The following is a 112151-nucleotide window of genomic DNA, read 5'->3' on the forward strand; positions in this document are numbered from 1 at the left end:
ACCCGGTTACATTCCGAACCCGGAAGTTAAGCTTCCCAGCGCCGATGGTACTGCACTCGGGAGGGTGTGGGAGAGTAGGTCACCGCCGGACAATCGTTGAACACGGGGAAGGGCTCCACGCATGACGCGTGGGGCCCTTTTTCGCGTTGTGGGGCCTTACGCGTGGCGCGTGGGGCTCTTCTCTGCGTTGTGGGGCCTTCCGCGTTGCGCGCGTGGGCCCTTCTTCTGCGTTCCGGGTCGTTCGCGGAGGTCGGGCGCGGGCCCTTCTTTTGCGTTGACGCGGTGTACTGGGAACGGCAGCGTGACCGCCAAGTCCAACAGCGGCTACGCGGGTGGCAGCTTCGGCTACAAGGCCGGCAAGTTCGATTGTTCCGACCCCGGCAAGCCGGCCAATGCCTACGCCTATGCGTACGACACGATGTCTATGCCTGCGCCTGACGCCTACGACACGATGCCGGGGCGCTACTCGGCTCGCGTCCTCATCCAGATCGAGTAGGCCGTGTTGTGAGCTGCGTCGTGCTGTGAATGTACGACTGACAGGGCCGACCTGGCGCATCCGGGTCGGCCCCACTGTGTGGACGGCTGCATTCGCGGTTGCGTGCGGGGCTGGCCCGCCACGCTTGCGGCGGTGGGTTGTCACACTCCGACGTCTGTCTCGGTCAGCTGTCCCCGCCTATTCCTTCTCCCCTTGTGTGGCCGCCGCTTGTGTGGTCCCGGGGCGCCGTGCTCGGGCGCTCGGACGCGGCTTCGCGGGCGCAGGGAAGCAGCGGAAGGGAGGCGGCGCCGGGGATAGTGATCAGGACGCGGCGCCGGGGATAGTGATCAGGACGGGGATCCGCGCGTACATTCCTGCTGGAACCGGTTTCCTGCTGGAACCGGTTTGGTGGAGCGTGCCGGTGGGGTGGCGTCCGAGAGTCAGCCGGTCTGATCATCGGGTCGGACCGATCGGCGTTCCCAGGCCAGGGCCGCGACCACACCGATGGCATAGGCGACCAGGTCCCATGGGTCGGGGAACGCGCCGACCAGGACACCGCCGATGCCCGGCGGGGTAATGCCGACTATTTGGTAGAACTCGACGGCGGCGGCGATCGCGGCCGTGGCCAGGGTGCGGCGTGCGGCGGTGGTGCGCCACAGCAGCCCCAAGAACGCATAGACCAGCATGGTGGCGCCGACGTCGCTCACGTAACCGCGAATGAACGGTTGTCCCGGGCCCCGGTAGAAGAGGGTGAACGCGCCGACGGCGAGGGCGATGCCACCCAGAAGGACCATGGCGCGGCGCATGAGATTGACATCTTCCCCGAATCTCAACGATCAGGACGAACTGATCATAGAGCTCGTCCCTTATGGTGGCATGCTGATTGCGTCAGGTCAGCGACCGCGCTGGAGTGCCATGGCTGATCCAGCCAGGCCTCGCACCGCTCGATCTCATCGCCGATGCCCTCATCCCACATCCATGCGCAGCGATCACCCCGTTCCTCGGCTCTCTGCTCCATCAGAGACCACGCCCGCCGGGTCCGCAGTGCGAACACCTCGATGAGCCGGGAACGGTCGACGTCTGACATCCGTAGGCGTCGGCCAGGATCCGGCAGCGGCGCGGCACGTCCATCACCATCCTGACCTGTCCGCCCACCCAGACGCCGCATGACCGCCCGCCTGGATCATGCTGTGCGCCCACCTGGAGAAGTTCCTGACCGTGCACACGAACCGACGCGACCGCATCGCCCATGTGGGTGCCCCTGCGCGGAGCAATGCGCGTTCACACCGCAAGCGTTCCGTGGAGTCGTGCGTACACCTCGATCTCGAAGCGCATGCGGGGATCGGAGAGGCCGCACACGAGCATCGTCGCCGCCGGTCGGATCTCGCCGAAGTAGCGGCGGAGGGTTGGCCAGCACGGCTCGAAGTCCTCCCGGTCGGGCAGCAGGTAGCGGACCCGGACGACGTCGGCGAACGTACAGCCTGCTTCCATCAACGCGGTCCCGACGTTGCGCAGGCACTGCTCGGCCTGTTCGACCACGTCGTCGGAGATCGTCATGGTCGCGTAGTCGAACCCGGTGGTCCCAGAGACGTGGACCCAGTCGCCGTCCACTACGGCTCGGGCATATCCGATCTGTTCCTCGAAGGTGGAGCCGCTGAAGATCGCGCGTCGTGCTTCTGTCATACGCCGAACCGTAGGCGAACTGCCGTGATACGTCTAAGACTTCTCAGCGAATGATGTGATATCTCTGCGCGTATGGAACGTCCTCAGCTCGCGCTGCATCAGCTCTACGCGTTCGCCGTTCTGGCCGAGGAACTGCACTTCGGGCGGGCCGCCGTACGGCTGGGTGTCGCGCAGCCGCCCTTGAGTCAGCAGATCAGGCGGCTGGAGGAGAGGGTGGGGCATCCGCTGTTCGAGCGAAGGGCCGGCGGGGTCGTTCTGACGTCGGCGGGGCACGAACTGCTGCCTGCCGCTCGGCGTGCGCTCGGCGAGATCGCGGACGGCCTGGAGGCGGCGCGGCGCGTCGGTGGGGGAGAGGCCGGGCGCATTCGGGTCGGGTTCGCGGCGTCGCTGGCATTGACGATTCTGCCGGGGATTCTGCGGGCCTATCGGGATCGCTATCCCGCGGTCGAGATGGAGATCAGGGAGATGACGACGGCGCCGCAGGTGGCCGCGCTCCTGGAGCGTTCGATCGACGTCGGGCTCCTGCGGGAGCCGCCTGACGATCCGGGGCTGGCCGCTGAGGTTGTGCTTTCGGAGGAGTTCGTGGTGGTTCTGCCGGTTGGTCATGTTCTTGCCAGTCGGCGGGTGGTTCCTGTCGCGGCGCTGGCGGAGGAGCCGTTCGTGCTGCTGAACCGGGACGCGGGGCCGACGGTTCACGATCGGATCGTGGGTCTGTGCCGGTCGGTGGGGTTCGAGCCGCGCATCGGTCAGTACGCGGTGGAGTGGGCGACGGTCTCCGCGCTGGTCGAGGCGGGGCTCGGGGTGTCTCTTGCCCCGGCGAGCGTGCGGCGGATCAGGCTCAAGGGGGTGGCCTATCGCCGGATCGAGCCGGACAGCGCGCGCACCACGGTGGCCATGTGCTGGCGGCGGGATGATGCGAATCCGCTGGTTGCTCGGTTTCTGGACGTGGGTAGAGAGAGCCTCCCCGGCCCGCGTTAGTGTTACATGCCTTGATGCGTACATACGCCATGAGGTATGTTGGCTGGTATGAGCGATGTGATCTGGGCGGCTCTCGTGGATCCCCATCGGCGAGCGGTGCTCGATCTGCTGCGTGAGCGTGATCGGTCGGTCACGGAGCTGGTCGACGAGCTCGGTGTCACCCAGCCGACCGCCTCCAAGCATCTCCGGGTGCTCCGGGCGGCGGGGCTGGTCCGGGTGCGCAAGGACGCGCAGCGTCGCATCTACGCGATCGATCTGGAGCCGATCGCCGAGCTCGATCAGTGGCTGGCCCCGTACCGGCGGCTCTGGAACGACCGGCTCGACACCCTCGGGCGTCACCTCGATGAGATGGGCACAGGCGACCGACATAGGTAAGCAGACATAGGCAAGGAGTCATGATGGACCGCGGAACATACGTCGAGATCGACGGCCGGCCGGCCGTGCGCTTCCAGCGCACGTACCCCCACCCGATCGAGCGGGTGTGGCAAGCGGTGACCGAGCCGGGCGAGCTGATTCACTGGTTCCCGCAGAACGTGACGATGGACGCGCGGGAAGGCGGGAAGATCGAGTTCTCCGGCGACCCGCATATGGACAGCATCACCGGCACCATCCTGGTCTGGGATCCGCCGCGGTGCTTCGCCTTCACGTGGGGCGGTGACGAGCTGCGGCTGGAGCTGGCGCCCGATGGTGCTGGTGGGTGTACGTTCACGCTGGTCAACGTGATCCAGGCGCAGGACGCGGCGGCGCGCAACGCGGCAGGATGGGCGGTGTGCCTGGCCGAGCTGGACAAGGTCGTGGCCGGGCAACCGGCCGACGGGCCGCACGGCAAGAGCGCCGAGTCATGGCGTGAGCACTACGACGCCTATGTCGCGGACGGCCTGCCGTCGGGTGCCGAGATTCCTCAATAGTGCCCTAGCCTGGCCCTTCGTCCGCCGGGAGGGCTTCCCTGTTGCACGAGTGATCGGCCGCGCCCTCGTCGATGAGGTCCTCGTACACGCCGACCTTGTAGTTGATCAGGTCCATGCACTCGCTGAGGTTCGCCATCTGGGTGACCAGATACTCGCGGTGCCGTCTCAGCAGGGCGAGCCGTTCCGTCTCGTTCCCCGCGCCCTCCCTGACGAGCTCGGTGTAGCGGCGGATCGCCGCCAGGGGCATGTCGGAGGCGCGCAGGACCATGCACAAGGTCAGCCACTCGATGTCCTGCTCGCTGTAGACGCGGTTCCCGCCGGCTCCGCGGCGCACCGGACTGTGCAGGATGCCCTCGCGCTCGTAGAAGCGCAGCGTGTGAACGCTCAACCCGGTCCGCTCCGCGACCTGCCCAATGCTCAAAATATCCGGCATGTCGTCCAGGTTAGGGCTTGATCTAGAGTCGACTCCAGATCCTAGGATGCCGCGCATGACCATGCGTTACCGCACTCTCGGCGGCACTGGCATAGAAGTAAGCGTCCACTGTCTCGGCGCGATGATGTTCGGTGCTGTCGGCAACAAGGACCGCGATGACTGTGTCCGCATCATTCACACCGCGCTCGACCGGGGGATCAACTTCATCGACACCGCGGACATGTACTCCGCGGGTGAGTCCGAAGAGATCGTCGGCAAGGCGCTCGAGGGACGCCGCGACGATGTCGTGCTCGCCACCAAGGTGCACTTTCCCATGGGGGAGGGCCGCAACCGGAGCGGCAATTCGCGGCGCTGGATCGTCAAGGAGGTCGAGGAGAGCCTGCGGCGCCTGCGGACCGACTGGATCGACCTCTACCAGGTGCATCGCCCTGACCACACGACCGACATCGAGGAGACGCTCTCCGCGCTGACCGACCTGGTACGCGCGGGGAAGATCCGCGCCTTCGGCTGCTCGACCTTTCCGGCCGACGAGATCGTCGAGGCGTATCACGTCGCCGAGCGCCGGGGGCTCCAGAGGTTCAGGACCGAGCAGCCGCCCTATTCGCTGCTCGCCCGGGGGATCGAAGCCTCGGTGCTGCCGGTCTGCCAGCGGTTTGGGATGGGGGTGCTGACCTGGAGCCCGCTTGCGTCCGGCTTCCTGAGCGGCAGGTACAGGAAGGGGCAGGCCATCGATCTCACCACCGGCCGTGCCTCGCTCACGCCGGCCCGGTTCGACCCCTCGATCCCTGGGAACGTGGCCAAGTTCGACGCGGTGGAGGAATTGGCCGAGGTCGCGGACGGTCTCGGATGCTCGCTGCCGGAGCTCGCCGTGGCCTTCTGCGCGGCGCATCCTGGGGTCACGTCGGTCATCACTGGGCCGAGGACCATGGAGCAGTTGGAGTCGTTGCTGAAGGGGGCCTCGCTCACGCTCGACGACGCGGTTCTTGACCGGATCGACGAGATTGTGCCGCCGGGGACCAACGTCTACCACCCGGACGGCGCCTGGACCCCGCCGACGCTGTCGGACCCCGCCCGGCGTCGGCGGCCGCTGGTGGAGCGTGCGGCGGGTTGATGGGTCGCAGGACCCTGAAGGGCCGTTGTCTGGTGCGCCGGCGATCTGGGTGGGCGCGGCTGGGCCGTGCTCGCCTGCCTGGCCGTGCTCGCCTGGCTGGTGCGGTGACCGCTGGATCCCCGGGTGGTCCGTCACACGACCGTCTCTAGTCCTGTGAACGTTCGTGGTGGCTGGGGTCCCTTGAAGGAATACCCCCTTCGGGGGGTGGAAGAGACGGTCCGTCATGGTTGGTGTCCCTGAGGAGGGATTCCTCTTCCCGGGGACGGAAGGGGGCGGTCCGTGATGGTTGGGGTCCCTGGGCGGGATATCCCCTTCCAAAGGACGGAAGGAAATGGTCCGTCGTGGTTGGTGTCCCTGAGGAGGGATTCCCCCCTTCCGAGGGGTGGAAGGAAACAGTCCGTCGTGGCCGGGGTCCCCGAGGAGGGATTCCCCCTTCGGGGAAGCGAAAGAAGGCGGTCCGTGGTGGCTGGGGTCATACCCGCTTCGGGGTAGCGGGGGCGCGGTCCGTGGTGGTTGGGGTCCTGGGTGGGCCGTCCCCTTCCGGGGGTGGAAGGGGACGGCCCGTCAGGTCGGGGTCTCTTCGTAAGACGGGTGGGTGGTTACTTCGGCAGGACCAGGAGGGCGTCGCCGACGCCGCGCTCCACCCCGTCGGACGGGCGGTTGACCAGCTTGTTGCCCACCACCATCGCGGTGGAGCCGCCGCCGTCCAGGTTGACCGCCTGCTTGGCGCCCAGCCAGCGCATGAACTGGGCCGCCTCGACGAAGTTGGCCCCCACCGACACGCCGGGCTGCCGGCCGTCGATGGTCGCCAGGATCAGGCTGCCGTTGCGGGTGGTGCCCAGCAGTGTGCGCGGGTGGCGGCGGAGGATCATGTTCACGGAGTCGTGGCCGTCGCGCTTGGCGGTGATCTTGACCTGGCCGTTCCTGACCAGGCCGACGTTGCCGCCGATGACGCTCAGGTCGGGGGTCAGCTTGAGGGCCTTGCCAGCCCGTACGTCCACGACTTTGGTGTCGATCTTGACGGTTCCGCCTTCCGCCGCGTGCGCGTTCAGCCATTCGGCGGCGATTCCGGCGGAGCCGTGCAGGACCCGGGACCCGGCCGGTACCTCGGCGCCCGGCGCGCGTAGTGCCACGACCTTGTCGTTGGCGTCGAGCACGGCGTCGGCGCCGTTGTCCGTGGGCGTCTTGGCGCCGTACTCCGCGGTGTAGAGGATCAGCTCGTCCGCCGCCGCGGCGCGGTTGACGCCGTTGACCACCAGCTTCTGGCCGTCCTGCGCGATCGCGGTCACGGTCGACTTGAGCTCGGTGATGCGGGCCGTGCGGCCCTTGAGCACGACGGCGGAGCGGCCCGGTACGGCCTCGCTGAGCAGTCGACCACCGACCACCGAGATGCCGACGGGCTCGCCGCGCAGGTTCTTGGCGGTGTGGATGTTGAAGAAGCCGCCGTTCACGGCCGCGAGCGCCTTGTTGGCCTTGGCCATCGAGGAGACGGTCTCGCGGGCGGCGACGCTGGTGCCGAGCGTGGAGGTGTACGAGCCGCGGAACTTCCTGGCGTCGATCATGACCACCTTGACGTCCCAGGGTCCGGTGGTCTTCATGCCGTCGTCGCCGACGTAGTCGACCCTGACCTTCAGACCGGCGTCCTTGAGCTTCTTGGCCGTCTCGGCGGCCTTGTCCTTCTCCTCAAACTTCCAGAGGCCGACCCGCACCATGTAGACGGTCTGGGCGTCGGCGTCGGCGACCTTCGGCCGGACGACCTTCTGCAGGCTGGCCGTCTCGCCCGTGGCCTCGACCTCGGCGACCTTGGCCTCGGCTGTCTGCTGCATGCCATAGTCGCGGCCGCTCGGCATCAGGACCGTGACGGTGAAGCCGTCGGTCGCCTTGCCCGCCTTCACATTCCAGAGGTCGATGCCCGGCGCCACGCTGGTCATCGTCTTGGCCGGTACGGCCGGCACGCCCAGCGGGAACTTGGCCGAGGGGAACGAGACCGAAACCTGCTCGGCGGCTGCGCTGGGGACAGCCGTCGCCGTGAGGACCGTGGCTAGCGAGAAGCCGACGGCGAGGGTGCGTCGAGACATGAAAACTCCAGAGGGCGGGCAAAGGAACCGACCCATCCTGGCGAGATCATGGTGGCGGAGGCGGGGAAACACGCTAAACGGTCTGAGAGGTTACAAGATTGACATCCCTCGGGGGATTTTCCTGCGCGCACTGTGGGCGCGGCGTTACCGTGCGGTAGGCCGCGACCGAGCGGCGTACCAGTCCGAGAGGCAGCCGTGATGGGGCTGAGCATCCTCCTTGTGATCATCGCGAGCGTGGTTCTGGGGTTCATCCTGGGCGCGTTCGTCACCCGTCCGCGCGGATGGGTGATGTATTCCGACGACCGGACCCGCCCCGTCGTGACGCGCGATCCTCACGAGTGACAACGAGCCGGCGCAAGCCGCACAGCTTCTGGGTTCTGTGCGGCTTGCGCCTACCCCTACAACTACAAGTGCGCTGACCCATACAATGGGGCGCATGACACGCATCAGCATGTGGTGGCGGCCGACAGACGGCCGCTGATCTCCGCATGCTCGGGCCGTCCTCAGGACGGGCCCGGTGCGTGGGTTCTTCTTCGGGACGGCATGACCTGAAGAAAGGAACCCATGATGGACCACATCGTGCTCACCGGAGACCGCCCGACAGGGCCGCTCCACCTGGGCCACTACTTCGGCACGCTGGCCAACCGCGTCGCCCTGCAGAACGTCCATCCGATGTACGTGCTGGTCGCCGACTATCAGGTGATCACCGATCGGGATCTTCCCGGCGCGATCCAGCAGAACATCACCAGCTTGGTCCTCGACTACCTCGCCATCGGGCTCGACCCCGCGAAGGTGACGATCTTCCAGCACAGCGCGATCCCAGAGCTGAACCAGCTGCTGCTGCCCTTCCTCAGCCTGGTGTCCGTGGCCGAGTTGAGCCGCAACCCGACCGTCAAGGACGAGATCGCGCACAGTACGCAGCAGGCGGTCAACGGCCTGATGTTCACCTATCCGGTGCATCAGGCGGCCGACATTCTGTTCTGCAAGGGCACGCTGGTGCCGGTCGGCAAGGATCAGCTGCCGCACGTTGAGGTGACACGGTTGGTGGCGCGGCGCTTCAACGAGCGCTACGGGCCCGTCTTCCCGCTGCCGGAGGCCATGATGGGCGCGCGGCCGCTGCTCAAGGGTCTCGACGGCGGCAAGATGAGCAAGAGCCGGGGCAACGCGATAGCCCTGTCCGCCACAGAGGACGAGACGGCCGCGCTGATCCGCGCGGCCCGTACCGACTCCGAGCGGCTCATCACCTTCGACGAGGCGAATCGGCCGGAGGTGGCGAATCTGCTCACCCTGGCCGGTCTCTGCCTCGGCCGCGCGCCCGAGTCCATCGCCGAGGAGATCGGGAACGGCGGGGCCGCCACACTGAAACGGCTGGTCACGGAGGCCGTCAACGAGTTCCTCCGCCCGATGAGGAAGCGCCGCCTTGAGTACTCGGCGGCCGATGCCAGGCAGGTGCTGACGGACGGCAATGAGCGCGCCCGTGAGCGGGCGATCGTCACCCTCGGGGAGGTGCGGGCGGCGATGGGCTTCTGACGGGCAAGGGCGACCGGCTTCTGGCGGGCAGGTACGAGCGGCGTTGGGCTTCTAGCGGGTAGGTACGAAGCGCGGGGCTTTGGCGATGGCCAGTTCGGTGGCCGGGGATCTCAGGGGGCGGCGGTGCCGCGGTCTGGTGAAGCCGGCCTCCCTGAGCAGGCGGGCCACTTCCTTGTAGTCACGTATCCGGCCGCCGCCCGCCACCAGGTAGTTGAGGTGGAGCAGATGGAGCAGGGTGCGGCTGGCCCGGCCCGGCATGAGGCTGTCACCGAACTGGTCGCCGATCGCGATCGTGCCGCTGGGGTTGAGCGCCTTTGCCAGCCGCGCCAGCAGGGTGACCACCTCCTGGTCGTCGAGACAGTGCATGACGTTGAACAGCAGGATCACGTCGTACCCGCCGCCCAGGTCCTCGTCGAGGAACGAGCCGGCCCGCAGCGTCAGCCGGGGGTGGGCCGCCGCCGAGGCGAGGGCCTCGGGCAGGTCGATCACGGTGCTCCGCAGTCCCGGGTGCCGCCGCAGCAGCTCTACGCTGTAAAGGGCATGGCCGCCGCCCACGTCCAGCATCCGCGTGGCGCCCGCGGGGACCGGGATGGCGGCCGCGATGGCGGGAGCCTGGCGGCCGGCCACGGCGGCGGTCCACGCCTGGAACGAGCGCGACAGCTCGGGCTCGCTCTCCGTCAGCGCGTACAGCGAGGTGACGGGCGATCCGTCACGTACGGTCCGTTCGAGCTGGGGCCAGATCACGCAGGCGGTGCGCTCCCAGAAGTACAGGCCCTCGGCCAGGCAGGCGGGGGAGTCGGAGGTGAGCCAGACGCGCGCCGTGCGGGTCAGCCGGTAGCGGCCGCGTCTGGCGCGCAGGTAGCCGAGACCGGCCAGCCCGCGCAGCAGCACGTCCGTCGCGTGCGGGTCCAGGCCGAGCGATCGCGCGAGGTCGGCGGCGGTCGCGGGGCCGCCGCGCAGGGCGTCGAAGAGGCCGAGCCGCATCCCCGCGATCAGCGCGTGCAGGCCCATGACGCCGAAGTAGTCGAGCATCGGGGGCAGGATTGACAGGCGGTGCGCCGCCGCTTCCAGGGGATTGCCGAATAAGGGCACATCGCGACGGTAAGCCGAAATGCTATCTGCTGTCCCGGCGGAACGACTCCAGCGCCAGCAGTGCCACGTGCAGGGACAGGCACGACTCGACGTCGTCCAGGTCGGTGTCGAGGATGCGTTCGAGGCGGCGCAGCCGGTCGTAGAAGGCGGGCCTGGACAGGTGGGCCTTCTGGGCGGCCACCGCCTTGTTGCGTCCCGCGTCCAGATAGATGCGCAGGATGCGGGCCAGGTCGCCGCCGCGCTGCGCGTCGTGCGCCAGCAGCGGTCCGAGCTCCCGCTCGGCGAACGTCTGCAGCCTGGCGTCGTCGCGCAGCAGGTGGAGCAGCCCGCGCAGGCGCAGGTCGGGCAGCCGGTAGAAGGCCCGGCCGTCGGGCTGCCGGACGGCGACGTCGGCCACCTGCTCGGCTTCGAGGAAGCTGCGGCGTACGTCCCTGATCGACTCCACCACCGAGCCCGAGGCCAGGACGAACGCGGCGCCGGGCTTCCACAGGACGCGCAGCCGATCGGCGAGCGCCGTCAGCGCGGGCTCGGCGCCCGAGCGCGGGGGCAGGGGGAGCAGGACGCCGACGCGGTCCTGGTCGAGCGCGCCCACGAGGGCGGGCAGCCGGGCGTCGCGGCAGGCGGCGGCGGTGGCCTCGGCCAGCTCGCCGAGCTGCGCCTGCCCGTCGAGCGCCTGCTCGACGGGCTCGGTCGGCCGGATGACGACGCTGACCAGCTTGCGGCCGGTGAGCGGCACGCCCACGGCGCGGGCGCGGGCCGCGGCCTCGTCCGGATCGGCGTAGGCGTGGGTGAGGATGCCGGTGATGATCGTGCCGTGCGCCTGGCGTTCGAGGGACTCCTGGTGGCGTTCGAGCAGGCGGCCCAGGGCGAGCGTGGTGGCGGCGCGCTCGGCGAGCACCAGGTCGCGGGGCGACGGCGGGCTCTCGCAGAGCAGGATCAGCCGGCCCCAGTCTTGCCCGCGCGCGCCGACCGTGGTGACCAGCCAGCCGGAGGCGGCGTCGTAGGCGGTCCGCTCGGCCGGTGCGACCGCGCGCGACCTGCTCTCCCAGCCGGCCAGCAGCGCGCCGGCGTCGCGGCCCGCGGACTCGCAGGCCAGCACCTGGTGGGCGAGGTTCTCCAGCAGGACCGGTCGGGTGGACAGCCGGGCCACCTGGACGAGCACCTCGGCGGGTGAGGCGCCCTCCACGGACAACTCGGTGAAGACCTCGTGCAGCTGCTCGGAGGCGCGCAGCTCCTCCAGCTGGATGTCGATGATCCGCTCGTGCACGGACTCGGTGATCTGCACGAACGGCGTCTCGCGGGTCAGCACGATCAGCGGCAGCCCGTGCTCCTCCGCCGTCTTGACCACCGCGCGGGGGAGCTCGCGGACGAATCGGCGGCCCAGCTCGACGATCAGCCCGGAGGCGCCGACGGCGGACAGCTCACCGATGTAGTCGGCGAGCTTCTCCGGGTCCTCGGGCAGCGCCACTCCCGTGGTGAGCACCAGCTCCCCGCCACGGAGCAGGTGGGCGATGTCGGCGATCTCGCCGACGTGCACCCACCGCACCTTGGTGTCCAGCCGGTCGCCGCCCGCGACCACGCGCGGGTTACCGCGGCGGACGGTGTCCAGGGCTAGGACGTCGGCGATGGTCGGAAGCACGCGCCCGAGCCTAGCCGATCAGCCTGTAAGATCGGATAGGTACCCATTTACAGAGTGCCGGTCACGAGCCCAGCTCGTCCTCCCTGAACTCCTGGGCGGCCTCCCGCTCCCGCAACTCCACTCGCCGGATCTTGCCGGAGATGGTCTTGGGCAACTCACCGAACTCCAGCCTGCGCACGCGCTTGTACGCCGCCAGTTCGCGCCGCGAGTGCTGGAAGATGGAGCGGGCCGTCGCCTCGTCCGCCTCGAATCCGGGCGCCAGCGTCACGTAAGCCTTGGGTACGGCCAGACGCACCGGATCGGGCGCGGGCACCACGGCCGCCTCCGCGACGGCCTCATGCTCCAGGAGTACGCTCTCCAGCTCGAAGGGCGAGATGCGGTAGTCGGAGGCTTTGAAGACGTCGTCGGTCCTGCCGACGTAGGTGATGTAGCCGTCGCCGTCACGGGTCGCGACATCGCCCGTGTGGTAGTAACCGCCCCGCATCGCTTCACTAGATCCACCGACATATCCGGACATGAGGCCGAGGGGGCGGTCAGTCAGCGGCAGGCAGATCTCGCCGTCGTCGCCCACCTCGCCGGTGATCGGGTCGAGCAGCACGACGTCGTAGCCGGGCAGCGGCCGGCCCATCGACCCCGGCTTGACCGGCTCGCCGGGCACGTTGCCCACCTGGGCGGTGGTCTCGGTCTGGCCGTAGCCGTCCCTGATCGTCAGCCCCCACGCCTTGGCGACCTGGTCGATGATCTCCGGGTTGAGCGGCTCGCCCGCCGCGACGGCCGTACGCAGGGGCAGCCGCCAGGAAGCCAGGTCCTCCTGGATGAGCATCCGCCACACGGTCGGCGGCGCGCAGAACGTGGTGACCCGCTCGTCGCGCAGCACCTCCAGCAGGGCGACGGCGGAGAAACGCTGGTAGTCGTGGATCAGCACGGTGGCGCCCGCGTTCCACGGCGCGAACACGTTGCTCCACGCGTGCTTGGCCCAGCCGGGCGAGGACACATTGAGGTGCACGTCGCCGGGCTGGAGCCCGATCCAGAACATGGTCGACAGGTGGCCCGCCGGATAGGAGGCGTGCGTGTGCTCGACCAGCTTGGGCTGCGAGGTCGTGCCCGAGGTGAAGTAGAGCAGCAGCGTGTCGCCGGCCCGGGTCGGCCCGTCAGGGGAGAAGTCCGCGGCCGCTTCGCGGGTCTCGGCGTAGGGCAGCCAGCCGTAGGCGTCGCCGACCGCGATCCTGGTGTAGCCGCCGTCGCCGAACTTGCCCGCGTCGGAGGCGTTCGCGATCACGTGGGAGATGCCGCCGCGTTCGACGCGCTCGACGATGTCCTTGGCGGTCAGCAGGGTCGTGGCCGGGATGATCACCGCGCCCAGCTTCATGGCCGCCAGCAGCGACTCCCACAGCTCGGCCTGGTTGCCCAGCATGAGCAGGATCCGGTCGCCCCGTTGTACGCCCTGCTCGCGCAGCCAGTTGGCCACCTGATTGGAGCGGGCGGACAGCTCGGCGAAAGTGTAGGTGACCTTGCCGACGATCTTCAGCGCGACCGCGTCGGGGGTCTCGGCGGCCAGGACACCGTCGAACCAGTCGAGCGCCCAGTTGAAGTCCGTCAGCTCCGGCCAGCGGAACTCGCGGCGAGCCGTCGGATAGTCGGCTTCGAGGAGGAGGTCACGTGCGGCACGGAAATCGCTCATGTTCGGGATCCTGCTACGTTGCCAGCCGCCTCTCAAGGCCGTCGAGCACCGACACGAGGCCGAAGTCGAAGCACAGCTCGCGCATCGCGCGCGGATCCTCGTAGTCGGTGGCGATGATCGCCTCCGAGAGGTCGGGGTAATCGGCCGCGGCCTTGGCGACGGTCTGGCGGAGCTCGTCCCCGTCGTAGTCGTAGCCCGCCATCGCGGTGTCCCAGGCGACTTCGGGGATCGTCATGCCGAACACGAAGGCGGTGAGCGCCGCGTTGGCGTAGTCGATGTCCGCCCCCGCGAACCCGGCCAGCTTGAACGTCTTGCGCGTCTGGTCGGAGATCATGAGCGCGTTGGGCCCCAGCGCCGGCAGGCGGCCGATGAGGTCGGCCGACCACCGATGCCGCAGGATCACCTGGCGCATGCTGTGGGCCATGACCGAGGCGGCGTCGCGCCAGCCCACCTCCTCGGGGTCGGGGGCCATCATCTCGCCCCAGATCTCGTCGTAGACCAGCTCCAGCAGCTCGTCCTTGTTGGCCACGTACCAGTAGAGGCTGGTCGCCCCCGCGCTGAGCTTCGCCCCGAGCTTGCGCATGCTCAGCCCGGCCAGGCCCTCGTCGTCGAGCAGCTCTATGGCGGCCGCGACGATCTCTGCGCGGCTGCGGCCGGGGCCGGGGCTGGCCGGCTTGCGCTGCTCGCGGAACCACACGGAGTTGTACTGCTTGCTGGTCACGCCTCCAGGATAATTCCACTCGCACACTGTACGAGTTTTGTCGTACGGTGTGCGAGTGGAATCGAACACTGTGCGAGATCCCCGTCGTTGGTGGATTCTCGGCGTCCTCTGTCTGTCACTCCTGGTCCTGGTCGTCGACAACACTGTCCTCAACCTGGCCATCCCCAAACTGATCAAGGATCTGGGCGCGAGCCCCGGCGACATCCAATGGATCATTGACGCCTACGTGCTGGCATACGCCGGTCTGCTGTTAACCGCGGGCAGCCTGTCCGACCGGTTCGGGCGCCGGCGGTTCCTGATCATCGGCCTGCTGTTCTTCGGCGGCGCGTCGCTGCTGGCGGTGCTGTCGTCCGAGCCGTGGCAGGTGATCGGGTCGCGGGCCCTCATGGGCATCGGCGGGTCGCTGCTGATGCCCTCGACGCTGTCCATCCTGATGACCGTCTTCGATGAGGAGGAGCGGCGCAAGGCCATGGCCGCGTGGAGCGCCGTCGCCATGGTGGGGGTGATCGCGGGCCCCACGCTGGGCGGCTTCCTGCTCGACCACTACTGGTGGGGCTCGGTCTTCCTGCTGAACATCCCCATCGCCCTGGTCGCGGTCGTCGCCGCCGTGACGCTGATGCCGGAGACGCGCAGCGCGGGCCGGAAGATCGACCCGGTGGGCGTGGTGCTGTCGATCGTCGGCCTGACCTCGGCCGTCTACGTCATCATCGAGCGCGAGTGGAACCCGGTCGGCATCGCCATCGCCGTGGTCGCGCTCGGCGCGTTCGTGATCTGGGAACGGCGCTCGGAGCACCCGATGCTGCCGCTCGAACTGTTCAGGAACCGCAACTTCAGCGGGGCGTCGTTCTCGATCCTGCTGATGTCGTTCGGGGCCGGCGCCGTGATGCTGATGCTCACGCAGTATCTGCAGTTCGTGCTCGGTTACGGGCCCATGCAGGCCGGTCTGGCGCTGCTGCCGTACGCCATCGCCGCGACCGTCTTCAACGTGGTCGGCGCCGGACTGGGCAAGAAGGCCAGCAACCGGGTGCTGATCTCCACCGGGCTGGTGGTCATGAGCGGCGGTTTCGTGGTGCTCGCCACGACCACCGGCTACGTCGCGGTGCTCACCGCGCTGCTGATCATGGGCGTCGGTGGCGGCCTGGCCGGGCCCGCGGCCTACGCGTCGCTGATGGGGGCCATCCCCATGGAGCACGCGGGGGTCGGCTCCGCGCTGAACGACACCGTGCAGCAGGTCGGCATGGCCATGAGCATCGCCATCCTGGGCAGCGTGCTGGCCGGGGTGTTCACCTCGGCGATGCCCGCCGACGCGCCCGAGGCGGCCAGGGAGTCGATCGGCGGCGCCTTCCACCTGGGCATCGTGGAGCCCGCCCGCGCGGCCTTCACCGACGCGATGCACTTCGGCTCCTGGGTCGGGGCCGGGTTCTGCGTGGCGGCCGCGCTGCTCGCCCTCGCGGTGCTGCGGCCGGCCACTCCCGCAGTCACCGCCGACACCACCGAGTCCGCCCCGGTCTAGCGGATGCGAGGCTCACGCATGGCCTCCAGGCTGTCCAGTTTGTGCGTCCGCTCGTCGTGGCCGACCTGCCGCAGCAGGTCGGCCACCGACCCGTAGCGGCCGTACTCGGCGGCGTAGGTGCCCGGGTCGGGGACGAAGTCCAGGCCGGGGTTGTCCGCCACGAACGTCATGTACTCGTGCTCGGCGTGGTCCTCGAACTCCGCGTTCAGCCGGTAACTCCAGTCGGGCCGGACCAGGAACAGCACCCACGACACGTGGTAGTAGAAGAACGAGATCAGCCACGGCGCCGCCTTGTGCAGCAGCCAGTTCTGCTTGAGCCCGTGCCGCTGGACGAGGTCCTGCATGATCAGCAGGTGCCACTGCTCGTTGTCCTGATCGGTGCGGGCCTCCACGATGCGCTCGAAGACCCGCCTGGCCAGGCCCGAGCGGCCCGCGTGGCGGTGTACGGCCCAGTAGCCCATGCGCTCCCACGCCTGGTACGGCACGCGGGCGATGATCTCCAGCATGGCGAACTTGGTGAACGAGCCCTGCTTGCCGTACATGAGGTCGACGGGCTTGAACATCATCTTGGCCAGCAGGCTGTACTTCATGCGCGGGGTGTCGAGCGTGTCCCGCTCGGCGCGGAGCAACTGCTCGCGGTCGAGCTTCGGCGGGCCGGGGTGCACGTCGGGCCGGTGGTCCACGGTGATGGTCATGTCCGCTCTCCCTGAGTCTTCTTCGGTGATGACTCGATGGTGGGGGAGCGGGGGGTGGCCGGTCGTCGGCCTCCGGTGGGCAATCGTGGTGCCCCCGCGGGCGTAGCGATCAAGGCGGTCGTACGCCCGCAGGGGGACGGGAGATCCCCTAGGGGATCTGGCCCGGCCGGTCCACGACTCCGCCGGCCAGATCGGCTCTCAGCCAAGCGCTCCCCTTGCGGGCGCTCGGCTTCGGGTTGCCGAGGAGATACTCGTCACGGTTCCAGACGGTCCGCTGGCCGAGCAGGCGGTAGGTCTGGGGATCGAGCACGAAGTAGCGGGTGGTGATCTGCTGGCCCTTCGGCTCGTAGTACACGCCGATGCCGGGGCGGTCGTCCGCGTCGAGGACCCCCACCTCCACCTTGACGGCGGGGATCTTCGCCAGTGCCCGGTAGATGGTCGCCTCCAGCTTGGGCGGCATGATGGCCCCTTGACCCAGATAGAGGGTCAGCACCCTGAATGCCTGGGCGTCGCGGGGCACGGGGTCGCGCGGGATCGGCACCCCGTCCTCCATGAGCGGCTTGAGCCAGTGCTTGTCGCCTGCGACGTGGGCCAGCAGCTTGTAGGGGTCGGTCGGCAGGGCCGCCAGCTTGTCGTAATACTGCTGCGGCGTCAGGTCGTCGTCGCCCGGGTCGAGTTGCGGGAGGTCGCTGACCTGCAACTCGCCGTCCTCGCCGATCAAGGCGGCCCCCCTGCCGTCGAACCTCATCCACTGCTCGCTGATCGTGGTCTTGCCGTTGACGGGTTGGACGTCCTTGGTCTTGGTGTAGACCCACTGGTCGGGCCGCGGCTTCCGGAAGGGCCGCCGCTCGGCGACCAGGGCCGCCTCCTCCAGGAGTTGGACGCTGCCCGGTCGGGTGGTGTGCACCGCGGGTACGGGACGGGTCTGGTCCGCGGGTCTGGTGAACGGCAGCGCGACCGCCAGCCCGGCCGCCACGGTCCCGGCGAGCAGCACGCGCTTGGCGAGAGGCTGCCACAGCCGTCGCCGCTCTGGAGGCGTGACTGTCGCGGCCGTGGCCGAGGTGAGCCGGTCGCGCAGAGCGGCGAGCCGGGCCGCGTCAGGCTCCGGCGCGTCCGCGCGTAGCCCCTGGAGCAGGTTCAGGTCATCCACGGTCGGCCTCCTCGTCGGTGATCGCGGTGGGGTCGACGCCGCCCAGCGCGGCGCGGGTGCGTTTCCTGGCCCGGTGCAGCCGGGAGCGGACGGTTCCGAGGGGGATGTCGAGCGCCGTGGCGACCTCCTCGTAGCTGAGCTGCGCCCAGGCGACCAGCAGGAGCACCTCCCGGTCGTCGGCGGAGAGCGCGGCCAGCGCCTCGGCCAGCTCCCGGTGCACGGCCGAGGCCGACACGCGGGCCTCCACCCGGTCCGTGTAGCCCTCCGCCACCTCGTCGATCCCGGTCCTGGCCAGTGCCAGGTAGGACCTGACCTCGCGGCGGCGGTGGTGGCCGATGAGGTTGGCGGCCATGCCGTACAGCCAGGGGCGGGCGTCCGCGCGCCCAGGGTCGTAGTGTTCGCGCCGCCTGAACGCGGCCAGGAACGTCTCCGCGACGATGTCGTCGGCCAGCGAGTCCCCCAGGCGGCGGGTGACGTAGCGATGTAAGGCGGGCGCGTGCCGGTCGAACAGCGCGGCGAAAGCGCCCGGGTCGCTGTGGGAGCGCCGGATCACCTCGGCGTCGTCCATGCCGCTCAACGCTCCGCCGGCGCCCTCGGCCGACTCTGTTTCCACAACCACCCGGTACTCCTGTCGCCGATACTGTCAGCCCCTTTCACCCGATGGCGGGATTTGAGTTCTCGGGAGTTGTAAGTCCTTATGTCCTGACATATGGTCGAAGTTCGTGCAGGAGTCCGCGTGACATCATGTAAGGGGATTTGGTGTCGTGTGGACATGTTGGAGGTGGGTGTGGCGATGACGAGCCGGGATACTCGAAGCATGTCGGAGCTTCTCGCCCGCCACCGGGCAGTGATCCCCAACTGGGTGGCACTCAACTACAACGAGCCGATCGAGATCGTCAGTGGCAAGGGCAATCGCGTCGTCGACGCCGATGGCAAGAGCTACCTCGACTTCTTCGCCGGCATCCTCACCAACATGATCGGGTACGACGTGCCCGAGGTGCGCGAGGCCGTCGAGCGTCAGCTCGCCACGGGAGTCGTCCACACCAGTACGGTCTACCTGCTGCGCGGCCAGATCGAGCTGGCGGAGAAGATCGCCAGGCTCTCCGGCATCCCCGATGCCAAGGTCTTCTTCACCAACTCCGGCACCGAGGCGAACGAGACCGCGCTGCTGCTGGCCACCTACGCGCGCAAGAGCGACCAGGTGCTCGCCATGCGGCAGAGCTACCACGGCCGCAGCTTTGGCGCGATCAGCGTCACCTCCAACCGGACGTGGAAGAACAACTCGCTCTCCCCGCTGAACGTGCACTTCCTGCACGGCGCCGACCGGCATCTGACCCAGTTCAAGGGGCTGTCGGACGCCGACTACATCGCGGCCTGCGTCGACGACCTGCGCCACGTGCTTGCCACGGCCGTCTCCAACGACGTGGCGGCGCTGATCGCCGAGCCCATCCAGGGGGTGGGCGGGTTCACGATGGCCCCCGACGGGCTGTTCGCCGCCTACAAGGAGGTCCTGGACGAGCAGGGCATCCTGTTCATCTCCGACGAGGTGCAGACGGGCTGGGGGCGTACCGGCAGCGCGTTCTTCGGCATCCAGAACCACGGCGTGACGCCCGACATGATGACCTTCGCCAAGGGCCTGGGCAACGGGTTCGCGGTCGGCGGCGTCGTGGCCCGCGGTGACCTGATGGACAGCCTGCCCGCGGTGGGCCTGGCCACGTTCGGCGGCAACCCGATCTCCATGGCCGCCGCCAACGCCACGCTCGATTACGTGCTCGACCACGACCTCCAGGCCAACGCCGCCAGGACCGGCAAGATCATCGCCGATGGCCTGCGCGCGGCGGCCGAGCGGCTGCCGATCATCAAGGCCGTGCGCGGCAAGGGCCTGATGTTCGCCGTCGAGCTGGAGAGCCCCGCGCAGGCCGCGCGGTTCATGGAGGAGACCAAGAAGTCGGGGCTGCTCGCGGGCAAGGGCGGCCTGTACGGCACCGCCATCCGCATGGCCCCGCCGCTCACCCTCACGGTGGACGAGGCCGCTGAGGGCTTGAGCATCATTGTTCACGCACTGGAAGTCATCAACGCAGAGGCAGCGACGCAGTGAAGTTCGTCAAGCACTGGATCAACGGAGCTCTGGCGGACGGCGACAGCCGTACCCAGGAGATCTTCGACCCGTCGACCGGCGAGGTCGGCGGGCACGTCGCGCTGGCCTCGGCGGCCGACGTCGACGCGGCCGTGGCCGCCGCCGTGGCGGCCTTCCCCGCCTGGCGGGACGCCTCGCTGACCAAGCGGGCGCAGGTGCTGTTCCGCTTCCGCGAGCTGATGTACGCCCACCGCGACGAATTGGCCGCGCTCATCTCGGCCGAGCACGGAAAGGTGCACTCCGACGCGCTCGGCGAGGTCGCCCGCGGCTTGGAGGTCGTGGAGTTCGCCTGCGGGATCCCGCACCTGCTCAAGGGCGGCTTCTCCGAGGGCGTCTCGACCCGGGTCGACTCCTATTCGCTGCGCCAGCCGCTCGGGGTGGTGGCCGGCATCACGCCGTTCAACTTCCCGGCCATGGTGCCGATGTGGATGTACCCGATCGCGATCGCCTGCGGTAACGCCTTCGTGCTCAAGCCGTCGGAGAAGGACCCGTCCGCGTCGCTGCTCATGGCGCGGCTCTGGCAGGAGGCCGGGCTGCCCGACGGCGTCTTCAACGTCATCCAGGGGGACAAGGTCGCCGTCGATCGGCTGCTGGAGCACCCCGACGTGCGCGGCGTCTCCTTCGTCGGCTCGACCCCCATCGCCAAGTACGTCTACGAGAGCGGCACCAGCCACGGCAAGCGGGTGCAGGCGCTCGGCGGGGCCAAGAACCACATGCTCGTGCTGCCCGACGCCGACCTCGACCTGGTCGCCGACTCGGCCGTGTCGGCGGGCTTCGGCTCGGCCGGCGAGCGGTGCATGGCGATCTCCGTCGTGCTCGCCGTCGACCCGGTGGGCGACGAGCTCGTCCAGAAGATCGTCGAGCGCGTCGACAAGCTGGTGATCGGCCCCGGCTCCGACCCCAGGTCCGAGATGGGGCCGCTGGTCACCGAGGCGCACCGCGACAAGGTCGCCTCCTACCTCGACCTGGGTGTCGAGGAGGGCGCCAAGCTGGTCGTGGACGGCCGGGACACGCGTGTCGAAGGCGGCGGCAAGGCGTCGGAGACGCCCGGCTTCTGGCTCGGCCCGACCGTGCTCGACCACGTGCCGGCCGGCTCGCGGGTGCACACCGAGGAGATCTTCGGCCCGGTCCTGACGATCGTCCGCGTCGGCTCGTACGAGGAGGGCCTGCGGCTCATCAACGGCGGCGCCTACGGCAACGGTACCGCGATCTTCACCAACGACGGCGGCGCGGCCCGGCGCTTCCAGAACGAGGTCGAGGTCGGCATGATCGGCATCAACGTGCCGATCCCGGTGCCGATGGCGTTCTACAGCTTCGGCGGCTGGAAGGCGTCGCTGTTCGGTGACACGCACGTCCACGGCACCGAGGGCGTCCACTTCTACACCCGCGGCAAGGTCGTCACCTCGCGCTGGCTCGACCCGTCGCACGGCGGCGTGAACCTGGGCTTCCCCACCAACGGGTGAGCGATCTCCACCGGGGAGGGACGCGCCAGGCGTCCCTCCCCGTCGTGTGCCCGATAGACTCCCGCACACGGACGAGGGAGGAACGTGGATCGCCGCATACCTGCGATGGCGCTGGCCATGACGGCTCTGATCGCCAGCATGGGGGCGGCGGTCCCATCGCCGAAGAAGACCCCGTCCCCGACCCCCACCCCGTCGGCGAGTCCGACGCAGGGCGACGGCACGCTGCAGATCCTCACCTACCGCGGCTACGCCGAATACGGCGGCACCAGCCCCAGGGTCAACTGGGTGGGCGACTTCGAGAAGACGACCGGCTGCCGCATCGCCCGCCTCGACACCGTGCAGACCGCCGACGACATGAAGAGGGCCGTCGACCAGCGTTCATACGACGTGATCTCGGCGGGCCCGGTGCTGGCCGCCTCGATGATCGAGGCCAAGCAGGTGCAGCCCATCGAGCCGGCCAAGGTCACCGGTTACGACGACCTGACCAAGCGCTTTCGCGACATGACCAAGGTGTCGGGCAAGGTCTACGGCGTGCCCTATCTGTGGGGGTTCCACGAGTTCCTCTACGACTCGACCAAGGTAAAGGACGGCGGCCTCAAGCAGGTCTTCCAGTCCGACCGGGTCTCGCTCAAGGAAGGCCCGCTGACCATCGCCGACGCGGCGCTCACCGACGGTAGCGTGGACGACCCCTTCGAGCTGACCAAGAGCCAGCTGGACCGGGCGATGGCGCTGCTGGGCGAGCACAAGGGCCGCACCTACTGGAAGAACCCGCTCGACCTGGTCAAGGGCTTCGCCACGGGCTCGCTCGACTACGCCCAGGCCACGCCGTACTATCGCCTGCTCCTGCAGAAGGCCGGCAAGCCGATCAAGGCGGTCAGCGCGCGCAAGACGACCGGCTGGCTCGACTCCTGGATGCTCGGCGCGAACATCCCCAACACCGACTGCGCCTACCGCTGGCTGAGCTGGATGGCGGCGCCGTCGGCCCAGCGTGACGCGGCCGCCTGGGTCGGTCTGGCGCCGGCCAACCCCAAGGCGTGCAAAGGGCGGGCCAAGCAGATGTGCGACGCGTACGGGGCCGACAAGCCGAAGTGGCTCGACCGGGTCGCCTTCGCCGCTCGGCCGCCGGGGGGTTGCCGGGGTTCTGATGGGGAATGCACTGATTACGACACCTGGACCAAACAGTGGGGCACACTGGTGAATTGAGCGGGGGCTGCTTTACCCACATGACCTTTGCCGCAGGCTCGCCCCGTCCCCCCGCTGGGCCGTGCCTGCAGAGACGCCCCGGGCCTCCCCCCGCTCCGGGGCGTCTCGCTTTTCCGGAGGACTGGCCGAAAATTCGACTGAATGACCAGTCAGTGAGTATGTTCTGCTCATGAGAATCCTTCTGGTCGGCGCCGGCGGCGTCGGCTCCGCTGTCGTGCCCATCGCCGCGCGCCGAGATTTCTTCGAACACATCGTGGTCGCCGACTCCCAACAGAGCCGGGCGGCGCGAGCCGTCGCCGGCGTGGACGATCCGCGGTTCAGCGCGATCAGCCTCGACGCCGCCGATCGGGCGGCGGTGGAGGCGGCGCTCCGGGAGCACCGGTGCGATGTGCTCTTCAACGCCGTCGATCCGCGGTTCACGATGCCGCTGTTCGAGGCGGCGCTGGCGGCCGGGGCGGACTACCTGGACATGGCGATGTCGCTGTCCAGGCCGCACTCCAGCCGGCCGTACGAGATGCCGGGGGTGAAGCTGGGCGACGAGCAGTTCGCGCGCGACGAGGAGTGGCGGGCGCGGGACCGGCTCGCGCTCGTCGGGATGGGGGTGGAGCCGGGGCTGGCCGATGTGTTCGCCCGCTACGCCGCCGACCACCTGTTCGACGGCATCGACGAGATCGGCGTCAGGGACGGCTCGAACCTGGTCGTGGACGGCTACGACTTCGCGCCGACCTTCTCCATCTGGACGACGATCGAGGAGTGTCTCAACCCGCCCGTCGTCTGGGAGGACGGGCGGTGGCACACGACCGAGCCGTTCAGCGAGCCCGAGGTGTTCGACTTCCCCGAGGGCATCGGTCCCGTGGAGTGCGTGAACGTCGAGCACGAGGAGGTGCTGCTCGTGCCCCGCTGGATCCCGGCGAAGCGGGTGACGTTCAAGTACGGCCTCGGCGAGGAGTTCATCGGCGTGCTCAAGACGCTGCGCAAGCTCGGGCTGGACAGCGCGGACAAGATCAGGGTGGGCGGTGCCGACGTGGCGCCGCGTGACCTGGTGGCGGCGAGCCTGCCCGACCCGGCGACCCTCGGTGACCGGATGCACGGCAAGACGTGCGCGGGCACCTGGGTGAAGGGCACCGGCAAGGACGGCGAGCCCCGCGAGGTGTACCTCTATCACGTGGTCGACAACGCCTGGTCGATGCGCGAGTACGGCTCGCAGGCCGTCGTCTGGCAGACCGCCGTCCACCCCGTGGTCGCGCTGGAGCTGCTGGCTCGCGGTGCCTGGAAGGGCACGGGCGTGCTGGGGCCGGAGGCGTTCGACGCGGTGCCGTTCCTCGACCTGCTGACCGAGTACGGCTCACCCTGGCGGATCCGCGAGGCGGCCGCCTGACGCCGCCTCTGGCGCGCGGGGAAGGCTCTAGAGCGCGGAAAGGCTCAAGCGCGCGGGAGGGCTTTAGCGCGCGGGGAAGGCGACCACCGTGGCCATCGGCGCCGGGATGAGCGCTTCGGCGCAGTCGGCGCAGGCCAGCACGGGAGAGTCGTCGGGGAAGCGCCCGACGCGGACGCGCGGCCTGGGCCACCTCTTGTGGCAGACCACGCAGGCTTCGCCCTCGAGCTGTGCCCGGCTCAAACCATCAGGGTCGAACGTCAACATTCTCTGTGCCGTTCCTGTCGGACCCCAGTTCATCATGCTCCCAGCAGCGGTAGGCCACTCGTATACCGGATCCGTTATAAGCCCGGGCGCGCTCCTGATCGTCTAGGGCAGCGTCAAGCCCGGGTGAATTCTCTACCCGGCTCACACGCCTTACACCTACAAAAACGGGCATCCAGCCACAAGCTGGATGCCCGTTTCGCGCGTTTCCTACAGTTCAGCGAAAGCTTTCTCCAGGATGCCGAGACCCTCCTCAAGCAGGTGCTCGGGCATGACCAGCGGCGGCAGGAAGCGCAGCACGTTGCCGTACGTGCCCGCGGTGAGCACCAACAGGCCCTCCGCGTGGCAGCGCCGGACGACCTCGGCGAGCGCGGCCGGGTTCGGCTCCTTCGTGCCCGGCTGGACCAGCTCGACGGCGATCATCGCGCCGCGGCCGCGCACGTCGCCGATCACGTCGAAGCGCTCGCGCAGCGCGTGGAGGCGGGGGAGCATGATCTCGCCGATGCGGCGGGCCTTGGCGACCAGGTCCTCCTCGGCGATGGTCTCCAGCACGCCCAGCGCGGCGGCGCAGGCGACCGGGTTGCCGCCGTACGTGCCGCCCAGGCCGCCGGAGTGCACCTTGTCCATGATCTCCGCGCGGCCGGTGACGGCGGCGAGCGGGAGGCCGCCCGCGATGCCCTTGGCGGTGGTGATGAGGTCGGGCACGATGCCCTCGTCCTCGCAGGCGAACATCTGCCCGGTACGGGCGAAGCCGGTCTGCACCTCGTCGGCGACGAACACGATGCCGTTGTCCCGGCAGAACTCGGCGATCCTCGGCAGGAAGCCCTTGGCCGGCTCGATGAACCCGCCTTCGCCGGCGATCGGCTCGATCACCACGGCGGCGACGTTCTCGGCGCCGATCTGCTTGCTGATCATGTCGATGGCCTGCGCGGCGGCCTCCTCCGCGCAGTTGTCCGGGCCCGTCGGCCAGCGGAACGGGTAGGCCAGCGGCACCCGGTACACCTCCGGCGCGAACGGGCCGAAGCCCTGCTTGTAGGGCAGGTTCTTGGCGGTCAGCGTCATGGTCAGCAGCGTGCGGCCGTGGTAGCCGTGGTCGAACACGACGACCGCCGGGCGGCCCGTGGCGTGCCTGGCGATCTTGACGGCGTTCTCGACGGCCTCGGCGCCGGTGTTCAGCAGGACCGTGCGCTTCTCGTGGTCGCCGGGGGTCAGCTCGTTGAGCTTCTCGCAGACCTCCACGTACGACTCGTACGGGGTGACCATGAAACAGGTGTGGGTGAAGTCGGCGACCTGCTCCTGGACCCGCTCGACCACCTTGGGTGCGGCGTTGCCGACGCTGGTCACGGCGATGCCGGAGCCGAAGTCGATCAGCGAGTTGCCGTCGGCGTCCTGGACGACGCCGCCGCCGGCGCGCGTCACGAAGACCGGCAGCGCGGTGCCGATGCCCGGGGGCACGGCGGCCTGCTTGCGGGCCAGCAACTCCTGCGATTTCGGGCCTGGGATCGCGGTGACGAGACGACGCTCCTGCGGAATGCTCATGTGCCCGACGCTACGCCGGGCGCTCACCTGGTCCGATGCGTCGATATGTCACACTGGAGTGCCCGTCTTTGCCGGAATGGACAACTCGTATGGCGCCTTCGCTGCGGACCGTGGTGCGACGGACCGGGCTGCGGCCGCTGGTCGGCACCTTGGACTCGGTCGTGCGCTGGGTGGCCGTCAGCGAGCTGGAGGATCCCACGCCCTACTTGGAGGGCGACGAGCTTCTCCTGACCACGGGTATGCGGCTGGAAGGCGACTTTACGCAATATGTCGCCCGCCTCGTGACACGTGGCGTGGCCGGGCTCGCCCTCGGCGTCGGGCTCTCGCACGAAGAGGTGCCGCCCGCCCTGCTGGCGGCGGCCACCGAGGCCGGGCTGCCGCTGCTGGAGGTGCCGCGCGAGACGCCGTTCATCGAGGTCGGCAAGGCGGTCAGCGACCTGCTCGCCGCCGAGCAGTACGACGAGATCACCCGCGCCTTCGCCGCCCAGGGCCGCCTCACGCGGGCCGCCCTGCGGACCGAGGGCCCGTACGCGGTCATCGACCGGCTGGCCAAGGAGGTCGGCGGCTGGGCCGCGCTGCTGGACGAGCACGGCGAGGTACGCCACGCCACCCGCGCCGCCAAGGCCGAGGCGGCGGCCCGCGAACTGGCCCGGCTGCGCGGCGAGCACGGTGTCTGGCGGGGCGGCGGGGCCAACGGGCGGCCGCCCGCGAGCCTGGCGCTGTCCGGGCCGGACGAGCACGTCGTCCTGCGGCCGCTGGGCGGGGGGCCGAGGCCGCGCGGGTTCTTCGTGGTCGGGGCGTCCCGGGCGTTCTCGCCCGTCACGCAGACGGTCATCAACGCGGCCGGATCGCTGCTCACGCTGGCCGTCGAGCAGGGCGGCGCGCAGCGGGAGGCCGAGCGCCGGGTGCGCTCGGCCGTACTGGGGCTCCTGCTGGACGGGGGGAAGGGGGAGGGGCGCGCGGGGGCGGCCTGTGTGGAGCGGGCGCGCGCGGTGCTGGCGCCGCTCGGTGGGCGGCTGCCGGAGGAGCCGGTGGTCGTGCTGGCGGTGGCGGGCGACGCGCTCGACGCGGTGGAGCCGCACGCCTTCACAGCCCGCCTCCCTGAAGCCGTCCGCGTCCCCGAAGCCGCCCGCCTGCCTGATGCCGCCTCTCTTGGGTCGCTGGTCGTGGTGCTCGTGGCCGCTGCGGAGGCCGAGAAGGTGGCCGCGCTCGCCGAGGGGACCGTCGGGATGAGCGCGCCCAGCGCGTACGGTGAGCTGCCCGGCGCGCTCGACCAGGCCCGGCGGGCATTCGAGAGCGGCCGTGACGGCCTCGTCAGGTTCGCCGACCTTGCCGGCCAGGGCCTGCTGACCCTGCTCGACCCCGCCGCCGCCCAGGCGTTCGCGGCGGCGCTGCTCGCGCCCCTCACCAGGTACGGCTCGCGGGCCGACCTGATCGAGTCGCTGCGCGCCTACATCGGCAGCAACGGTCACTGGGACGCGGCGGCCCAGCGGCTCGGCATCCACCGCCACACGCTCCGCTACCGCATGAAGCGGGTCACTGAACTGCTGGGCAGGGACCTGGACGATCCCGGAGTGCGTGCCGAGCTCTGGATCGCGCTGGCGGCTACTTCTTCTGCCTGTCCACCAGGTAGCAGCAGATCGTCGCCGTCGTGACCGCCTCGTAGGTGCGGCCGTCACGCAGGTGACCGGCCCGCTCCAGGCTGATCGCGCCCTGGGCGGCGGCCCACAGCGCGTCGGCGATCTTGCGGGGCTGGGTCGGGACGAGGTATCCGGCGGAGATGCAGTCGGCGATCACCCGGTCGAGGATGTTGAGCGCCGCGCGGGCCAATGTCCTGGCCCGCTCGCTGGGTTCGAAACCGGGGATCGCCCGCTCGAACATCAAGCTGTAGTAGCCGGGCTCGGCCAGACACGCTTGACGGTAGGCGGGGCCGAGCGCGGTGAGGTTCTCGAGTGCGTCCCGCCGCTGCGGGACCGCGTCCAGAAAGCGGCGGAAGCGCTCGAATCCCTCTAGGTAGAGGGCCTCCGCCAGCCCTTCCCTGTTGCCGAACATCGTGTAGATGACGGTCGTCGTGCAGCCGGCCTCCGTGGCGATCCTGCGCATGGTCAAGCTCTCGGGGCCGTCGCTGAGCAGCAGGTTGACCGCGACGTCGAGAAGCCGGGAACGCAGTTCGTCATGGGTGGCCCGCTCACCGAGCAAGTAGGCGCCTTGGAGCCCGAGAGGCGCCGAGGAGGTCATGGGGCCACGCCTTTCTGCGTCGGGGGCCCGCCGCGCTGAGGACCCGCACACGATGACTTAGCCAGCCGGGAGAAAGTTCAAACCGCCCTGCATGGTAAACATCCCGAATTAGGTCTACTTCTGTTACATCCTGGGTAGGCAAGGGAGGTTGTACTTAACGGTGAGGTCTGGTGGGGGTCTTGTGCACGGTGGTGTACGTCCCCGATCGTCGCCCTGGCATAACGTCGAGAACATGGACGTGCGTACCTTCTGGCTCGCGGGCCGGCCAGCCACCGGCGACTCCCAGCTCACCGTGACCAATCCCCACGACGGTCGCGACGTCGGCCGCTATTCCGTGCCGACCGACGCCCAGGTCGAGGAGGCCGTCGCGGCCGCTCACGCGGTCGCCGGGCAGGCCGCCGCGCTCCCCGCGCACGTACGTGCCGAGGCGCTGGCCCACCTCTCGCGCCGCATCGCGGAGCGGGCCGACGAGATCGCCCACCTGATCACCGCTGAGAACGGCAAGCCGATCTTCTGGGCCCGGGGCGAGGTCACCCGCGCGATCGCCACCTTCCGCTTCGCCGCCGAGGAGACCCGCCGCTGGTCGGGCGGTGTGCAGCGGCTCGACACCGAGCCCGCCGCCGCCGGGCGCCTGGCGTACGTCTCCCGTCTGCCGTACGGGCCGGTGCTCGCGATCACGCCGTTCAACTTCCCGCTGAACCTGGTCGCCCACAAGGTCGCGCCCGCCATCGCCGTCGGCGCGCCCATCATCGTCAAGCCGGCGCCCGCCACGCCGCTCACCTCGCTCCTGCTCGGCGAGCTCCTGGCCGAGACCGACCTGCCGGCCGGGATGTTCTCCGTGCTGCCGGTCGAGAACGAGCGTGCCTCCGTCCTGGTGGCGGACCCCAGGCTGCCGGTGGTGTCGTTCACCGGCTCCGCGCCGGTCGGCTACGCGATCGCCGACCAGATCCCGCGCAAGCACGTGACGCTCGAACTCGGCGGCAACGCCGCGGCCGTCGTGCTGAGCGACGCCGACCTCGACTGGGCGGCCCAGCGCGTCGCCCTGTTCTCCAACTACCAGGCCGGTCAGAGCTGCATCGCCGTGCAGCGGGTGATCGTCGAGCGGCCCGTCTACGACGCCTTCGTCGAGCGCCTGCTCCCGGCCGTCGGCGGACTCGTCACCGGCGATCCGGCCGACGAGAAGACGCAGGTCGGACCGCTGGTCTCGGTCCACGCCGCCGAACGTGTCGAGCAGTGGGTCCAGGAGGCGGTCGACGGGGGCGCCCGCGTGCTCGCGGGCGGCACCCGCGAGGGCGCCACGTACGCGCCCACCGTCCTGGCCGACGTGCCCGGCGACGCCAAGGTCCTGCGCGAGGAGGTCTTCGGGCCGGTGATGGTGCTGCAGCCGGCCGCGAACATCGACGAGGCGTACGCGATGGTCAACGACTCCAGGTACGGCCTGCAGGCCGGGGTGTTCACGCGGTCGCTGGACGCGGCCTTCCGGGCCAACCGGGAACTGGAGGTGGGTGGCGTGATCATCGGTGACGTGCCGTCGTACCGGGCCGACCAGATGCCCTACGGCGGCGTGAAGGACTCCGGCGTCGGCCGCGAGGGCCTGCACTCGGCGATGACGGACTACACCTATGAGAAGGTCATGGTGCTGACCGGCCTGTCGCTCTAGCTATGCCCGCTGGGCCGTGTCGAACAGGGCCTTGGCGGCGTCGCCGAAGTACGGGCCGTACATGGTGCGCTGGTCGTCGCTGTACTTGAAGCTGCTCAGCGACGTGATCTCGCCGGTGCCCGTGGCGGGGTCGAAGCCGGACAGCCACGGGCCGCCGCTGGAGCCCGCCGTCATGTCGCAGCCCAGGCCCTGGTCGCGGGTCTGCTTGTAGGGGTCGCCGTGCAGACGGCCCGCGCAGTAGACCAGGTGCTCGCCGTCGTAGGGCGGGTCGGCCGGGAAGCCGAAGCCGAACGTCTGGCCGCCGCGCGGGCCGTTGAAGGCGATCTGCTGGCCGCCGACCACGTCGGTGACGTGCCGGCTCTCCGCGGTCGTCAGGGCCACCATGCCCACGTCGTAGCTGTCGTCGGCGGAGTGTGCCCACGGGCCGGTGACGAACATGCGGCGGGCGGCGTACTGGCCGTAGGGGTGGCCGCCGCCGTCGCGGTAGCCGGGCACGAACTGCCAGTTGGCCGCCCACTCGCCGGTGCCGTCCTTGACGCAGTGGCCGGCCGTGACCACGAGGTCCCTGCTCGCGCTCTTGACCGTGCTCGCGGAGCACACGAAGTCGATGCCGCTGACGGTCAGGAAGACGCGGCCGGTGGTGCGGGTCACCGCGCCGCCGGTCAGCCAGCGGGAGCCGGACGTGGTGGTCAGGGGCCGGGCCGACTGGAAGCGGGGGACGGGGATCCTGGCCTTCTCGCTCTCGCGGGTCACCTTCTCGCCGGTCACTTTCTCACCGGTCACTTTCTCGCCGGTCAAGCCGGGTGCGGCGGCGATCCCGGTCTTCTTGGCGAGGCCGCCCAGCAGGCCGTCACGCTTGGTCACGATGCCGAGCATGTCGATCGGCAGGGCGTCGGCCATCCGGGCCGGTGTCCAGTAGTCGAGCACGCGCCGCTGCTCGGCGGGGCTGCGGGCGGCCACGTGCTCGACCACCTCCGTCCGCTTGGCCGTGTGCACGACCTGCTTGGCGACGCGATGGGCGGGGTCATGGTGCTGGACGGGCATGGCGCCGATGAGTGCGGGGCCCATCAGCCCCGTGACGAGCGGTACGGCTGTCAGCAAGGGGGTGCTCAGGCTCATGACCCCCGAGTGTGCACCACAAGATGTGTTCTTGTGACTACTTTCGGTGAATGGCTTCAGAGGGCGTTGGTGCTCTGGGCGGCTTGGTAGACGGCTTGGGCCTCTGACCCGAAATAAGGGCCGAACATCCATTTAGTGGCGAAGTTGTATTTGAAGCTGTTGACGGAGTTCTGAGTGCCGAGGCCGGTCGTTTCATTGAAATTCAGGAACCATGGACCGCCGCTCGAACCGCCGGTCATGTCGCAGGTCAGACCCTGATCCTTGGACATCAGGAAATCGTCGAACGCGCGGCCGCCGCAGTAGGTCAGCTTCGAGCCGTCGTACGGGGCCGCCGCCGGGTAGCCGAAGGCGTACATCTGCTGGCGCCGCGCCTGGTTGAACGCCACACCCTGGCCGCCCACGACGTCGGTCAGCGCCTTGCCCCGCAGCGGCGCCACCACGGCGGCGGCGACGTCGAAGTCCATGTCCTCACTGGCGTTCCACTGCGGAGTGGTCAGCAGCTTGGTGGCCGCCCAGGTGCCGTTCGGGCGGCTGCCGTTGGCGTATCCGGGGACGAACACCCAGTTGGTGTGGAAGGCGCCGCCCATCTTGACGCAGTGGCCCGCGGTGAGCACCACGCTCTTGTTGGCGCTGGTCACGGCCGAGCCGGAGCAGGAGGCGTTGCGTCCCTGGTAGGTGAAGAAGACGCGGCCGGTCGTCTTCGTGATCGCGCCGCCTCGGGTCCAGGCCGAGCCGCCGCTGTTGGCGGCCTGCGCCGCGTTGCCTGGCGCGCTGGTGGGCGGGACCGTGGCGGGCTCGCCAGGGGCGCCCATGGCCAGTTTGGCCTGCTTCTTGGGCGCGGGGGCGTTGAGCGGCTGGGCCGCCTCCATCTTCTGGGGGGTCCAGTAGCGCAGGACGGTCTGCTGCTCGGAGGTGGAGTCGGCGGCCGCCTTCTGGGCGGGCTTAGGCCCCGACTGGGCCTGCGCGAGCCCGGCCGGGAGCAGGGCGCCCCCGGCGGTGAGGGTGAGGATGGAAAGCAGAGCGACTCTGCGGTGCATTACGTACCTCCCGAAATCCCGGATCTGGGGTTGGAAGGTAGCGGCCCCAATATCCCGATTTCTCAGGATTTACGCATACGGATATGGGGATATTTGGGCGTTAATGTACTGGAATATCTGGAGTCACAGGCGTTGCCATATTCAGGGGCGGGGGAGCCGCGTGCCGGGTCGCTTCCGGCAGCGGGGACAATGGACGGGTGCACGCAGACACCCTCCGCTCCGTCGTCGTCCTCGGCTCCACCGGCTCGGTCGGCACCCAGGCACTAGATGTCATCGGCACCGATCCGGGCAGGTTCAGGGTCGCCGGGCTCGCGGCCGGTGGCGGGAAGGTCGAGCTGCTGGCCGAGCAGGCGGCCGAGCACGGCGCCGAGGTGGTGGCCGTGGCCGACGCCGCGGCCGTGCCGGCGCTGAAGGAGGCGCTCGCGGCGCGCGGCGCGAGCCCGGTGGTTCTCGCCGGCCCCGAAGGGGTCGCGGAGGCGGCGGCCTGGCCGTGTGACACGGTGCTCAACGGCATCACCGGCGCGCTCGGCCTGACCTCCACGCTGGTCGCGCTGAAGGCGGGCCGGACACTCGCCCTGGCCAACAAGGAATCGCTGATCATCGGCGGGCCGCTGGTCAAGCGGCTGGCCGCGCCGGGGCAGATCCTGCCCGTCGACTCCGAGCACTCGGCCGTGCAGCAGTGCCTGTGGGCCAGTGGTCCCGACGGTCACCGGCCGGAGGCGGTCAAGCGGCTGGTCATCACCGCGAGCGGCGGGCCGTTCAGGGGGCGCAAGCGCGCCGACCTGTTCGACGTCACGCCTGAGATGGCCCTGGCGCACCCCACCTGGTCCATGGGCCCCATGATCACCATCAACTCGGCCACCCTGGTCAACAAGGGGCTGGAGGTCATCGAGGCGCACCTGCTGTTCGACATCGGCTTCGACCGGATCGAGGTCGTGGTGCACCCTCAGTCGATCATCCACTCCATGGTCGAGTACATCGACGGCTCCACCATCGCCCAGGCCAGCCCGCCCGACATGCGGCTGCCCATCGCGCTCGCGCTCGGCCACCCCGAGCGGATCGCGGGCGCCGCGGCCCCCATCGACTGGACCCGGGCCCAGGAGTGGACCTTCGAGCCGCTCGACGACGACGCCTTCCCCGCCGTCGCGCTGGCCAGGCACGTCGGCACCGAGGGCGGCACCGCGCCCGCCGTCTACAACGCGGCCAACGAGGCGTGCCTGGAGGCGTTCATCGGCGGCGGGCTGCGGTTCCCGGCTATCGTCGACACGGTCGCCAAGGTCGTCGAAGAGCACCGGGTGACCCCCGCGGACTCGGTCGAGGAGGTGCTCGCCGCCGACGCCTGGGCTCGCATCCGGGCGAGCGAGCTCGTACGGGGCGCGGCCGGCGGATGAGACCTGGGACGGAGCTCACAGCCCGGCAGTCCCACGGGCTACCTACACTGGATACCGTTACCGAAACTCAAGGGTTGAAATGTCTTCTGTAGCACTCGGCATCCCCACGGTCCGTCCCAAGCCGCTCGCCCAACGCCGGCACTCCCGCCAGATCATGGTCGGCGGCGTCCCGGTCGGTGGCGACGCGCCGGTCTCCGTGCAGTCGATGACCACCACGGTGACCGCCGACATCAACGCCACCTTGCAGCAGATCGCCGAGCTGACCGCCTCGGGCTGCCAGATCGTGCGGGTGGCCGTGCCGTCGCAGGACGATGCCGACGCGCTGCCCGTCATCGCCCGAAAGTCGCAGATTCCGGTCATCGCCGACATTCACTTCCAGCCGAAGTACGTGTTCGCGGCCATCGAGGCGGGCTGCGCGGCGGTGCGCGTCAACCCCGGCAACATCAAGAAATTTGATGACAAGGTGGGCGAGATTGCGCGGGCCGCGGCCGATCATGGCGTGCCGATCCGCATCGGCGTCAACGCCGGCTCGCTCGACCCCCGGTTGCTGCAGAAGTACGGCAAGGCGACCCCGGAGGCGCTGACCGAGTCGGCGCTTTGGGAGTGCTCGCTGTTCGAGGAGCACGGGTTCCGCGACATCAAGATCTCGGTCAAGCACAACGACCCCGTCGTCATGATCAACGCGTACCGGCTGCTGGCCGCCCAGTGCGACTACCCGCTGCACCTGGGTGTGACCGAGGCCGGTCCGGCCTTCCAGGGCACCATCAAGTCGGCGGTCGCGTTCGGCGCGCTGCTGGCGGAGGGCATCGGCGACACCATCCGCGTCTCGCTGTCGGCGCCGCCGGTCGAGGAGGTCAAGGTCGGCGCGCAGATCCTGGAGTCGCTCGGGCTGCGGGAGCGCGGGCTGGAGATCGTCTCGTGCCCGTCGTGCGGGCGGGCCCAGGTCGATGTCTACACGCTGGCGGAGCAGGTGCAGGCGGGGCTCGAGGGGCTGAAGGTGCCGCTGCGGGTGGCCGTGATGGGCTGCGTCGTCAACGGGCCGGGGGAGGCCCGCGAGGCCGACCTGGGCGTGGCCTCGGGCAACGGCAAGGGGCAGATCTTCGTCAAGGGCGAGGTCGTGAAGACGGTCCCCGAGTCGCAGATCGTCGAGACCCTGATCGACGAGGCCCTGCGCATCGCCGACTCGATGGGCATCGAGCTCGATGGCGAGCCTGAGGTTGTCGTCGGCTGATTTAGACCCATATTTTTTACGGCTCAGCCCGGTTGGCCCCAGACGCCGACCGGGCTGAGCCCTGTCCAGGGGCACGCTCCTCCGGTGGAGGTGGTGCGGCGCCGTGACGTGCGCCCTCTTGGCCAGTGGCGGGGCAAACCGGCCACCCCGGCCGTCCGCGAGTGCATTACGGCGTGCAATTGGGCGATTACAGAATGGTAAGCGTTCTTCCATACCCAGCGTCATGACTCGGTTACTCAGAGACCATCGGTCTGCCAATCGAATGGGAGGCCGTGTGAAGCGGGTCGTAAGAGTGGTCGTCGGGATGGCGATGCTGGTGCCGGTGGTCGGGGGAGCGAGTAGCGCCGTGGCCGCCGGAAGCGCCGTGAGGTCGGGATTGGACTGGGGCCCCTGCCCGGCGGCGTCTCCGGCGTCCTCATCGGAGACAGCCGATTCCGGGACAGTCATCAGTCGGTCCGCGCCCCCGGTGAGCGGTGTCGAGTGCGCCTCCGTGCGGGTGCCGCTCGACTACAACGAGCCGGCGGGGCAGTCGATCACGCTGGCCCTCAACCGGATCAAGGCCAAAGTGCCGCGCGACGGCGGCGACTACCTGGGCCCGCTGCTGGTCAACCCCGGCGGGCCGGGCGCCTCGGGCCGGTCGCTGGCCGAGTACGTGTCGGCGACGCTCTCGCAGAAGGCCGCCGACCGTTACGACATCATCGGCTTTGACCCGCGCGGCGTGGGCAACAGCGAGCCCGCCATGCACTGCGTCGACCCCGCCGTCTATTACGCCCCGCCCAGGCCCGACGCGGTGCCGCGCGATGAGGAAGACGAGAAGGTGCTGCTCGGCAGGGCCAGCGAATACGCCAGCCGATGCGGCGACCTGTACGCCTGGCTGCTGCCCCACCTGACCACCGAGAACACCGCCCGCGACATGGACAGCATCCGCGCGGCCCTCGGCGAGTCGCAGATCAGCTTCCTCGGCTACTCCTACGGCACCTATATCGGCGCCATCTACGCCACGCTGTTCCCCGACCGGGTCAAGCACCTCGTCCTGGACAGCACGGTCGACCCGGACGGCGTCTGGTACAAGGCCAACCTGGCCCAGGACCGCGCCTTCGAGCGCAGGCACCGCGCCTTCCTGGCCTGGACCGCCAAGAACAACGCCGTCTACAAGCTCGGCGGCTCGCTCAGCCAGACCTCGTTCGCCTGGTACGCGATGCGCTCCAGGCTGCACGACCGCCCGGCCGCCGGGGTGGTCGGCCCGAGCGAGCTCGACGACACGTTCACCGTGGCCGGCTACAGCGACAGGATCTGGCCCGACCTGGCCGCCGCCTGGTCCAGGTACGTGCGGCAGGGCGACGGGAAGGCACTGGTCGACGTCTACAACAAGTACGGCAAGCCGGACGCCGACGAGGAGAACGGCTACGCCATCTACCTGAGCGTGCAGTGCCGCGACGTCCAGTGGCCCAAGTCCTGGGACAAGTGGCGGACGGACATGACGCGGGTGTACCGGCAGGCGCCGTTCCTCACCTGGTCCAACGCCTGGTACAACGCCCCGTGCGCGTTCTGGTCCGTGCCGGGCGGCACCCCGGTCAAGATCAACGCGTCCAAGCGGCTGCCGCCGATTCTGATGATCCAGTCGAAGGACGACGCCGCGACGCCGTACCAGGGCGCCCTGAACATGCGCAAACTGTTCCCAAGCGCCCGCATGGTCGTCGACGCGGGTGGCAACCACGGGTCCTCGCTCTCGGGGAACCAGTGTGTGGACCGTCACCTGGTCGCGTACCTGGTCGACGGCACGGTGCCGCGGCACACCGCCAACTGCGACAAACTGCCGGCGCCCAAGCCAACGGCCCATATGGCGGCCCTTAGCCCTCTAGGTCACGAAAGGCGCACCGAGCTCCTCGCCAGATGAGCTATTCGGTGGTCGTTCGCGTAGTCTGACCATGTGATGCTGCGTACATCGGCGTCGCGTGTGCTCGATGACAGCGACCGGGACGAAGCCCTTGCCTTGCTCGACTTCGATCCGGTCGCCAACGTCTTCGTCTCCTCCCGGGTGCGGACCGTCGGACTCAATCCGGCGCGGCTGGGCGGGCAGATGTGGGGGTTCGGGCCGCGCGGCGGGCTCGTCTCGCTCTGCTACGCGGGGGCAAACATGGTGCCGGTCAACGCCGGTCCCGAAGCCGTGCACGCCTTCGCCGACCGCGCCCGCAAGCAGGGCCGCCGCTGCTCGTCCATCGTGGGCCCCGCCGACGCGGTCTCACTGCTGTGGGAGCGCCTGGAGCCGTACTGGGGCCGGGCCCGCACGATCCGCTGGGCACAGCCGGTCATGGCCACCTCGCGCAGGTCGCCCGTGCCCGCCGACCCGCTGGTCCAGCGGGTCCGCCCGGACCAGTTCGAGACCCTGCTGCCGGCCTGCGTCTCGATGTTCACCGAGGAAGTGGGCGTCTCGCCCAACCTCGGCGACGGCGGCGCCCTCTACCGGACCAGGGTGGCCGAGCTGATCCGCATCGGCAGGTCCTACGCGCGCATCGACGACGGCCGCGTGGTGTTCAAGGCCGAGGTCGGCGCGGTCACTCCCCATGCCTGTCAGATCCAGGGGGTGTGGGTCGACCCCGCGTTGCGCGGCCAGGGACACGCGGTGGCCGGGATGGCGGCGGTCGTGGACGCGGCCCTGGACTGCTTCGCTCCGGTGGTCTCGCTGTACGTCAACGACTTCAACCACTCGGCGCGGGCGGTCTACCGGAAGGTGGGCTTCCACGAGGTCGACACGTTCATGTCCGTCCTGTTCTAGCCATGATCTTGGTGATGGGGATCTGGGAGTCGCTGGTCAAGGTGTGACCGCGGGTGACGGTGACTCGGTCAGTGCAATGGCGCGTTCGCCCTTGCCGCCGCGGGACTCCTCGACGGCCGTGACCTCGGCGCGCATGTGGCCAACCAGCTCGCCCGCCGTCTGGTAGTCCCCGCCCGCCCGGCCGGGCGGGGAGCACGTTCGTGTGGTGCGGGTTGGGGCTGCTATCCGCCGAGGTGCGGTGCGCGTGCGGCGGCGGAGCCGTCCCGGATCACCTCGCCGGTGAGGTTGCCGTTGGCTCCCGAGCCCAGGAAGACGATGAGGTTGGCCACGTCGTCGGAGCGGGAGAGCCTGCGGGTGGGGGTGGCGGCGGCGAGGGCGTCGGTGACGAAAGCCGGGATGTCGGGGCGGCTGTCGGTCAGGGTGAAGCCCGGCGCCACGACGTTGACCAGGATCCCGTCCGGGCCGCCGTTCCAGGCCAGGCTACGGGCGAGCCCGTACAGGCCCGATTTGGCGGTGCCGTAGGGGCCCGGGCCGGGCAGGCCCTCCTCGGCGACGCTCGAGGAGATCAGCACGATACGGCCCCAGCCCTTGGCGCGCATGCTGGACAGGACCGCGCGGACCGTGGCCGCGGTTCCGATCAGGTTGGCGCCGATCATCGCGTCCCACTCCTGCAGCGGGACGTCCTCGAAGCGGAGGCTGGGGTCGGGCGGGCCGTCGCCGCCCCAGCGCACGGCATTGGCGATGAGGACGTCGATGCCTCCCCAGCGCTCTATGACGCTCGCGACAGCTTGGTCGATGGTGGGTAGGTCTTCGAGGTCGAGTCGGACGACGTGCGCCTGCCCGCCGGAGGACTCCACGTCAGCGGCCACCTTCTCGGCGCTGTCGGGGTTGTTGCGGTAGGTGATCGCCACCCGGGCGCCTTCGCGCCCGAAGGCGCGGGCGGTCGCGGCTCCGATGCCGGTCGACGCGCCGGTGATCAGGACCACGCGGCCGTTGAGATCTGTGATCATGATGCGATTTCCTCTCGAGTCAGGTTGCGGACGGGATCTCGGCGCGGGCTCGGGTCGCCAGGGCGTGCACCGCGTCGAGCGCCGCGGTATGGGAGGCCTCGTGCTGGTCGCGGAACTGGGCGAGGAAGGGCATGACCATGGCATGCGTGAGCTCGGCATGGACGAACTCCACGTCGTCCAGCCCGAGCACGGAGAAGTAGGCGCGCAGGTAGGGCCCCTGGAAGTCGAACTGCTCGCGGGGCATGCCCGGGCCGTAGCCCCCGCCGCGCGCGCTCAGCACCACGGCCGACTTGCCCTTGAGCGGCAGCCAGGGCAGGGTCACGCGGTCGATCCACGCCTTGAGCGCGGCGGGCACCGTGAAGTTGTACATCGGCACGCCCAGGAGCAGGACGTCGGCCGCGAGGAGCTGTTCCACCAGCGGACGGGTGGCCGCCCAGCTCCTGGCCAGTTCGGGGGCGGTCGCGGCCACCTTGTCCATGGCCTCGATGTCGCGCACCCCGTTCACGGATGACTGGGTGGCGAGGTGGACCCGGTTCTCGTCGATGGGTGGCACCGGGTCCGCCACGAGGTCGCGGTAGGTGTAGATGCCGTCGTGATGGGTGGCCCGCCACCCGGTCACGAAGGTCCTGCCGAGCCTGCGCGAGAACGAGTCGCTGCGTCCGCTGGCGTCCAGATGCAGGAGATGCGTCACAAGATTGCCTCACATTCAAGATGGTCTGGAATCGCAATCAATATAGAGCAAGATAGTTGCAAGTCAAGAACATATGAGTTTGGTATCATGCTGGGCATGGCCAACGCTCCCGCCCTGGAAGGCTCGCCCGGCAGCTGGTTGCACCAGGACCTGCACTGGCTGTTCGCGCGGCTCAAGCAGGGTCTGGCCACAGCCGAGAGCGCGGCCGTACGTGAGCACGGCATGACCCTGTGGGGTTACACGGTCTTGATGGCCATCGTTGAAGCCCCTGCCAGCTCCCAGCTCGCTCTCGCCCAGGCCGTATCGGTCGACAAGAGCAAGCTGGTCCTCATCCTCGACGACCTGGAAAGCGCTGGCCTGGTGCGCCGCCGGCCGGACCCCGCCGACCGCAGGGCCCGCATCATCGAGGTCACCCCCGAAGGCAGCCGCGCCCTCAAAGCCGCCCGCGCCGACATAGAGGCGATCGAGGACCGGCTCTTGGCCGACCTCGCCCCCTCGGCGCGCAACTCTCTGCAGAGCGCGCTACAACATCTCGTCGGCGAGCCCATCGCGAGGGTCGAGGACGGACGGCCACACGAAACCGCCTGCGCCCCCGACCCAGCCTGACCGCGGCCGGAGCCCATTCCCGGCGTCCTCGACGCCGCACTCCCGAAATCCGGTGAGGCACGGATATCGGTCCGGTGTACCTTGCTGGTGCGGCCGTCTGGGGTCAGGGCCGTCTGGGTCAGGGCCGTCTGGGGTCAGGGCCGGACCAGTTTGTCGAAGAGTCTGGCCAGCTCGGTGTCCGGGTCGGCGGTGAGGCCGGCGTGGACCGGGCCGGTCTGCACGATCGTGCTGCGCGGTGCCGTCAGCCAGCGGAACCTTCCGCCGAGCGACTCCTTGCCCAGCGGTCCGGCTTCCTCGCCACAGGCCAGTTCATAGGCACTGAGCGCCTGCCGTACACCGTCGATGTCCACAGCCGGGTCGAGGGCGCGCAGCCGGGTCGCGTCGAGATCGACTCGCGCGCAGAGGTAGTCACGTGGCTGGCAGTAGAGCAGCACGCCCGCGTTGATCAGCTCGCCGCGCTCGACGCGCGGCATCACGCGGATCACCGCGTACTCGTAGACGTCCCTGCTCATCGGTCGCCTCCCCGCCAGAACTCGCCGACGGAGGCGGGGCCTGTGGGTTCGCCGACCGGGGTGGCGGGCGGTCTCAGCCACTCGTACGGTGCCCGCGCGCGCTGGAGCAGGTGGTCGACATAGGCGTCGCGGACGGCCTGCGCCGAGTCGAAGCCGGGTTCGTCGTCGAGCCATTCGTCGGGCACCAGCGCGGTGACGGTTTCCAGGAGCTCGGGACTGATCTTCGCGGACAGCTCGGCCGCTGCGGCCTCAAGGTGAGTCGCGAACGGCGCCAGCACATGGTCTCCCACGTCGAACGGTCGTCGTGGGTCGGCAGTCCGCCAGTTGTGGTGGAACCAGAGCGCAGCGCCATGGTCGATCAGCCAGATGTCGCGGTGCCAGACGAGCAGGTTGGGGTTGCGCCAGCTGCGGTCGACGTTGTGGATCAGGCCGTCGAACCAGACCACCCGCGAGGCGAACATCCGGTCGGGCGTCCACGTCAGCGGCTCGAACCCGAGGGAGCCGGGCAGAAAGTCGATCGCCAGGTTGAGGCCGGTGCTCGCCTTGAGCAGGTCCTGCACCTCCTCGTCGGGCTCCCGGATGGCGATCTGCGGGTCGAGGTCGATCAGCTTGATCTCGGGAGTACGGAGTCCGAGCCGCCTGGCCAGCTCACCCGAGATGATCTCCGCCACGAGCACGCGTCGGCCTTGGCCCGCTCCCCGGAACTTCACCACGTAGGTGCCGAGATCATCCGCCTCGACCACGCCCGGCAGCGATCCGCCCTCGCGCAACGGCGTCACATAACGGGTCGCCGCGATCTTATCCAGCACGACACGAGGCTATCGCCCGATCAGAGCACTTCCGCCTCCCGCCGTCACACGCGCCGGATGGTGCGGCGGATCAGGAGCGGGCCCGGATGGCGAACAGGATGATGTGGCGGATCAGGCCGCTGCCGAGGCGGATGACGATCCAGTAGCGGAGGAATGCGCGGCGGGCGTCGGGGCTGGTGGCGAGCACCCTGGTCTCGGTGACCAGGCGGATGCGCCCCGGCCCCGCGTCGTCCAGCAGAAAGCTGAACGTCCCTTTGGCGTAACCGGGCCGGTCGAAGGCGCGAAAGTCGTCCTCGTCGCCGATCGCCGGGGCGTGCTCGGCTCGGCCCAGACGCCACCACTGCCCGATCGTCCCCAAGACGATCTCCCGCATCGGGTCCACGGCCAGCAGCGTGAAGGGGGGCGCTTCCTGCTTAGGCCGGTCACCGGAGGAGCGGGAGAACAGGCGCCGGATGGCGAACAACGGCTTGGCCAGGCGGATGTCCCGCGAGTCCAGGTGGATGAGTGCCTGCCAGACGCGGTCACGGGAGGCGTTGATCACGATCGAGTGCAGTTCCGCCGCGTCCGGGCGGGGGATGAAGTCGTCTACCAGCGTCGGCATGGGGGGCTCCTTGTGCACGGGGCCTGCTCGCGGCCTCCATACGGTTGCGTATGGAGGCGACTATACGCCGCCGTATGGCAGGCTGTCGGAGCGGGGACGGTGTCCATCGGCGGGGTGCGGTCGAGCGAGGGGAGGTGTGGGGTGGCTGAGCGAGGGAAACGTGCGGTGGCGGAGCGGTTGGGGCCCGACGACTGGGCGAGGGCCGCGCTGGCGGCGCTCGCGGAGGGTGGCCTGGGCGCCGTGGCGGTGGAGCCCGTCGCGGTACGGCTCGGCGTCTCCAAGGGCAGCTTCTACTGGCATTTCGCCAACCGCCGGGCGCTGGTCGAGGCGGCCCTGGCGCACTGGGAGGCCGGGACCGAGCGGGTCATCGCCCGGCTGGAGTCGCTCGACGAGCCCGTGGCGCGCATGCGGACCCTGCTGGACCTGGCCTTCGGTGACGCGGAGAACGCGGCGATCTCGTTCCGGCTGATCAGCGAGGTGGACGATCCGATGGTCGGCGAGGTGGTGCGGCGGGTGAGCCGGCGTCGCCTGGACTTCATGCAGGACGTACTGCGGGAGCTCGGCCAGCCGGAGGAGGAGGCGCGTCGGCGGGTGCTGGCGGCTTACAGCGGTTACCTCGGGCTGGCCGCCCTCGTGCGCGTCGGGGCGGTCGACGAGGTGCCGGGGTCCCTGGTCGACCTGGCCATGGCCGAGCTGGGCCTGCCCCCGGACGCCCCCTCATGACGGCCCAGCGAAGTTAGTGGGGGTCGGGCCGGCACAGCGCTCCACTTGGCCATTCGGAGACACGGCCATCTCGGCCGGCCCACGGCTGGGTCAGCCCGGCTTGACCGCCCGCGTCGCAAAATAGTGCGACATGTAGTGAGCGGATGCGTTGGATTGGTGCGGTGCTTCTGCGAAGCCGGTGAGGACGAACCCCGCGGCGAGTTGCCCGCCGATCTGGTCGGTGAGGGTGTGACTGTATTCAAGAGGGGCATCCGCGCCGAACTTCGTGGCGCGTTCCTCGGCGGAGTACTGCGTGACATCGCTGTAGGGCAGCTTGTGCACGACGACCAGCTCGCCGCGCTCGTCGAGCGTCTCGTGGTCGAACAAGTACACATCAGGGTTAAGGAAGCCCACGAGCAGAGTTCCGCCCGGCCGCAGGACGCGGAAGCACTCACACCACACTGGTGCCAACTCTGGTACGAATAGGTTCGAGACCGGGTGGAATACGACATCGAATGTTGCGTCGCCGAAGGCGCTGAGGTCGCGCATGTCGCCTAGGACGGTGCGCAGCTCGAGTCCGTCGCGCGCCGCCACCATTTGGTCCTGGCCGAGCTGGCGGGGCGAGTTGTCGAACACGGTGACCCGCGCCCCTGCGGCAGCGAGGATCGGACCCTGCTGGCCACCGCCGGAGGCCAGGCACAACACGTCCTTGCCGGTCACGTCCGCCGGCAGCCAGGAGCGGTCGACCGGCTCACGCCCGATGAGAACAATCGACCAGTCGCCCATGCGGGCGCGTTCGACATCCTCAGCACTCACCGGCCTCGACCACTCGTTGCCCTCATGGACATACTTGTCCCAGGCTGCCCGATTATGGGCAATGGGGTCGACAACAATGTCCTGCATGTTTAACTCCCTGCCACAGCCAAGCGGACACCAACGGTACTGACAGTTCGGTGCCGCTACAGTAGCCACGCGAATCAGGGTGCGGGCTCAACAAAATCAGCGGGCGTCGAGGTGTCCACGGGCTCGCCGGGTGGTCGCGCAGCGTCGTCGAAGGCCCATCTGCCGATCGCCGAGCGGATTGCTCCCGGCCCGACCCTGTGGCTGTTCCCCGGGCGGATGCGACCAGGTGGAAGCCGCCATGGTCATGACGTTGGTGATCGGCCGACGAGATCGTCTTGGTTGTCGGCGGCCCACTGTGCGAGGTGCGCGAGGGGCCCATTGGTGAACGATTCCCCCAGCGTGGAGAGCCGGTAGACCGCGCCTGTGTGCGCTGACGCTGGGTCGGCGCTGCTGCCTCTCACGACGAGCCCGCGTGCCTGGAGACGATCTAGCGCCTGCGTCAGCACCTTGTCGCTGACTCCCGCGATCCTCGTGAGCAGGTCCTTGCGTCGCGTTGGCCCCAGGCGCAGCGCCGAGAGCACGACAGGATCCCAAGCGTGGCTGATAAGTTCGGCCGCCGCGCGCACCTGGCAGTCGGAGATGAATGTCTGGCAGGACCCCTTGAGCACAAACCCAGTATCGCCTCGCTCTCCTACCAAATGGTAGGAGCTCCCTCCGTAGCGTCCCAAGAGCACAGCTTCGAGACAGAGGAGATCGCTGTGAACATAGGAATCTTGGGGACCGGAAACCTGGCCGTGACGCTTGGCCAGGCCTGGGCTCCGGCAGGTCACTCGCTGCTGGTGACAGGGCGCGACTCCCTGCACGCCAAGGCGGCCGCCGACCAGATCGGCCCTCCGGCGAAGGCTGTCGATCCCACGGACCTCGCAACTCGGGTCGACGCGCTCGTGGTTGCGGTCCCATGGGAAGGGCTGGAGGAGGCGCTGTCTCTCGTCGGCGCCCCCGAGGGGTCACTGGCAGGCAAGGCCGTAATCGACTGCACCAACCCCGTCGACTACACAACCTGTGAGCTGAAGCCGACGGCCGGCTCGGCAGCGGCGCTCGTGGCGCACACCGCTCCCGGGGCGCACGTGGTGAAAGCGCTCCACCTGTTCGCAGGAGCCTCGTGGCCGTACGTGGGTCCGCAGGAGTCAGCACCGGTCGTGGCGATCTGCGGCGACGACTCGGGTGCTCTCGATCGCGCTGCGGCGCTTATCCAAGATCTTGGTGCCTGGCCCGCGGTGGTCGGTGGACTCAACTGCGCCCGGCAGCTGGAGGAGGCCGCCGGATTCGTCATGAGAGTCGTGATGGCGGGCTACAACCCGAGGCTCGCCGTTCCCGACGTGGATCCGGCACTTCTTCGGGCAGCACAGACGGCGATCGACTGAGCCGGCAGACCACCGGAGAGGGTCGCGACCCAACCTCGCGGCCCTCTGCCGCCGCGGCGGGGTCACACCTTCGCGATGACCTCCTCCGCGAAGCGTTCCATGGTGGCGATCTTGAGCTCCAGGGTGCCCTCGCCGTACCGCTGCTTCTCCTCAGGGGTGGCCAGCCACCACGGGGCGGCCATCGTCCCGGTGACGCCCTTGGCGGCGAAGTGCCGGTACGTGTCGGCGTCCGGCAGCACCGCCAGAGGGGCGATGATCTCGAACGGCCCGGTCCTGCCGTTCTCGTCCAGCAACCGTCGTAAGGAGTCGAGCACGGTGTCGAGCTGCTCCTCCGTGTAGATGCGGTTGCCGATCCAGCCGTCGCCCAGCTTGGCCGCCCGGCGCAGGGCCGCCTCGCTGTCGCCGCCCACCATGACCGGGATCGGCTCGGCGGGGGTGGGTGAGATGGACAGCTCGGGCAGGCCGTCGATCGTGACGGTGTCGCCGGTCCAGAGGTCCCGGAGCGCGGGGATCATCTCGTTGAGCCGCCGTCCGCGCGTGTGGAAGTCCTGGCCGGTGGCGGCGAACTCCTCCGCGCACCACCCGACGCCCACCCCGAACGTGACGCGATCCCGAGACAGCACCGCCGCCGTGGACACCTGCTTGGCCACGGTGAACAGGTCGCGGGCCGGGGCGATGTAGACGTTGGGGGCGAAGCGCAGCGTGGTGGTCACCGCGGACATCGCGCCGATCGTCACCCACACGTCCGGCCAGTGTGTCTCGGCGGACCAGCGCGGCCGGCCGGACTTGGAATAGGGGTACGGCGTCGCGAAGTCGGCGTAGAAGAGGTGGTCCGACAGGGTGAGCGTGTCGAACCCACACCTTTCGGCCGTCTTGGCCAGCTCCAGGAACTGGTCGGTGTCCGCGAACGAGGCTCCCAGCCAGAATTTCACTGGAACTCCGGAATGACCTTGGTGGCGAACATCTCCAGGTTCCGCTTGACCGTGTCGAGCGGGAGCACGCCCTGCTGTCCCTGCATGTAGAGGCCGAACCATTCCAGGTCGGGCATCCGGTCGAGCATCCGCTGGATGCCGCGCTTGACGTCGTCGGGGGTGCCGAACAGCGCCATCTCGACGTCGTTCATGCGCTTGGCGTCGCCCTTCTCGGGGGAGATGGGCTTGTGTTTCTCGTCCTCCTTCTTCCGCAGCACCTCCAGGTAGCCGAACGGGCCGAAGAAGGCGGCGAAGTCCTTGGGGATGCTCCGGCCGAAGGTGTTGATCGCCTCCTCGGTCGTGTCCGCGATGCCGACGATCTTGAGGATGCCGGTGTGCTCGCCCAGCTTGTAGTCGCGGCCCTGCCGGGCGGACTCCTCCTGGTAGAGCTTGGCCTTGGCGGCGTGGTCGTCGGGGTTCGGGGTGAACATCCACGGCAGGATGTTCTCCTGCGCGGCCCTGATGACCGAGCGGTCGGAGATCGTGAACGGCTGCCACAGCTCGGGATGCGGGTTCTGGTACGGCCGCGGGCAGACCGAGATGGCCTGCACCTTGTCGTCGTCCGAGATCTCACCCGGGGCGCCGAACGTCTTGGTCCACTCCAAGGCGGGCCAGCCCTCGATGCCGTCGAACGGATAGGGCACCTCGTAGTCAAGTACGTCGGACTTGTAGCGGAGCGTCTCCTGGGTCCAGGCCATCTTCATGATCTTCAGCACCTCGCCGAAGACGTCGAAGTTCCGCGTGTCGGAGGCCGAGCCGTCGGAGCGGGCGGCCGCCGCGTGCCAGCGCTGGCCCAGTACGTTCATCCACCGGTTCTGGTAGCCCCTGGCCACGCCCAGCCGGAGCCGTCCCTTGCAGAACTGGTCGAGCAGCGCCACGTCCTCCGCCGCCCGGATGGGGTCCCAGGCCGGCAGCACCATGCCGAGCGGGGCGAGCAGGATGCGTTCGGTCCTGGCCGCGAGGTCGGTGAGGAACATCAAGGGGTTGACCGAGAACTCCATGCCTTCCGAGTGGAAGTGGTGCTCGGTCATCATCAGCGCGTCGAAGCCGATCTGGTCGGCGTGGACGGCTATCTCCCGTACCTCGTGCAGCAGATTCTGGTACGACTCCGTGTCACGTCCGATGGGCCGCTTGGCCTTGGCGTTCTCCTCGGCCGCGTATCCGGAGCCCGGAATCTGCGGATTCAGGAAAATGGAAAACTTCACCGGGAGACCTCTTTCCGCGGGACGCTTCTCTGACCGGCAAGCTACTCTAGAAATCTTAGCCGAGCAATCGCTTGGTTGACGTCAAGGAGAGACGCATGCGGCTTGGTGTCACGATGTTCACCACGGATCTGGGCATGCCGGTCGTGGATCTGGCCAAGGCTGCCGAGGAGCGCGGATTCCACTCGCTCTACGTACCGGAGCACACCCATATCCCGGTCTCGCGGCGCACCCCGCACCCGATGGGGCTGGACGAACTGCCCGACGAGTACAAGCGGGTGTTGGACCCGCTCGTCGCGCTGTCGTTCGCCGCCGCCGCCACCGAGCGGCTGGTCGTCGGCACCGGCATCCTGCTCGCCGCCCAGCGCGACCCCATCGTGACCGCCAAGGCGATCGCCACCCTCGACCACCTCTCCGGCGGGCGCGTGGTGGTCGGCGTCGGCTTCGGCTGGAACGTGGAGGAGATCGAGAACCACGGCGTGCCGTACGACCAGCGGCGCGAGGTCGCGCGGGCCAACGTCCTGGCGATGCGGAAGCTGTGGCGGGACGAGGTGGCCGAGTTCGAGGGGTTCGAGCCGTCGTGGTCGTGGCCCAAGCCGATCTCCGAGCCGCCCGTCTACATCGGCGGCGCGGCGGGCCCGAAGCTGTTCGCGCACGTCGCCGAGTGGGCCGACGGCTGGATCCCGATCGGCGGCAAGGGGATCAAGGCCGCGCTGCCCGCCCTGCGCGAAGCCTGCGACAAGGCCGGGCGGCCGATGGCCAAGGTCATCCCGTTCGGGACGTTGCCGACCAGGGAGAAGCTCGACTACTACGCCGAGCTGGGCATCGAGGAGTCGGTGGCCAGCCTGCCCAGCGGATCGGCCGACGAGATCCTGCCGCTGCTCGACCAGTACGCCCGGCTCATCTGAATTGTGACGCGGAGACCCGATCCTTTTTGGGGGGCGGGAGACAGACACGTCACCCCGGGGTGGCGGTCAGGGCGAGGTCGTCCACGGTCACCGTGACAGGGGTGTCGGTGGCCGTACGGGACAAGTAAGTCAGAACGCCGGCCCCACCCGGGACCTGGAGTCCGGAGGTCGCGTCCGTGACGGAGAGCAGCCAGTCCGGCTCGGGCGCGCCGATGGCCCAGACCTTGCCGCGGATCGTGGTCGGCGACGTGCCGGTGACCTGGACGCGTACCCGCATCGCGAGGCCCGCGCCCGCGGTCAGCCCGGGGACCCGCAGCGGCTGTGCGAGGTCGATCTCACTGCGGCCCGCCGCGGAGCGGATCAGCTGGAACAGGACCTTGCCGTTGGGCCGCAGGCTCACGTGCGCCCGGTACCCCCCGACTGTCGGGACCCTGCGTCCCACGGCGGTCACGTAGATCCCGCCGCTGGTGGGGGGCTTGTCGCCGGCGAAGGTGAAGCTGAGGTCGGTTCTGGTCTCCTTCACCCCGTCCAGGTACGCGCTGGAGCCGACTCCGGGGGACATCGTGATCCGGGCCTTCTTGCCGTCCACGGAGTAGCCGCTCGCCGGAACGCCGACCGACCAGTGACGCTCCCCGTCGTCCGTCGTACCGAATCCGGCGCTGACCGTGCGCCCGAACGTGTCGGACACCCGCAGCCCCCTGCCCGGGACCGCCGACACGCCCGGACTCGCCGACCCGCTGGGCGAGACCTCCCGTGGGCCAGACGGTGCGGCCGATGAGGGCTCGGCGGAGGTGGGGGCGGAGGCGTCGGGATGTGAGGCGGCCGAGGAGCGCGGCTCACCGGTACCTGAAGACGCCTGCGACCCCGTCCCGCCGCCCGGCCGCAACCAGGCGAGCGCCCCCACCACGACCACGACCAGCGCCGCCGCCACGGCGAGCGCGGCACGGCGGCCCCCGGCAAGATCCCGACCGCCGGTCGTGGCCGACGTTCCCCGATCGTCGGCCGGTTCGGCGGCCAGGCGGCTGCCCAGGCTGGTGAGCTCCACGATCGACCGGCCGCGGCCACCGGAGAACGGGTCGATCAGGCGGGACAGCAGCTCGCTCGCCGCCGGTCGGTGCGAAGGGTCCTTCTCCAAGGCGGCGGCGATCGAGTCGCGCAACGGCGGCGGGATCGCTGACAGATCCGGTTCGTGGGTGACGATGCGGTTCAGCACGTCCGCGATGCTCGCGGCGGCGAACGGGGAGGTGCCGGTGGCGGCGAAGACCATGGTGCCCGCCCAGGCGAAGACATCCGAGGCGGGTGCGGCGGGGGCGCCGCTCAGCTGTTCGGGCGCGAGGTAGGCAGGGGTGCCGATGAGTCCGCTGGTCATGGTCGTGACACCGTCCGCGCGGGCGATGCCGAAGTCGACCACCCGGGGACCGTCCGGGCCGAGCAGCACGTTGCTCGGTTTGAAGTCGCGGTGCACGACGTCGGCCGCGTGGATGGCGGCCAGGGCCGTCGTGGTGCCGACGGCCAGCCGTTCCAGCTCGCCGCCGTGCAGGGGGCCGTGCTCGTGCACCCGTTCCGCCAGCGTCGGCCCGTCCACGAACTCGCTCACCACGTACGGCCGCGGCCCGTCCGGCACGGCCGTGAGCACGCGTGCGGTGCAGAAAGGCGCCACGCTCTCCACCGCGGCCAGCTCGCGGGCCAGCCGGGCGCGGGCCTCGGCGTCGGCCCTGATCAGCACCTTCACCGCCACCCGCTGCCCAACTGGATCGCGGGCCAGGTAGACGATCCCCTGGCCGCCCTCACCGAGCCGGCCCAGCAGCTCGAACTCACCCAGACGTGGAGGATCCTCAGGGGCCAGAGGGGCAACCATGCCCCATACGGTACTGATCCGCTCGCCCAAGTGTGAGACGTCTGGCGCGGGTGATGTCGAGGCGGTCTTGAGCCGCCAGAGCAGGCCGTCACATCAGGGCGTCACACCAGGTCCTCGCACCAGGGCGGCGAGTAGGTCCAGCGCGGTCGCCCTGCCGGGTTCGTCGGCGATGCCGTCGAAGATCTTGAACGCGTCCTCGGCCAGCTTGCGCGCCGCATCGCGGTCGCCCTCAGCCCGGTTGACCCGGGCCAGCGCCAGCAGCGCGTGCGCGTCCAGCAGCCGGTCGCCGAGACGTACGGCGATGGACCTGGCCCGCTGCGCGCAGTCCCTGGCGTCGGGCACCCGCCGCTGCGCCAGCCGTGCCGCGGCCAGCTCCAGCAGGGTGTCGGCGTGCCGGTGCCGGTCGCCCAGAGCATCGAAGAAGCCCGCGGCGGCGGCGAACCGGTCGGCTGCCTCATCGGGGCGGTCGGCCCGCCGCAGCACCGCGCCAAGCGCCTGCTGCGCCTCGGCGCCGGCCCTCCCGCCGCTGAAGGCGCGCAGAGAGGAGGTCAGCTGGCGTTCCGCCTCGTCCAGACGGCCCTGTTCCAGGTACACCTGGCCGATCCTGCGCCGGACCTGCGCGGCCTCCTTGCCGCTGGACGTACCGAGGCTCGTGAACGCCCCGAGCGCCTGGGTGAGCAGATCCAGCGCCTCTGGCCACCGGCCCTCGGCCCGGCACAGGTCGCCCTGGTCGCGCAAGAGCAGGGCCTCGGCGCGAGCGTCACCCGTGCGCCGCGCCGCCGCGAGGCCGGTCTCGGTGACCGGCCGCCAGTCGTCCAGGAAGCGCCGCCGTTCCAAGAACGGGCCCAGCAGATGCGCGAGCCGCCATGCGCCCTCGTCGAGCCCGGCCCCGTGCAGGTCCCCGACCAGGGCGGCGAGGAACGCGCGCTCGGCGACGAGCCACTCGACCGACTCCTTGATGTCCCTGGTCACGAAGCTGCGCATGGTCGGCTCACCGGAGACCAGCGGGAACCGGGACGCCTGCACCCGGGCGATCACCACGGCCTGGAGCCGCGCGAGCGCGTCCCGTACCGCATGCACGCCCTCCTCCTCCACCAGCCGCTCGCGGGCGTAGAGCCGGGTGAGGTCGTGCATGCGGTAGCGGACCTGGCCCGCCACGTCCACGGTGTGCGCCTCCAGCAGGCCGGCGTCCACGAGCGTGTCGGCCTGGTCGCCGAAGACCTGGGCGGCCCAGTCGCCGACGTCGGGGGCCGACAGCGCGCCCAGCAGTCGCACCATGCGGCGCGCCGGCGTGGGCAGGCCCTCGTAGCCGACCGCGTACACGCTGCGGACCGTCTGGTCGCCCGAGTGAAGGCGGTCCAGCCGCTCGCACTCGTCCTCCAGCAGGCCCGCGAGGTAGCCAGGGGTCCAGCCTGGTCTGGTGGCCAGGCGGGATCCGGCGATGCGCAGCGCGATGGGCAGCCCGCCGCAGAACCGCATCAGCTCCCGCACCCCGCCGTCGTCCGCCCGTTCCTCGCCGATGAGCTTGACGAGCAGGTCACGGGCCTCCTCGTCGTCCAGGATGCCCAGCGGCAGCCGTACGGCGCCGGTCAGCCCGCCGAGCGCCGACCGGCTGGTGATCACGGTGGGGCATGAGGTGAGCAGTGGCCGTACCTGGGACTCGTCGGCGGCGTCGTCCAGCACGACGAGCATGCGGCGGTTGGCGGTGTACGTGCGCAGCAGCCGCTGCCGCTGGCCCTCCGATACCGGTATCGCCTGGGCCGGGCAGCCGAGCCAGCGCAGGAAGTCCTCCAGGATCGCGCCGGGCCGGGTGGACTCGCGCAGGTCCGCGTACAGGATCCCGTCGGGGAAGCGCTCCCTGTGCCGCCAGGCGGCGCGTACGGCGAGCGCCGACTTGCCCACCCCGGCCGGGCCGTGCACGACCACCAGGCCGGAGAACACCTGGTCGAGCAGGTTGGCGCGGCCGGTGAAGTGGGTGACGTCCCGCGGCAACAGCACCGGCGGCCCCGCGGAGACGTGCAGCATGACGTCGTCGTGCAGCATGCGGTGATAGAGCAGCTGCAGCTCGGGGTCGGGCTCGATGGCGTGCCCGCTGTCGAGCTCGTCGCGCAGCGCCGTGTACGCGGCCAGCGCCTCCACGCGCCGCCCGCTGCGATAGAGCGCCAGCATGAACTGGCCGCGGAAACGCTGCCAGAGCGGGTGCTGCGCGACCAGCCGCCGCACCTCGGACAGCAGCTCGCGGTGCCGGCCCGCGTCCAGGTCGAGCTCGATCCGGCGCTCCAGGGCGAGCAGGCGAAGCTCTTCGAGCTCCTCGCGCAGCCGCCCGGTCTCGGCCCAGCGCCTCGCGTCAGGATCCACGTCCGCCAGAACCGGCCCGCGCCACAGGCCCAGCGCCTCTCGCAGCTGCCCGTGGTCACGCCCGGCCAGCCCCTCCTCTATGAGCCGGCGGAAGCGACCGACGTCGAGCTGATCGTCGTCGATGGCCAGCGTGTACGTGCCGGACACGGTGGTGATGACGTCCTTGCCGATCAGCTGCCGGAGCTGGCCGATGTAGCCGCGGATCAGCGAGTCTGACCGGTCGCCCTCCTCCAGCGGCCACAGCAGCTTTCGCAGCCGCTCGACGGTGAGCGGGCGGCGGGCGTTGAGCACGAACATCGCCAGCAGGTCACGGTGCTTCGGAGCAGTGGGGGTGCGATCCTCGGCGCCATCGCGTACCGACAACGCCCCCATGATCCGAAATTCCATAACAAATCCCCGGGTACGGCGGGCAGGACGTGGCGTCGAAGCCTCCACGATCCCACAGCTCCACCGCACCTCGCGCCCGGGATTCGCCGGGCGAATCACCGGCTTCAGCCGGTGGCGGTTGATCGGAGACTGCCGTAATCTCAGGGGCTCCCGGACAAGGTCGAGGCGATGCGGCGGGCGCGGGTGTGGCAGGTGGCCGTGGCCGGTGCCGGGCTGGCCATGGGGATGGCCGGGTTCGTGCTCTGGCTGCGGGGGGCGCAGAGCCCAGGGCTGGTGGGAGAGTGGACCGGGTCGGCCGGCCCGGCGTCGGTCCGCGCGGGGACCGCCGGGACGGGGCCGGTCTTCCCCGTGGCGATGGAGCTGGCGGACGATGGCTCGGCCCTGCGCTGGGGTGTGGGGCTGCGTTGTTCGGGGCTGCTCGGTCCGACCAGGAGCCGGCTCGTGTTCGCGCTCGATCGGGTCAAGGGCGAGGGGTGCGTTCCGGGGATACTGCGGGTGTTCCCGACGCCGGAGCCCGACCAGGTGGTCATCAAGATGACACGTCAGGGTGACACGGACATTACCTATTCAGGCACGCTCTCACGACATTCTTGACCGGCTGTGTCACGGTCAGGCGGCATTGCGTCGATCACCGTTGACTGTCCGGCGTCCTTTGCCTTCAGTTGGATGCAGAAGGTGGGTGGCGGCGAGGGGAGGCAACCCCGTGCCAACGGCACAGCCACTCAGAACGGGGGATCCGCGGCGGCTCGGCGCCTACGAGCTGTCCGGGCGTCTGGGCGAGGGCGGCCAGGGCGTGGTGTACCTCGGGACGAGGGCCGAGGACGTCTACGCGGTCAAGCTGCTGCACGGGCCCGTGGGGGACGAGAAGGTGGCGTTCCTGCGGGAGGTGGAGCTGGCCAAGCACGTGGCCCGGTTCTGTACGGCCCAGGTGATGGACGCCGGGTTCGACGACGGCCGGCCGTACATCGTGAGCGAGTACGTGGACGGACCGTCGCTGCAGCGTGAGGTCGCGCTCACCGGGCCGCGCCGTGGCGCGGCGCTCGAACGGCTCGCCGTGGGTACGGTCACCGCGCTGGCGGCGATTCACCGGGCGGGCATCGTGCACCGTGACTTCAAGCCGCAGAACGTGCTGCTCGGTCCGGACGGGCCACGGGTGATCGATTTCGGGCTGGCCAGGGCGCTGGACGCGGCGGCCACGGTGAGCGGGCGGGGAGTGGGCACGCCCGCGTACATGGCGCCGGAGCAGATCACCGCGTCGGCGCTCACGGGAGCGGCGGACGTGTTCTCGTGGGCCGCCACGATGTGCTTCGCGGCCAACGCGTCGGCGCCGTTCGGGCAGGACTCGGTGGCGCCGGTGCTGCACCGCATCCTGACCGCGCCGCCGGAGCTCGGGCGGCTGGACGGGTCGTTGCGGGAGCTGGTGGTGGCGTGCCTGGACAAGGACGCCAAGAACCGGCCGACCAGCCGGGAGTTGCTGCTGGCACTGCTGGGTGACGCCGGCTCCGCGCCGCCGGAGGTGCTGCGCTCGCCGCCGTCGCACATCCTGCGGGTGACGCCCGCTCCGTCGGTGGCGAACGGGGTGCCGGACCGGCTGCCGCCGCCCTACCCGATGGCCGAGCCGGAGGCGACGGGGGCGGCCGGTGGTTACCGGTGGCCGGGCGCCTCGGCGGAAGGTGCCGCGTCGGCGGGTGTCGCGTCCTGGTCGCCGACGGTCCCGCGGCAGGGCGCCGGGGAACCGGAGGCCCAGCCGAACGGTGCCGGGGAACCGGATGTCCGGCCGCACGGCGTCGGGGAGTCGGACGTCCGGCGGAATGCTGTCGGGCAGCCGGATGCCCGGCGGAATGGGGCCGGGGAAGCCGGTCCGCCCCACGGCGGCGCCGTCTCTTCCGGTGGCGGTCCCGTGGGGCTGTCGGGTGGGCGGCGGCAGGGTACCCGTCAGGCGGTGGGCCGGGCGGCGCTCGCGGTCACCGCCGCGCTCCTGGTGAGCGGCGCCGTGCTGGTCAGCGTGCTGGTGCCGACGTTCAGGGACGAGAAGGAGGCCCGTCCGCAGGCGGCGGCCGTCCAGCCGTCGGTCGTGACGACCGAGCCGCCCGCGACCACGTCCCCGCCCACCCGGGCGGCGACCAAGCGGGGAGAGCAGGCGGGGGAGAGCCATGTGCCCTCCACCCAGGGGCCGTCCGTCGGCGTCGCCGGCGTGCGGGTACCGGTGGTGGCCGGGATGGGGCGCTCGGCGGCGGTCGCGGCGATCAAGCGGGCCGGGTTCGTGGTGGGGGAGGTCACGCAGGTCGACTCGCGGCGGAAGATCGGCCAGGTGCTGGGCAGCAGTCCCAGCGGTGGGGCCATGGTGGCGCGGGGGAGCACGGTCGCGCTTCAGGTGTCAGCGGGGCTGGCGGTGCCGGCCGTCGTCGGGGTGGCGCGCGAGCAGGCTGAGGCGGCGCTGGTCAATGCCGGGCTGGTGGTGGGCGGGACGAAGAGCACCTGCTCCGATCGGCCGGAGGGGCAGGTGCTGTCCAGCGAGCCGGGAGCGGGGAGCCGGGTCTCGGGTGGTACGAAGGTGACGCTGGTCGTCGCCCGCAACGGGGCGACGGTGCCGTCCGTCGTCGGGCAGCCCAAGGCGGCGGCTCGGGCGGCGCTGCGGGGGGCCGGGTTCGCCGTGAGCTTCAAGACGCAGGTGGTCACGGACGACGCTCAGGTGGACGTGGCACTCTCGCAGAGCGTCGCGGCCGGGAGCTGCGCTAAGGCCGGGGCCGCCGTGGTGGTGACCGTCGGCGTCGCGGGCCAGGGCGGTCCCGATCCGACCGAGCCCACGCCGACGGTCACCGTGGAGACCCCGCCGCCGGACTGACGGCCCCGGGTGTGACTTCCGCGATCTCGCCCCGCAGTCGGGATCGCTCGGCCGCCCACGCGATGAGATGGCTGTGCAGGCTCTCGCTCGGCGAGGAGAGGATCTGGGCGCGGTCGCGGGTGCGTACCGCCGTCAGGAACGCTTCCACCAGCGCCTCGTCACCGCCGCCGTGCCCACCGCCGGCGGTGCCGTCGCCCGTGGGGCGGGTGTCGACCGTGTCGGTGCCGCCGGTGAGGAAGTCGGTGACGGTGAGGCGGTCGCCGTCGCCCTCGATCGAGCCGCGGGTGCCGAAGATCCGGGTCTGCCGGTGCGCGGCCGGGGTGAAGGCGGTCATGGTGAACGCGACGGTGACGCCGCCCTCGAACTCCAGGTTCACCACCTGGTGGTCGACCACGTCGTTGTCGCAGGCGTACACGCACCTGCCGTACGGGCCGGTCCTGAGCGCTTCGAGGACGCCGCGCTCGGAGACGTCGTCGGTGACCACGTTCAGCGGCCACGCCTCCTTGCCCGCCAGCGGCAGGTAGATGCGCTTGGCCGAGTAGGGGCAGGCGTCCTCGACGGCGCAGTCGAGGCAGCGGTCGGCCGCGCCCTCGGGCCGGTGCTCCGGCCGGAAGTGCTTGAGGCCCCCGAAAGACGACACCTTGGCAACCTGCCTGCCGGTGAGGTGTACGAGCCAGTCGAGGTCGTGGCAGGACTTGGCGAGCAGCATGAACGTCGACTCGTCGGACCTGCGCCAGTTGCCGCGTACGTACGAGTGCGCCTGATGCCACCACCCGACCGGCTCCAGGTGCTGGATGCTGACGATCTCGCCGATCCGTCCGGCGTCGAGCAGCGCCTTCAGCGCGCGGGTGTACGGCGTGTAGCGCAGCACGTGGCAGACCGCGAAGATCGCGTCGGAACGCTCTGCGGCGGCCACGATCGCCCGGCAGTCCTCCTCGGAGACGGCCATCGGCTTCTCCAGCAGGATGTCGTAGCCCAGCTCGGCGAACCGCACCGCGGGCTCGACATGATCGGCGTCCTGCGTCGCGATGATCACGGCGTCGGCCTGCCGGGGGAGCGCCGCCAGCTCGTGCCAGTCCGCGTACGGCGTCGCGCCGGGGTGCCTGGCCCGGCGGCTCTCGACCGGGTCGGCCACCGCGACCACCCGCGCCCCGCCGGACTCGACGGCATGGCGAGCGTAGGAGGTGCCCCGAGAACCCGCGCCGACGATGGCGAGAGTCACCATGTACGCCTCCACTTATGTAACCAGTTTCCGTATGTCGGCCGATGCTAGGATCCGCGGAGTCGGTCGTCAATAGGGAAGTTATGAGAGAGGGTCACGAAAGTTGACCGAGCTCCGGCCGGGAGACGCTTCGCTGTTGCGCAAGGTCAATACCCAGGCGACGCTCAGGGCCCTGCGGCGCGAGGGCGTGTCCACGCTGACCCGGCTCGGCCGGATCACCGGGCTGTCCAGGCAGACCGTCGAGACGGTGCTCGACGAGCTGACGGAGCGGGGCTGGGTCAGGGAGGTGCCGCCCGACGAGGGGGTCATGGGACGGCCCGCCCGCCGGTTCGAGTTCCGGGCGGACGCCGGCCACGTGGTGGGCGTCGACGTGGGCGGCGAGCGGATCGTCGTCTCGGTGGCCGACCTCAACGGCCAGGTCGTCGCCTGTGAGCGGGCCGCCGTCTCCGAGGAGGCCGCCGCGCCCGAGCGGCTGGCGGCGGCCCGCCGCGCCGCGCTGGCCTGCGTCGACGGCGCCGGCATCTCGCGGACGCGGGTGCTGGCCGTGTCGGTGGGCACACCGGGCATCGTCGACCGCTCGGGGCGGGTGTCGCTGTCGATCACGCTGCCGGGGTGGACGGGCGTGGACCTGGCGGGGGTGGCCGGGCGGTGGTTCGGCTGCCCGGCGCTGGCCGCCAACGACGCGAACCTGGCGGCGCTCGCCGAGCACTGGCGGGGCAGCGCCCAGCACGCCTCCGACGTCGTCTACATCCTGGTCGGCCACCGGCCGGGTGCGGGCATTCTCATCGGCGGGCGCCTGCACCGCGGCCGGTCGGGAGCCGCGGGCGAGATCGGCACGCTGCGCCAGGTCGGCTGGGAGGACGCCGCGATGGAGCTGGGCGCGAGGGAGCTGGGCGCGAGGGAGTTGGGCGCGAGGGAGCTGGGCGCGAGGGAGTTGGGCGCGAGGGAGTTGGGCAGGGAGGGCGGCGCGGCGGAGGTGTTCGCGGCGGCGGGCGCGGGTGACGCGCACGCGGCGCGCCGGGTGGACCGCTACGCCGAGAACCTGGCGATCGGCGCCTCGGCGCTCGTGCTGACCGTGGACCCCGATCTGCTGGTGATCGGCGGCGGTTACTCGCGGGCGGGCGACGTGCTGCTCGGGCCGCTCCGCCGCCACCTGGCCGAGCTCTGCCTGAGCGCGCCCGAGGTGGTCGCCTCGACGTTCGGCGACGAGTCCGTCGCTCTGGGCGCGGTACGGCTGGCACTCGATCACGTCGAACGCGAAGTGCTGGGCCTCTAGCCGGTGACCCGTCGCTGATCCTCGAACGAGGCATCATGAAATAGCGGGATAACGGCCGACAAAGGAGAGAACCCTTGGCAACTGGATCGTTGGCCATGCTGAACGAGTGCCTGGACCGTGTCGGTACCGATCAGGACCTCTCCCGCACTCTTGATCCGGCGCTGCTCGAACACGCCCACCGCCTGTTCGCGGCCCACGATGACGAGTTCCCCGACATCGAGGTTCTCTCAGCCGTGGGGTGCTTCCACTATTTCCGGTTTCTCGCGCTCGACGGGAAGAGCCCCGATGAGATGGAAATGGCGGTCAGGGCGTTCGCCCGCCTTCAGATCTATGGCGACGAACCCCTGCCGCAGAGCATCGTTCCTCATGTGCTCGACGAGGCCATGGATCTGGCCACCGACCTCTTGCACCGGACAGCGGCCTCCGACGACTCAGACCTTGCCGACCAGGCCGTGGACGCGTGGCGCCGCATCGAGGTTGCCATGCCCGCCGACAGCCTCAACCGGGCCTCGGTGCTGAACAACCTCAGGGTCGCGCTGTTGATGCGGTTCGGGGACACGCTGGAACTGGCGGATCTGGAGGAGGCGGTCGCCGTCGGAAGGCAGGCGGTGCAGGCCGCCACCGCAGACGACCCCGACCGGGCCACGTACCTGATCTACCTCAGTGACACGCTGCGGATGTGGTCCCGGCAGGCCGGGGAACCCGCGCACGCGGAGGAAGCGATCGCCGTCAGGCAGGCGGCGCAGGCCGCCGAGGATGCGGGAGAAAGCGAGTGACGGGCCGCTAAATGGCCAGGGCGGTGCGGACCAGCAGGTCGCGTACCGTCTCCTCGGGCAGGTCCATCGTCTGCACGACGCCCCACTGCAGGGCGCCGATCACGGCCCAGCCACGGATCCTGGCACCGGCGTCGGGGTCGGGACCGGCGAGTCTGGCGAAGATCTCGTCCCTGAACGGCCTGATGGCCTCGCCCCGCGAGCCCGGCAGCGCGTCGTCGGCGCCGACGATGTCCTCCATCAGCAGGCGGATCACCGTGCGGTGCCGTACCACGAAGGTCGCCAGCGCCTCGACGAACGCCTGCCTGTCGCCCGCGAAGTCGGTGTCCAGCAGGACCAGGACGTCGTCGCCGGCGGGCGCGGTGAGCTCGGCGGCCAGCCGGTCCTTGGGATGGAAGTGGTAGGCCACGGCCGTCTTGGTCAGGCCCACGGCGGCGGCGATGTCGGCCAGCGAGGTGGCCGCGTAGCCATGGGTCGCGAACAGCTCCCTGGCGGCGGCCAGAATCCGGGAACGCGTGTCGTCGGGTGTGTTCATCATCTCATTTCCCCGTGATCTACAGCCTTCCGGATATTTCGTGTTTAACGTAGCTCTGTACGACCGTACAGGACGGCCGTCGAGTTGGGGGATCTGGCGATGACGCGCTTTCTTGGACGACTGGGTGGCTGGTGCGCGCGGCACGGGCGGATCGTGCTTGCGTTATGGGTGATCGCGGCGGTCGGACTGATGGGCGGCAGCCTGGCGCTCGGCCGTCCGGTGAGCAGCGACGTGACGATCCCCGGCACCGACGCGCAGCGGGCGCACGACCTGATGCTCACGGGCTTCGGCCCCGGCCTCGCGCCGGGCGGGACCGTGCAACTCGTCCTCTACGCGGACAAGGGCACGCTCATCGACCAGCCCAGGAAGCGGGCCGTGGAGCAGGCGGCGGACCGCATCCGCACGATGCCGCACGTGGTGGCCGTCGATACGCCGGGCCGGAGCGGCGGCCTCGCCCCGAACCTGCGCATCGGCCTCATCACCGTGCGCATGGAGGGGCACGACAACACCAAGATCGCCGAGACCACGCAGGCGCTGTCCAAGGCCGCGGACCCGGCTCGGGCCGCCGGGCTGGAGGTCGTGCCCGCGGATGCCTCGACTCCGGCCGACAAGGAGATCAAGACCGGGCCCAGCGAGATCATCGGCGTGGTGTGCGCGCTGCTGGTGCTGGTGTTCGCGTTCGGGACGCTGACGGCGGCGCTGGTGCCGATCTTCACCGCGCTGGTCAGCGTGACGGCGGGACTGGGCGTGATCGGCCTGCTCGGGTACGTCGTGGACGTGCCGAAGCAGGCGGGCATCATGGCCACGATGATCGGGCTGGGCGTGGGCATCGACTACGCGCTGTTCCTGCTGTCGCGCCATCGCCGGCTGCTGGAGACCGGCGTGGGCGTGGCGGAGTCGGTGCGGCGTACCGTGGCGAGCTCGGGCGGCGCGGTCGTGTTCGCGGGCGGCACGGTGATCATCGCGCTGAGCGCGCTGATGTTCGGCGGCTTCCCGCTGCTCAGCACGCTCGGGTGGATCACCGGTGTCTCCGTGGTGAGCGCCGTGCTCACCTCCGTCACGCTGGTGCCCGCCCTGCTGGGGCTGCTCGGGCACCGCGTCAACTCGCTGCGGATCCCGTTCCTCGGCAGGAAGCGGCCCGAGGGGTCCGGGTGGGCAGGTCTGGGGTCGTGGGTGGCGCGGCGGCCGTGGCGGGCGCTGCTGTCGAGCGTGCTCGTGCTGGGCGCCCTCGCGGCGCCCGCCCTGGCGCTCAAGCTCGGACCCCTCGACGCGGGGTACGGCGCGCAGGGGACGGACTCGCGGCGCGCGTACGAGCTCATGGCCACCGGGTTCGGCCCCGGCGGCAACGGCCCGCTGATCGTCATCGCCACGCTGCCCGGCAAGGTCGCGCGGGCCACCGATCCCGTCGTGGACCGGATCTCGCGGGAGATCGACGCGGTGGACGGTGTCGCGCACGTGGCCCCGGCCAAGGTGAACACCTCGGGCCGCTCGGTGATGATCCAGGCCATTCCCGACTACTCGCCGAGCGACACCCGCTCCGCCCAGGTGGTGCGGGACGTCCGGGCCATCTCCGTGCCCGGCGTCGAGCTGCACGTGGGTGGGAAGGTGGCCGCCATGGTGGACGCGGGCGACCTCATGGCCGAGCGGACGCCGCTGGTCATCGGTGTGGTCGTGCTGTTCAGCGCGCTGTTGCTGCTGCTGGCCTTCCGCGCGCCGGTGGTCGCGATCAAGGCGGCGCTGATGAACCTGGTCTCCCTGGGAGCCGCCTTCGGCGCGCTGGCGCTGGTCTTCTCCTTCGGCCTGGGGAGCGGGCTGGTCGGCATGGACGCGCCGTCCAACGCCTCGTACCTCCAGACGATCTTCTTCAGTGTGCCGATCGAGAGTTATGTGCCGTTGATGCTGTTCGCGGTGCTGTTCGGGCTCTCGATGGACTATGAGGTCTTTCTGTTGACGTCTGTACGGCAGGCGTACCTCAAGCATGGTGACAACAGTCGCGCGGTCGCCGAGGGGCTGGGTGCGACGGGGCGGGTGATCACGTCGGCGGCGCTGATCATGGTGGCGGTGTTCGTCGCGTTCATCGCCTATCCGGATCCGATGGTCAAGACGTTCGGCGTGGGGCTGGCCGTGGCCGTCGCGGTGGACGCCACGATCATCCGGGGGTTCCTCGTTCCGGCCACCATGGTGCTGCTCGGGCGGCTGAACTGGTGGTGCCCGCGGTGGCTGGACCGCCTTCTGCCCAACCTGTCGGTCGAGGGGCATGAGGAGGAGGCTGCCGCCGAGGGGCCGGCCAAGGATCTCGTCACCGCTGGTTCGGGCGGCGGGTCTCAGACTCTGTGACGGTCCGTGGGGGCTGGTGTCCTTTTGGAGTGATATCCCCCTTCGGGGGAGAGTGCTAGCGGATCCACAGGCAGAAGGGGTGGCCGGCGGGGTCGAGGTAGACGCGGACGTCCTCCTGTGGCTGGTAGTCGGCCAAGGTCGCGCCTGCCGCCACCGCGTGGGCGCCGGCCTCGTCGAGGTCGTCCACCTCAAGGTCGAGGTGCATCATCATCTGCTGGTCGCCGGGGCCGGCCGGCCAGACGGGCGGCACGTGTGCCTCGTCGGTGTTGAACGCCAGTCCGGCGCCACCGCCGTGCGGGGGGCGGAGGGTCACCCAGCCGGGTTCGTCCTCGCCGATCTGCCAGCCGAGGAGGCGCTGGTAGAAGAGCGCCAGGGCCTTGGCGTCCCTGGACTCCAGCACGGTGGCCGAGAGGGTGAAATGTGGCGTCACGGGACCATGTACTGGTCGTGGCGCAGGTACAGGTCCGTCCACTCCTCGTCGGTGAGCTGCCTGCCGGTGCTGACGATGTCGGCCAGCTCCTCGAAGTACGCCTCGCGTGGCGCCCCCGGCGTGAACAGGATCAGCATCGAGGCGGGCGCGCCGGACTCGTTGCGGAACCCGTGCACGCCGCCCTCCGGCACATGCAGGAAGTCGCCGGTGTTGCCCTCCGCCCACGCCTTGCCGTTGTAGAGCTTGACGGTGCCGGACAGGACGTAGAAGGACTCGGTGATCGTCCGGTGGAAGTGCGCTCCGGCGCCGCCGGGGCGGGGGCCCATCTCCCAGCGGTACAGGCCGAAGGCGCCGTTGGTCGTCGCGCCGGTGCCCAGGTAGTGGACATCGGTGCCCCGGGGATCGGCACCGGGGGCGTACATGCGGAGGTCCGGTGGTGTGTCGGCCGAGCGCAGGATGCCGCTCGCCTCACCGGTGTCGGCCAGGTATCGCGCGTCAGGGTATGACATGTCGTGACTCCTCGCTGTTCCTTATGGAATGCGAGGTTAGAAGACGACCACCGTTCTGGCCACCGCGCCCCGCCGTACCTGCTCGACGGCCTCGTTGATCTGCTCCAACGCCACCCGTTCGGTGATCAGCCCGTTGAGGTCGAGCCGGCCGCGCAGGAACTGACCGGCCAGCATCGGCAGGTCCCGGTGCGGGGCGGCGTCGCCGCCCTGGGTGCCCATCAGGCGGCGCGAGGAGAACAGCAGAGCCGGGTCGATCTCGACAGGCTGACCGGCGGGCGGACTGCCGACCATGACCGTGGTGCCGCCCGGCGCGGTCGCCGCGAACGCGCTCGCGAGCACGCCGGGGACGCCGGTGACGTCGAAGGCGTAGTCGACGCCGCCTCTGACCAGCTCGCCGACCTGGGCGGGGAGGTCGTCGGGCACCAGGGTGTGGGTGGCGCCGAACCGCTCGGCCAGTTTGAGTTTCTGGTCGGCCACGTCGGCGGCGATGATCGTGGTGGCGCCGGCCAGCACCGCGCCCTGGATGACGTTGAGCCCGACGCCGCCGCAGCCCACCACGAGGACGCTGGAGCCGGGCGCGACCTGGGCGACGTTCATGACGGCGCCGACGCCGGTGACCACGCCGCAGGCCAGCAGGCACATCGCGTCGAAGGGCGCGTCATTGGGGATCTTCACGCAGGTGGCCTCGCGGACCACGGCGTACTCGGCGAACGAGCCGATGCCGATGAACCGCCGGGTCTCCTGGCCTTCGAGGGTGATCCGCGGCTCGCCACCCATGATCGCGGTCATCCTGGCCGGGCCGGAGCACAGGGGGAAGCGGCCGGCGCCGCAGTTGCGGCACTTGCCGCAGGGTCCGCTCATGGAGATGATCACGTGGTCGCCCGGCTTGACGGCGGTCACGCCGGTGCCGACGCTCTCGACGACGCCCGCGCTCTCGTGGCCGAGGACGAACGGCAGCTTGTGGACGACCGGGCTCTTGCCGTCGATGGCCTTGAGGTCGGAGCCGCAGACGCCGGACGCCTTGATCTGTACGCGTACCTCGCCGGGGCCGGGGTCGGCGATCTCCACCTCGCGGATCTCCATGGGCTGGTGGAAATCGGTCAGTACGGCCGCGCGCATCAGCATGGGGCTCACGCTAGCCGGGCGGTCGATCGTGAGCAAGCGATTGCTCGGCACCGTTGACACCCCTCGCGGGCAAATTTACGCTGACCAAAAACCAAGCGAGCGCTAGGCCAAAGCGGCTGCGCGCCTTGCCGTACAAAGGTGAGAACGATGATGCGACGACATCAACGGCGGGCCGCGGCGGTGATGCTGGCGGTAGCCCTGCTGGCAGGGTGCGCGGCCCAGCAGAAGAGCGCCGGCGGTGGCACGGCGGGCGTGACCGACACGAGCGTGAAGGTCGGCGGGGTGCTCACGAAGACCAGCGCCAGCGGCTACTCCACAAAGGACGCCGAGATCGGGGCGAAGGCCAGGTTCGAGCGGGCCAACGCCGAAGGCGGCGTCAACGGGCGGAAGATCGAGTTCGTCGGCGCGGAGGACGACGGGCAGGACGCGGCCAAGGGCGACGCCGCGGCCAAGAAGCTCGTACAGAAGGACCAGGTGTTCGCGCTGGTGCCGGTGCACGCGCCCAACTTCGGCGGGGCCGCCTTCCTGGAGCAGCAGGGTGTGCCGTGGTTCGGCTGGGCGACCGGGCCGCAGTGGTGCGGCACGAAGACCGGGTTCGGCTACAGCGGCTGCCTGGCGCCCAAGAAGGGCGCGGGCTCGCAGACCTGGTGGGGCAGCCAGATGGCCGACCTGCTCGGCGGCGCGAGCGGCAAGACCGTGTACGTGCAGACCACCGACTCCAGCGGCAGCAAGTACGGCGGCACCACGATCTCACAGTCGTTCCAGGCGGCGGGGTTCAAGCTGGTCGGACTCAACTCCGGCCTGCCCGCCGCAGCGCCGCCGCCCGACTGGCTGCCGTACGTCAACAAGATCATGACGTCCAACGGCGGCAGGGCGCCCGACGTCCTGGTGTCGATCATCGCGGGCACCAAGTTCAACGTGGGCCTCTACTCGGCGCTGAAACGGGCCGGCTACAAGGGCGTGCTGACCGACGCCACCAGCTATGACCCGGCCATCCTGAAGGACCCGGCCAGCGCGCAGGCGCTGGAGGGCGTGGTGGCCGCGCCGATGTTCGAGCCGTTCGAGTCGAGCGCGCCGGAGATCGCCGCGTTCAAGGCCGACGTGGAGAAGGTGTCGCCTGGCGCCACGCTGACCCAGCACATGGCCATCGGCTACTGGGCGGCCGACATCTTCCTCGACATGCTGAAGAAGACCGGCAAGGACCTGACCAGGGAGAAGTTCTTAGCCGTCGGCAACGGCTCGTACACCTACGAGAACGCCGGCTTCGGCCGGGTCCAGTACCCCAAGGACCACAGTGAGCCGAACGGCTGTGGCGCCCTGGTCAAGCTGGAGGGCGGTGCCTTCCAGGTGGCCAAGAGCATGAAGTGCTTCGACAACGTGCCGCTCAAATGATCCTTGGCTACCTGCTCAGCGGCCTGGTCACCGGGGCGATCTTCGCCGTCATGGGGTCCGGCCTGACGCTGTCGTACGCGGCGACCGGGGTGTTCAACTTCGCCCACGGCGCCGTCGGGTTCCTGACCGCCCTGCTGTTCTACCAGCTCAACCTGGCCGCCGGGCTGCCCGCCTGGGCGGCTGGGCTGCTGGCCGCCGGGGTGTTCGCGCCCGCGCTGGGCTACCTGCTGCACCTGGCCATGTTCAGAGGGCTCGCCCAGGCGGGGGAGACCGCGCAGATCGTCGGCACGATCGGCCTGACGATCGCGCTGCCCGCGCTCGGCCTGTTCGTCGTGGACCTGCTCGGGCTGCCGAGCGTCGATGGCACGACGCTGCCGCGCGGGCTCGGGCCGCATCCGGCGCTCGGCTTCGAGGTGCTCGGCGCGCGGCTCGACACCGACCAGCTCATCACGTTCTGCTTCTCGGCGGTGGCCGCGCTCGGGCTGTGGGCGTTCATGCGGCACACGCCGTACGGGCTGCGCATGCGGGCCTCCGTCGATCGGCGGCGGCTGGCCACGCTGCGCGGCATCGACGTGGACGCCACCTCGGCCCTGGCCTGGATGCTCGGGTCGGGGCTGGCGGGACTCGCCGGGGTGCTGGCCGTACCGGTGCTCGGGCTGGACGCCACCGCCTACACCGTGCTGTTGTTCGCCTCGGCGACGGCCGCGGTGTTCGGGCGGCTGCGGTCGATCCCGTGGACGTTCGCCGCCGGGCTGGCGCTCGGCGTGGTGCAGAACCTGGTCGCCGGATACACCGACTTCCTCCAGGAGATCACCGGGCTGCGGACGGCGGTGCCGGTCATCCTGCTGTTCGCCGGGCTGGTGCTGCTGAACCGGTCGCGCGAACGGGTGGCCGGGAGCGCGGCCGAGGACGCGCCGCCGCCCGACCACCTGGCGGGCGTGCCGCTGTGGCGACGGCGGCTGCCGTGGGTGGCCGGGCTGGTGGCGCTGCTCGGCTTCACCTTCGCCGGTTCCGAGTACTACGTGGGCCTGGCCGCCCAGGGCCTCGTGCTGGCGCTGATCTTCTGCTCGTTCGTGGTGGTGACCGGGATCGGCGGCATGGTGAACCTGGCCCAGGCCGCCTTCGCCTCCATGGCGGCGCTGACCTGCGGGTGGGCGTTCTCGGCCGGGTGGCCGCTGTTCGCGGCGATCGTGGTCGGGGTGCTGGCGGCCGGCGCGGTGGGCATGCTGGTGGCACTGCCCGCGCTCCGGCTCGACGGGCGGGTGCTCACCCTGGCCACGCTGGCGCTGGCCCTGCTGGCCGACCAGGTGCTGTTCCAGGTGGACGCCTTCAGCAACGGGACGATCGGCTGGGCACTGCCGGCGCTCGGCTTCGGATTCGCCGACACCTCCGATCCACGGGTGCGGGTGGTGCTGCTGCTCGCGCTGATCGGCCTGGTCGGGCTGCTGGTGCGCAACCTCGAACGATCGGCGTCCGGGCGGGCGATCCTGGCGGTCCGCTCGGCTCCGGCCGCGGCGACCACCTCGGGGCTGTCGGGGCCGCGGGCCAAGATCGTGCTGTTCGCGCTGGCCTCGGCCATCGCCGGGCTGGGCGGCGTGCTGTTCGCCGTGTCCAAAGGGTCCATCACCGCCACCGACCTGCCGGCCTTCTCCGGGTTCGTCTGGCTGGCCGTGGTGGTGCTGCAGGGGGTACGGCGGATCGGCGGGGCCGTGCTGGGCGGGCTGGTGGCCGTGGCGGTGCCTGAGCTGCTGGCCACGTGGGGGGTGTCGGCGCAGGTGGGGGCCATTCTGTTCGGGGCCGGAGGGATGATCCTGGCCAAGCATCCGGACGGGGTGCTGGCCCAGCTCGCCGAGTCTCGCCACCGGAGGCGTCAGGGACGGGCTCGGTCCGCCGTCCCGACACAACCCGTGGCCGCCGCCACCCCGGTACGGGCCACCTCCGCCGTGCCCATCACCCCGAGCGTGCCCGCCACCTCCGCCACGCCCGTCGCCCCGAGCGTGCCCGCCACCCCGAGCGTGCCCCTCGTCCCGAGCGCGTCCGGTGCGCCCGTCCCGGAGGCGTTGTTCCGGCTCGACGGGGTGGTGGCGGGGTACGCCGACTGCACGATCCTGCGGGGCGTGGATCTCGACGTACGGCCCGGTGAGGTGGTGGCGCTGCTGGGCGCCAACGGCGCGGGCAAGTCGACCACCTGCGCCGTCGCGGCCGGCGATCGGCCGGTGTCCGCGGGACGGGTGCTGCTCGACGGCGTCGACGTCACCGCCTGGCCGGCCCACCGCCGGGCCCGGGCGGGCGTGCTGCTGGCTCCCGAGGGGCGGGGGGTGTTCCCCGGTCTCACCGTGGAGGAGAACCTGCGTACCTGGCTGGCCGAGCCCGACGCCGTCTACGAGCGGATGCCTCAGCTCGCGGCCCGTCGTACGGTGCTCGCCGGCGCGCTGTCCGGCGGCGAGCAGCAGTTGCTCACGCTCGCCCCCGCGCTGGCCCGGCCGCCCAGGGTGCTGATCGCCGACGAGCCGTCGCTGGGCCTGGCGCCGCTGATCGTACGGCAGGTGTTCGAGGTGTTCGCCGAGCTGCGTGAGCGCGGGGTGGCGCTGCTGCTGGTCGAGGAGAAGGCCACCGAGGCGCTGGCGATCGCCGACCGGGTCGCCTTCATGCGGCTCGGCCACGTCGTGTGGGCCGGACCGCGCGCCGAGGTGGACGGCGACCGCCTGACCGCCGCCTACCTGGGGGTGACGTGATGTCCGTCGTACGGGACACAGAGCGCACCGACTACCTGGAGGTGCCGTGATGTCAGTCGCGCGGGAAGCCGAGCGCACCGACGTGATGCTGGCCGTGCGGGACTTGTCCGTGGCGTTCGGCGGGGTCACGGCGCTGGACGCGGTGTCGTTCGAGGTGCCCGAGGGACAGGTCTGCGGGGTGATCGGGCCGAACGGGGCGGGCAAGACGACGCTGTTCGACGTGGTGTCGGGGCTGCGCCGGCCGAGCGGTGGCCGGGTGCGCGTGGCGGGCGCGGACATGACCGCGGTGGCGCCGGTCAGGCGGGCTCGCGCGGGCGTTCGCCGTACCTTCCAGCGGACGCAGGTCTTCGGGCGGCTCACCGTGGCCGACAACGTGCTGGCGGCGCTCGACTGGCACGGCGGCGGGGGCGGCCTGATGGCCGACCTGACCGGCCTGCCCGCGCGGCGGCGGCTCGAACGCGAGCGGCGGGCGCGCGTGGCCGAGGTGCTGGAGCTGTGCGGGCTGGCCGCGCTGCGCGACGCCTACGCCGCCGCGCTGCCCGTCGGCCAGCGCAGGCTGGTCGAGCTGGCCCGCGCCATCGCCGACCGGCCGCGCCTGCTGCTGCTCGACGAGCCCACCTCGGGCCTGGACGCGGACCAGACGGTACGGCTGCGCGCGGTCGTCGCCGCGCTGGACACCACGGTGCTGCTGGTCGAGCACGACATGGGCTTCGTCATGGACACCTGTGACCGGCTCGTCGTCCTGGACCTCGGCCGGGTCATCGCCACCGGAACCCCGGCGCAGGTCCGTGACGACCCCGTGGTGCGGGCCGCCTACCTCGGCTGAAGGGATTCTGTCCGCCGGGAATATTGACAGTTAAACCGTGCAGGTCTGTCGTTCGCCTAGGAAGAAAGGTGACCGGCATGAACCAATGGGACGCCACCTCGTACGAAGGCAAGGACACCATCCTGCGGGTCGTCGGCGACGAGGCCGAGCGGCTGTTCGCGCTCGCCGAGCCGGAGGAGGCATGGGAGGCGCCGACGGCGTGCGTCGGCTGGACGACGCGCGACGTGGTCGCGCACATCGTCGACACGACCGAGGGCTACCTCGCCGCGTTCGACCTCGTACGCTCGGGCGGGAACCCGGACGCGGCCTTCGGGCTGCCCGGCATGGGCGAGCGGGTCAACGAGCAGGCCATGGCGCTGCGCGGGGTCCCGCAGAAGGAGCTGCTCGACCGGCTCAAGACGGACTTCGAGCAGATGATGGCGATCCTGCGCGACCTCGGCCCGGACGACTGGGCCGGGCTGACCGTCCCGCACTTCTACATGGGGCCGCTGCCCGCCTACTTCTACGCGGCGGGCCAGCTCATGGACTACGCGGTGCACTCCTGGGACATCCGCCAGGGCACCGGCCGGGCGCACGGACTGTCGGGGGAGGCCGCGGACCTGCTGGTGCCGTTCATGTTCGTGCTCTGGCAGTCGACGGTCAAGGCGGACGCGGACCTGACGCCGTTCCGGCTCGGTGTACGCGTGGGCGGCGTCAACGGGGGCGACTTCCGGGTGGAGGTCGGGCCGCAGGGCATGAGCTACACCCCCGGTGATCTGGGCGACCTGCCCACGCTCATCGAGTTCGACGCCGGGAGCATGGTGCTCACGACGTTCGGCAGGAGCAACGCCGGAACCGCCAGGGGGGACCTGTCCATCGCCGACCGCTACCTGAACTTGTTTTTTCGGATCTGAAGGGTCCTCGTAGCGGGCCGCCTTGACCACGGCGCCGCGCCCTGTGGTCAAGGCTCCAGCGTGATTCCCTCCCGGCGGAGGTCCTCGATGATCCCGTCCACCAGCCGCATGCTGACCGTGTGGTCCAGCCGCCCGTTCTCGCGCAGCTCCCGTACGGCCGGCACCGGGTCAGGGTCGGCGAACAGGCGCTCGTCCGCGTAGTCGACCGGCCGGCCGGTGGGGTCGATCGTCCACCAGGAGGCTTCCAGCGCGATGCCGTTGGGGTCGCTGAAGTAGATCGACCGAAGGAAGCCGTGGTCGATCACGTCGGTGACCTCGCAGGCGTGCGCCTTGAGCCGGTCGCGCAGCCTGACCAGGGCGTCCTCGTCGGGCAGGTGCAGCGACAGGTGGTCGAACTGGGCGGCCTTGGCGTAGGGGACGCCGGCGGGCTTGGCGAAGCTGTCGAGCTCCTGCCCGGTGTATTCGAAGAAGGCGACGGTGTTACCCGGCGCCACCTCGAAGAAGTAGTGCTTGAACGCGGGGATCGCCAGCGTGGTGACGAGGCGGGCGTCGAGCACGCCGTGCCAGAAGCGCACAGTGGCGTCCATGTCCGCAGTGACCAGGGCGAGGTGGTGCACACCCCGCCAATGCACCGTTTCAGGGTTTTCAGCCATACGTTGACCGTACGCCTTTCAACTATCGCTGGCTATGAGGCCCCGTGTCAGTAAGCGGGGGCTGATTTGAGTGCCGCCAGCAGATGCGCGTGCACCCTGGCGACGGCGGCCCTGGCCAGCCCGCCCGAGCGGACCGCGAGATATCCGGTGTTGATCGGCGCCAGCTCCGGCTCCGCGAGCGTGACCAACCGGCCCGCCGCCAGATCGGCCCGGCACAGGTACGCGGGCAGGACGGAGACGCCCATTCCGGCCCGTACCGCGTTCAGCACGCCCCGCAGGTCGGGGATCACCACCTGCGCGGCCATCGACGGCCGCTTGCCGAAGACCGTCCGCCAGTAGCGGCGCACGATGGGCAGGTCCTCGGCGTAGGCGATCAGCGGCACGTCGGCCAGGCGCCCGGCAATGGCGCTCTCGGCGGCCACGCTCTTGGTGGTCAGGTTTCGGTCCGCCGCCAGGCAGGGGTCGGCCACCAGCAGGAACTCTTCGTCGTAGGCGGCCTCCGCCTGGATGCCCCGCGCCCTCGGCCTAATCGTGGACACCACCAGATCAAGCCGTCCTACGGTCAGGTCGGTGAGCAGCTCGTCGGACAGCCCGAACGTCGTCCGCAGCCGCAGACCCTCCCGCACCAATGGCGCGAGCAGCGGGATCACCACCTCCGAGAGGAACTCGGCAGGGCCTCCCAGCGGAGCAGCTCGATCGCGCGCTATTACAACACCTATTGGGTGAGCGCGATCGGGGAATTGCAAACCTGCCGGTCAGCGATCGAACAGGCGGGCTATCGGATCAGATTGGTCGTCGACGCATCCGAGAGTCAGCTCCCCTACTGGCGGCTCAGTCTCGCCTATTCATCCCTTGCCGAGAAGGACCGTACCGAGATTCGTCAGCGGGAAACGGCGCACTTTCATTCCGCCATGCTAAGTGCGTACCGAGCGGGGGAGGTCCAGTATTTCCACGTGATCGCGTCGCGTTCGGAAACCGCGGCGTCCTCAATGCGATGAGAAAGGTACAGCAATGGTGCCCGTAGTTCGCCCGTCCGGCATATCGCCATATCGGCCGACGGTAACGGCAGATGGGCGACGAGTCGCGGACTGCCCAGATCCGCGGGACACGATGCCAGCCGGGAAGCCTTCGCGTCAGGCCTTTCCGCCTGCGTCGAGCTGAACATACCTTATCTCTCGATTCATGTGTTCTCGTCCGAGAACTGGGGACGTCCCGAGCCGGAGGTCCGCAAACTCATAGAACTGTTCAGCCGAGTGCTTGCGTTGTCACTGCACGACTTCAACGAGCTTGGTGTGCGATTCCGGCGCACCGGGAGCAGGCTGGAGGTTCCCGCTGACCTGCGTCGGACAGTGGAGGCGATCGAGAAGACCACCTCCGCGAACGGCCACGTCACGCTGCAGTTCGGGCTCAATTATGGCGGCCGCAAGGAATTGGTCGATGCCGCGGCCGGCCTGGCGAGAGCCGCGATGGCAGGAGAGATACGTCCTGAAGAGGTGGCCGGATTTCCGCAAGCCGGACCTGATGAGCGCCTTGGAGCTGTACGCCCGAGCGGAGCGGTCATTCGGGAATGTCGAGTAAGCACACCCGACGACGACCCGCCCCGAGACGTCCCGCAGGAACCCGGCTCGGTCGTCGATGACGAATCCCCGGAGCTGAGCCGACCGGTTGGCGGGCAGAGCAGGGGGAAACGCCGCCGCTTGGCGGTTGTCCCCGTGCCGCCGCCCTTCCATCATCGAGACGTACGGTGAGGTCTCGTGGAGGGAAGCGACATGGCGGTTCATCCCAATCTCGACCCGGAGCTGAGGGCGGCACTCGACCAGATGGTCATGCCGTCGACGGATCTCAGCGACCCGGCCCTCGATCTCAGCGGGCACCGGGCGCAGATCAACGCCATGCTCGCGGCCGCCCCCAGGCCGGACACCGAGGTCGTCATCGAGGACCGGTACGTGCCGGGGCCCGAAGGCGCGCCCGACATACGGCTGCGGATCTACCGGAAGCCGGGGACGGACACCGGCCGGCCTGGCCTGTACTGGATCCACGGCGGCGGCATGATCGTCGGCACGCCGGACATGGACGACCTCATGATGATCGGGTTCGCCGAGCAGCTCGGCGTCGTGATCGTCTCCGTGGACTACCGGCTCGCACCCGACAACCCGCATCCGGCGCCGGTCGAGGACTGCTATGCCGGACTGGTGTGGACCGCCAAGAACACCGGCGACCTCGGCATCGACCCGGCCCGGCTGGCCGTGGGCGGGGCGAGCGCGGGTGGCGGGCTCGCGGGGGCCACCGTGCTGCTGGCCCGTGACCGGGGCGGCCCCGACATCTCGTTCCAACTGCTGGTCTGCCCGATGCTCGACGACCGCAACATCACGCCGTCCAGCCACGAGTTCGCCGAGGCGGTGGTCTGGAACCGGGCCGCGAACCTGTTCGGATGGAAGGCCCTGCTCGGTGACAAGGCCGGGACCGAGGACGTCTCTCCCTATGCCGCTCCGGCGCGGGCCACGGACCTGTCCGGGCTGCCGCCGACGTTCGTGGACGTGGGCGAGCTGGAGGTGTTCAGGGATGAGTGCATCGACTATGTGCAGCGGCTAGTGCAGGCCGGGGTGTCAACGGAGTTCCACCTCTACCCGGGGGCCTTCCATGGGTCTGACGGGCTGATTCCGGACACGGAGCTGAGCAGGCGGGCGCGGGCGGCTCGGCTGGCGGCGCTCCAGCGGGCGTACCGGCAGGACGGCTCGCAGGGCGGCTGAGCGCTGGGCGGCGTTCCGTTCGGACGGTTCATAGTACGGCTGAGCGCGGAGCGGCGTTCCGTTCGGACGGTTCCTAGAACGGCTGAGCGCTGGGCGGCTACGGAGTCGAGGTCGGGCGTCGGTGGAGTTTCAGGTCGGAGGGCAGGCCATGGCGGGCACGGTAACCCGCCGCGCCGATCTGGTGCTTGGCGACCGCGTGCGCGGCCAGGCCGCGGGTCCATGTGCCGCACTCCAGGCACACGAGCTGGCCGTCGCGTTCGGGCTGTCGGCCGTACGGGACCGCCGCCAGCTCGGCCGCCGACAGCGGGGGATGGGGGCGCGGCGTCCTGGGCACGAAGCCGACCGGCCGCGCCCCTTTCGGCGGGGTGAAGCCGTGTCGGTGACGTAGCTCACGGGTCTTGCGCTGGGTGACGCCCAGCAGTTCGGCCAGGTCGGTGCCGTTCCAGCCGGCGGTGGCGGTGAGCAGGTCGCTGAGCGAGGCGTACCCGAGCTCACGGGCCCGTGTCTCATGCGGATCGATGCCGTGCCGGGTCAGGTAGTCGGCCATCTTGACGCCGTGCATCACCGACACGTGCTGGACCAGGGTCTTGAACCAGCGCCCGCACTCCAGGCACAGCAGGTGACCGTTGCGGGTGGGCTGCGTGCCGTGCGGTACGGCCGCGAGCTCGTCGGCCGGGATCGCCGGGAGCAGCGCCGGATTTTTCACGACATAGTCCTTGGCCCAGCGGCCGGGCGCCTCGAATCCCAGCCGCCGTCGCAGCTTGTAGACCCGGCCCTTCGAGATGCCCAGCATGGAGGCGATCTCCTGGTTGGTCAGCTCCGGGTGGCGGGTGAAGAGCTGCTCGATGCTGACGTACCCCGCCGCCCGGCACCGCTCGGCGACCTCGGCCGCGAGCTTGGCCTTGCGGGCCGCGGTCCCCAGATGGCCGTATTTGACCACGGTTCCGCCGGTGCGGCGCGCGGCCCGTACGCCCGCGCGGGTCAGAGAGTCGCGCCCGGCCGCCTTCGACAGCTCGGCCAGCTCTTCCCGGGAGCGTTTGGGGCGCAGCCGGGCCCGGAACTCCAGGTCGGTGTCCCATTTGGCGCGCTGCGCCTGCCTGCGGACCGCCTTGACCGGGGTGGAGTGCAGGCCGAAGCCTCGGGGCAGTTCGTGGTCGCGCCGGTAGTCATCGGCAGACATGTCGTGTTTTGCCACGACGTGCTGGCCGAGCTGCTTGAACCACAGGCCGCATTCCAGGCAGAGGAGTTTGCCTTCGGACTCCGGCTGTACGCCCGGCGGGATGTCGGTGGGCTTGCCGGGCGGGATCCAGTGTCCTGGCCGGCCGTTCTGGTTCTTGGTCACTGGGTCCCACTTCTGAAGATCATCCAGTTTCGCCATTGGCGCGCAGCCGTACAAGGGCCAAAGCCAGGTGGGCGCGGAGCCGTCCGGCGGAGTCGGCGAGGGAGAAGCCCAGGGCCGATTCCGCCCGTGCGATCCGTACGGCCATCGAGCTGTGGTGCAGGTGCAGGACAGTGGCGGCCCGGCGTACCGAGCCCTCGGCACAGAGCGCCCGCACGGCCGTGCGGCCCTCGCCGCCGAGCCGCTCCATCGACCGCACGTCGGCCAGCTCGGCGATCGCCGCGTCCGGCACGTCGGCGTAGAGGGCCAGCGCGCCCAGCTCGGTCCAGCGCACCACGCGGTCCTGTGGGCCGGTGAAGCGCAGCGCCGTACGCGCGCCCGCCCACGACTCGGCCACCCGCGAACCGGGCAGCTCGGGGCCGATGCCGACCCGCGCCGAGTCGGGCAGGCGTGGCAGCGCGGCGGCCACCAGCACCGCCTCCGTGTCGCCGATCCGAGCCGCGCGTACGTGGTGCCCCATCGTGCGCATTCCGGGCACCAGGGCGAAGCCCTCGTCCGCGGGGACCGCGATGGCCAGCGCCTGCAACGGCGTCGCGGGATCGAACCCCAGCAGCCGCAGCGCCCGCGCCCGCTCCGCCTCACCGGTCTCCGCCGACAGCGCCAGCTCCACCAGCGCCGGGTCCCTGCCCTCCCGGGCCAGCGCGGCGGCGCGCTCCAGCGTGACCTCCGCCGCGGCCGCGAACCGTTCGAGGACGATCTCGTCCAGCCCGTGCGGGGTGCCCTCGCGCTCCATCCAGACCGCGCCGAGGCCCGCAGCCAGTTCCCTGAGCGAGGCAAGTCCTGCGGCTAGTTCCCTGACCGTGCCCGGCTGGTCGGGGTGGTCGATGTGGTCGACCTGACCGCCGGGGTGCCTGCGGGTGGCCCTGCCGGTGGCCGCGTCGAGCAGCCCCACTGGGCACTGGGTCAGGTGGGCGGTCGCCGAGAGCAGCACCGGGACGCTCACGTGGTCGCGCACCAGCGAGTCGAAATAGGCGATGACGCGCACGGCGCTCTCCGCGTCGGTGTCCAGTGTCGACAGGCGGAGCAGCAGTCCTTGCACCGCTTCAGGGTATGTCCGATTACCGCCATCTGGCGACGCGACCAAGCGTGCGCTAGGTTGGTCTTTGTGGATCTCGACTTCTCCGCGGCCGAGCAGGATTTCCGTGCCGAGGTTCGCGACTGGCTGGCCCGGCACGTACCCGGTGGGCTGCCGTCGATGGACACTCCCGAGGGTTTCGAGGCGCATCGCGCGTGGGAGGCGCTGCTCGCCTCCGCCCGGCTGTCCGCCGTCTCCTGGCCGGAGGAGTACGGCGGGCGGAACGCCTCACTGATCGAGTGGCTGATCTTCGAGGAGGAGTACTGGGCCGTGGGCGCCCCCGGCCGGGTCACCCAGAACGGGATCTTCCTGCTGGCCCCGACCCTGATGGCGTACGGCACGGAGGAACAGCGACGGCGCTGGCTCCCCGGGATGGCCCGCGCCGACGAGGTCTGGGCACAGGCATGGTCCGAGCCGGAGGCGGGGAGCGACCTGGCCGCGCTGAAGTCCCGCGCGACTCGGGTGGAGGGCGGTTGGCGGCTGTACGGGCAGAAGACGTGGAGCTCCCGCGCCTCTTACGCCTCACATGGGTTCGGCCTCTTCCGTACCTCGGAGGAGGGTCGGCACCGGGGGCTGACGTACTTCATGTTCCCGCTTGACCTCGACCTCGGCGAAGTGACGGTCCGGCCGATCGCGCAGCTCGACGGGCTGCCGGGGTTCGCCGAGCTGTTCTTCGACGGGGTCTTCGTGCCTGACTCGATGGTGCTCGGCGCGCCAGGGGAGGGGTGGCGGATCGCGATGGCTACGACCTCGTCCGAACGCGGTCTGGCCTTGCGCAGCCCCGGCCGCTTCCTGGCCACCGCCGACCGGCTCGTCCACCTGGCCCGCGACGCGGGTCCCGAACTCGCCGACCGGGCGGTCCGCTGCTGGACCGATGCCGAGGCGTACCGCCTGCACACCTTCGCCACCGCCCGCAGGCTCATGTCGGGTGCCGAGATCGGGTCCGCGTCCAGCATGGGCAAGGTCTTCTGGTCCGAGCTGGACCTGCGGATGCACACCCTGGCCATGGAGCTGCTCGGCGAGCGGGCGGGGGAGACGCCGTGGCTCGACGGGTTCCTGTTCGCGCTGGCGGGGCCCATCTATGCGGGCACGAACGAGATCCAGCGCAACATCATCGCCGAACGAGTCCTGGGGCTGCCTCGATGAGAACTCCAGTTCCACGAACTCTGGCTCGACGAACGGCGGCTCCATGAACTTCGCCTTCACCGATGAGCAACTGGCCCTGGCGGCGACCGTACGGGATGTGCTGCGCGCCCACTGCCCGCCCGCCGCACTGCGCTCCGAACGCCGCCCGGCCTGGGAGCAGCTGGCCGAAATCGGGTTCTTCGGACTGCTCCTGCCCCCGGACGCCGACGGGCTCGGGCTCATGCTGGTGGACGCGCTCCCCGCGCTGGAGGAGACCGGTCGGGCCTGCCTGCCCGGACCGATCGTGGAGACCGCCGTGGCGGCGCCGTACCTGCTGGACGACATTCCCAAGCTCGCCTCCGGGTCGGTCTGCGTGAGCGTGCTGCTGCCCGGCCAGACGTACGCTCCTGACGCCGACCTGGCCGACCTGCTCGTGGTCGCGCGCGCCGACGGCCTGCACCTGGTCACCAAGGAGTCCGTACGGCTGGCGGCCCGGCCTGGTGCCGACCCGTGCCGGAAGCTGTTCGATGTCTCCTTCGACGACTCCGTACCGCTGGACCGCTCGTACGTCCCCGCCCTACGCCGGGCGACCGTGGCGACGGCGGCGCAGCTCATCGGGGTGGGCAGGCAGCTGCTGGCGACCGCCGTGGCGCATGCCCAGGTCAGGACCCAGTTCGGGGCGGCCATCGGGTCGTTCCAGGCGGTCAAGCACCAGCTGGCCGACGTGGCCATCGCCCTGGACTTCGCCGCCCCCCTCGTCCACCGCGCGGCGCTGTCAGTGGACGAGCCGGTGCTCTCGGCGGACCGGCAGGCGGACGCTCCGTCGGCGGCGCGGCCGGGACGCGAGCCTGATCATCCGGTGACGAGCGTGGACCGGGACGTCAGCGCCGCCAAGGCCGCGGCGGGCGAGGCGGCCGCGCTGGCGGCCCGGGTGGCGCTCCAGGTGCACGGCGCGATCGGCTACACCGACGAGCTGGACCTGCGGTTCTGGCTGGCGCGGGCGTGGTCGCTGTCGGCCGCCTACGGTGGCTCCGCCGTACACCGGGCCCGTGTGCGAGAGTCGTTGATCGGCGGCGATCTGAGGCGGTACCCGTGAGGTACGGCGTCCCGCTCGGCCTCATCCACCCGGCCGCGTGGAAGGACGTGGCGGTGGCCGCTGACGAGCTGGGCTTCGAGTCCGTGTGGCTGCCCGAGCACCTCGTCTTCAGCACCGACCTGTCGCTGGCCCTCTACCCGGGCACCTCGGAGCCGGGCATCAAGCCGGGCACGCCGCTGTTCGACGCGCCCGCGTACCTGTGCTGGCTGGCCGCGCTGACCTCCCGGATCAGGCTCGGCACGGCCGTACACCTCTTCGCGCTGCGCCATCCGTTCGTCTCGGCCCGCGCCTTCGCCACGCTCGACGTGGTGTCGTCAGGCCGGGCGATATGCGGAGTAGGGGCGGGTTGGTACCAGGGGGAATGGGACGCGGCCGGCATCCCCTTCGCTTCGCGCGGGGCCCGGCTGGACGAGGCGATCGAGGTGGCCAGGCGGCTGTGGAGTGAGCCGGTGGTCACGCATTCGGGGCGGTTCTACTCCTTCCCAGAGGTGGCGTTCGAGCCCAAGCCCGTACAGCACCGGCTGCCGATCCTGTGCGGCGGCGAGTCGCCGGCCGCCCTGCGCCGGGCGGCGACGCTGTGTGACGGCTGGATCAGCATGCCGCACACCCTGGAGTCGATCAGGCCGCAGCTGTCCCAGTTGGCGGCGCTGCGGGAGGAGCGGCGTTGCTCGGTGACGGCGCACGCGTACTCGCTGGCGTCGCCGGAGGAGGTGGCGGACTGGGCGGAGCTGGGGGTGGACCGGTTGATCGTCCGCCCGTGGAAGCGCAGCCGCGACGCCGTCGCCAGCCTGGCCGCGTTCGCGGCCGAATACGGCGTCACATCGCGTTAGTGGTTCGAAGGGGTTCCGAGCCTGAGTCGCCCGACAAGGAATTGCCGCCGCCCGGCAGATCGCCAGGCAACGCGCGGATTAGGATCACGCCGTATGGGACCTGTGGCCGGTACGCGCGGTGTTCTCTACCTCATGGCGTGCGCAGCACCTGCGGCAGCCGATCTGCATCACCTGGTTCCGCGGGCCCAGGCGGCCGGCTGGCAGGTGCATGTCGTAACGACACCGATGGGTGAGCGTTTCCTCAACGTTCCGGAATTGGAGCGGCTGACCGGTGATCGGGTGCGCAGCACGTACAGGATGCCGGAGGAGCCGAAGGGCCTGCCTCCCGCAGACGCCGTGATCGTCGCTCCGGCCACCTTCAACACGATTAACAAGTGGGCGGCTGGGATCGCCGACACGTTCGCGGTCGGTCTGCTCTGCGAAGTAATGGGCTTCGGCGTGCCGATCCTGGCCGTACCGCTGCTCAAGGCGGCGCTCGCCCGGCACGTGGCCTTTGTCCGCAACCTCGCCTGCCTTGAAGAGATGGGCGTGCGGATCCTGTTCGATCCCGACGCTCCGCCGGAGTCCCGCATGCCATCCTGGGAACGCATCATGCAGGAGCTGCACACCGTGGTCGGGGAGAGACAAGCGCGGGAGTGATGTTCATGGGCGTCCGGCAGGAGATCGGCGAACGTATCGCCCGCGCCCGCCGTCGGCGGGGTCTGTCTCAAGCCGTCCTGTCCGGCCTGGTCGGCCGCTCTGAGAGCTGGCTTAGCCAGGTGGAACGAGGGGAACGCTCGGTAGACAACCACACCGTGATCAACGCTCTCGCCGAGATCCTGGGCCTGCCCGTCGACGAACTCACCGCGAAGAAGAGCACCGCCATGATGCGCTACCAGGCCGCCCCCGGCATTCGGCGGGCCATGATGGGCTACGACGGTTTGTCCGCGTCCATCGACTCCCGCCTCGCTGAAGGATCGGTGGAGTCCCTCGTCTGGCTCCAGCATGAGATCCGCAGGGTGAACGGGCTATATCAGGCGACGCGCTATGACGAGGTCGGTCGAAGGTTGCCGCGCCTGATCGTGGCGACGGAGCTGGGCAGCCGTCACGCGCCCGCAGGCGCGCGACGGGCTTATCAGACGCTCCGGTCACTTACGTACCACTGCACCACGACCACGCTTCGGCGGGTGGGCGAGCCTGAGCTGGCGTGGGTGGCGGCGGATCGCTCTCTCGCCGCCGCGGAGGAGGCCGACCGGCCGCTGCTGGTGGCCGTGAGCGCATACCGGCTCGGGTACGTCCTGATCAGGCTGCGGGAGACAGAGCGGGCGCTGCGAATGGTCCTTGAGGCGGCTGACTCATTGCGCCGGAGTCCACGATCCCTGCCCGTGCTCGGCGCGCTCTACCTGGTCGCCGTAACGGCCGCTGCGGCAGCCTACGACCGGGCCGCTGTCCTGGGCTTCCTCGCTCAGGCAAGGCAGGCAGCCGAGACGATCGGCGAGGATCGCAACGACTTCTGGACGGCCTTCGGTATGACGAACGTGGCCATCCATGAGGTGTCGGCAGCCATCGAATTCGGTGACGTACGGCGAGCGATCAGCACGGGTGAGTCCCTGAACCTGTCGGCGCTGGCAACCGGCCTCGTCGGGCGACGGGCTCAGGTGCATCTGGACCTTGCGCGGGCGTACGCGGTCCAGCGTAAGGACGCCGCATCGGTGAACATGCTCCTTCAAGCGGAACGGCTCTCGCCCGAGCTTGTGCGGTACGGCGGGCGTCCTCGCGAACTGCTGACCCAGCTTCTCAAGCGTGAGCACCAGGCGAGCACGCCTGAGCTCCGGCCGCTGGCACACCGCGCCGGCATCGTCTGACCCGCACTTCTCTGCGGGTTTTTGACCTTCACGGCGCTGCGGGCTGTCCTGATCGGCCCTGCCTATGGTTCCTGCTGACCCGATCCCCCGGCGTCAGGAGGCACTACCCATGAGCGTTCCCGCCGAGTATGAGCAGGCGACTTCTCTTCCCGCCTTGGCCGCCGAAAACCTCCGGATGGCCCTAAAGGATCACGGCATCGCCGCTGATGTCCATGACGGGTATGGGCTCGCACTGGTTTCGGTCTGGGTCGGGTTGGTGGTGTGGTGTGACTCCAACCGGTACTGGTGGCGCGCGGGCTGGGACGCAGAGAGGAAGAGCGTCGTCTACGCCTGGCACCCGGCCCTGGAGCCTGAGCGAGCTGCCCGCCGCATCGCCTTCCGTTACGCGATCCTTCGGCGGTCGGACTCGCTGTCGGAGGTGATCACGGATCTTGCCGCCGCCAACGGTACGGCGGGTGCGTTCCCGCGATGAACGAGCCTCGGTCGGTGGTCGGAAGTAGAGCGAAGGTCGTCGATCTGCTGCACAGTCCGGCGCGAACTCGTTCCTACTCAAGGTGGCTGCTCAGCCGGTGTGGTCTCATCAGGGCTCTGATGCGATACGGCTCCGTCGCCCTGCTCGAACTCGACGGTGAGGCACACCAGCTGCCCGCTGGCGCGCGGCGTTGGCCGGTGCATCTGGACGATCTGCTCATTGAGCCTGCTGCGCAGACCTCTCGTCAGGCGGGCAGCTTGTACACCATGGGTATCTCAGCTGTTGATGGCGCGATGGTTCTGCACGCGGTGCTGGGGCTGGATGAGCGCAAGGCCCTGTGCGGGGTGCAGGTCCGCCCACTGCCGATATGCGGCTGGTCCCTGTCCTTCGTGTCTACGGCCCGGCGAGCCTGCCCAGGCTGCCTCCGTCTAACAGCAGAACGCAATGACGAGGAGTTGGGGCTTACTCCGCTTTCACCACCTGGCCAAGGCCGCCGTCGCTTGGCTCGCCACTTCCGGATGGGGGTCCTGGGCCAGGTTCTCCAGAATGCCGAGGGGCGTGGTCGGACAGGTGGCTAGCCACCACCTGACATTGACCGATCGATCGTTGGCCAGCAAGCGGAGCTCCTCTTCTTCCAGTTCCACGAACTTCAAGAGGTTTGCCCGTACCAGCGCGGCCGGATCACGTGCCAGAGAGTGCCGTTGCTCGTGCGTCGTCTTCGGGTTCTGTGCCGCACCAGCGCGGACTTTGGGGTTTGGATGGGCGGCCAGCGTGCTGAGCACATCGGGAAGAGTGGTGTGTGCCGCGAGGCTCTCCTTGATCTCAGGCGAGTCGTCCATGAGAAGGCGGGCAATTTCTGGCTCAAGTTCATCGGATTCGGCCAGGAGCCGACGGAGCGTGCTGTCCTGGGATGCGGTGATCGCTCTTCTCACGCTGATGTCTGTTCGGGGGTGGGACGGTATCGCCCAGCGAACGGATTCATGGGGATCGTTGACGAGTTCGCGGAGGACGTCAGCTGAGCAGTGTGGGTTCGCGACGACGGCTTGGCGTGTCTTCAGATCGGGGTCGCCGCCTAAGGTTCGGAGCAGGTCGGCAACCTCCGGACCCTCCCACGCGGCGACAGTTCGCCGCACGGCCGATGCTTCATCGGCAACCAGAAATTCAAGTATGTCCCGGCTGGCATCAGGGGACCGCGCTGCGGTCACGCGGGACTTCACGCGCTTGTCCTTGGCGAGCTTCCACAGCATTTCCGTGTTAGTGCGTTCGCCGCTTTCCGGGTACATCGCTACTTCCGGCCTTTGTTGGTTGTGACTCTATGATGCACTGCTCGTGGGCGAGCGGCGGCGGCACGAGGTCCGCCGCCGTCGCTAGGTCAGTCGCAGTGGACGGTCGAGGCGGTATATGTTCCGTTTGGACCGGTCACCGTGACGGTCATGGTGTAGCAGACAACCTCGCTGGCGATGCTCTTGAGCTTCATCCAGAAATCGGAATCACCGTTCCCGCCGCTCCACGGCATGGCTTCGACGCCTCCCGGATATTGGGTCCAGCCACCGCCGCCTCCGGGGGAGATGGGGACAAAGCGCGGCATGTCCCTTGGGTCGCACACCGCGCCCTGAGACATCAGCCTCATGCCCTTCTTGGCGCGGTTGCCGACCTGCTTCGCCCATTTCGAGTTCTGCATTTGTATCGAGGCGGCGAGGAAGTTGCCGGACTTCACGGCATTGATCACTCCCGTGAACTGCCCGAAGCGTGTGGGGCCGAGGTTGTACATCATGTCGATCAGTACGACCTGCCTCGCCGACGACAGCGAGTTGAAGTTGTCGATCACCCGGCCGACGTTCGCGACGGCGGCGCGGTAGTCGCCCTTGAACAGGGTGATGATCTGCAGCGGGGTCAGGTCCTGGGTTCCGGCACGCACCGCGGCGTAGTTGGCGCCGACGGCCGTCAGCAGGGCTTCGGTGTCGGAGCGGTCGAGGTTGAAGCCCACACCCACCGTGGGGTGCGGGGGGACGGCGCTGTCGAGGTAGACGTGCGTGTCTCCGTACAGCCCGTTTCGGCTCTCGTTCTCCGCTACGTAAGCCTCCATCTGCTCGGGCGTCAGCTGCGGCTCCTGGCTCGGATCTTGGTCGGGGTCGTCCGGGATGCCGCCGGGGCCGCTGCCGCCGGGGCCGCCACCGGTGCTGGTGGAGCAGGGGCCGTCGGCGAAGGCGGGGGCCGCGGCGACCGTGATCGTGGTGAGGGTGGAGAGGAGGAGGGAGGTGGTGGCGAGTACGGTCGCGAGGAGTTGTCGGCGCGGAGCTCTGCGAGGGGTCATGAGACCTCCTGGTCCGGGCGGGGGGTGACCAGCTCATGATCACCGCGCGGAGCTGTTCATGAATATCCCAGGAATCTGGGATATTCCGGGCGCCCGGTTAGGCTGCCGCCGTGATCTCGCGCAGGACAGCAGAGCGCCAGGTGATCTCCGATTTACGGGACCTGGCCGGGGCGGAATTGACCGCGGCGCAGGTGTTCCGGCAGGCCGATCCGGTGCTGCGGGACGCGCTCGGATTCGACGCCGTGTGCTGGCATACGACCGATCCCGCGACGGGCCTGGTCAACTCGGTGCTCACCGAGGACCTGAGGCTGGACGATTTCCACCAGGCGGTGCAGCTGGAGATCTGGGGCGACGACACCGCGCGGTTCCCCGAGATCCGGCTCAGCGGCCGAGGCGCCGACACGCTCAGCCGCGCCACCGGCGGGGTCCTGCGGCGCAGCCTGCGTTTCCGGGAGCAGATCGCGCCGGCGGGCTTCGGCGATGAGCTCCGCGCCGTCTTCGACGCCGGAGGCGTGATGTGGGGCTGCGCGGCGTTCATGCGCGCTCCTGACCGGGGTCCGTACCGGCCCGGTGAGCTGGCGCTGGCCCAGCGCGCGGCCCGGTACCTGGGTGTCGCCCTGCAGCGCAGCCAGCTGCTGCGGTCGCCTGCTCCGCCGGCGCCGATGCCGCCCGCCGTGGTGCTGCTCGGGCCGGACAATCACCTGGTCAGCGCCGACGAGCGGGCCGAGCGGCTGCTGGGTGAGTTCATCGATGACTCGGCCTCGATCTTCACCGTGCCGACGTCGTTCGTCATGGTGGCCGAGCAGGCCAGGGGAGCGGCGGCCAGCGGCCGTACTCCTCCTCCGCTTCGGGTACGTGGCCGCGATGGCACCTGGTTCGTGCTGCACGCCTCGCTGATGGGCGGCAAGGCGGACGGGGCCTCGGCGGTGGTGATCGCCCCGGCCTCGCCCGCCGACATCATGCCAGTGGTGTTCGCCTCGTACGGACTCACCCCCCGCGAGCGCGAGGTCGCCGTGCGCGTCGTCCAGGGCCGAGCTACCGAGGACATCGCGCGGGCCCTGTGCACCACGGCCCTGACCGTGCAGGACCATCTCAAATCGATCTTCACCAAGGCGGGTGTCCGTAGCCGGCGCGAGTTCGTCGCTCAGCTTCTCACGGCCCATCCCCCGGAGGTGTGGACCTGACGGGCGTCCCGTCCCTGGGGGCGGTCAGGCGCGGTGGCGGCCCCTGCGGGAGCCCGGCTTACGGGATTCTCGCGCCTCGACGACGGTGCTGCCTTGCGTGTGTGCGGCCGTCTGCAGACGGTCGTCCTCGGTACGCCTGGCCGCCCAGAGGAGGTCGTTCGCCGCGCGCTCGTCGTCGCCTCCCACAGCCAGGGAGGTGGATGTCACGGTCTCGTGGTTTCGGTGGCGGCGGCCATGGAGGGTGGGGTCGAAAGGCTCGGTGCCGAACAGTTCGAGATGGGACGGGGCGGCCAGCGGAGAGCGGTGGCGGCGGCCGTGCGGCGAGGAGTCCTGAGCGAACCCCTCGGTGGGGTGAGGAGCGGGGGAGCGGTGGCGTCGGCCGCGCAGCGGGCCCTCGGACGTGAAGGGGGCCGGTTCCTCGATCGGGTGCCCGCTGCGGCGACGTCGGCCGTAGTAGCCGCCCGTCTGAGAGCTGTGCGTCTCGCCGGGAGCGGGCCAGGGCTCGGTCGCCCTTGTGTACGGCGTGCGCCCGCCGGGGTGCTGCGACGCGGCACTGACACGTCGTGCGGTGGCACTGGAACGGGCGCCGGGGTGTTGTCCAGCGCGGGACGTGGGGTGGTGTGGGGTGGCGGCGCGGCGGGTGGAAGGGGTGAAAGCGTCGAACGTCGCCGTCGTCTCCCAAACAGGGGAGAAGGCGTCGAATGGCGCCGTCGTCTCCTGAACGGAAGAGAAGGCGTCGAATGTCGTCGTCGCCTCTGGGATGGGGATCGAGGCAATGGACAACAACGCGGCGATCGGCTCGACCGGCTCCAGGCGGTTCGCTGCCGGCGCCAAAAGCTCGGCCGGCTCTAGGTGGACCGCTGCCGGCACCGAAAGCTCGGCCGGGACGGTCGATCCCACCAGCTCCAGGTGGGTCGTCGCCGGGATGATGACGTCCGTGGACGGCGTGGTGACGTCCGTGGACGTGCTGGCGCCTACCAGCACAGGGGCCGCGTCGGTGCGGGGCTTGCGACGGTGGCGATGGCGGGTGGCCGGGCCAGTGGAGCGTGCGGCCGGGGCGGCGACAGCGGCCGCGCGGACCGAGCGTACACGCAGCTGCCGGGTCTTGGCGACGGCGAGGACCGCGAGGGCGGCCACCAGCGCGGAGCCGATCAGCGCGGGAGACGAGAGAGTGGGCACCGGTGCGTTGGACGACGCGTCGACGATGGTGGGAAGGGGGGCAGGGTTGCTGGTGACCGCGTTGGTGTCGGCGGTGGCCGGCTTGGCGTGCTTGCCCTTCTTGGGTGCCTGCTCGGCGGCCTTCGTGGTGGCCGCGGGCGACGACTTGCGGGTGGCCGCGGGGGTGGGGGCGGCAGCCTGCTGGGGAGTGTCCGCGCCCGTGGCCTGCTTGGGGCGGGCGACCAGCGGGGCCCCGCCCTGCCCGATACGGGGGATCATGCCGACGAGCGGGGTGCCGTCGGGGAGCTGGAGCTGGCCCACGTCGGTCGTGGAGGTGGACGCCTGGTCGTCAGCCCGGTGCTGCGCGTCCCACTCGCCCTCGACCTGGTTCTTGGCGGCCTCGCTCTCCAGGCGGGTCTTGATCTTCTCCGGGTAGCCGTAGCCGACGACCTTGCTGGTGTCACGTTCCTTGCGCTTGGCGACGCCGCCGTCGATGTTGCCCTCGATCGTGAAGATCTTGTCGCCCTCGACCTTGGTCACCAGGCCGACATGGTCGATGGCGTCGATGTCGTTCGAGCCGCTCCAGTCGTAGAAGACCAAGGCGCCGGGCTTGGGCTTGTGGCCCCAGGCGCCCTGTTCCTTGAACCACTCGGCGTGCTGCACGGTCCAGGCGAACTGGCCGATCCAGTCCTGGTAGCCGAGCTTGTGAGCGGCCCACGACAGGTACATGTCACACCAAGGGGCGGAGGTGTAGTCGGCGTCGAACTCGACGTTCTTGCCGTACCAATGGCCGAACTTGGTGTACTCGTCGGCCTTCTCGGAGTAGCCGAGCTGGCTCTCGAGCAGGTCGATGTACTTCTTCATCTCAGGCGTCATTGACGTGCGAGGGAACCTTCCGGGCAAGACCGGGTTTACCCACACAGCCCTGGGTAGGGGGACACATGTGGCAAAACCGGCGGCCTGTCGTCTTCCGTGCTGAAGGAGGCTACCGTGACGTAAGGGCAGGTCAGGTACGGGTCAACGGAGCTCCAAGAGGTCATGCGACCCTAAACCGCAGGTCAAAAGCTTGCCAGAAATGTCCCAAAGAAGACTGGTTGATAGTAAAAGATCTACCTTTGGGTGTCTAGAACGTGTTTTGGTAGAACCTGTTCTAAGATGCGGCCATGACGATCGACGTCGCCGCCGGCGAGTCCCGCACCGCCGCCCTGTGCGCCCTGGCGCAGCAGACCAGAGAACTGATGGACGCGGTGATAGGCACTGGCGTCGAGGAGGACGAGCTGGTGGCTGTGGCCGCCGAGCTCACCGCCCTGACCGAGCGGCTCGAAGCGACCGTCCGCGTGTCACCGCGGTCCTACGACATCGCGCCCGACGGCACCGTACGCCACCTGGGCAACGCCGCCATCGGCGCCGCGAACCCGTTCGCCGTGCCGCTGGTCGTGGAGCGGCTGGCGAGTGGCGGGGTGCGGGCGGAGGTGTCGTTCCGGCCGCTGCACGAGGGGCCGCCCGGCGCCGTGCACGGCGGGATCACCGCGATGGCCCTCGACCACCTGCTGGGGCAGGCGGTGGCCGTCGCCGGGCTGGCGGGCATGACGGGCACGCTGACCATCCGCTACCGGGCGCCCGTACCGTACGACCGGCCGGTGATCGTGACGGCGGAGCACACGCGTACGGAGGGGCGCAAGGCGTGGGCGGACGCCCGCGTGACGCTGCCGGACGGCACGCTGCTGGCCGAGGCGACAGGCATCTTCATCACCCCGACCGCCTGGCTGAACGGCCCCCCGATACCGACGGCCCCCGAAAGCGGCGGTCAATAGCCCGCGCCGGTCAGCAGTCCGCCGTCCACCGTGAACTCGCTGCCCGTGCAGTAGCTGGACCGGTCCGAGGCCAGGAACGCCACCACGTGCGACACTTCCACCGGCTTGGCGAAGCGCTTGATGACCATGCTGCGGAGGAACGCGTCCGCGTCCACCTCGCTCATGATCTCGGGATCCATGGCCATCGAGGTGTTGATCGCCCCGGGATGTACCGAGTTGACGCGGATCTTGTAGCGGGCCAGCTCGCGGGCGGCCGACTTGGTGACGCCCCGGATGGCGAACTTCGAGGCCGCGTACGCCGACAGCCCCTCGGCGCCGACGAAGCCCTCGATCGAGGAGATGTTCACGATCGAGCCGCGCCCGGCGGCCCGCATCGGCGCGATGGCGGACTTGACGCCGAGCCAGGTGCCCCTGAGGTTCACGTTGATCACGCGGTCGAACTCCTCGACCGCCATATCGGCGATACGCCGAAATTTAAGTATCCCGGCGTTGTTGACCAGGATGTCTAACCTCTCGTGCAGATCCGTCACGGTCGCGATCGCGCGGTCCCAGTCCTCTGGGGAGGTGACGTCGTGATGGACGAAGGTCGCGCCCGTCTCCTCGGCCAGCGCCTTGCCCTCTTCATCCAGTACGTCACCGAACACCACGCGCGCCCCCTCCGCCAGGAACAACCGCACATGCGCCTCGCCCATGCCGCGCGCCCCGCCGGTGATCAGTGCCACCTTGCCGTCAAGCAGTCCCATTGCGACCTCCCGCCGCGACGGCCACCGCGGCCGCCTCCATAGTTCGGTAGACGGGGATCCCGGCCGCCGCCACGATCGCCCTGACTTCGTCCTCGACACCGGGGGGCGCGCACTCGCCGTTCCTGGTGACCAGGGTGACTCTGGTCTCCGGGAGGGCGTCCTGTGCGGCCGCCAGCGCCCGCGCGTACTCGAACAGCGGCTCGGCCCGCGTCCCATAGGTGAAGAAGCTCTGTACGTTCACATGCGCCACCACATCCGGGTACGACCGGTGCCGCACGATCGCCTCGACGGCCCGCTGGACCAGGTCCGGCCCGCTCCGCGGGCCGACGGGCACCTCCAGCGGGTTGGCCAGGGATGACCCGGCCCCCAGCCCCAGCCCGCGCAACTCCCCGAGCGCCGAGTCCGGCAGCGGCCCGAGTGACACCCCGGCCCGGTCGAAGGCGTCGGCGGCCAGCACACTCGCCCCGCCACTCGGCCCGATCACCAGCGTTCCGCCACGCGACTCGAAACCCGTCTCGCCGACCGCCGCCTCGCCTTGGGGAATCCCCTGCGTGCCTCCGGAGCCCGTCTGGCCACCCGAGACCACGGCCCCGCCGTCCGGACCCGCCAACCGGGCGCCGTGTGCCTGGAAGAAGGCGAGGACGCCGATCAGGTCGTCCTGGGAGGTCACCAGCGTCGCCCCGGTCTGGTCGGCGAGCGCCTGCCAGATCCGCCCATCACTCACCAGCCCGCCGGTGTGCGAGGCCGCGGCCCGCTGCCCCTGCGCGCTGCGCCCGCCGACCAGCAGCACCACGGGCACCGGAGCGGCCGCCAGCGCCTCGTACAGCGCCCGCCCGTCACGCGGGTCCTCCAGGTAGAGCCCGACGGCCCGCGTCTCGGAGTCGGCCGACAGCCAGCGGAGCAGCTCGGCCGGGGTGACGTCGGCCGCGTTCCCCACGGTGGCCACCCGGCTGAAGGCCAGCCCACGGCGCTCGCCCACCTTGATCACCTCTCCGGCCAGCCCGCCGCTCTGCGAGATCAGCGCGACCGTCCCCGCCGGGCCCATCCCCCCGCCGACGAACGTCTGCCGCCCGCGCGGGCAGTACACGCCCATGCAATTGGGGCCGAGCAGTCGCGTCCCCGCCGCCCGCGCCGCCGCGACGAGCTCCCGCTCCAGTTCCGGCCGTCCCGCCTCGCCGAAGCCGCCGCTCATGACCTGCACGTACGGCACGCCGGACGCCTCACGTACGACCTGGGCACATCGCTCCGCGGGCACCGCCACCAGCGCGTAGTCCACGTCCGCCACGGCCAGGGACGGCACGGCGGGCACGCCGCTCACCTCCCGCGCCTCGGGATGCACCGCGACCAGGGGGATGCCGGCGGCCTTGTAGAACTCGAGGAACATGTTCCCGAAGTTCGGCCGCGTGGTGGAGGCCCCGGCCACGGCCACCGCCCTGGGCTCGAAGAGCGGCCCGAAGTCCGTGGGCTCACCGAGCACTCCGTCCTGACCGCCGTTCGAGACGTGGGCCGCCGGGAGATACCGCGCGTCCACCGCCACAACGCCCGACTCGGTAGCGATCACCGGATTGATCTCGAACTCGCCCAGTTCCAGCCGCTCCCACAACCCGCCAGACCCGCCGACCGTCATGAGCAGCTTCACCACCGCGTCGACGTCCACCCCTGGACGCCCGCGCAGCCCGTACAGCACCGGAGACCCGCGCAGCGAGCCCAGCATCCGCCGCGCGTCCCCCTCCGAGATCGGGCAGAGGCCCAGTGCCGTGTCCCGCAGCGTCTCGGTCCATACTCCGCCCAGCCCGGCGAGCAGCACGGGCCCGAAGCCCGGATCGTGGACCAGCCCGACGATCAGCTCCACGCCGCCGGGGGCCTGCTCTTCGACCAGAAACCCCTCGGCCGCCACGCCCGAGGCCAGCATCCTGGCGGCCTCGATCGGGACGTCGGCCCGGCTCAGCCCGAGCACCACGGCCCCGGCCTCGGACTTGTGCACGATCTCGGGCCCGTACGCCTTCAGCACCAGCGGCTCGCGCAACTCCGCGACCGGGGCGAAGTCCATGTCGCGCACCACCACGCCCCGCGGCACCGGTACCCCGGCCTCGCGCAGCAGTTCCTTGGCCTCGTGTTCGGCGACCACGGCTCAGGTCTCCAGCAGGTGGCCGTGCCGTTCTCTGATCTCCCTGCGTAAGAGCTTGCCGGGCCCGCCGGAGGCGTCCTCGAAGTGCGGCAGCGCGTCGGCCACCAGGATGTGGTCAGGTCGCTGGTGCGGCGCCAGGATGTCGTCCAGGGCCCGCGCGAGCTTGGCCGCGTCGAGCGAGTGCCCGGAACGCGCCACCACGGCCAGCAGGATCCGCTGCTCGGCCGCGTCCTGCCCGTCGACGTGCGCGGGCACCCCGACCGCCCCGGCCTCCGCCACGCCGTCGAGCGCGGCCGCGGCCTCCTCGACCGCGACCGGCTGGGTCCAGACGCCGCCTTTGAGAATCGCGTCCTCGCGCCGCCCGAGCACGCGCAGCACGCCGTCGGGGGAGACGGAGCCGAGGTCGCCGCCGACATACCATTCGCCGCGCAGCACCTCCGCCGTCTTGTCCGGCAGGCCGTCGTAGCCGGACATCCGGTGCGGCCCGGACAGGTTGATCTCGCCGACCTCGTCCACCACGCGCCGGCCCGACGGGTCGGTCACCCGGACGGCGTTGCCGGTGCGCGCCCGGCCGGACGAGCCGAGCGGCGTGGAGCCGTCGTCCACCCGGCCCATGCAGGTGTAGGGGGCCTCGGTCTGGCCGTAGTAGGAGTAGACGCCCGCGTCAGGGAGACGGTCCTTGATCCGGCCGAGCATGGTGGCCGTCAGCGGCTCGCCGCCCAGCATGATCACCCGGATGGACGACAGGTCCACCGCCTCGTGCTCCGACGAGCCCAGCAGCGCCGCGTAGAACGACGGGATCTGCGACACGTGGGTGACCCGCTCGCGCGGCACGACGCGCAGGAAGTTCGCCGGGCCCCAGTCCTGCTCCAGCACCAGCCGCATCCCGGCGTACAGGGCGGGCCCGACGATGGCCGGGAAGCCGATGCCCCAGATGATCGCACCCGTGCCGAACACCGCGTCGGGCCCGCGCGGCACGTCGAGCCAGATCTGCGCGGTCGCCAGCGACGAGGCGTGCGTGTGGACGACGGGCTTGGGCAGCCCGGTCGTCCCCGAGGTGTAGTAGAGCGCGAGTGGATCGTCGTGGAAGCCGCCGAGCGGCGGCTCCTCCTCCGAACCGTCCGTAAGGTCGGACGCGTTGATCCAGGTGGTGATGGCGGGCAGCGACGGCCTGATCTCCGCGACCACCCCCTCCACGGTCGAGTCGTACACGAACGCCGTGCACCCCGACTGCTCCACCACCGCGCGCAGCGTGTCGACCGGCCAGTACGGATTCAGCGCCGCCGTTACCGCGCCGATCTTGGCCTGCGCCAGGTACACCTCTGCCACGTGCAGCGTCTCGTTCAGCAGCGCGGCCACCCGCCGGCCCGGGGTGACGCCCGCCGCGAGCAGCGCGTGCGCGCGCCGGTTGACGGTCCTGTTCAGCTCGTCATAGGTGAAGCTCCGCTCGCCGCAGTAGGTGAGCGCCACCCGGTCGGGGGTGCTCATCGCCGCGGCGGTCAGGATCGCGTGGCCATAGTTGCCGTACGGTGATCGCGCCATCGGGGGGTGCCTCCGTCGTCAGAGGGGCGAATGCCGGTAGAGACGTGAATGCCGTCAGAGGGGTGAGTAGAGGACGAAGACGTTTCCTGAGGGATCGCGCAGCACGGCCCGCGTCTCATGCGGCCCGTCCTCGGGCTCGCGCACCACTTCGGCGCCGCGCGCCACTAGATCGGGTACGGCCTGCCGAACGCTGTCCACCTTGAACGACGGCGCGGCCGAGGCGGTGACATGCTCGGCGGGGCCGGCCAGCGCCACGGTGACGCCACCGCCGTTCAGCGCGGCGAACCTGTCTCCGTCGCGGAACTTCACCGGCAGCCCGTAGAAGGCGATCGCCTCGTCCAGGTCGGCCACGGGTATGAGCACGTTGCCAACGATCACGCCGGCCTCCAATGCGGTAGGTCGTCCACGAACGTCACCCGCACCGGCATCCCGATGCGGACCTCCTCCGGTGCGCACTCCACGACCTGGCCGAACACGCGCGCGCCTTCGGGCAGGTCGACCCAGGCCAGCACGTACGGCTCGCGGCCCCGGTAGCCGGGCGCGAACGAGCGGTGCACCACGGTGTACGTGTGCACCACGCCCGCGCCGGAGACCGGCTCGAAGACGAGGTCGCCACCGCACCGGGGACAGTCGGCCTCGGGGAGGTGGACCCGCCGATCGCAGGCCGTACAGCGCTGAACGACCAGCTCGCCGCGCCTGCAGGCGGCCCAGTAGGCGGAGGTGTCACAGGTCATCGCTAGCCAAGCTAGCGCACGCTTGGTTGCTCGACAACCCTAGTCGGCGGGTTCCTCGGCGAGCGAGGCCACGGGCTCCTCCGAGGTCAGCGAAGCCGAGTCGGGGGTCACCGAATCAGCGCTCGGCCCGGCGAAGGCCGGTGCGTCGGAGGAGCGAGGCGAGGTGAGGGGCGGCGCGTCGGAGGAGTCCGGCGAGGCGAAGGCCGGGGCGTCGGAGGTGCGCGGGGCGTCGGAGGTACGCCGTGGGTCGGAGGGCAGCGCGAAGGGTGGCTGGGACGGCGTCGGAGTGGCGTGCTCCTGGGTGGTCGAGGGCGAGGGCGAGGGCGAGGGCGAGGGACTGGGCGCCGGGCAGGGCGGCCCGTCCACGGTCACCTCACTGACCTGCGGGCCGTTGGCCGCCGCCGGCTCGGTCGATAACAGGAGGCCGAAGTGCGCCTGCTTGCCGCACCCGACGGAGCCCAGGTCGCGGGCCACGGGGTCGGTGTAGGCGGTCCGGCCGGTCAGCGTGCGGGTCTCCTGATGCACCGTGCGGGCTTGGCCGTCGCCGTCGCGCCGCGTGTACGTGATGCGCAGCCGCACCGGCCCCCGACCGTCGGCGGCCACGCGCACCGCGCCCGCCGAGCCGGTCCACTGGACGATGTCGGCCGACCGCACGGCCGGACTGGGCAGCGCCCGGGAGGGCTGGCGGGACACGGTGGGAGGGGGCGGCGTGGGAGCGGTGGCAGACGGTACGGGAACGGCCGTCGACGTCCTGGCCGTGGGACGGCTGGTCTCCGAGGCCCGGCGGGCCGGGGTCTTGTCATCGACCGGGGTGGGATCCAGCTGCTCGGACGTCTTCGGCTGCGGCATGAGCACGGTGCCCGCCGGGCCGGTGGCCAGGCGCCCGTCCGAGAGCACCACCGCGATCAGCACGGCGACGGCCGTCGCGCCCGCGATCCACAGGTGCGGCGGCAGCTTGGGCACGGTGATCCGCCGCCCGCGGACCGCCCCCAGGGTGGCGGTCGGCGTGTCGGTCTTGGCCAGGGGGAAGCGGAGCGCGAGCAGCGTGGCCAGCTCGCCGAGGTGGCGGCGCCCGCGCTTCTCCCAGTCGGGGCCGTAGCCGGCGACCGCGTCCTCCTCCAGCTCCGCCGCGAACTGCCGGGCCGAGGCGTACCTGACTGCCGGGTCCTTGGCCAGTCCACGCCGGAGCAGGTCGCGCAGCGAGTCGGGGGCGACCTCCAGCGGCACCGGCTCGACCAGGTGTTTGTCCCGCAGCGACGCGACGTCCTCAGCCTTGTACGGCGGGCGCCCCTTGACGGTCTCGAACAGCAGGCACGCCGCCGCGTAGAGGTCGGCGGGCGGCCCAGCGTCCCCTTGCGTCCACAGCTCGGGCGACATGTACGGCGGGCTGCCCGCCGGCACCCCTGGCTCCTCGGCGTGCACCACCACCCCGAAGTCGCTCAGCTTGCTCGTGCCGTCGGCCTGGACCAGTAAGTTCTCCGGTTTGACGTCCCGGTGGGCCACGCCCTTGTCGTGGGAAGCGGCCAGGGCCAGGAGCGTGCTCTTCAGCACCGCCAGCGCCGCCTCCGGGCTGGTCCTGCCGTGCTCGGCCAGGATCGTCCGCAGCGACACCCCGTCGACCAGCTCCATCACCACCGCGGCCCTGGTCGGGGTCTCCACGAACTCGTAGAGCTGGACCACGTTCGGGTCGTCGAGCTCGACGAGTGAGGGGGCGTCCACCCGGAAGCGGTCCATGAACTCGGTGTCCCGGCGCAGGGTCGCGTTCAGGTATTTGATCGCGACGTAGGCTCCGGTGGCCTGGTAGGTGGCGAGGAACACGCGGCCCGTGTGCCCCGCGCCGAGCTGGCGTACTTCTCGGTAACCAGGGACCAAGGCGAACCCCCATAGCGCAGCCGTCTCTCGTTCGACGGTCTCATCTGGGGTTCCGGTTGTCACGACTCCAGATATTTCGCCAGATGTCAGGGGATTATGGCCCCGAGGTCCGGGTGATATGTTCGAAGCCAAGCAAGCGCTCGGCTAAGTGGAGGCTTCGCATGGATCGTACGGCCGTGCTGGTCATGGAGATGCAGCGGGGCGTCGTCGGCGATCTAACGAAATTTCCGGACCTGGTGGTCGCGTGCCAGCAGCGTGGCGTCGTACGCAACGCCGTCTCCGTACTCCAGGCGGCCAGGACGGCCGGCCTCCCGGTGATCCACTGCACCGCGGCCTTCCGCGCCGACCGAGCCGGCTCCCACACCCACAACAGCCCGTTCATCGCCGCCCTGCTCAAGGACCCCGGCCACATGCTGGAGGGCACGCCCGCCGTGGAGGTGCTGCCCGAACTGCTGGCCGACACGGACCTGGAGAGCCGGCGCCACCACGGGTTCTCCCCGTTCACCGGGACCTCGCTCGACATGACGCTGCGCTCGCTGGACGTCGCGCACGTGGTGGCCGTCGGGCTCTCGCTCAACCTGGGCATCCCCGGCCTGGCCCTGGAGGCGGTGAACCTCGGCTACCGGGTCACCGTGGTGACCGACGCCGTCGCGGGCGTACCGGACGGCTACGCGCTGGCCGTACTGAAACACACGATCCCCCTCCTGGCCGCCCGCACCACCGCCGCCGAGCTGGTCGAAGAGTGGAAGGCGGGCGGCGAGCGGTGATGGAGGGGATGCGGCTCGACGGACGCGCGGCCGTCGTGACCGGGGGAGCGGGCGCGATCGGCGCGGCGATCGCCGCGGACCTCGCCGCACTGGGCGCCCGGGTGGTGGTCGCCGACGTGGACCTGCCGGGGGCTGAGAAAGTGGCCGCACGGCTGCGGGGGGCCGAGGAGGTGATCGCGGGGCGGCCGGGAGCCGAGGAGGTGACTGCGGGGCTGCCCGGAGCCGAGGAGATGACTGCGGGGCTGCCCGGAGCCGAGGAAGCGACTGCGGGGCTGCCGGAGGCTACTGCCCTGGCCGTCGACCTCGCCTCGCCCTCCTCCATCGAGCGGTTCTGTGACGCGGCCGGGCCGGTCGACATCCTTGTGCACAACGCCGGGGTGTCGATCGTCGAGCCGTTCACCGCCAGTGACCCGGCGAACTGGGATCTCATGTGGCAGGTCAACCTGCGCGGCCCGATGCTGCTGACCAAGCTGCTGCTGCCGGGCATGATCGAGCGGGGGTGGGGGCGGCTGGTGTTCATCTCGTCGGACGGCGCCAGGGCGGGCTCCGGCGGCGAGGGCGCCTACGCGGCCACCAAGGCCGGGCTGTTCGGCCTGGCCAAGACGCTCGCCCGCGAAGCGGCCAGGGCGCATGTCACCGCCAACGTGGTCTGCCCGGGACCCACCGACACCCCGATGCTCCGGCGCGTCTCGGCGGCCGAGCCCGGGCTGGTCGACAAGATCGTCAGGGCCGTCCCGCTGCGCCGCCTCGGCACGCCCGCCGACGTGGCGGGCCTGGTCGCCTACCTGTGTACGGAACGCGCCGCCTACATCACCGGCCAGACGCTGTCGGTCAGCGGCGGCGTGACGATGCAGTGACGACGCCGACGAACGACATGAACAGCACGACGCGGTGATGACGCGAGTGGGCGACGCAGATGACGACACGATGACGATCCCGATGCGACCGACACGATCACAGGGATCGGTAGACGGCTTCCATGAGGCGGATCGCCCGCTGGTTACCGGAGAAGACGTCGGCCATCTTGTTCATGACATATCCGGCGGCCACGCCGTACTTGGGGTCGGCCAGGCCGATGGACCCGCCCACACCGGTGTGCCCGAACGCGGTCACCGACGGCACGAAGAACGACATGCCGGGCCGCATGAAGCCGAGCCCGAACGCGCTCTCCAGCAGCAGGACCTGGTCGGGCCCCGACGCCCGGGGGCGGATGGCGTCCGTCAGTGTCTCCGGCCGCAGCAGGTCGCCGGCGAGCAGCGAGCGGTAGAACGCCGCCAGGGACCTGGCCGTCGTGACGAGGCCCACGGCGGGCCACCCGGCACGCAGCATCACCGGGTTGTTGGCCCCGCCCTGAAGGTCCTGGATGCGCGGGTTGCCCATGGTGCGGTTCATCAGGCTGTCCGGGTCCTTGGCGGCCATGGCGATCGCGGCGATCGGATCCTTCGGCGGCCCGATGGGCGTGCGAGGCAGGGCGCCGGGGGCGCGGCGGGCCTGGCCGCCCCCGGTCTCGGGCGCAGGCAGGCGCCGGTCGCTCTCGCTGCCGGGCGAGGGCTCCGCCGTCAGCCGGGCGGCTCTGGCGATCACGTCGTCGGGCGCGCCGACCCACAGGTCGAGGCCGAGCGGCCCGGCGATCTCCGCCGCCACCAGCTCACCCACCGACTTGCCCGTCACCCGGCGTACGACCTCGCCCACCAGGAACCCGTACGTCAGAGCGTGATACCCGTGCGCCGACCCGGGCCGCCAGATCGGCCGCTGCCCGGCCAGGCGCGCCGCGATGGCGGGCTGGTCCTCGAACTCCGCCACCGGCACCCGCTCGTCCAGCGCGGGCAGTCCCGCCTGGTGGCTGAGCAGGTGCTCGACGGTGACGCGCTGCTTGGCCCGCACCCCGAACTCCGGCCAGACCTCCGCCACCGGCGCGGTCACGTCCACCAGTCCCCGCTCGGCCAGTTGGAGCAGCACGGTCGCGGCGATCGCCTTGGTGCAGGAGTAGGCGAAGACGGGGGTGTCGGCCTCCCACGGCCGTTCCGTGCGGCGGTCGGCCACGCCGTCCCACAGGTCCACGACCAGTTCGCCGTCGAGGTAGACGGCGAACGCGGCCCCCAGTTCGAGGCCGTCGGCGAAATGGCGTTCGAACACCTCGCGCACGCGGGAGAACCGGGGATCGCAGTGCATCAAGACCTCCGACAGGAAGGGAGCACGTACTTGGCTGCCGAGCCTAACAATTGGGGACGTTTCGGCCCAGAGGATCAACGGGGCACGCTCAATCTGCTCACTGGCAACTTGGTACTGGCCGGATTGGCCACCGCGCGGACCGGCCAGGTTCTCAGCCTGTCCATGCCGATCAGGGGTGCCACCTCCTCGCCCGCGCCCGGCACCGTGCCCCATCTGAAGGGCCGCCCGCTGCCGCAGCACTTCATGTCGGTCGACGGTGGTGACTACGCGGCCGGCGCCCGGCCGGTGGGCGCGGGGCTGCGGATGGCCGATGACGCGCTGATCGTCACCCACCACGGCACGACCACGCACATGGACGCGCTCTGCCACATGTGGTCGGGCGAGGAGCTCTACAACGGCCACCCCGCCGCGCGGGTGCGCTCCTACGGCGCCACCCGGTGCGGCATCGAGCAAGTGGGCGGGGTTGTCGCGCGGGGAGTCCTGTTCGACGTACCCCGCCACCTCGGGCTCGACCACCTGCCCGCCGACTTCCGTATCCCGGCGGAGCTGCTGGCGGAGATCGCCGTGCCGCGCGCGGGTGACGTCGCGGTGATCCGTACCGGCTGGCCCGCCGTGTGGGAGCGCTCGCGCGAGGAGTACTGGTCGGGACAGCCGGGGCTGTCGGCCGAGGCGGGGCGCTGGCTGGCCGAGCGGGACGTCTCGGTGGTGGCCGCCGACAACGCCGCGATCGGCGGCCTGAACGCCCACCAGCTCGCCGACGAGCCGCTCGACGACGACCTCCACCTCATCCTGCTCCACCGCCACGGCATCCACCTGATCGAGCTGCTCTGGCTGGAGGAGCTGAGTGCGGCGGGCCGTACGGAGTTCGTGTTCGTCGCGGCCCCGCTCAGGATCGAGGGCGGGACCGGAAGCCCACTCAACCCACTGGCGATCCTCTGAGCCCGGTCAACCCGATCCTCCGGACCCGATCATCACCACGTGACAGGCAGGGACTCGACGCCATAGACCCCCGAGCGCTCCTTCAGCGGCACATCGGAGGCGGGCACGGCCAGCCGCAGGCCGGGGAAGCGTTCGAAGAGCCTGCGGTAGCCGATCCGCATCTCGATTCTGGCCAGCTGCTGCCCCAGGCACTGGTGCACGCCGTGCCCGAAGCCCAGGTGCCGCCGCGCCTCGGCCCGGTCGAGCCGCAGCTCGCCCGGATCGGCGAACACGCTCGGGTCCCGGTTGATCGCCGGCAGCGACAGCGCGACCGTCTCGCCCTTCCTGACCAACTCGCCAGCCACCTCCACGTCCTCCAGCGCGACCCGGTTCGGCGCGCCCGCGTGCAGGATCGACAGCCAGCGCATCAGCTCCTCGACCGCACTCTCAACCGCGCCCGCGCCCGCGCCCTCACCTCCGCCTTCGACCGAGCCTCCGCCTTCGCTTGCGCTCCCGCCTGTGAGCGCGTTCGTGCTCGCGCCGCTGAACAGGGCCCGCTGCTCCGGGTGCTCCAGTAGCGCGAACACGCCCAGGCCAAGCATGTTCGCGGTGGTCTCGTGGCCGGCGACGAGCAGGATGAGCGCGAAATTCGTCAGCTCCTCGTCGTCGAGGTCGCCGGTCAGGCCGCTGATCAGGTCGTCACCCGGCTCGACGCGCTTGCGTCGTACCAGCTCGCCCAGATAGCCGACCAGCGCCGCCAGCTCCGGCACGCCCTCCTCGTCGATCGCGACCAGCCGCGCGGTCTGCTCCTGGAAGAAGTCGTGGTCCTCGTACGGCACGCCGAGCAGCTCGCAGATGACCAGGGACGGGATCGGCAGCGCGTACGCCCGCACCAGGTCCACGGGCGGCCCCGCCGCGACCATGGCGTCGAGGTGGTCGGCGGTGATCTGCTCGATCCGCGGTTCGAGCAGCCGCATCCTGCGGACCGTGAACTGGCCGGTGAGCAGGCGGCGGTAGCGGGTGTGCACGGGCGGGTCGGTCGTCACGAACCTGCCGGGTGGAGCGGGCTGGTCCTGGCCGAACTGCGAGGTCATGCGTACCGCACTGTGCTTGAGCTCCTGACGGTTGCTGAATCGAGGGTCGCTCAGCACGGCCCGCGCGGCCTCGTAGCCCGTCGCGAGCCAGCCCGCGTGCCCGTCCGGGTAGTCCAGACGCGCCATCGGCGGCAGCTTCGCCAGCTCGGGGGGTGGGTCGAAGGGGCAGCCGGGAGTTCTCTTCATGGGAAGTCGCATATTTTGAGAGTAGACTCCGATTTGAGAGTTGTATAGCGGAATTTGGGATCTTGTGAGTGGACGGCTTCGTGCCGCAACCCCGACAATTGGCGACATGAGCGATCGACCGGCCCAGGGACTGCGCGAGCGGAAGAAGGCCAAGACGCGGGCGCTGATCCAGAAGGAGGCGCTGCGGCTGTTCCGCGAGCAGGGCTACACCGAGACCACGGTCGAGCAGATCGCCGAGGCGGCGGAGGTCGCGCCCAGCACGGTGTTCCGCTATTTCGCCTCGAAGGAGGATCTGGTATTCGTCGACCACTTCCCGGCCTTCGCCGAGGCCCTGAAGGCCGCTCCGGCCGATCTACACCCGATACGCGCGGTCCGCGTCGCCCTGCGGGAGGTGACGGCGGCCCAGACGCCCGAGGAGCTCGCCGAAGGGGTGGAGCGGGAGAAGCTCATGTTCACGGTGCCCGAGCTGTGGGCGGCGAGTCTGACGAACGTCTCCGGGACGCTCAGGTCCATGCAGGAGATCCTGGCCAGGCGGGTGGGGCGGGACATGTCCGATCCGGAGATCCGCAACATCACGGGGGCGATCACCGGCGTGATGTTCGCGGTCTGGTTCGAGTGGGTGAAGGACCCTGAGCTGGACGGGCCCGCCGAGATCGACAAGGCCCTCGCCCATCTGGAGGAGGGCCTGCGCCTGTGAACCGTCCGGTGCGAGCCCTCCCGCGCCTGTGACCCGTCAGGTGCGAGCCCTCCCGCGCCGGTGAACCGTCCAGGCGCGGGCCCTCCTACGCCGGTGAAGCGTCAGGCGCCCGGATAGTTGCCGCCGCCGTGGGCGGCGTCCAAAGCGTCGTAGTCCGGGGTGAAGCCGCGCTTGGGGATCGCGTCGACGAACGCCACCTCGCGCGGCTTCTTGTAGGAGGCGAGTGCGCTCTTGACGTGCTCGATGAGGTCGCCGGCCGTGGCCGTCGCACCCTCCTTGAGCGCCACCACCGCCTTGACCGCCTGGTGCCAGGTCGCGTCGGGCACGCCGATCACGGCGGCGTCGGCGACGGCCGGGTGGGCTTTGAGCGCGCGTTCGACCTCGGCCGGGTAGACGTTCTCGGCGCCGGACTTGATCATGCGCAGCCGGGGGCCGATGAAGGTGATCGTGCCGTCGGGCTCGCGACGTCCGAGGTCGCCGGTGTGATGCCAGCCGTACGCCGACTTTGCCGCATTTAAGTCGGGGCGGGCGAAATATCCGGAAAAGAGGGTCTTGCCGCGGGCGCAGATCTCGCCCACCTCGCCCGCCGGCAGCTCGGCCCCGTCGGGGGCCAGGATGCGGACCTGGACCAGCGGCGACGGCCGACCGGCGAAACCGGCGGCGCCCGGCGCCAGGCCCAGGAAGGTGAGCATGCCGCCGACCTCCGTCTGCCCGTACCCGCCCATCTTGGACCGGCACCAGGGAGAGTCGTCCACAGTGATCATCGCGTCCCATTCCGCGGAGTGCGAGACGAACCTCAGGGACGACAGGTCGTACTTGCCGCCGGTGTTCGCCTTCGTCACGGCGTCGATCATCGGGCCGAACAGGAACGCCTGCGTGACCCGCTCGGCGTCGATCAGGCGGCACACCTCCTCGGCGTCGAAGGCGGGGGTGAAGACGTTCGTGCCGCCGATCTGGAGGGTGGCCAGGCAGAACATCATCGTGCCGACATGGAAGAGCGGCCCATTGTTGAGGAAGGTGAAGCCGGGCTCCATCTGGCGCACCACGAGCAGGGACGCGCCGTGGGCCAGCAGGGCCGCGCTGCTGAGGAGCGCCGCGTTGGGACGGCCGTCGAAGGCGGCGGTATAGAGCGCCAGCACCGGCTCGGCGTCCTCGACGGGCGGGAAGTCCCTGGCGGTGCCGCTCTCGACCAGCCGCTCGTAGCCGGCCCCGGCCTCCACCCAGAGCGCCGTGCCCTCGGTCGGGGTTGCGGTGGCGTCGGGCTGGGCGGTGCCCTCGGTCAGGGCCATGGTGGCGTCGGACGGCTCCCGTACGATCACCCGCGGCGTCAGGTCCTCGACCACGAAGCGCAGCTCGTCCGCCGACTGCCGCCAGTTGGCCGGGCAGAAGATCGCCCCCAGCCGTGAGCAGGCCAGCAGCAGCTCCAGCACCGCGTGCGAGTTCTGGCCGAGCCAGAGCACGCGTTCGCCGGCCGTCACGCCCGCCCCGGCGAGGGCGTCGGCGAGGCGGCCGACCCGCTCGTCCAGCTCGGGGTAGGTGAGCCGCACCTCCCCGTCCACCACCGCCGTCACCTGGGGGCGGCTGCGCGCGTGCTCGGCGAGTACGTCGGACAGCGACAAGCTGTGGATCATCGCAGCTCCTGGGAACGTCAGTGGAACGCGGGCATGACCTCGGCGGCGAAGAACCGCATGACCTTCTTCATCTCCTCCAGCGGCATCGGCCGGGTGCTGCCGAAGTCGCACAGAAGGTTGGCGAACCCGGCGTCGCGCAGCAGCGAGATCTGGTCGATGACCCGCGCCGGGTCGCCGATCACCTCCAGCTGCTCCCAGCGGAAGTCGGCCGATACGGAGCCGCCCTTGAGGTAGCGGTCCTGGTAGTACTCGAAGCCCTGCGCGGCCTTGCCCGTCTTCGGGTCGATCGGCGCGCTGCGCTCGTTGAAGATCCGCGACCGGTCGAAGGACGCCTCGAACCTGGCCTGGTCCTCGCGGGCCTGTTCGACCGTCGGCGCCACGTAGACGCTGCGCGCCACCACCAGCTCGCTCCCGTTCGCGTGCCCCGCCTGGGCGGCCGTCTCCTGCCAGGTCTCGGCCGCCCTGACGACCTTGCGGAACGTCGCCGCCGGGTCGGCCAGGATGGGCAGCCCGCGCTCGCCGTACATGGTGACGGTCTCGGGGGAGACGGCGGCCACGTGGATCGGCGGGTGCGGCGCCTGGAGGGGACGCGGCGTCAGCGAGACCTCGGCGCCGGTCTTGTAGAACTTGCCCTCGTGCTGGAACGTCTCCTGGGTCCACAGGCCCAGGATCACCTCCAGCGCCTCGTTGAACCGGTCACGGGCCTCGGCCAGGTCGATCCCGAAGCCCTCGAATTCGAAGCTCTGGTAGCCGCGCCCTATCCCGAGATCCAGCCGGCCGCCCGAGAGCACGTCCACCAGCGCGGCCTCCTCGGCCACGTGGATCGGGTTGTGCAGGGGCAGCACCACGATGCCCGTGCCCAGGCGGATATGCGAGGTGCGGGCGGCCGCGTGGGCGAGCATGGTGAACAGGTTCGGCGCGACGCCGTAGTCGCGGAAGTGGTGCTCGGCCAGCCGTACCCCGTCGAACCCCAGTTCCTCGGCCAGCTCGATGAGCTCCAGGTGGTAGTCGTAGACGTCCTTGAAGCTCTGCCCGTCGAACCGGTGGAAGAGGTGGAAGGTCGAGAACTTCATGCGGCGGCCCCTCAGTGGTAAACCAAGCGCTCGCTTGGGAGAGTACCACGGGCCCCGTTTCCTAGGCGAGGGCGGTGAGCAGCCCCATCGTCAGGGCGGTGCGCTCGGGAATGTGCTCGATCAGCACGTGCTCGTGCCGCGCGTGCGCACCGGCGCCGACCGCGCCCATGCCGTCGAGCACCGGGCGGCCCAGCGCGGAGACGAAGTTGCCGTCACTGGCCCCGCCGACCGCCGCATCCTTCAGCTCCCAGCCGAACCCGGCCGCGACCGCCCGCGCCTCCTTGAACAGCCGGCGCGACGGCGGGTTGGGCGTCATGGGCGGCCGGTTCCAGTCGCCGGTGACCGTAACCGTCACGCGCGGGTCGGAGGCGCGCAGGCCGGCGAACACCTCGTTCATGCGCTCCATCTCCGGCGCCTGCGCGACCCGGACGTCGATGCCGCAGGTGGCGCGGCCCGCCGCGACGTTGCACCCGGTGCCGCCGCTGATCAGCCCGACGTTCAGGGTGGTCCCGAGCTCCCGCGCGTCGGATCCGGCGAGGTGGCTGACGAGCTCGGCGATGGCGTGGATGGCGCTCGCGCCCGAGTCGGGGTCGAGCCCGGCGTGCGCCTCGACGCCCTTGACCGCCACCTCGAACTTCCCGACGCCCTTGCGGGCCGTCTTGAGCAGGCCGTCCAGCGACGCCTCGAAGACCAGGCTGGCCAGCGCGTCCGCACTGGCGGCCTCGATGTGCCGCCGGGAGAACAGGCTGCCGATCTCCTCGTCACCGTTGAACAGGTAGGTCAGGCTCGGGTGCGGCAGACCGAGCTCGCGCAGGCCCCTGAGCGCCCAGACCGACTGCACGAGCCCGGTCTTCATGTCGAACACGCCCGGCCCGGTGATCCTTCCGTCCGACATGGTGAACGGCCAATCCGCGAGCGTCCCCGTCGGCCAGACGGTGTCGTAGTGGGCGAGCATGAGCACGGTGCCGGGGGCGGTGCCCCGATAGGTCAGCTCCAGGACGTCGCCGTACTGGCCACCGTCGCGCACGACCGCCTGGTCCGGCACGCCGAGCCGCTCCTCCACCAGGGCGCGGACGGTGCTCAGCCCTCGGGTGAGCATGGCCTTGTCGTAGCTGTGGGTCTCCAGCTCGACGACCGTCCTGAGGTCGTCGAGCATCGCGGGCAGGACTTGGCTGGTCCAGCGGGTGATGGGCACATGAATCCCTTTTCCAGGACACATGACCCTGACACGAGACGCGAATGTGACAGTTCCCACGCCTTTGGTGCCAAGCCTGTGGCACCTTGTGCGGTTTCCTTACGCGGCAGGAGACGCGGCGGCCGAGGCCTCGCGCAGCGGCAGCCGTACCTCGAACCATGTGTCGCCGGGCGTAGACCGTGCCTTGAGCTCGCCGCCGTGCCGACCGGCCACGATCCGGTAGGAGATGTCCAGCCCGAGACCGGTGCCCTGGCCGACGCTCTTCGTGGTGAAGAACGGCTCGAAGATCCGGTCCTTGATCGCGTCCGGTACGCCGGGGCCGGTGTCGCCGATCTCGATGATCGCCTCGTCCTCGTCGTGCGCGGTACGGATGGTCAGCGTGCCCTCCTCGCCCATGGCGTCGAGCGCGTTGTGGATGAGGTTCGTCCACACCTGGTTGAGCTCGCCGGCGTAGGCCGGGATCGCCGGCAGTGTCCGGTCGTAGTCGGTGACCACGCTGATGCCGGGCGGGATCTTGCCGCGGAAGATGGCGATCGTACTGTCGAGCAGGTCGTGCACGTCGCAGACCTGGAACGGCGCGCGGTCCATCTGGGAGTACTGCTTGGCCGAGGCGAGCAGCGAGGTGATCCGCTCGGTCGCCTCGGTCACCTCGCCGAGCATCTGCGAGATCTCGACCGCCTCGGCCAGCCAGTGCACCGCGGCGCCCGCGTGCTCCTGGCCCACCTTCTTGTGCACCTTCTCCAGGTGCGCGCGGCTGAATCCGGCGTTGACCAGCGCCGGGGCCAGCTCCCACGCGTCCTCCACGCCGAGCTCCTCCAGCGCCTCGCCCAGGTCGTCCTCCGCGTCGGAGATCTCCATCGGCGAGCGCGGCGGCAGGTTGCCGACGGCGGCGGTGCACTGCTCCTGCATGTCGATCAGGGCCCGCAGCCGCTCCGGCGGTATGCCGTCCTCGGCGAGCTGGGCCAGCTGCACGCGGGAGGTCCTGATGAGCGTGCGCAGCTCGCTCACCGCCCGTACGGCCGCCGCCGCCGGGTTGTTCAGCTCGTGGGTGAGCCCGGCGGTGATCGTGCCGAGCGCGGTCAGCCGCTGGCGCCGGTCGATGACCTCCCGCTGCATGCGACCGCCCGACATCATGCCGTCGAGCAGGTGCATCGCCATCGGGAACCACTCGGCCACGATGTGCGCGAACTTCCTGGCCGGCAGCAGGAACATCCGGGAGGGCGCCGTGGCCCGCAGGCTGTGCTGGTAGCGCTCCGGGGCCCGGGCGCCGAGATAGGCGCTGGTGGCCCCGCCGTAGACACCCGGCTGGGAGCTGCGTGGCATGGCGACGGTCCCGGCCGTGACGGTCTCCTGGATCATCTGGATCTCGCCCTCGACGAGCACGGCGAAGCACTCCGCCGGGTCGCCCTGCTGGATGATGATCTCGTCCTGGGCGTAGTTGCGCATCTGCCCGCTGAGGGCCAGCTTGGTGAGCTGGTGGTCCGTCAGGCGCTCGAACAGGAAGAGCTTGCGGAGTTCGTCGATGTCGATCGTCATTGCTTCTCCAGGTAACGATGCACGAGCGCGACTGCCATCGCGCCTTCACCGACGGCGGAGGCCACCCGCTTGATCGACTCGGCCCGCACGTCACCCGCCGCGAGCACTCCCGGCACGTTGGTCTCCAGGAAGTAAGGCTCGCGCCTGAGCGTCCAGTTGCGTGGCCGCTTGCCGCCCTGCACCAGGTCCGGCCCGGTCAGCACGAACCCCTTGTCGTCGCGTTCGACCGTGTCGCCCAGCCAGGAGGTGAAGGGCTCGGCGCCGATGAACGCGAACAGCCACTGCGTCTCGGCCACCCACTCCTCGCCCTTCGTCGAGAGCGTGAGGCGCTCCAGGTGCCCGTCACCGGCGGCGCTGGTGATCTGCGTCTGGAAGTGCACCTCGATGTTCGGGAGCGCGTTGATCTGCTCGATGAGGTAGTGCGACATGGACTTCTCCAAACCGTCACCTCTCACCAACAAATGAACCTTGCTCGCAAATCCCGCCAGGTAGACCGCCGCCTGACCGGCCGAGTTGGCCGCGCCGACGATGTAGACCTCGCTGTCCTTGCAGGAGGGCGCCTCGGTCAGCGCCGCGCCGTAGAAGACGCCCCGGCCGACGAAGTCGTCCAGGCCGGGTGCCTCCAGGCGGCGATAGGTGACGCCGGTCGCCAGGATCACCGCGTGCGCGGCGATCTCGCCGCCCTCCTTGAACCCGACCACCCTGGCCTGGCCGCGCGGCTCCAGATGGCTGACCTTCTGCGCGCTCAGCAGCTCGGCCCCGAACTTCAGCGCCTGCCTGCGCGCCCGGTCGGTCAGCTGCTGGCCGGAGACGCCGTCGGGGAAGCCCAGGTAGTTCTCGATCCTGGAGCTCTGACCCGCCTGTCCGCCGGAGGCGTGCGCCTCGATGAGCACGGTGTTGAGCCCCTCGGAGGCGCCGTAGACCGCCGCGCCCAGCCCGGCCGGGCCGCCGCCGATCACGATCAGGTCGTAGAAGTCGGTCGCCGGCGTGGTCGACAGGCCCACGGCCGAGGCGAGCGACGCCTGGTCGGGCGACTGCATCGACACGCCGTCGGCGGTGACCACCAGCGGCAGCCGGCAGTCCGCGCCGACCGCCGCGACGAGCTCCGCGCCCTCCGGGTCCTCGGCCAGCAGCCACTGGTACGGCACGTGGCTGCGGGCCAGGAACTCCCGCACCTTGTACGACGGCGCCGACCACCGGTCGCCCACCACGCGCAGCTCGGCCACCTCGATGCGCTCGGTACGGTGCCAGGCGTCCAGCTGGCCGTCGATCACCGGATAGAACTTCTCCTCCGGCGGATCCCACGGCTTGAGCAGATAGTGGTCGAGGTCGACCACGTTGATCGCCTGGATCGCGGCGTCGGTGTCCGCGTAGGCGGTCAGCAGCACCCGGCGGGCATATGGATACATGTCCATCGCCGCCTCAAGGAACTGCACCCCGTTCATCTGCGGCATCCGGTAGTCCGCCAAGATCGCGGCCACGTCGTCGCCGCGCAGCCGCATCTCCTTCACCGCCTCCATGCCCTGGTCGGCGGCCTCCGCCCGGACGATCCTGTACTGCTGGCCGTAGCGGCGCCTCAGGTCGCGAGCGACCGCCCGCGATACGCCTGGGTCGTCGTCCACCGTCACGATGACCGGCTTGTCCATGGCCCTACCTTCCCCACTTATGTCCCTTAAGGAAGGATGTCATGTTCTGCCAAGTCAGTGAGCGCTCACTACTAAGATGCGCCCATGAACACGCGCGATCGCATCATCGATGCCGCTGAGCAGGCCATTCACGAATTCGGCATGGCTGGGGCGACCACGAAACGCATCGCGTCGCAGGCGGGCTGCTCCGAGGCGCTGCTCTACAAGCACTTTCCGGGCAAGGAGGCGCTGATCCTGGCGGTTCTGCTCGAACGGCTGCCCGCGCTCGCCCCGGCGCTGGCCACGCTGCGCGAGCGCGTCGGGCAGGGCGACCTGGCGACCCACCTCACCGAGTTCGCGCTGGCGGCCCTCGACTTCTACGGCCGGGCAGCCGCTATTAGCTCAGGGATGATGTCCGATCCGTCGCTGCTGGCCGGGTTCAGGCGCATGCTCGCCACGACGGGCACCGGCCCGCACATGCCGATCGAGGTCCTCGCCGAGATCCTGCGGGCCGAGCAGGAGCTCGGCAGGCTGGACGGCGCGATCGACGCCCGGGCCGCCGCCTCGCTGCTGATGGGCGCCTGCTTCCACCGCGCCCACCTGGCCTTCTTCGCCGACCCGCGGCAGCCGGCCGACGCGTGGGCCACCGCGATCGTCGCGACCCTGATCAGGCGATGACGCGGCTCTCCCCGCCGTCGACCAGCATCGAGACCCCGTTCACGAACGAGGCTCGCTCGCTGGCCAGGAACGCCACCACGTCCCCCACCTCCTCGGGACGCCCGACGCGCCCCACCGGCACGCCGCCGCCCCGCGCGGCCAGGCCCTCGTCGCCGCCCGCCAGCTCACGCAGCCGCTCGGTGTCGATCGGGCCGGGCAGCACGTTGTTGACCAGCACCCCGTCGCCGCCGACCTCGCGGGCCAGCGTGCGTACGATCCCGGCCACGGCGGAGCGGGTCGCGTTCGACAGGGCCAGGCCGTCGATCGCCTGGCGCACCGACCCGCTGGTGATCGTGATGATGCGGCCCCAGCCGCGGGCGCGCATCTCCGGCAGCACGGCGTACATCAGGCGTACCGTGCCGAGCAGGTTGCGCTGCACCGCGACGTCCCAGTCGCCCAGGCCGGCGTCGACGAACCGGCCCGGGGGCGGTCCGCCCGCGTTGGCCACCAGGATGTCCACGGGGCCGAGCACGTCACGCGTCTCGGCGACCACCCGCACCGCGGCGTCGTGGTCCTCCACGTCCGCGAGCACGGCGTGCACCACGCCGCCGAACTCCTGCAGCTCGACCACCGCGTCGGCCAGTCGTTCCGGATTGCGCGCGCTGACGCAGACGGCACAGCCCTCTCGCGCCAGGCTCTTGGCCGCCGCGAGACCGATGCCCGCGCTGCCTCCGGTGACCAACGCGACCTTGCCCTTGATGCCCAGATCCATGAAGGTGACTATAGGTCGTCAACCGGTCCGTACCCGTGAGAGCTTGTCCGGGTTGAGCAGACCGTACAGGCTGTGGATGCGGCCGTCGCGGATCTCGATCGCGACGAGCTGCTCGTTGCCCGCGACGCTGGTCAGGACGGCGGGATGGCCGTTGACCTCGACCAGCTCGGTGCGGCCGAAGTCGTAGCGCGACACCAGCCCGCCGACGAACGCCGCCACCTTCTCGCGGCCCAGGATCGGGCGGAGCGCGGCGCGGACCTTGCCGCCGCCGTCGTTCCAGGCCACGACGTCCTCGTGCAGCAGGTCCGTGAGCGCGCCCAGGTCGCCGCCCGACGCCGCCGCCACGAACTTCAGCAGCAGCTCGGCATGCTGCTCCGAGGTCGGCTGGAAGCGGTCACGGCCCTGCGCCAGGCGCGCCGAGGCCCGGTGGTGCAGCTGGCGGGCGTTGGCGAGCGAGCAGCCGACGATCTCGGCAATTTGGTCGTACGGCAGCTCGAACGCCTCCCGCAGCACGAACACGGCCCGCTCGGGCGGCGACAGGCGCTCCATGAGGTGCAGCGTGGCGTACGAGACGGTGTCGCGCAGCTCGGCCGTGTCGAGCGGCCCGGCCTCGGCCGTCGCGACCGGCTCGGGCAGCCAGGGGCCGACATAGCTCTCGCGCCTGACCCTGGCCGAGCGGAGCTGGTCGAGCGCCAGCCTGGACACCACGGTCACCAGGAACGCGCGGGGCTCCCTGATCTCGGCGTGATCCGTGGCCTGCCAGCGCAGCCACGCCTCCTGCACCACGTCTTCGGCGTCCCACATGCTGCCGAGCAGGCGATAGGCCAGCCCGAGCAGCATGGGGCGGTAGTCCTCGAAATCCACGACGGCATCATGCCGGGACGTCGAAGAAGGACGGGCGCCGGGGCCGCCAGTCGAGCGCGAGCCGGGCGCGGCTGTTGTCGGCGCCGCGCAGCCTGGTCATGTACGCGACGCCGAAGGGGCCGACGGCCAGCCGGGCCAGGAACGCGGGCACCCGCTTGGGGGCCGGAGCGCCCAGCGAGGCGGCGTAGGCGGGCAGCCAGTCGCCCATCCTGACCGGTTCGTCGTCCACCACGTTGAGCGCGCCGGTGACGTTCCGGTCGAGCGCGGCGATGATGGCGGTGGCCGCGTCGTGCGCGCCGGTGAACGACAGCACCGATCCGCCGTCGCCGACGATCGGCATCTTGCCCGCCCTGACCGCCTCGGTGGTGGACCCGTCCTCGTCGTACGCCGAGCCGGGGCCGGTGAGGTGGCCGAACCGGAGCACCAGCCCACCGGCGTCGGCGGTCTGCCGCTCCAGCTCACGCAGCGCCTGGATCACGGGCGCGAACGATTTGGGCGGATCCCGCCACAGCGGCGCGTCCTCGTCGGCCAACCCAGGGGCCGGGTCGTAGGCGTAGGCGAGGCCCTGGGCGATGAACCTGGCGTTCGGGGCCGCGTCGAGGAGGTTGCGGGTGCCTTCGACGCGCAGCCGGTTCGTCAGCTCGAACTGCTTGCCGATGCGCCTCGGGTCGATCGTCCTGGGGATGGCGGTCAGCAGGTGCACGACCGCGTCGGGGGCGGCCTGCCGGACGAACCGGCGGGTCGCGTCGCGGTCGAGCGCGTCGGCGTTCTTCGACCGGGACAGCTCGATCACCTCGTGGCCCACGGCTTCGAGCAGCGGGACGAGGCGGCGCCCGATGACGCCCGTGGCCCCGGCGACGAGAACTCTCATGATCACTCCAAAGGTCGGTGTATCTCGTCATCAGGACGGGACAGCCTCTGGCGATGTGACAGTCCGCGGGTAGAAATGCCGCGACAAGCATGATGAGGTTGGGACGTGGCGAGAAATCTGATTCTTTCGGGAGGCCTGTTCCATGACTTCGAGGCCACGTCGACGGCGCTCGCCGAAGTACTCGCCGGGGTGGGAATCGAATCCGACATCACCGAGGACATCGCGGGCGCGCTGAGCGAGCCGTCGGAGGTCCAGCTCATCACCGTCAACGCGCTGCGCTGGCAGATGGGCCTCGACCGCTTCGCCGACCTGCGTGACGAGTGGCGCTTCGAACTGCCCGCCGAGGCCCGCACCACGCTGCTCGACCACCTCGATCGGGGTGGCGGCCTGCTGTGCATGCACTCGGCGTCCATCTGTTTCGACGACTGGCAGGGGTGGCCGCGCGTGCTGGGCGGTTGCTGGGCCTGGCCCAAGTCCCACCACCCGCCGCTGGGCTGGACCGGGGTCCGCGTGCACGGCGGCCACGAGATCGTCGAGGGGCTGCGCGACTTCGACCTGGTGGACGAGGTCTACAGCGACCTCGACGTGCTGCCGGACGTGCAGCCGCTCGCATCGTCAGCCAGTGGGCAGCCCCTGGTGTGGGCGCGGCCGGTGCGGCGGGGGCGGGTCGTGTACGACGCGCTGGGGCACGACGTCAGGTCCTACGAGAACGAGATCCACCGCACACTGCTGCAACGGGCCGCTCTGTGGCTGCTGAAACGCCCGGTGGCCGTGACCGACTGAGAAGCGCTTACGCGCCGGCCACGAAGCAGCGGATGGCCTTGGCCAGTTCGTCCGGGACGTCCTCGGCCAGGTGGTGGCCGCTGTCCAGGGCGTGCCCGCGCACGTCGGACGCCCACTCGCGCCAGACCGCCAGCGGGTCGCCGTACAGATCCTCCATGTCATCCCTTGTCGCCCAGAGGAAGAGCATCGGGCACGCGACGCGCCGTCCGGCGGCCCGGTCCGCGTCGTCGGCCGCCCGGTCCACCCCCAGTCCTGCCCGGTAGTCCTCGCACATCGCGTGTACGACCTCGGGGTCGTGGATCGCCCGGCGGAAGTCCTCGTACGCCTCCGCGCCCATCTGCTCGGGCCCCGCGCGGTACCAGGCGTCGGGATCGGCGTTGATCACGCGTTCCGCCGGTTTGGCGGTCTGGCCGAGGAAGAACCAGTGCCACCACCTGGCGGCGAAGCCGGCGTCGCATCGGGCGAGGGCCGCACCGATGGGCACACTGTCGAGCACGACCAGATGCGTGACCGCGTCGGCATGGTCGAACGCCAGTCGGTGGGCCACGTACGCCCCGCGGTCGTGACCGACGACGGCGAATCGCTCGTGGCCGAGCGAGCGCATCAGCGCGACCATGTCCCCGGCCATCGCGCGCTTGGAGTACGGCTCGTGATCGGCGGTCGTCGGCGGTTTGGACGAGCGCCCGTACCCCCTGAGATCGGGGCAGACCACGGTGCGGTCGGGGGCGAGCAGCGGGGCCACCCGGTGCCAGGTGGCGTGGGTGCGCGGGTGGCCGTGCAGCAGCAGGACGGGCGGGCCGGAGCCGCCGTGGCGGACGAACAGCTCGGCCTGGCCCACGTCGATCCGGTCGGTCACGAAGTCATCGAACATTCGCCCGCGCCTACCCCGGCTGATCACTTCCATCCACGCGCCCGCTCAGGTCTTCTGGAACGCTCAGGTCTTCCGGAACGCTCAGGTCTTCTGGAACGCTCAGGTCTTCCGGAAGATCGTCGCGCCCGCTCGGGCTTTCCCGGACGCCGCCGACCCGGCGCGCCGACTCCGACTCGTGGGCCAGGCGGCGCAGGGCGTCGAAGGCCCTCCCGTACAGGACCGTGCCCAGCACCAGCGCCTCGACGGCGGCCTCGCGCGGCCCGTCGAACGGCACCGTGTCCATCTCCACCTCGGCCACGAGTCGCTGAGCCGTCTGGGCATAGACCGTCAGGTCGCTCGACAGGCCCAGCTGGCTCAACCTGACGACGGTATGGGTCAGCTCGTCCCGCGCGGGAGCGGTGGCGGCGACGTCCCAGCCCAGCTCCTCGATGAGCAGATCGACCTGGCCGCGCGCCGCGTCCCACTCCGCACCGGGCTCCGGCTCGATGGTGGGGCCCAGGGCATACTGGGCGGTGCCGAGCATGCGATGCACCGAGAGCGACTCGTCGTCCACCGCCTCGATGACCTGCTTGATGGCCGCGACGGGCAGCCGGCCCACTTCGAGCAGCGCCCTGATCAGGCGGAGTCTGCGCAGGTGGGAGTCGTCGTAGTCGGCTCTGGTGGCCGCCAGTTGCCGACCCTGGTGCAGCAGGCCCTCGCGGAGGTAGTACTTGATCGTCGCGATCGCCACACCGGACTCGACACTCAGCTCCGAAACGCGCATCGCTAGATAATAGCGCTATCCAGAGCGTGCGAGATGCCGGGCG

105 protein-coding genes and 1 rRNA gene (1 of these 106 running past the window's edge) are annotated in these 112151 nt (G+C 70.3%); 48 read left to right on the forward strand and 58 right to left on the reverse strand.

Translation table 11 applies throughout. The features are described from left to right. Positions 1-91 (forward strand): 5S ribosomal RNA (gene rrf / locus ACIBO2_RS37930); the annotation flags it as partial. Between the two features lie 210 nt (positions 92-301). Beyond that, on the forward strand, positions 302-496 hold the full coding sequence (locus tag ACIBO2_RS37935; protein ID WP_397303269.1) for a hypothetical protein: 195 nt from the start codon (positions 302-304) through the stop codon (positions 494-496). A gap of 419 nt (positions 497-915) precedes the next feature. Here the strand turns inward: ACIBO2_RS37935 and ACIBO2_RS37940 are convergent, their stop codons facing one another. Next, positions 916-1269: a DUF2809 domain-containing protein gene (locus tag ACIBO2_RS37940; protein WP_397303272.1), complete on the reverse strand. Its 354-nt coding sequence runs from the start codon at positions 1267-1269 to the stop codon at positions 916-918. A gap of 487 nt (positions 1270-1756) precedes the next feature. After that, positions 1757-2158, reverse strand: a complete 402-nt coding sequence (locus tag ACIBO2_RS37945; RefSeq protein ID WP_358534866.1) for a RidA family protein — start codon at positions 2156-2158, stop codon at positions 1757-1759. A 72-nt stretch (positions 2159-2230) separates the two neighbouring features. Here ACIBO2_RS37945 and ACIBO2_RS37950 point away from each other — a divergent pair, with 72 nt between their 5' ends. The 3 genes from ACIBO2_RS37950 to ACIBO2_RS37960 are packed head-to-tail and all read left to right on the forward strand — an operon-like array spanning position 2231 to position 4044. After that, positions 2231-3136, forward strand: a complete 906-nt coding sequence (locus tag ACIBO2_RS37950) for a LysR family transcriptional regulator (protein ID WP_358534868.1) — start codon at positions 2231-2233, stop codon at positions 3134-3136. A 48-nt stretch (positions 3137-3184) separates the two neighbouring features. After that, complete coding sequence (locus tag ACIBO2_RS37955; RefSeq protein ID WP_358534870.1) at positions 3185-3511, forward strand: metalloregulator ArsR/SmtB family transcription factor; 327 nt, start codon at positions 3185-3187, stop codon at positions 3509-3511. A gap of 20 nt (positions 3512-3531) precedes the next feature. After that, positions 3532-4044: an SRPBCC family protein gene (locus ACIBO2_RS37960; protein ID WP_358534872.1), complete on the forward strand. Its 513-nt coding sequence runs from the start codon at positions 3532-3534 to the stop codon at positions 4042-4044. A 4-nt stretch (positions 4045-4048) separates the two neighbouring features. On the opposite strand, the gene ACIBO2_RS37965 is transcribed toward ACIBO2_RS37960, so the two are convergent. Further along, complete coding sequence (locus ACIBO2_RS37965; protein ID WP_358534874.1) at positions 4049-4477, reverse strand: MerR family transcriptional regulator; 429 nt, start codon at positions 4475-4477, stop codon at positions 4049-4051. Positions 4478-4532: 55 nt separating this feature from the next. Between ACIBO2_RS37965 and ACIBO2_RS37970 the strand changes: the two genes are divergently transcribed. Further along, a complete protein-coding gene (locus ACIBO2_RS37970) occupies positions 4533-5588 on the forward strand; it encodes an aldo/keto reductase (RefSeq protein ID WP_397303276.1) in 1056 nt (351 codons plus the stop codon). Positions 5589-6187: 599 nt separating this feature from the next. On the opposite strand, the gene ACIBO2_RS37975 is transcribed toward ACIBO2_RS37970, so the two are convergent. Continuing rightward, positions 6188-7666, reverse strand: a complete 1479-nt coding sequence (locus tag ACIBO2_RS37975) for a phosphodiester glycosidase family protein (RefSeq protein ID WP_358534878.1) — start codon at positions 7664-7666, stop codon at positions 6188-6190. A 198-nt stretch (positions 7667-7864) separates the two neighbouring features. Here ACIBO2_RS37975 and ACIBO2_RS37980 point away from each other — a divergent pair, with 198 nt between their 5' ends. Together ACIBO2_RS37980 and trpS are read left to right on the forward strand one after the other, a co-directional pair. After that, positions 7865-8008, forward strand: a complete 144-nt coding sequence (locus ACIBO2_RS37980) for a hypothetical protein (RefSeq protein ID WP_397303280.1) — start codon at positions 7865-7867, stop codon at positions 8006-8008. Between the two features lie 225 nt (positions 8009-8233). Then, positions 8234-9196: a tryptophan--tRNA ligase gene (trpS, locus tag ACIBO2_RS37985; protein WP_397303804.1), complete on the forward strand. Its 963-nt coding sequence runs from the start codon at positions 8234-8236 to the stop codon at positions 9194-9196. Between the two features lie 51 nt (positions 9197-9247). Here trpS and ACIBO2_RS37990 read toward each other — a convergent pair whose 3' ends face one another. The 4 genes from ACIBO2_RS37990 to ACIBO2_RS38005 form a co-directional block, all read right to left on the reverse strand. After that, entirely contained in the window at positions 9248-10288 is a 1041-nt protein-coding gene (locus ACIBO2_RS37990) for a methyltransferase (RefSeq protein ID WP_397303282.1), read from the reverse strand. Positions 10289-10310: 22 nt separating this feature from the next. After that, entirely contained in the window at positions 10311-11927 is a 1617-nt protein-coding gene (locus ACIBO2_RS37995; protein ID WP_358534886.1) for a PucR family transcriptional regulator ligand-binding domain-containing protein, read from the reverse strand. A gap of 61 nt (positions 11928-11988) precedes the next feature. Beyond that, complete coding sequence (locus ACIBO2_RS38000; protein ID WP_358534888.1) at positions 11989-13608, reverse strand: AMP-binding protein; 1620 nt, start codon at positions 13606-13608, stop codon at positions 11989-11991. A gap of 13 nt (positions 13609-13621) precedes the next feature. Further along, a complete protein-coding gene (locus tag ACIBO2_RS38005) occupies positions 13622-14329 on the reverse strand; it encodes a TetR/AcrR family transcriptional regulator (RefSeq protein WP_397303286.1) in 708 nt (235 codons plus the stop codon). Between the two features lie 55 nt (positions 14330-14384). On the opposite strand from ACIBO2_RS38005, the gene ACIBO2_RS38010 reads away from it, so the two are divergent. Next, complete coding sequence (locus ACIBO2_RS38010) at positions 14385-15842, forward strand: MFS transporter (RefSeq protein ID WP_358534892.1); 1458 nt, start codon at positions 14385-14387, stop codon at positions 15840-15842. Here ACIBO2_RS38010 and ACIBO2_RS38015 read toward each other — a convergent pair. The 3 genes from ACIBO2_RS38015 to ACIBO2_RS38025 form a co-directional block, all read right to left on the reverse strand. After that, on the reverse strand, positions 15839-16537 hold the full coding sequence (locus ACIBO2_RS38015; protein ID WP_358534894.1) for an alternative oxidase: 699 nt from the start codon (positions 16535-16537) through the stop codon (positions 15839-15841). The genes ACIBO2_RS38010 and ACIBO2_RS38015 overlap by 4 nt on opposite strands. A 148-nt stretch (positions 16538-16685) precedes the next feature. Beyond that, positions 16686-17687: a CU044_5270 family protein gene (locus ACIBO2_RS38020; protein WP_397303290.1), complete on the reverse strand. Its 1002-nt coding sequence runs from the start codon at positions 17685-17687 to the stop codon at positions 16686-16688. After that, positions 17680-18306, reverse strand: coding sequence for an RNA polymerase sigma factor (locus ACIBO2_RS38025; protein WP_397303293.1), 627 nt, complete (start codon positions 18304-18306; stop codon positions 17680-17682). The genes ACIBO2_RS38020 and ACIBO2_RS38025 overlap by 8 nt, the downstream gene beginning before the upstream one ends. 198 nt (positions 18307-18504) lie before the next feature. On the opposite strand from ACIBO2_RS38025, the gene ACIBO2_RS38030 reads away from it, so the two are divergent. The 4 genes from ACIBO2_RS38030 to ACIBO2_RS38045 all read left to right on the forward strand — a co-directional run bounded on the left by ACIBO2_RS38030 (position 18505) and on the right by ACIBO2_RS38045 (position 23868). Continuing rightward, positions 18505-19785, forward strand: coding sequence for an aspartate aminotransferase family protein (locus ACIBO2_RS38030; RefSeq protein WP_357946421.1), 1281 nt, complete (start codon positions 18505-18507; stop codon positions 19783-19785). Then, a complete protein-coding gene (locus ACIBO2_RS38035; protein ID WP_397303296.1) occupies positions 19782-21287 on the forward strand; it encodes a CoA-acylating methylmalonate-semialdehyde dehydrogenase in 1506 nt (501 codons plus the stop codon). The genes ACIBO2_RS38030 and ACIBO2_RS38035 overlap by 4 nt, the downstream gene beginning before the upstream one ends. Before the next feature lie 84 nt (positions 21288-21371). Beyond that, complete coding sequence (locus tag ACIBO2_RS38040) at positions 21372-22490, forward strand: extracellular solute-binding protein (RefSeq protein WP_358534902.1); 1119 nt, start codon at positions 21372-21374, stop codon at positions 22488-22490. Between the two features lie 169 nt (positions 22491-22659). Next, positions 22660-23868 (forward strand): saccharopine dehydrogenase family protein, encoded by a 1209-nt coding sequence (locus ACIBO2_RS38045; protein WP_397303301.1) that lies wholly within the window; start codon positions 22660-22662, stop codon positions 23866-23868. A 63-nt stretch (positions 23869-23931) separates the two neighbouring features. Here the strand turns inward: ACIBO2_RS38045 and ACIBO2_RS38050 are convergent, their stop codons facing one another. Further along, the gene (locus tag ACIBO2_RS38050; protein ID WP_358534906.1) at positions 23932-24108 is read right to left on the reverse strand and encodes a hypothetical protein; all 177 of its coding nucleotides are present in this window, start codon (positions 24106-24108) and stop codon (positions 23932-23934) included. Between the two features lie 231 nt (positions 24109-24339). Further along, a complete protein-coding gene (gabT, locus tag ACIBO2_RS38055; protein WP_397303304.1) occupies positions 24340-25668 on the reverse strand; it encodes a 4-aminobutyrate--2-oxoglutarate transaminase in 1329 nt (442 codons plus the stop codon). An 89-nt stretch (positions 25669-25757) separates the two neighbouring features. Between gabT and ACIBO2_RS38060 the strand changes: the two genes are divergently transcribed. Beyond that, positions 25758-27323: a PucR family transcriptional regulator gene (locus ACIBO2_RS38060; protein ID WP_397303306.1), complete on the forward strand. Its 1566-nt coding sequence runs from the start codon at positions 25758-25760 to the stop codon at positions 27321-27323. On the opposite strand, the gene ACIBO2_RS38065 is transcribed toward ACIBO2_RS38060, so the two are convergent. Then, positions 27274-27906 carry a TetR/AcrR family transcriptional regulator gene (locus ACIBO2_RS38065; protein WP_357946438.1) on the reverse strand — a complete coding sequence of 211 codons (633 nt, stop codon included), beginning with the start codon at positions 27904-27906 and terminating at the stop codon, positions 27274-27276. The genes ACIBO2_RS38060 and ACIBO2_RS38065 overlap by 50 nt on opposite strands. A gap of 232 nt (positions 27907-28138) precedes the next feature. Between ACIBO2_RS38065 and ACIBO2_RS38070 the strand changes: the two genes are divergently transcribed. Next, positions 28139-29566 carry an aldehyde dehydrogenase family protein gene (locus ACIBO2_RS38070; protein ID WP_358534913.1) on the forward strand — a complete coding sequence of 476 codons (1428 nt, stop codon included), beginning with the start codon at positions 28139-28141 and terminating at the stop codon, positions 29564-29566. On the opposite strand, the gene ACIBO2_RS38075 is transcribed toward ACIBO2_RS38070, so the two are convergent. Then, complete coding sequence (locus tag ACIBO2_RS38075; protein ID WP_358534915.1) at positions 29567-30685, reverse strand: hypothetical protein; 1119 nt, start codon at positions 30683-30685, stop codon at positions 29567-29569. A gap of 56 nt (positions 30686-30741) precedes the next feature. Continuing rightward, complete coding sequence (locus ACIBO2_RS38080; RefSeq protein ID WP_397303310.1) at positions 30742-31722, reverse strand: trypsin-like peptidase domain-containing protein; 981 nt, start codon at positions 31720-31722, stop codon at positions 30742-30744. A gap of 197 nt (positions 31723-31919) precedes the next feature. Between ACIBO2_RS38080 and dxr the strand changes: the two genes are divergently transcribed. From dxr to ACIBO2_RS38100, 4 genes are all read left to right on the forward strand, one after another. After that, entirely contained in the window at positions 31920-33113 is a 1194-nt protein-coding gene (gene dxr / locus ACIBO2_RS38085) for a 1-deoxy-D-xylulose-5-phosphate reductoisomerase (protein WP_358534919.1), read from the forward strand. Positions 33114-33192: 79 nt separating this feature from the next. After that, entirely contained in the window at positions 33193-34344 is a 1152-nt protein-coding gene (gene ispG / locus ACIBO2_RS38090) for a flavodoxin-dependent (E)-4-hydroxy-3-methylbut-2-enyl-diphosphate synthase (protein WP_358534921.1), read from the forward strand. Positions 34345-34810: 466 nt separating this feature from the next. Beyond that, the gene (locus tag ACIBO2_RS38095; RefSeq protein WP_358534923.1) at positions 34811-36241 is read left to right on the forward strand and encodes an alpha/beta hydrolase; all 1431 of its coding nucleotides are present in this window, start codon (positions 34811-34813) and stop codon (positions 36239-36241) included. A gap of 36 nt (positions 36242-36277) precedes the next feature. Further along, positions 36278-37120, forward strand: coding sequence for a GNAT family N-acetyltransferase (locus ACIBO2_RS38100; protein WP_358536117.1), 843 nt, complete (start codon positions 36278-36280; stop codon positions 37118-37120). A gap of 221 nt (positions 37121-37341) precedes the next feature. Here ACIBO2_RS38100 and ACIBO2_RS38105 read toward each other — a convergent pair whose 3' ends face one another. Both ACIBO2_RS38105 and ACIBO2_RS38110 read right to left on the reverse strand, forming a co-directional pair. Next, positions 37342-38130 (reverse strand): SDR family NAD(P)-dependent oxidoreductase, encoded by a 789-nt coding sequence (locus ACIBO2_RS38105; protein WP_397303314.1) that lies wholly within the window; start codon positions 38128-38130, stop codon positions 37342-37344. 19 nt (positions 38131-38149) lie between these two features. Next, positions 38150-38821: an FMN-dependent NADH-azoreductase gene (locus ACIBO2_RS38110; RefSeq protein WP_397303317.1), complete on the reverse strand. Its 672-nt coding sequence runs from the start codon at positions 38819-38821 to the stop codon at positions 38150-38152. A gap of 96 nt (positions 38822-38917) precedes the next feature. On the opposite strand from ACIBO2_RS38110, the gene ACIBO2_RS38115 reads away from it, so the two are divergent. Continuing rightward, a complete protein-coding gene (locus tag ACIBO2_RS38115; RefSeq protein WP_358534929.1) occupies positions 38918-39427 on the forward strand; it encodes a MarR family winged helix-turn-helix transcriptional regulator in 510 nt (169 codons plus the stop codon). A 134-nt stretch (positions 39428-39561) separates the two neighbouring features. Here the strand turns inward: ACIBO2_RS38115 and ACIBO2_RS38120 are convergent, their stop codons facing one another. The 3 genes from ACIBO2_RS38120 to ACIBO2_RS38130 form a co-directional block, all read right to left on the reverse strand. Beyond that, positions 39562-39939: a DUF3037 domain-containing protein gene (locus tag ACIBO2_RS38120; protein ID WP_358442507.1), complete on the reverse strand. Its 378-nt coding sequence runs from the start codon at positions 39937-39939 to the stop codon at positions 39562-39564. After that, positions 39936-40748, reverse strand: coding sequence for a HipA family kinase (locus tag ACIBO2_RS38125; RefSeq protein ID WP_358534931.1), 813 nt, complete (start codon positions 40746-40748; stop codon positions 39936-39938). Before ACIBO2_RS38125 ends, ACIBO2_RS38120 begins: the two co-directional genes overlap by 4 nt. A gap of 70 nt (positions 40749-40818) precedes the next feature. Then, complete coding sequence (locus ACIBO2_RS38130) at positions 40819-41349, reverse strand: hypothetical protein (RefSeq protein ID WP_357946469.1); 531 nt, start codon at positions 41347-41349, stop codon at positions 40819-40821. 165 nt (positions 41350-41514) lie between these two features. Here ACIBO2_RS38130 and ACIBO2_RS38135 point away from each other — a divergent pair, with 165 nt between their 5' ends. Then, the gene (locus ACIBO2_RS38135; protein WP_358534933.1) at positions 41515-42072 is read left to right on the forward strand and encodes a TetR/AcrR family transcriptional regulator; all 558 of its coding nucleotides are present in this window, start codon (positions 41515-41517) and stop codon (positions 42070-42072) included. A 90-nt stretch (positions 42073-42162) separates the two neighbouring features. Here the strand turns inward: ACIBO2_RS38135 and ACIBO2_RS38140 are convergent, their stop codons facing one another. Then, positions 42163-42954, reverse strand: coding sequence for a class I SAM-dependent methyltransferase (locus tag ACIBO2_RS38140; RefSeq protein WP_397303323.1), 792 nt, complete (start codon positions 42952-42954; stop codon positions 42163-42165). A gap of 242 nt (positions 42955-43196) precedes the next feature. Continuing rightward, positions 43197-43562: a helix-turn-helix domain-containing protein gene (locus tag ACIBO2_RS38145; RefSeq protein ID WP_358534937.1), complete on the reverse strand. Its 366-nt coding sequence runs from the start codon at positions 43560-43562 to the stop codon at positions 43197-43199. Between ACIBO2_RS38145 and ACIBO2_RS38150 the strand changes: the two genes are divergently transcribed. Further along, positions 43491-44318: an NADPH-dependent F420 reductase gene (locus tag ACIBO2_RS38150; RefSeq protein WP_397303328.1), complete on the forward strand. Its 828-nt coding sequence runs from the start codon at positions 43491-43493 to the stop codon at positions 44316-44318. The genes ACIBO2_RS38145 and ACIBO2_RS38150 overlap by 72 nt on opposite strands. 62 nt (positions 44319-44380) lie before the next feature. On the opposite strand, the gene ACIBO2_RS38155 is transcribed toward ACIBO2_RS38150, so the two are convergent. Continuing rightward, entirely contained in the window at positions 44381-45250 is an 870-nt protein-coding gene (locus tag ACIBO2_RS38155) for a TIGR03619 family F420-dependent LLM class oxidoreductase (RefSeq protein WP_397303331.1), read from the reverse strand. Further along, positions 45247-46494, reverse strand: coding sequence for an LLM class flavin-dependent oxidoreductase (locus tag ACIBO2_RS38160; protein ID WP_225299207.1), 1248 nt, complete (start codon positions 46492-46494; stop codon positions 45247-45249). The genes ACIBO2_RS38155 and ACIBO2_RS38160 overlap by 4 nt, the downstream gene beginning before the upstream one ends. A 95-nt stretch (positions 46495-46589) precedes the next feature. On the opposite strand from ACIBO2_RS38160, the gene ACIBO2_RS38165 reads away from it, so the two are divergent. Continuing rightward, positions 46590-47399 carry a TIGR03619 family F420-dependent LLM class oxidoreductase gene (locus tag ACIBO2_RS38165; protein WP_358534943.1) on the forward strand — a complete coding sequence of 270 codons (810 nt, stop codon included), beginning with the start codon at positions 46590-46592 and terminating at the stop codon, positions 47397-47399. Positions 47400-47448: 49 nt separating this feature from the next. Here the strand turns inward: ACIBO2_RS38165 and ACIBO2_RS38170 are convergent, their stop codons facing one another. Together ACIBO2_RS38170 and ACIBO2_RS38175 are read right to left on the reverse strand one after the other, a co-directional pair. Further along, a complete protein-coding gene (locus ACIBO2_RS38170; protein ID WP_397303336.1) occupies positions 47449-49257 on the reverse strand; it encodes a protein kinase in 1809 nt (602 codons plus the stop codon). A 93-nt stretch (positions 49258-49350) separates the two neighbouring features. After that, positions 49351-52002, reverse strand: a complete 2652-nt coding sequence (locus ACIBO2_RS38175; protein ID WP_397303338.1) for a BTAD domain-containing putative transcriptional regulator — start codon at positions 52000-52002, stop codon at positions 49351-49353. Between the two features lie 168 nt (positions 52003-52170). Here ACIBO2_RS38175 and ACIBO2_RS38180 point away from each other — a divergent pair, with 168 nt between their 5' ends. Beyond that, the gene (locus ACIBO2_RS38180) at positions 52171-52596 is read left to right on the forward strand and encodes a hypothetical protein (protein ID WP_358534949.1); all 426 of its coding nucleotides are present in this window, start codon (positions 52171-52173) and stop codon (positions 52594-52596) included. 85 nt (positions 52597-52681) lie between these two features. Then, positions 52682-54847 carry a PASTA domain-containing protein gene (locus ACIBO2_RS38185; protein ID WP_397303343.1) on the forward strand — a complete coding sequence of 722 codons (2166 nt, stop codon included), beginning with the start codon at positions 52682-52684 and terminating at the stop codon, positions 54845-54847. Here the strand turns inward: ACIBO2_RS38185 and ACIBO2_RS38190 are convergent. Next, on the reverse strand, positions 54819-56072 hold the full coding sequence (locus ACIBO2_RS38190; protein WP_358534953.1) for a Gfo/Idh/MocA family oxidoreductase: 1254 nt from the start codon (positions 56070-56072) through the stop codon (positions 54819-54821). The genes ACIBO2_RS38185 and ACIBO2_RS38190 overlap by 29 nt on opposite strands. A 133-nt stretch (positions 56073-56205) precedes the next feature. On the opposite strand from ACIBO2_RS38190, the gene ACIBO2_RS38195 reads away from it, so the two are divergent. After that, entirely contained in the window at positions 56206-57345 is a 1140-nt protein-coding gene (locus tag ACIBO2_RS38195; protein WP_397303346.1) for an ROK family transcriptional regulator, read from the forward strand. Between the two features lie 74 nt (positions 57346-57419). Continuing rightward, the gene (locus ACIBO2_RS38200; RefSeq protein WP_397303349.1) at positions 57420-58121 is read left to right on the forward strand and encodes a hypothetical protein; all 702 of its coding nucleotides are present in this window, start codon (positions 57420-57422) and stop codon (positions 58119-58121) included. A gap of 7 nt (positions 58122-58128) precedes the next feature. Here ACIBO2_RS38200 and ACIBO2_RS38205 read toward each other — a convergent pair whose 3' ends face one another. Further along, complete coding sequence (locus ACIBO2_RS38205) at positions 58129-58656, reverse strand: helix-turn-helix domain-containing protein (protein ID WP_357654574.1); 528 nt, start codon at positions 58654-58656, stop codon at positions 58129-58131. 96 nt (positions 58657-58752) lie between these two features. Here ACIBO2_RS38205 and ACIBO2_RS38210 point away from each other — a divergent pair, with 96 nt between their 5' ends. After that, on the forward strand, positions 58753-60990 hold the full coding sequence (locus ACIBO2_RS38210; RefSeq protein ID WP_358534959.1) for an MMPL family transporter: 2238 nt from the start codon (positions 58753-58755) through the stop codon (positions 60988-60990). Between the two features lie 55 nt (positions 60991-61045). Here the strand turns inward: ACIBO2_RS38210 and ACIBO2_RS38215 are convergent, their stop codons facing one another. Genes ACIBO2_RS38215 through ACIBO2_RS38225 form a run of 3 tightly spaced genes read right to left on the reverse strand, consistent with a single transcriptional unit; the run spans position 61046 to position 63054 of the window. Continuing rightward, on the reverse strand, positions 61046-61420 hold the full coding sequence (locus ACIBO2_RS38215; protein WP_358534961.1) for a VOC family protein: 375 nt from the start codon (positions 61418-61420) through the stop codon (positions 61046-61048). Further along, entirely contained in the window at positions 61417-61929 is a 513-nt protein-coding gene (locus tag ACIBO2_RS38220) for a cupin domain-containing protein (protein WP_358534963.1), read from the reverse strand. The genes ACIBO2_RS38215 and ACIBO2_RS38220 overlap by 4 nt, the downstream gene beginning before the upstream one ends. Before the next feature lie 36 nt (positions 61930-61965). Continuing rightward, entirely contained in the window at positions 61966-63054 is a 1089-nt protein-coding gene (locus ACIBO2_RS38225) for an alcohol dehydrogenase catalytic domain-containing protein (protein ID WP_358534965.1), read from the reverse strand. 147 nt (positions 63055-63201) lie between these two features. Here ACIBO2_RS38225 and ACIBO2_RS38230 point away from each other — a divergent pair, with 147 nt between their 5' ends. From ACIBO2_RS38230 to ACIBO2_RS38245, 4 genes are all read left to right on the forward strand, one after another. Further along, positions 63202-64446, forward strand: coding sequence for an ABC transporter substrate-binding protein (locus ACIBO2_RS38230; protein ID WP_358534967.1), 1245 nt, complete (start codon positions 63202-63204; stop codon positions 64444-64446). Then, positions 64443-67181: an ATP-binding cassette domain-containing protein gene (locus ACIBO2_RS38235; protein WP_358534969.1), complete on the forward strand. Its 2739-nt coding sequence runs from the start codon at positions 64443-64445 to the stop codon at positions 67179-67181. The genes ACIBO2_RS38230 and ACIBO2_RS38235 overlap by 4 nt, the downstream gene beginning before the upstream one ends. Before the next feature lie 49 nt (positions 67182-67230). Further along, entirely contained in the window at positions 67231-68007 is a 777-nt protein-coding gene (locus ACIBO2_RS38240) for an ATP-binding cassette domain-containing protein (protein ID WP_358534971.1), read from the forward strand. A gap of 77 nt (positions 68008-68084) precedes the next feature. Continuing rightward, a complete protein-coding gene (locus ACIBO2_RS38245; protein WP_358534973.1) occupies positions 68085-68900 on the forward strand; it encodes a maleylpyruvate isomerase family mycothiol-dependent enzyme in 816 nt (271 codons plus the stop codon). Positions 68901-68947: 47 nt separating this feature from the next. On the opposite strand, the gene ACIBO2_RS38250 is transcribed toward ACIBO2_RS38245, so the two are convergent. Together ACIBO2_RS38250 and ACIBO2_RS38255 are read right to left on the reverse strand one after the other, a co-directional pair. Then, on the reverse strand, positions 68948-69553 hold the full coding sequence (locus ACIBO2_RS38250; protein WP_397303356.1) for a VOC family protein: 606 nt from the start codon (positions 69551-69553) through the stop codon (positions 68948-68950). A 47-nt stretch (positions 69554-69600) separates the two neighbouring features. After that, positions 69601-70206 (reverse strand): substrate-binding domain-containing protein, encoded by a 606-nt coding sequence (locus ACIBO2_RS38255; protein WP_397303359.1) that lies wholly within the window; start codon positions 70204-70206, stop codon positions 69601-69603. Positions 70207-70599: 393 nt separating this feature from the next. On the opposite strand from ACIBO2_RS38255, the gene ACIBO2_RS38260 reads away from it, so the two are divergent. Further along, complete coding sequence (locus ACIBO2_RS38260) at positions 70600-71301, forward strand: undecaprenyl diphosphate synthase family protein (protein WP_397303806.1); 702 nt, start codon at positions 70600-70602, stop codon at positions 71299-71301. Between the two features lie 21 nt (positions 71302-71322). Next, complete coding sequence (locus ACIBO2_RS38265) at positions 71323-72303, forward strand: alpha/beta hydrolase (RefSeq protein ID WP_397303362.1); 981 nt, start codon at positions 71323-71325, stop codon at positions 72301-72303. A 97-nt stretch (positions 72304-72400) separates the two neighbouring features. Here the strand turns inward: ACIBO2_RS38265 and ACIBO2_RS38270 are convergent, their stop codons facing one another. Both ACIBO2_RS38270 and ACIBO2_RS38275 read right to left on the reverse strand, forming a co-directional pair. Continuing rightward, positions 72401-73645, reverse strand: a complete 1245-nt coding sequence (locus ACIBO2_RS38270) for a MucR family transcriptional regulator (RefSeq protein ID WP_397303365.1) — start codon at positions 73643-73645, stop codon at positions 72401-72403. 19 nt (positions 73646-73664) lie between these two features. Continuing rightward, the gene (locus ACIBO2_RS38275) at positions 73665-74741 is read right to left on the reverse strand and encodes a helix-turn-helix domain-containing protein (protein ID WP_397303368.1); all 1077 of its coding nucleotides are present in this window, start codon (positions 74739-74741) and stop codon (positions 73665-73667) included. A 66-nt stretch (positions 74742-74807) separates the two neighbouring features. On the opposite strand from ACIBO2_RS38275, the gene ACIBO2_RS38280 reads away from it, so the two are divergent. From ACIBO2_RS38280 to ACIBO2_RS38305, 6 genes are all read left to right on the forward strand, one after another. Beyond that, complete coding sequence (locus tag ACIBO2_RS38280; protein WP_358534983.1) at positions 74808-75923, forward strand: acyl-CoA dehydrogenase family protein; 1116 nt, start codon at positions 74808-74810, stop codon at positions 75921-75923. Between the two features lie 43 nt (positions 75924-75966). Beyond that, positions 75967-76998 (forward strand): acyl-CoA dehydrogenase family protein, encoded by a 1032-nt coding sequence (locus ACIBO2_RS38285; RefSeq protein WP_358534985.1) that lies wholly within the window; start codon positions 75967-75969, stop codon positions 76996-76998. Further along, positions 76995-77828 carry a TIGR03619 family F420-dependent LLM class oxidoreductase gene (locus ACIBO2_RS38290; protein WP_358534987.1) on the forward strand — a complete coding sequence of 278 codons (834 nt, stop codon included), beginning with the start codon at positions 76995-76997 and terminating at the stop codon, positions 77826-77828. Before ACIBO2_RS38285 ends, ACIBO2_RS38290 begins: the two co-directional genes overlap by 4 nt. A gap of 93 nt (positions 77829-77921) precedes the next feature. Next, positions 77922-78467, forward strand: a complete 546-nt coding sequence (locus tag ACIBO2_RS38295; RefSeq protein WP_358534989.1) for a flavoprotein — start codon at positions 77922-77924, stop codon at positions 78465-78467. 5 nt (positions 78468-78472) lie between these two features. After that, on the forward strand, positions 78473-79672 hold the full coding sequence (locus ACIBO2_RS38300; RefSeq protein ID WP_397303373.1) for a helix-turn-helix domain-containing protein: 1200 nt from the start codon (positions 78473-78475) through the stop codon (positions 79670-79672). A 109-nt stretch (positions 79673-79781) separates the two neighbouring features. Further along, positions 79782-80144, forward strand: a complete 363-nt coding sequence (locus ACIBO2_RS38305) for a hypothetical protein (protein ID WP_358534993.1) — start codon at positions 79782-79784, stop codon at positions 80142-80144. Between the two features lie 473 nt (positions 80145-80617). On the opposite strand, the gene ACIBO2_RS38310 is transcribed toward ACIBO2_RS38305, so the two are convergent. Together ACIBO2_RS38310 and ACIBO2_RS38315 are read right to left on the reverse strand one after the other, a co-directional pair. After that, the gene (locus ACIBO2_RS38310; protein ID WP_397303377.1) at positions 80618-81427 is read right to left on the reverse strand and encodes a hypothetical protein; all 810 of its coding nucleotides are present in this window, start codon (positions 81425-81427) and stop codon (positions 80618-80620) included. A gap of 89 nt (positions 81428-81516) precedes the next feature. Continuing rightward, a complete protein-coding gene (locus ACIBO2_RS38315; protein ID WP_397303380.1) occupies positions 81517-82458 on the reverse strand; it encodes a hypothetical protein in 942 nt (313 codons plus the stop codon). 110 nt (positions 82459-82568) lie between these two features. On the opposite strand from ACIBO2_RS38315, the gene ACIBO2_RS38320 reads away from it, so the two are divergent. Beyond that, positions 82569-83642, forward strand: a complete 1074-nt coding sequence (locus ACIBO2_RS38320) for a LuxR C-terminal-related transcriptional regulator (protein ID WP_397303383.1) — start codon at positions 82569-82571, stop codon at positions 83640-83642. Positions 83643-83666: 24 nt separating this feature from the next. On the opposite strand, the gene ACIBO2_RS38325 is transcribed toward ACIBO2_RS38320, so the two are convergent. Next, positions 83667-85676 (reverse strand): CHAP domain-containing protein, encoded by a 2010-nt coding sequence (locus ACIBO2_RS38325; protein ID WP_397303385.1) that lies wholly within the window; start codon positions 85674-85676, stop codon positions 83667-83669. Positions 85677-85963: 287 nt separating this feature from the next. Here ACIBO2_RS38325 and ACIBO2_RS38330 point away from each other — a divergent pair, with 287 nt between their 5' ends. After that, positions 85964-86614: a PaaI family thioesterase gene (locus ACIBO2_RS38330; RefSeq protein ID WP_358535003.1), complete on the forward strand. Its 651-nt coding sequence runs from the start codon at positions 85964-85966 to the stop codon at positions 86612-86614. On the opposite strand, the gene ACIBO2_RS38335 is transcribed toward ACIBO2_RS38330, so the two are convergent. From ACIBO2_RS38335 to ACIBO2_RS38360, 6 genes are read right to left on the reverse strand one after another with little or no spacing between them, the layout of a single operon-like run. Continuing rightward, positions 86608-87357: a glucose 1-dehydrogenase gene (locus ACIBO2_RS38335; protein WP_358535005.1), complete on the reverse strand. Its 750-nt coding sequence runs from the start codon at positions 87355-87357 to the stop codon at positions 86608-86610. The genes ACIBO2_RS38330 and ACIBO2_RS38335 overlap by 7 nt on opposite strands. Beyond that, on the reverse strand, positions 87344-89485 hold the full coding sequence (locus tag ACIBO2_RS38340; RefSeq protein ID WP_397303388.1) for an acetate--CoA ligase family protein: 2142 nt from the start codon (positions 89483-89485) through the stop codon (positions 87344-87346). Before ACIBO2_RS38340 ends, ACIBO2_RS38335 begins: the two co-directional genes overlap by 14 nt. 3 nt (positions 89486-89488) lie before the next feature. Further along, complete coding sequence (locus ACIBO2_RS38345) at positions 89489-91027, reverse strand: class I adenylate-forming enzyme family protein (protein ID WP_358535009.1); 1539 nt, start codon at positions 91025-91027, stop codon at positions 89489-89491. Between the two features lie 54 nt (positions 91028-91081). Then, positions 91082-91405 (reverse strand): VOC family protein, encoded by a 324-nt coding sequence (locus ACIBO2_RS38350; protein WP_225299260.1) that lies wholly within the window; start codon positions 91403-91405, stop codon positions 91082-91084. Continuing rightward, a complete protein-coding gene (locus ACIBO2_RS38355; RefSeq protein ID WP_225299262.1) occupies positions 91402-91761 on the reverse strand; it encodes a Zn-ribbon domain-containing OB-fold protein in 360 nt (119 codons plus the stop codon). The genes ACIBO2_RS38350 and ACIBO2_RS38355 overlap by 4 nt, the downstream gene beginning before the upstream one ends. A 39-nt stretch (positions 91762-91800) precedes the next feature. Then, complete coding sequence (locus tag ACIBO2_RS38360) at positions 91801-93633, reverse strand: protein kinase (RefSeq protein ID WP_358535013.1); 1833 nt, start codon at positions 93631-93633, stop codon at positions 91801-91803. A 161-nt stretch (positions 93634-93794) separates the two neighbouring features. On the opposite strand from ACIBO2_RS38360, the gene ACIBO2_RS38365 reads away from it, so the two are divergent. Beyond that, on the forward strand, positions 93795-94400 hold the full coding sequence (locus ACIBO2_RS38365) for an isochorismatase family cysteine hydrolase (protein WP_358535015.1): 606 nt from the start codon (positions 93795-93797) through the stop codon (positions 94398-94400). After that, complete coding sequence (locus ACIBO2_RS38370) at positions 94400-95257, forward strand: SDR family NAD(P)-dependent oxidoreductase (protein ID WP_358536121.1); 858 nt, start codon at positions 94400-94402, stop codon at positions 95255-95257. Before ACIBO2_RS38365 ends, ACIBO2_RS38370 begins: the two co-directional genes overlap by 1 nt. A 97-nt stretch (positions 95258-95354) precedes the next feature. On the opposite strand, the gene ACIBO2_RS38375 is transcribed toward ACIBO2_RS38370, so the two are convergent. Continuing rightward, positions 95355-96572 carry a serine hydrolase domain-containing protein gene (locus ACIBO2_RS38375; RefSeq protein WP_358535017.1) on the reverse strand — a complete coding sequence of 406 codons (1218 nt, stop codon included), beginning with the start codon at positions 96570-96572 and terminating at the stop codon, positions 95355-95357. A 30-nt stretch (positions 96573-96602) separates the two neighbouring features. Between ACIBO2_RS38375 and ACIBO2_RS38380 the strand changes: the two genes are divergently transcribed. Beyond that, on the forward strand, positions 96603-97511 hold the full coding sequence (locus tag ACIBO2_RS38380) for a cyclase family protein (protein ID WP_358535019.1): 909 nt from the start codon (positions 96603-96605) through the stop codon (positions 97509-97511). A gap of 32 nt (positions 97512-97543) precedes the next feature. Here ACIBO2_RS38380 and ACIBO2_RS38385 read toward each other — a convergent pair whose 3' ends face one another. Then, positions 97544-98770 carry a cytochrome P450 gene (locus ACIBO2_RS38385; RefSeq protein ID WP_397303395.1) on the reverse strand — a complete coding sequence of 409 codons (1227 nt, stop codon included), beginning with the start codon at positions 98768-98770 and terminating at the stop codon, positions 97544-97546. Positions 98771-98876: 106 nt separating this feature from the next. Here ACIBO2_RS38385 and ACIBO2_RS38390 point away from each other — a divergent pair, with 106 nt between their 5' ends. After that, on the forward strand, positions 98877-99467 hold the full coding sequence (locus ACIBO2_RS38390) for a TetR family transcriptional regulator (protein WP_358535023.1): 591 nt from the start codon (positions 98877-98879) through the stop codon (positions 99465-99467). Positions 99468-99568: 101 nt separating this feature from the next. Here ACIBO2_RS38390 and ACIBO2_RS38395 read toward each other — a convergent pair whose 3' ends face one another. The 5 genes from ACIBO2_RS38395 to ACIBO2_RS38415 all read right to left on the reverse strand — a co-directional run bounded on the left by ACIBO2_RS38395 (position 99569) and on the right by ACIBO2_RS38415 (position 106548). After that, on the reverse strand, positions 99569-101098 hold the full coding sequence (locus ACIBO2_RS38395) for an AMP-binding protein (protein ID WP_397303399.1): 1530 nt from the start codon (positions 101096-101098) through the stop codon (positions 99569-99571). A gap of 17 nt (positions 101099-101115) precedes the next feature. Further along, positions 101116-102171 carry an LLM class flavin-dependent oxidoreductase gene (locus ACIBO2_RS38400; protein WP_358535027.1) on the reverse strand — a complete coding sequence of 352 codons (1056 nt, stop codon included), beginning with the start codon at positions 102169-102171 and terminating at the stop codon, positions 101116-101118. 61 nt (positions 102172-102232) lie between these two features. Then, positions 102233-103366 (reverse strand): M20 family metallopeptidase, encoded by a 1134-nt coding sequence (locus ACIBO2_RS38405; protein WP_358535031.1) that lies wholly within the window; start codon positions 103364-103366, stop codon positions 102233-102235. Positions 103367-103465: 99 nt separating this feature from the next. After that, on the reverse strand, positions 103466-104902 hold the full coding sequence (locus ACIBO2_RS38410; protein WP_358535033.1) for an ATP-binding protein: 1437 nt from the start codon (positions 104900-104902) through the stop codon (positions 103466-103468). Next, positions 104899-106548, reverse strand: coding sequence for an FAD-dependent oxidoreductase (locus ACIBO2_RS38415; RefSeq protein ID WP_358535035.1), 1650 nt, complete (start codon positions 106546-106548; stop codon positions 104899-104901). Before ACIBO2_RS38415 ends, ACIBO2_RS38410 begins: the two co-directional genes overlap by 4 nt. Before the next feature lie 84 nt (positions 106549-106632). Here ACIBO2_RS38415 and ACIBO2_RS38420 point away from each other — a divergent pair, with 84 nt between their 5' ends. Further along, positions 106633-107205 carry a TetR/AcrR family transcriptional regulator gene (locus ACIBO2_RS38420; protein ID WP_358535038.1) on the forward strand — a complete coding sequence of 191 codons (573 nt, stop codon included), beginning with the start codon at positions 106633-106635 and terminating at the stop codon, positions 107203-107205. Here the strand turns inward: ACIBO2_RS38420 and ACIBO2_RS38425 are convergent. Genes ACIBO2_RS38425 through ACIBO2_RS38435 form a run of 3 tightly spaced genes read right to left on the reverse strand, consistent with a single transcriptional unit; the run spans position 107195 to position 109691 of the window. Further along, positions 107195-107956 carry an SDR family oxidoreductase gene (locus tag ACIBO2_RS38425; protein ID WP_358535040.1) on the reverse strand — a complete coding sequence of 254 codons (762 nt, stop codon included), beginning with the start codon at positions 107954-107956 and terminating at the stop codon, positions 107195-107197. The genes ACIBO2_RS38420 and ACIBO2_RS38425 overlap by 11 nt on opposite strands. Before the next feature lie 18 nt (positions 107957-107974). Continuing rightward, positions 107975-108820 carry an RNA polymerase sigma-70 factor gene (locus ACIBO2_RS38430; protein ID WP_358535042.1) on the reverse strand — a complete coding sequence of 282 codons (846 nt, stop codon included), beginning with the start codon at positions 108818-108820 and terminating at the stop codon, positions 107975-107977. Positions 108821-108827: 7 nt separating this feature from the next. Continuing rightward, entirely contained in the window at positions 108828-109691 is an 864-nt protein-coding gene (locus ACIBO2_RS38435; protein WP_358535045.1) for an NAD(P)-dependent oxidoreductase, read from the reverse strand. Between the two features lie 105 nt (positions 109692-109796). Between ACIBO2_RS38435 and ACIBO2_RS38440 the strand changes: the two genes are divergently transcribed. Beyond that, on the forward strand, positions 109797-110474 hold the full coding sequence (locus tag ACIBO2_RS38440) for a ThuA domain-containing protein (RefSeq protein ID WP_358535048.1): 678 nt from the start codon (positions 109797-109799) through the stop codon (positions 110472-110474). A gap of 7 nt (positions 110475-110481) precedes the next feature. On the opposite strand, the gene ACIBO2_RS38445 is transcribed toward ACIBO2_RS38440, so the two are convergent. The 3 genes in view from ACIBO2_RS38445 to ACIBO2_RS38455 are tightly spaced (at most 15 nt apart) and all read right to left on the reverse strand, a layout consistent with a single transcriptional unit that may run on beyond the window. Then, positions 110482-111345, reverse strand: a complete 864-nt coding sequence (locus ACIBO2_RS38445; protein ID WP_358535050.1) for an alpha/beta hydrolase — start codon at positions 111343-111345, stop codon at positions 110482-110484. A 10-nt stretch (positions 111346-111355) separates the two neighbouring features. Continuing rightward, the gene (locus ACIBO2_RS38450; protein ID WP_358535052.1) at positions 111356-112108 is read right to left on the reverse strand and encodes a MerR family transcriptional regulator; all 753 of its coding nucleotides are present in this window, start codon (positions 112106-112108) and stop codon (positions 111356-111358) included. 15 nt (positions 112109-112123) lie between these two features. Beyond that, positions 112124-112151 carry the end of a LysR family transcriptional regulator gene (locus ACIBO2_RS38455; protein ID WP_357946632.1) on the reverse strand. It continues 821 nt past the right edge of the window, so only the last 28 of its 849 coding nucleotides appear in the window; its start codon lies off the right edge, out of view; its stop codon occupies positions 112124-112126.

The sequence above is a fragment of the Nonomuraea sp. NPDC050022 genome, assembly GCF_044460705.1.
Taxonomy (GTDB): domain Bacteria; phylum Actinomycetota; class Actinomycetes; order Streptosporangiales; family Streptosporangiaceae; genus Nonomuraea.

Bases quoted from the DNA above. Each gene is read 5' to 3' on its own strand.
- ACIBO2_RS37940 (WP_397303272.1), bottom strand. From the start codon at position 1,269: ATGGTCCTTCTGGGTGGCATCGCCCTCGCCGTCGGCGCGTTCACCCTC.
- ACIBO2_RS37945 (WP_358534866.1), bottom strand. From the start codon at position 2,158: ATGACAGAAGCACGACGCGCGATCTTCAGCGGCTCCACCTTCGAGGAA.
- ACIBO2_RS37950 (WP_358534868.1), top strand. From the start codon at position 2,231: ATGGAACGTCCTCAGCTCGCGCTGCATCAGCTCTACGCGTTCGCCGTT.
- ACIBO2_RS37955 (WP_358534870.1), top strand. From the start codon at position 3,185: ATGAGCGATGTGATCTGGGCGGCTCTCGTGGATCCCCATCGGCGAGCG.
- ACIBO2_RS37960 (WP_358534872.1), top strand. From the start codon at position 3,532: ATGATGGACCGCGGAACATACGTCGAGATCGACGGCCGGCCGGCCGTG.
- ACIBO2_RS37965 (WP_358534874.1), bottom strand. From the start codon at position 4,477: ATGCCGGATATTTTGAGCATTGGGCAGGTCGCGGAGCGGACCGGGTTG.
- ACIBO2_RS37970 (WP_397303276.1), top strand. From the start codon at position 4,533: ATGACCATGCGTTACCGCACTCTCGGCGGCACTGGCATAGAAGTAAGC.
- ACIBO2_RS37975 (WP_358534878.1), bottom strand. From the start codon at position 7,666: ATGTCTCGACGCACCCTCGCCGTCGGCTTCTCGCTAGCCACGGTCCTC.
- ACIBO2_RS37980 (WP_397303280.1), top strand. From the start codon at position 7,865: ATGGGGCTGAGCATCCTCCTTGTGATCATCGCGAGCGTGGTTCTGGGG.
- trpS (WP_397303804.1), top strand. From the start codon at position 8,234: ATGGACCACATCGTGCTCACCGGAGACCGCCCGACAGGGCCGCTCCAC.
- ACIBO2_RS38000 (WP_358534888.1), bottom strand. From the start codon at position 13,608: ATGAGCGATTTCCGTGCCGCACGTGACCTCCTCCTCGAAGCCGACTAT.
- ACIBO2_RS38015 (WP_358534894.1), bottom strand. From the start codon at position 16,537: ATGACCATCACCGTGGACCACCGGCCCGACGTGCACCCCGGCCCGCCG.
- ACIBO2_RS38030 (WP_357946421.1), top strand. From the start codon at position 18,505: ATGTCGGAGCTTCTCGCCCGCCACCGGGCAGTGATCCCCAACTGGGTG.
- ACIBO2_RS38045 (WP_397303301.1), top strand. From the start codon at position 22,660: ATGAGAATCCTTCTGGTCGGCGCCGGCGGCGTCGGCTCCGCTGTCGTG.
- gabT (WP_397303304.1), bottom strand. From the start codon at position 25,668: ATGAGCATTCCGCAGGAGCGTCGTCTCGTCACCGCGATCCCAGGCCCG.
- ACIBO2_RS38060 (WP_397303306.1), top strand. From the start codon at position 25,758: ATGGCGCCTTCGCTGCGGACCGTGGTGCGACGGACCGGGCTGCGGCCG.
- ACIBO2_RS38065 (WP_357946438.1), bottom strand. From the start codon at position 27,906: ATGACCTCCTCGGCGCCTCTCGGGCTCCAAGGCGCCTACTTGCTCGGT.
- ACIBO2_RS38070 (WP_358534913.1), top strand. From the start codon at position 28,139: ATGGACGTGCGTACCTTCTGGCTCGCGGGCCGGCCAGCCACCGGCGAC.
- ACIBO2_RS38075 (WP_358534915.1), bottom strand. From the start codon at position 30,685: ATGAGCCTGAGCACCCCCTTGCTGACAGCCGTACCGCTCGTCACGGGG.
- ACIBO2_RS38080 (WP_397303310.1), bottom strand. From the start codon at position 31,722: ATGCACCGCAGAGTCGCTCTGCTTTCCATCCTCACCCTCACCGCCGGG.
- ispG (WP_358534921.1), top strand. From the start codon at position 33,193: ATGTCTTCTGTAGCACTCGGCATCCCCACGGTCCGTCCCAAGCCGCTC.
- ACIBO2_RS38100 (WP_358536117.1), top strand. From the start codon at position 36,278: ATGCTGCGTACATCGGCGTCGCGTGTGCTCGATGACAGCGACCGGGAC.
- ACIBO2_RS38105 (WP_397303314.1), bottom strand. From the start codon at position 38,130: ATGATCACAGATCTCAACGGCCGCGTGGTCCTGATCACCGGCGCGTCG.
- ACIBO2_RS38115 (WP_358534929.1), top strand. From the start codon at position 38,918: ATGGCCAACGCTCCCGCCCTGGAAGGCTCGCCCGGCAGCTGGTTGCAC.
- ACIBO2_RS38120 (WP_358442507.1), bottom strand. From the start codon at position 39,939: ATGAGCAGGGACGTCTACGAGTACGCGGTGATCCGCGTGATGCCGCGC.
- ACIBO2_RS38130 (WP_357946469.1), bottom strand. From the start codon at position 41,349: ATGCCGACGCTGGTAGACGACTTCATCCCCCGCCCGGACGCGGCGGAA.
- ACIBO2_RS38140 (WP_397303323.1), bottom strand. From the start codon at position 42,954: ATGCAGGACATTGTTGTCGACCCCATTGCCCATAATCGGGCAGCCTGG.
- ACIBO2_RS38165 (WP_358534943.1), top strand. From the start codon at position 46,590: ATGCGGCTTGGTGTCACGATGTTCACCACGGATCTGGGCATGCCGGTC.
- ACIBO2_RS38170 (WP_397303336.1), bottom strand. From the start codon at position 49,257: ATGGTTGCCCCTCTGGCCCCTGAGGATCCTCCACGTCTGGGTGAGTTC.
- ACIBO2_RS38175 (WP_397303338.1), bottom strand. From the start codon at position 52,002: ATGGAATTTCGGATCATGGGGGCGTTGTCGGTACGCGATGGCGCCGAG.
- ACIBO2_RS38180 (WP_358534949.1), top strand. From the start codon at position 52,171: ATGCGGCGGGCGCGGGTGTGGCAGGTGGCCGTGGCCGGTGCCGGGCTG.
- ACIBO2_RS38190 (WP_358534953.1), bottom strand. From the start codon at position 56,072: ATGGTGACTCTCGCCATCGTCGGCGCGGGTTCTCGGGGCACCTCCTAC.
- ACIBO2_RS38205 (WP_357654574.1), bottom strand. From the start codon at position 58,656: ATGATGAACACACCCGACGACACGCGTTCCCGGATTCTGGCCGCCGCC.
- ACIBO2_RS38210 (WP_358534959.1), top strand. From the start codon at position 58,753: ATGACGCGCTTTCTTGGACGACTGGGTGGCTGGTGCGCGCGGCACGGG.
- ACIBO2_RS38220 (WP_358534963.1), bottom strand. From the start codon at position 61,929: ATGTCATACCCTGACGCGCGATACCTGGCCGACACCGGTGAGGCGAGC.
- ACIBO2_RS38225 (WP_358534965.1), bottom strand. From the start codon at position 63,054: ATGCTGATGCGCGCGGCCGTACTGACCGATTTCCACCAGCCCATGGAG.
- ACIBO2_RS38230 (WP_358534967.1), top strand. From the start codon at position 63,202: ATGATGCGACGACATCAACGGCGGGCCGCGGCGGTGATGCTGGCGGTA.
- ACIBO2_RS38235 (WP_358534969.1), top strand. From the start codon at position 64,443: ATGATCCTTGGCTACCTGCTCAGCGGCCTGGTCACCGGGGCGATCTTC.
- ACIBO2_RS38240 (WP_358534971.1), top strand. From the start codon at position 67,231: ATGTCAGTCGCGCGGGAAGCCGAGCGCACCGACGTGATGCTGGCCGTG.
- ACIBO2_RS38245 (WP_358534973.1), top strand. From the start codon at position 68,085: ATGAACCAATGGGACGCCACCTCGTACGAAGGCAAGGACACCATCCTG.
- ACIBO2_RS38250 (WP_397303356.1), bottom strand. From the start codon at position 69,553: ATGGCTGAAAACCCTGAAACGGTGCATTGGCGGGGTGTGCACCACCTC.
- ACIBO2_RS38265 (WP_397303362.1), top strand. From the start codon at position 71,323: ATGGCGGTTCATCCCAATCTCGACCCGGAGCTGAGGGCGGCACTCGAC.
- ACIBO2_RS38285 (WP_358534985.1), top strand. From the start codon at position 75,967: ATGAACTTCGCCTTCACCGATGAGCAACTGGCCCTGGCGGCGACCGTA.
- ACIBO2_RS38295 (WP_358534989.1), top strand. From the start codon at position 77,922: ATGGGACCTGTGGCCGGTACGCGCGGTGTTCTCTACCTCATGGCGTGC.
- ACIBO2_RS38300 (WP_397303373.1), top strand. From the start codon at position 78,473: ATGGGCGTCCGGCAGGAGATCGGCGAACGTATCGCCCGCGCCCGCCGT.
- ACIBO2_RS38305 (WP_358534993.1), top strand. From the start codon at position 79,782: ATGAGCGTTCCCGCCGAGTATGAGCAGGCGACTTCTCTTCCCGCCTTG.
- ACIBO2_RS38310 (WP_397303377.1), bottom strand. From the start codon at position 81,427: ATGTACCCGGAAAGCGGCGAACGCACTAACACGGAAATGCTGTGGAAG.
- ACIBO2_RS38315 (WP_397303380.1), bottom strand. From the start codon at position 82,458: ATGACCCCTCGCAGAGCTCCGCGCCGACAACTCCTCGCGACCGTACTC.
- ACIBO2_RS38325 (WP_397303385.1), bottom strand. From the start codon at position 85,676: ATGACGCCTGAGATGAAGAAGTACATCGACCTGCTCGAGAGCCAGCTC.
- ACIBO2_RS38330 (WP_358535003.1), top strand. From the start codon at position 85,964: ATGACGATCGACGTCGCCGCCGGCGAGTCCCGCACCGCCGCCCTGTGC.
- ACIBO2_RS38335 (WP_358535005.1), bottom strand. From the start codon at position 87,357: ATGGGACTGCTTGACGGCAAGGTGGCACTGATCACCGGCGGGGCGCGC.
- ACIBO2_RS38345 (WP_358535009.1), bottom strand. From the start codon at position 91,027: ATGGCGCGATCACCGTACGGCAACTATGGCCACGCGATCCTGACCGCC.
- ACIBO2_RS38355 (WP_225299262.1), bottom strand. From the start codon at position 91,761: ATGACCTGTGACACCTCCGCCTACTGGGCCGCCTGCAGGCGCGGCGAG.
- ACIBO2_RS38365 (WP_358535015.1), top strand. From the start codon at position 93,795: ATGGATCGTACGGCCGTGCTGGTCATGGAGATGCAGCGGGGCGTCGTC.
- ACIBO2_RS38370 (WP_358536121.1), top strand. From the start codon at position 94,400: ATGGAGGGGATGCGGCTCGACGGACGCGCGGCCGTCGTGACCGGGGGA.
- ACIBO2_RS38375 (WP_358535017.1), bottom strand. From the start codon at position 96,572: ATGCACTGCGATCCCCGGTTCTCCCGCGTGCGCGAGGTGTTCGAACGC.
- ACIBO2_RS38385 (WP_397303395.1), bottom strand. From the start codon at position 98,770: ATGAAGAGAACTCCCGGCTGCCCCTTCGACCCACCCCCCGAGCTGGCG.
- ACIBO2_RS38390 (WP_358535023.1), top strand. From the start codon at position 98,877: ATGAGCGATCGACCGGCCCAGGGACTGCGCGAGCGGAAGAAGGCCAAG.
- ACIBO2_RS38395 (WP_397303399.1), bottom strand. From the start codon at position 101,098: ATGATCCACAGCTTGTCGCTGTCCGACGTACTCGCCGAGCACGCGCGC.
- ACIBO2_RS38400 (WP_358535027.1), bottom strand. From the start codon at position 102,171: ATGAAGTTCTCGACCTTCCACCTCTTCCACCGGTTCGACGGGCAGAGC.
- ACIBO2_RS38410 (WP_358535033.1), bottom strand. From the start codon at position 104,902: ATGACGATCGACATCGACGAACTCCGCAAGCTCTTCCTGTTCGAGCGC.
- ACIBO2_RS38415 (WP_358535035.1), bottom strand. From the start codon at position 106,548: ATGGACAAGCCGGTCATCGTGACGGTGGACGACGACCCAGGCGTATCG.
- ACIBO2_RS38420 (WP_358535038.1), top strand. From the start codon at position 106,633: ATGAACACGCGCGATCGCATCATCGATGCCGCTGAGCAGGCCATTCAC.
- ACIBO2_RS38425 (WP_358535040.1), bottom strand. From the start codon at position 107,956: ATGGATCTGGGCATCAAGGGCAAGGTCGCGTTGGTCACCGGAGGCAGC.
- ACIBO2_RS38435 (WP_358535045.1), bottom strand. From the start codon at position 109,691: ATGAGAGTTCTCGTCGCCGGGGCCACGGGCGTCATCGGGCGCCGCCTC.
- ACIBO2_RS38445 (WP_358535050.1), bottom strand. From the start codon at position 111,345: ATGTTCGATGACTTCGTGACCGACCGGATCGACGTGGGCCAGGCCGAG.
- ACIBO2_RS38450 (WP_358535052.1), bottom strand. From the start codon at position 112,108: ATGCGCGTTTCGGAGCTGAGTGTCGAGTCCGGTGTGGCGATCGCGACG.